117 protein-coding genes, 1 tRNA gene and 1 pseudogene (2 of these 119 cut by a window edge) are annotated in these 107,203 nt (G+C 66.3%); 64 read left to right on the forward strand and 55 right to left on the reverse strand.

All coding sequences use genetic code 11. The features are described from left to right. Positions 1 to 528, forward strand: partial view of a gamma-glutamylcyclotransferase gene (locus VGN82_RS08615; protein ID WP_327526599.1) — the 3' portion only. Its footprint begins 33 nt before the window's first position; only the last 528 of its 561 coding nucleotides appear in the window; its start codon lies off the left edge, out of view; the stop codon is at positions 526 to 528. 101 nt (positions 529 to 629) lie between these two features. Here VGN82_RS08615 and VGN82_RS08620 read toward each other — a convergent pair whose 3' ends face one another. The 5 genes from VGN82_RS08620 to VGN82_RS08640 form a co-directional block, all read right to left on the reverse strand. Continuing rightward, the gene (locus VGN82_RS08620) at positions 630 to 1,049 is read right to left on the reverse strand and encodes a hypothetical protein (protein WP_327526600.1); all 420 of its coding nucleotides are present in this window, start codon (positions 1,047 to 1,049) and stop codon (positions 630 to 632) included. A 127-nt stretch (positions 1,050 to 1,176) separates the two neighbouring features. After that, a complete protein-coding gene (locus VGN82_RS08625) occupies positions 1,177 to 1,938 on the reverse strand; it encodes a lysophospholipid acyltransferase family protein (RefSeq protein ID WP_327526601.1) in 762 nt (253 codons plus the stop codon). Positions 1,939 to 1,988: 50 nt separating this feature from the next. After that, complete coding sequence (locus VGN82_RS08630) at positions 1,989 to 2,891, reverse strand: YdcF family protein (protein ID WP_327526602.1); 903 nt, start codon at positions 2,889 to 2,891, stop codon at positions 1,989 to 1,991. A 142-nt stretch (positions 2,892 to 3,033) separates the two neighbouring features. Continuing rightward, positions 3,034 to 4,008 carry a cell division protein FtsX gene (locus tag VGN82_RS08635; RefSeq protein ID WP_327526603.1) on the reverse strand — a complete coding sequence of 325 codons (975 nt, stop codon included), beginning with the start codon at positions 4,006 to 4,008 and terminating at the stop codon, positions 3,034 to 3,036. Further along, positions 3,995 to 4,618 carry a cell division ATP-binding protein FtsE gene (locus VGN82_RS08640; RefSeq protein WP_414644257.1) on the reverse strand — a complete coding sequence of 208 codons (624 nt, stop codon included), beginning with the start codon at positions 4,616 to 4,618 and terminating at the stop codon, positions 3,995 to 3,997. The genes VGN82_RS08635 and VGN82_RS08640 overlap by 14 nt, the downstream gene beginning before the upstream one ends. A gap of 355 nt (positions 4,619 to 4,973) precedes the next feature. On the opposite strand from VGN82_RS08640, the gene VGN82_RS08645 reads away from it, so the two are divergent. From VGN82_RS08645 to VGN82_RS08655, 3 genes are all read left to right on the forward strand, one after another. After that, positions 4,974 to 5,762, forward strand: coding sequence for a zinc-ribbon domain-containing protein (locus VGN82_RS08645; RefSeq protein ID WP_327526605.1), 789 nt, complete (start codon positions 4,974 to 4,976; stop codon positions 5,760 to 5,762). 142 nt (positions 5,763 to 5,904) lie between these two features. Continuing rightward, the gene (hpt, locus tag VGN82_RS08650) at positions 5,905 to 6,465 is read left to right on the forward strand and encodes a hypoxanthine phosphoribosyltransferase (RefSeq protein ID WP_327526606.1); all 561 of its coding nucleotides are present in this window, start codon (positions 5,905 to 5,907) and stop codon (positions 6,463 to 6,465) included. 4 nt (positions 6,466 to 6,469) lie between these two features. Further along, positions 6,470 to 6,844 carry a response regulator gene (locus VGN82_RS08655; protein ID WP_327526607.1) on the forward strand — a complete coding sequence of 125 codons (375 nt, stop codon included), beginning with the start codon at positions 6,470 to 6,472 and terminating at the stop codon, positions 6,842 to 6,844. Between the two features lie 13 nt (positions 6,845 to 6,857). Here VGN82_RS08655 and VGN82_RS08660 read toward each other — a convergent pair whose 3' ends face one another. Continuing rightward, positions 6,858 to 7,370, reverse strand: a complete 513-nt coding sequence (locus VGN82_RS08660) for a TspO/MBR family protein (RefSeq protein WP_327526608.1) — start codon at positions 7,368 to 7,370, stop codon at positions 6,858 to 6,860. Positions 7,371 to 7,482: 112 nt separating this feature from the next. On the opposite strand from VGN82_RS08660, the gene VGN82_RS08665 reads away from it, so the two are divergent. Continuing rightward, on the forward strand, positions 7,483 to 8,637 hold the full coding sequence (locus tag VGN82_RS08665; RefSeq protein WP_327526609.1) for a trans-sulfuration enzyme family protein: 1,155 nt from the start codon (positions 7,483 to 7,485) through the stop codon (positions 8,635 to 8,637). 10 nt (positions 8,638 to 8,647) lie between these two features. Here VGN82_RS08665 and VGN82_RS08670 read toward each other — a convergent pair whose 3' ends face one another. Together VGN82_RS08670 and VGN82_RS08675 are read right to left on the reverse strand one after the other, a co-directional pair. Further along, entirely contained in the window at positions 8,648 to 9,238 is a 591-nt protein-coding gene (locus tag VGN82_RS08670) for a glycoside hydrolase family 19 protein (protein ID WP_327526610.1), read from the reverse strand. 88 nt (positions 9,239 to 9,326) lie between these two features. Continuing rightward, positions 9,327 to 9,848 carry a cysteine dioxygenase gene (locus VGN82_RS08675; protein ID WP_327526611.1) on the reverse strand — a complete coding sequence of 174 codons (522 nt, stop codon included), beginning with the start codon at positions 9,846 to 9,848 and terminating at the stop codon, positions 9,327 to 9,329. A 185-nt stretch (positions 9,849 to 10,033) separates the two neighbouring features. On the opposite strand from VGN82_RS08675, the gene VGN82_RS08680 reads away from it, so the two are divergent. After that, on the forward strand, positions 10,034 to 10,507 hold the full coding sequence (locus VGN82_RS08680) for an Lrp/AsnC family transcriptional regulator (protein WP_414644239.1): 474 nt from the start codon (positions 10,034 to 10,036) through the stop codon (positions 10,505 to 10,507). Between the two features lie 105 nt (positions 10,508 to 10,612). Here the strand turns inward: VGN82_RS08680 and VGN82_RS08685 are convergent, their stop codons facing one another. Together VGN82_RS08685 and VGN82_RS08690 are read right to left on the reverse strand one after the other, a co-directional pair. Continuing rightward, positions 10,613 to 11,311: an OmpW/AlkL family protein gene (locus tag VGN82_RS08685; protein WP_327526612.1), complete on the reverse strand. Its 699-nt coding sequence runs from the start codon at positions 11,309 to 11,311 to the stop codon at positions 10,613 to 10,615. 159 nt (positions 11,312 to 11,470) lie between these two features. Further along, entirely contained in the window at positions 11,471 to 13,093 is a 1,623-nt protein-coding gene (locus tag VGN82_RS08690; RefSeq protein ID WP_327526613.1) for a peptide chain release factor 3, read from the reverse strand. Positions 13,094 to 13,242: 149 nt separating this feature from the next. Between VGN82_RS08690 and VGN82_RS08695 the strand changes: the two genes are divergently transcribed. The 3 genes from VGN82_RS08695 (at position 13,243) to VGN82_RS08705 (ending at position 17,314) form a co-directional block, all read left to right on the forward strand. After that, complete coding sequence (locus VGN82_RS08695) at positions 13,243 to 14,925, forward strand: methyl-accepting chemotaxis protein (RefSeq protein WP_327526614.1); 1,683 nt, start codon at positions 13,243 to 13,245, stop codon at positions 14,923 to 14,925. Between the two features lie 152 nt (positions 14,926 to 15,077). Then, positions 15,078 to 16,466, forward strand: a complete 1,389-nt coding sequence (locus tag VGN82_RS08700) for an APC family permease (protein ID WP_327526615.1) — start codon at positions 15,078 to 15,080, stop codon at positions 16,464 to 16,466. Beyond that, on the forward strand, positions 16,466 to 17,314 hold the full coding sequence (locus tag VGN82_RS08705) for a class I SAM-dependent methyltransferase (RefSeq protein ID WP_327526616.1): 849 nt from the start codon (positions 16,466 to 16,468) through the stop codon (positions 17,312 to 17,314). Before VGN82_RS08700 ends, VGN82_RS08705 begins: the two co-directional genes overlap by 1 nt. A gap of 36 nt (positions 17,315 to 17,350) precedes the next feature. Here the strand turns inward: VGN82_RS08705 and VGN82_RS08710 are convergent, their stop codons facing one another. The 4 genes from VGN82_RS08710 to VGN82_RS08725 form a co-directional block, all read right to left on the reverse strand. Then, positions 17,351 to 18,127 carry an ABC transporter permease gene (locus tag VGN82_RS08710; RefSeq protein WP_414644240.1) on the reverse strand — a complete coding sequence of 259 codons (777 nt, stop codon included), beginning with the start codon at positions 18,125 to 18,127 and terminating at the stop codon, positions 17,351 to 17,353. Continuing rightward, positions 18,124 to 19,050 (reverse strand): ABC transporter ATP-binding protein, encoded by a 927-nt coding sequence (locus VGN82_RS08715; protein ID WP_327526954.1) that lies wholly within the window; start codon positions 19,048 to 19,050, stop codon positions 18,124 to 18,126. The genes VGN82_RS08710 and VGN82_RS08715 overlap by 4 nt, the downstream gene beginning before the upstream one ends. 340 nt (positions 19,051 to 19,390) lie before the next feature. Next, positions 19,391 to 19,897 (reverse strand): hypothetical protein, encoded by a 507-nt coding sequence (locus tag VGN82_RS08720; protein WP_327526617.1) that lies wholly within the window; start codon positions 19,895 to 19,897, stop codon positions 19,391 to 19,393. Between the two features lie 104 nt (positions 19,898 to 20,001). Then, on the reverse strand, positions 20,002 to 20,628 hold the full coding sequence (locus VGN82_RS08725; protein WP_327526618.1) for a hypothetical protein: 627 nt from the start codon (positions 20,626 to 20,628) through the stop codon (positions 20,002 to 20,004). A 116-nt stretch (positions 20,629 to 20,744) separates the two neighbouring features. On the opposite strand from VGN82_RS08725, the gene VGN82_RS08730 reads away from it, so the two are divergent. The 4 genes from VGN82_RS08730 to VGN82_RS08745 all read left to right on the forward strand — a co-directional run bounded on the left by VGN82_RS08730 (position 20,745) and on the right by VGN82_RS08745 (position 24,535). Beyond that, complete coding sequence (locus VGN82_RS08730; protein WP_327526619.1) at positions 20,745 to 21,353, forward strand: glutathione S-transferase family protein; 609 nt, start codon at positions 20,745 to 20,747, stop codon at positions 21,351 to 21,353. A gap of 225 nt (positions 21,354 to 21,578) precedes the next feature. After that, on the forward strand, positions 21,579 to 21,947 hold the full coding sequence (locus VGN82_RS08735; protein ID WP_327526620.1) for a DMT family transporter: 369 nt from the start codon (positions 21,579 to 21,581) through the stop codon (positions 21,945 to 21,947). Between the two features lie 138 nt (positions 21,948 to 22,085). Next, complete coding sequence (locus VGN82_RS08740; protein WP_327526621.1) at positions 22,086 to 23,087, forward strand: NAD-dependent epimerase/dehydratase family protein; 1,002 nt, start codon at positions 22,086 to 22,088, stop codon at positions 23,085 to 23,087. Then, positions 23,084 to 24,535 (forward strand): aspartate aminotransferase family protein, encoded by a 1,452-nt coding sequence (locus VGN82_RS08745; protein ID WP_327526622.1) that lies wholly within the window; start codon positions 23,084 to 23,086, stop codon positions 24,533 to 24,535. Before VGN82_RS08740 ends, VGN82_RS08745 begins: the two co-directional genes overlap by 4 nt. A 183-nt stretch (positions 24,536 to 24,718) precedes the next feature. On the opposite strand, the gene VGN82_RS08750 is transcribed toward VGN82_RS08745, so the two are convergent. From VGN82_RS08750 to VGN82_RS08765, 4 genes are all read right to left on the reverse strand, one after another. Beyond that, the gene (locus VGN82_RS08750; RefSeq protein ID WP_327526623.1) at positions 24,719 to 25,015 is read right to left on the reverse strand and encodes a hypothetical protein; all 297 of its coding nucleotides are present in this window, start codon (positions 25,013 to 25,015) and stop codon (positions 24,719 to 24,721) included. Positions 25,016 to 25,140: 125 nt separating this feature from the next. Then, a complete protein-coding gene (locus VGN82_RS08755; RefSeq protein WP_327526624.1) occupies positions 25,141 to 26,454 on the reverse strand; it encodes an FAD-binding oxidoreductase in 1,314 nt (437 codons plus the stop codon). Next, positions 26,451 to 27,341 carry a UbiA family prenyltransferase gene (locus tag VGN82_RS08760; RefSeq protein ID WP_327526625.1) on the reverse strand — a complete coding sequence of 297 codons (891 nt, stop codon included), beginning with the start codon at positions 27,339 to 27,341 and terminating at the stop codon, positions 26,451 to 26,453. The genes VGN82_RS08755 and VGN82_RS08760 overlap by 4 nt, the downstream gene beginning before the upstream one ends. Before the next feature lie 294 nt (positions 27,342 to 27,635). Further along, positions 27,636 to 28,571, reverse strand: a complete 936-nt coding sequence (locus tag VGN82_RS08765; protein ID WP_327526626.1) for a tellurite resistance TerB family protein — start codon at positions 28,569 to 28,571, stop codon at positions 27,636 to 27,638. Positions 28,572 to 28,864: 293 nt separating this feature from the next. Here VGN82_RS08765 and VGN82_RS08770 point away from each other — a divergent pair, with 293 nt between their 5' ends. Beyond that, positions 28,865 to 29,239, forward strand: coding sequence for a hypothetical protein (locus VGN82_RS08770; RefSeq protein WP_327526627.1), 375 nt, complete (start codon positions 28,865 to 28,867; stop codon positions 29,237 to 29,239). Positions 29,240 to 29,242: 3 nt separating this feature from the next. Here the strand turns inward: VGN82_RS08770 and VGN82_RS08775 are convergent, their stop codons facing one another. The 3 genes from VGN82_RS08775 to VGN82_RS08785 all read right to left on the reverse strand — a co-directional run bounded on the left by VGN82_RS08775 (position 29,243) and on the right by VGN82_RS08785 (position 31,977). Beyond that, positions 29,243 to 30,073, reverse strand: a complete 831-nt coding sequence (locus tag VGN82_RS08775; protein WP_327526628.1) for an AprI/Inh family metalloprotease inhibitor — start codon at positions 30,071 to 30,073, stop codon at positions 29,243 to 29,245. Further along, positions 30,058 to 31,032, reverse strand: coding sequence for a 2-hydroxyacid dehydrogenase (locus tag VGN82_RS08780; RefSeq protein ID WP_327526629.1), 975 nt, complete (start codon positions 31,030 to 31,032; stop codon positions 30,058 to 30,060). Before VGN82_RS08780 ends, VGN82_RS08775 begins: the two co-directional genes overlap by 16 nt. A 183-nt stretch (positions 31,033 to 31,215) precedes the next feature. Further along, complete coding sequence (locus tag VGN82_RS08785; RefSeq protein WP_327526630.1) at positions 31,216 to 31,977, reverse strand: FadR/GntR family transcriptional regulator; 762 nt, start codon at positions 31,975 to 31,977, stop codon at positions 31,216 to 31,218. A gap of 272 nt (positions 31,978 to 32,249) precedes the next feature. On the opposite strand from VGN82_RS08785, the gene VGN82_RS08790 reads away from it, so the two are divergent. From VGN82_RS08790 to VGN82_RS08810, 5 genes are all read left to right on the forward strand, one after another. After that, complete coding sequence (locus VGN82_RS08790; RefSeq protein WP_327526631.1) at positions 32,250 to 33,320, forward strand: ABC transporter ATP-binding protein; 1,071 nt, start codon at positions 32,250 to 32,252, stop codon at positions 33,318 to 33,320. A 70-nt stretch (positions 33,321 to 33,390) separates the two neighbouring features. Continuing rightward, positions 33,391 to 34,692, forward strand: a complete 1,302-nt coding sequence (locus VGN82_RS08795) for an ABC transporter substrate-binding protein (RefSeq protein ID WP_327526632.1) — start codon at positions 33,391 to 33,393, stop codon at positions 34,690 to 34,692. A 141-nt stretch (positions 34,693 to 34,833) separates the two neighbouring features. After that, on the forward strand, positions 34,834 to 35,775 hold the full coding sequence (locus tag VGN82_RS08800) for a carbohydrate ABC transporter permease (protein ID WP_414644258.1): 942 nt from the start codon (positions 34,834 to 34,836) through the stop codon (positions 35,773 to 35,775). Then, positions 35,768 to 36,679 carry a carbohydrate ABC transporter permease gene (locus VGN82_RS08805; protein WP_327526634.1) on the forward strand — a complete coding sequence of 304 codons (912 nt, stop codon included), beginning with the start codon at positions 35,768 to 35,770 and terminating at the stop codon, positions 36,677 to 36,679. Before VGN82_RS08800 ends, VGN82_RS08805 begins: the two co-directional genes overlap by 8 nt. A 177-nt stretch (positions 36,680 to 36,856) precedes the next feature. After that, complete coding sequence (locus VGN82_RS08810; protein WP_327526635.1) at positions 36,857 to 37,759, forward strand: NAD(P)-dependent oxidoreductase; 903 nt, start codon at positions 36,857 to 36,859, stop codon at positions 37,757 to 37,759. Between the two features lie 16 nt (positions 37,760 to 37,775). Here the strand turns inward: VGN82_RS08810 and VGN82_RS08815 are convergent, their stop codons facing one another. Continuing rightward, positions 37,776 to 38,852, reverse strand: a complete 1,077-nt coding sequence (locus VGN82_RS08815) for a LacI family DNA-binding transcriptional regulator (RefSeq protein WP_327526636.1) — start codon at positions 38,850 to 38,852, stop codon at positions 37,776 to 37,778. Between the two features lie 103 nt (positions 38,853 to 38,955). Here VGN82_RS08815 and VGN82_RS08820 point away from each other — a divergent pair, with 103 nt between their 5' ends. Next, complete coding sequence (locus VGN82_RS08820; protein WP_327526637.1) at positions 38,956 to 39,867, forward strand: NAD(P)-dependent oxidoreductase; 912 nt, start codon at positions 38,956 to 38,958, stop codon at positions 39,865 to 39,867. Positions 39,868 to 39,883: 16 nt separating this feature from the next. Here VGN82_RS08820 and VGN82_RS08825 read toward each other — a convergent pair whose 3' ends face one another. The 3 genes from VGN82_RS08825 to VGN82_RS08835 all read right to left on the reverse strand — a co-directional run bounded on the left by VGN82_RS08825 (position 39,884) and on the right by VGN82_RS08835 (position 41,193). Further along, entirely contained in the window at positions 39,884 to 40,627 is a 744-nt protein-coding gene (locus VGN82_RS08825; RefSeq protein ID WP_327526955.1) for an aspartate/glutamate racemase family protein, read from the reverse strand. 108 nt (positions 40,628 to 40,735) lie between these two features. Continuing rightward, complete coding sequence (locus tag VGN82_RS08830) at positions 40,736 to 40,954, reverse strand: hypothetical protein (protein WP_327526638.1); 219 nt, start codon at positions 40,952 to 40,954, stop codon at positions 40,736 to 40,738. Between the two features lie 11 nt (positions 40,955 to 40,965). Then, the gene (locus VGN82_RS08835; RefSeq protein WP_414644241.1) at positions 40,966 to 41,193 is read right to left on the reverse strand and encodes a helix-turn-helix domain-containing protein; all 228 of its coding nucleotides are present in this window, start codon (positions 41,191 to 41,193) and stop codon (positions 40,966 to 40,968) included. Between the two features lie 375 nt (positions 41,194 to 41,568). Between VGN82_RS08835 and VGN82_RS08840 the strand changes: the two genes are divergently transcribed. After that, entirely contained in the window at positions 41,569 to 41,829 is a 261-nt protein-coding gene (locus VGN82_RS08840; protein ID WP_327526639.1) for a hypothetical protein, read from the forward strand. Positions 41,830 to 41,897: 68 nt separating this feature from the next. Here VGN82_RS08840 and VGN82_RS08845 read toward each other — a convergent pair whose 3' ends face one another. Further along, on the reverse strand, positions 41,898 to 42,488 hold the full coding sequence (locus VGN82_RS08845) for a chloramphenicol phosphotransferase CPT family protein (protein ID WP_327526640.1): 591 nt from the start codon (positions 42,486 to 42,488) through the stop codon (positions 41,898 to 41,900). 81 nt (positions 42,489 to 42,569) lie between these two features. On the opposite strand from VGN82_RS08845, the gene VGN82_RS08850 reads away from it, so the two are divergent. The 9 genes from VGN82_RS08850 to VGN82_RS08890 all read left to right on the forward strand — a co-directional run bounded on the left by VGN82_RS08850 (position 42,570) and on the right by VGN82_RS08890 (position 49,435). Then, on the forward strand, positions 42,570 to 42,752 hold the full coding sequence (locus VGN82_RS08850; protein WP_327526956.1) for a twin transmembrane helix small protein: 183 nt from the start codon (positions 42,570 to 42,572) through the stop codon (positions 42,750 to 42,752). A 195-nt stretch (positions 42,753 to 42,947) separates the two neighbouring features. After that, the gene (locus tag VGN82_RS08855; RefSeq protein WP_327526641.1) at positions 42,948 to 43,541 is read left to right on the forward strand and encodes an acyloxyacyl hydrolase; all 594 of its coding nucleotides are present in this window, start codon (positions 42,948 to 42,950) and stop codon (positions 43,539 to 43,541) included. Positions 43,542 to 43,617: 76 nt separating this feature from the next. Then, positions 43,618 to 44,199 (forward strand): cob(I)yrinic acid a,c-diamide adenosyltransferase, encoded by a 582-nt coding sequence (locus VGN82_RS08860; protein WP_327526642.1) that lies wholly within the window; start codon positions 43,618 to 43,620, stop codon positions 44,197 to 44,199. 8 nt (positions 44,200 to 44,207) lie between these two features. Further along, positions 44,208 to 44,903, forward strand: a complete 696-nt coding sequence (locus VGN82_RS08865) for a rhomboid family intramembrane serine protease (RefSeq protein WP_327526643.1) — start codon at positions 44,208 to 44,210, stop codon at positions 44,901 to 44,903. Positions 44,904 to 45,080: 177 nt separating this feature from the next. Then, a complete protein-coding gene (locus tag VGN82_RS08870) occupies positions 45,081 to 45,830 on the forward strand; it encodes an electron transfer flavoprotein subunit beta/FixA family protein (protein WP_327526644.1) in 750 nt (249 codons plus the stop codon). Positions 45,831 to 45,832: 2 nt separating this feature from the next. After that, positions 45,833 to 46,780: an electron transfer flavoprotein subunit alpha/FixB family protein gene (locus VGN82_RS08875; protein ID WP_327526645.1), complete on the forward strand. Its 948-nt coding sequence runs from the start codon at positions 45,833 to 45,835 to the stop codon at positions 46,778 to 46,780. Positions 46,781 to 46,892: 112 nt separating this feature from the next. After that, entirely contained in the window at positions 46,893 to 47,789 is an 897-nt protein-coding gene (locus VGN82_RS08880) for a 3-hydroxybutyryl-CoA dehydrogenase (RefSeq protein WP_327526646.1), read from the forward strand. 215 nt (positions 47,790 to 48,004) lie between these two features. After that, positions 48,005 to 48,562 carry an HNH endonuclease gene (locus VGN82_RS08885; RefSeq protein ID WP_327526957.1) on the forward strand — a complete coding sequence of 186 codons (558 nt, stop codon included), beginning with the start codon at positions 48,005 to 48,007 and terminating at the stop codon, positions 48,560 to 48,562. Between the two features lie 291 nt (positions 48,563 to 48,853). Next, on the forward strand, positions 48,854 to 49,435 hold the full coding sequence (locus VGN82_RS08890; protein ID WP_414644242.1) for a Rossmann-fold NAD(P)-binding domain-containing protein: 582 nt from the start codon (positions 48,854 to 48,856) through the stop codon (positions 49,433 to 49,435). Positions 49,436 to 49,478: 43 nt separating this feature from the next. On the opposite strand, the gene VGN82_RS08895 is transcribed toward VGN82_RS08890, so the two are convergent. The 6 genes from VGN82_RS08895 to VGN82_RS08920 all read right to left on the reverse strand — a co-directional run bounded on the left by VGN82_RS08895 (position 49,479) and on the right by VGN82_RS08920 (position 55,935). Next, the gene (locus VGN82_RS08895; protein WP_327526647.1) at positions 49,479 to 50,354 is read right to left on the reverse strand and encodes an alpha/beta hydrolase; all 876 of its coding nucleotides are present in this window, start codon (positions 50,352 to 50,354) and stop codon (positions 49,479 to 49,481) included. Beyond that, positions 50,351 to 51,370 carry an ABC transporter ATP-binding protein gene (locus tag VGN82_RS08900; protein ID WP_327526648.1) on the reverse strand — a complete coding sequence of 340 codons (1,020 nt, stop codon included), beginning with the start codon at positions 51,368 to 51,370 and terminating at the stop codon, positions 50,351 to 50,353. The genes VGN82_RS08895 and VGN82_RS08900 overlap by 4 nt, the downstream gene beginning before the upstream one ends. Then, complete coding sequence (locus VGN82_RS08905; RefSeq protein WP_327526649.1) at positions 51,367 to 52,359, reverse strand: ABC transporter ATP-binding protein; 993 nt, start codon at positions 52,357 to 52,359, stop codon at positions 51,367 to 51,369. The genes VGN82_RS08900 and VGN82_RS08905 overlap by 4 nt, the downstream gene beginning before the upstream one ends. After that, the gene (locus VGN82_RS08910; protein ID WP_327526650.1) at positions 52,356 to 53,264 is read right to left on the reverse strand and encodes an ABC transporter permease; all 909 of its coding nucleotides are present in this window, start codon (positions 53,262 to 53,264) and stop codon (positions 52,356 to 52,358) included. The genes VGN82_RS08905 and VGN82_RS08910 overlap by 4 nt, the downstream gene beginning before the upstream one ends. Further along, positions 53,261 to 54,238 (reverse strand): ABC transporter permease, encoded by a 978-nt coding sequence (locus VGN82_RS08915; RefSeq protein ID WP_327526651.1) that lies wholly within the window; start codon positions 54,236 to 54,238, stop codon positions 53,261 to 53,263. Before VGN82_RS08915 ends, VGN82_RS08910 begins: the two co-directional genes overlap by 4 nt. An 83-nt stretch (positions 54,239 to 54,321) precedes the next feature. Further along, positions 54,322 to 55,935 (reverse strand): ABC transporter substrate-binding protein, encoded by a 1,614-nt coding sequence (locus tag VGN82_RS08920; protein ID WP_327526652.1) that lies wholly within the window; start codon positions 55,933 to 55,935, stop codon positions 54,322 to 54,324. 96 nt (positions 55,936 to 56,031) lie between these two features. On the opposite strand from VGN82_RS08920, the gene VGN82_RS08925 reads away from it, so the two are divergent. Then, positions 56,032 to 56,904: a MurR/RpiR family transcriptional regulator gene (locus VGN82_RS08925; RefSeq protein ID WP_327526653.1), complete on the forward strand. Its 873-nt coding sequence runs from the start codon at positions 56,032 to 56,034 to the stop codon at positions 56,902 to 56,904. A gap of 28 nt (positions 56,905 to 56,932) precedes the next feature. On the opposite strand, the gene VGN82_RS08930 is transcribed toward VGN82_RS08925, so the two are convergent. The 4 genes from VGN82_RS08930 to VGN82_RS08945 form a co-directional block, all read right to left on the reverse strand. After that, entirely contained in the window at positions 56,933 to 57,490 is a 558-nt protein-coding gene (locus tag VGN82_RS08930) for a hypothetical protein (protein WP_327526654.1), read from the reverse strand. A 254-nt stretch (positions 57,491 to 57,744) separates the two neighbouring features. After that, entirely contained in the window at positions 57,745 to 58,365 is a 621-nt protein-coding gene (locus VGN82_RS08935; RefSeq protein ID WP_327526655.1) for a response regulator transcription factor, read from the reverse strand. A 13-nt stretch (positions 58,366 to 58,378) separates the two neighbouring features. After that, positions 58,379 to 58,765: a response regulator transcription factor gene (locus tag VGN82_RS08940; RefSeq protein WP_327526656.1), complete on the reverse strand. Its 387-nt coding sequence runs from the start codon at positions 58,763 to 58,765 to the stop codon at positions 58,379 to 58,381. Beyond that, the gene (locus VGN82_RS08945; protein WP_327526657.1) at positions 58,758 to 60,233 is read right to left on the reverse strand and encodes a sensor histidine kinase; all 1,476 of its coding nucleotides are present in this window, start codon (positions 60,231 to 60,233) and stop codon (positions 58,758 to 58,760) included. The genes VGN82_RS08940 and VGN82_RS08945 overlap by 8 nt, the downstream gene beginning before the upstream one ends. Positions 60,234 to 60,332: 99 nt before the next feature. Between VGN82_RS08945 and VGN82_RS08950 the strand changes: the two genes are divergently transcribed. From VGN82_RS08950 to VGN82_RS08985, 8 genes are all read left to right on the forward strand, one after another. After that, positions 60,333 to 61,226, forward strand: coding sequence for an AraC family transcriptional regulator (locus tag VGN82_RS08950; RefSeq protein ID WP_327526658.1), 894 nt, complete (start codon positions 60,333 to 60,335; stop codon positions 61,224 to 61,226). Between the two features lie 173 nt (positions 61,227 to 61,399). Further along, a complete protein-coding gene (locus tag VGN82_RS08955; RefSeq protein ID WP_327526659.1) occupies positions 61,400 to 62,230 on the forward strand; it encodes an alpha/beta fold hydrolase in 831 nt (276 codons plus the stop codon). A 7-nt stretch (positions 62,231 to 62,237) separates the two neighbouring features. Continuing rightward, positions 62,238 to 63,041, forward strand: a complete 804-nt coding sequence (locus VGN82_RS08960; protein WP_327526660.1) for an alpha/beta hydrolase — start codon at positions 62,238 to 62,240, stop codon at positions 63,039 to 63,041. After that, positions 63,038 to 64,198: a hypothetical protein gene (locus VGN82_RS08965; protein ID WP_327526661.1), complete on the forward strand. Its 1,161-nt coding sequence runs from the start codon at positions 63,038 to 63,040 to the stop codon at positions 64,196 to 64,198. The genes VGN82_RS08960 and VGN82_RS08965 overlap by 4 nt, the downstream gene beginning before the upstream one ends. 142 nt (positions 64,199 to 64,340) lie before the next feature. Beyond that, complete coding sequence (locus VGN82_RS08970) at positions 64,341 to 64,913, forward strand: MarR family winged helix-turn-helix transcriptional regulator (RefSeq protein ID WP_327526662.1); 573 nt, start codon at positions 64,341 to 64,343, stop codon at positions 64,911 to 64,913. A gap of 34 nt (positions 64,914 to 64,947) precedes the next feature. Further along, positions 64,948 to 65,664, forward strand: coding sequence for a hypothetical protein (locus tag VGN82_RS08975; protein ID WP_327526663.1), 717 nt, complete (start codon positions 64,948 to 64,950; stop codon positions 65,662 to 65,664). Positions 65,665 to 65,755: 91 nt separating this feature from the next. After that, on the forward strand, positions 65,756 to 66,349 hold the full coding sequence (locus VGN82_RS08980) for a redoxin family protein (protein WP_327526664.1): 594 nt from the start codon (positions 65,756 to 65,758) through the stop codon (positions 66,347 to 66,349). A gap of 5 nt (positions 66,350 to 66,354) precedes the next feature. Next, on the forward strand, positions 66,355 to 67,056 hold the full coding sequence (locus VGN82_RS08985) for a glutamine amidotransferase (protein WP_327526665.1): 702 nt from the start codon (positions 66,355 to 66,357) through the stop codon (positions 67,054 to 67,056). Positions 67,057 to 67,163: 107 nt separating this feature from the next. Here the strand turns inward: VGN82_RS08985 and VGN82_RS08990 are convergent, their stop codons facing one another. Continuing rightward, a complete protein-coding gene (locus VGN82_RS08990) occupies positions 67,164 to 67,469 on the reverse strand; it encodes a hypothetical protein (RefSeq protein ID WP_327526666.1) in 306 nt (101 codons plus the stop codon). Positions 67,470 to 68,122: 653 nt separating this feature from the next. Here VGN82_RS08990 and VGN82_RS08995 point away from each other — a divergent pair. The 5 genes from VGN82_RS08995 to VGN82_RS09015 all read left to right on the forward strand — a co-directional run bounded on the left by VGN82_RS08995 (position 68,123) and on the right by VGN82_RS09015 (position 72,589). After that, entirely contained in the window at positions 68,123 to 68,590 is a 468-nt protein-coding gene (locus VGN82_RS08995) for a hypothetical protein (protein ID WP_327526667.1), read from the forward strand. A gap of 128 nt (positions 68,591 to 68,718) precedes the next feature. After that, positions 68,719 to 69,162, forward strand: coding sequence for a nickel-responsive transcriptional regulator NikR (gene nikR / locus VGN82_RS09000; protein ID WP_327526668.1), 444 nt, complete (start codon positions 68,719 to 68,721; stop codon positions 69,160 to 69,162). A 107-nt stretch (positions 69,163 to 69,269) separates the two neighbouring features. After that, on the forward strand, positions 69,270 to 70,808 hold the full coding sequence (locus VGN82_RS09005) for an ABC transporter substrate-binding protein (RefSeq protein WP_327526669.1): 1,539 nt from the start codon (positions 69,270 to 69,272) through the stop codon (positions 70,806 to 70,808). A gap of 12 nt (positions 70,809 to 70,820) precedes the next feature. Beyond that, positions 70,821 to 71,777, forward strand: coding sequence for an ABC transporter permease (locus VGN82_RS09010; RefSeq protein ID WP_327526670.1), 957 nt, complete (start codon positions 70,821 to 70,823; stop codon positions 71,775 to 71,777). Then, positions 71,774 to 72,589: an ABC transporter permease gene (locus VGN82_RS09015; RefSeq protein ID WP_327526671.1), complete on the forward strand. Its 816-nt coding sequence runs from the start codon at positions 71,774 to 71,776 to the stop codon at positions 72,587 to 72,589. Before VGN82_RS09010 ends, VGN82_RS09015 begins: the two co-directional genes overlap by 4 nt. Before the next feature lie 48 nt (positions 72,590 to 72,637). Here the strand turns inward: VGN82_RS09015 and VGN82_RS09020 are convergent, their stop codons facing one another. Then, positions 72,638 to 73,519, reverse strand: a complete 882-nt coding sequence (locus VGN82_RS09020) for a dihydrodipicolinate synthase family protein (RefSeq protein ID WP_327526672.1) — start codon at positions 73,517 to 73,519, stop codon at positions 72,638 to 72,640. Next, positions 73,516 to 74,436 carry an IclR family transcriptional regulator gene (locus tag VGN82_RS09025; RefSeq protein WP_327526673.1) on the reverse strand — a complete coding sequence of 307 codons (921 nt, stop codon included), beginning with the start codon at positions 74,434 to 74,436 and terminating at the stop codon, positions 73,516 to 73,518. Before VGN82_RS09025 ends, VGN82_RS09020 begins: the two co-directional genes overlap by 4 nt. A 209-nt stretch (positions 74,437 to 74,645) precedes the next feature. Between VGN82_RS09025 and VGN82_RS09030 the strand changes: the two genes are divergently transcribed. From VGN82_RS09030 to VGN82_RS09060, 7 genes are all read left to right on the forward strand, one after another. Next, positions 74,646 to 75,587 carry a PfkB family carbohydrate kinase gene (locus VGN82_RS09030; RefSeq protein ID WP_327526674.1) on the forward strand — a complete coding sequence of 314 codons (942 nt, stop codon included), beginning with the start codon at positions 74,646 to 74,648 and terminating at the stop codon, positions 75,585 to 75,587. Beyond that, the gene (locus tag VGN82_RS09035) at positions 75,584 to 76,639 is read left to right on the forward strand and encodes a tagatose 1,6-diphosphate aldolase (protein WP_327526675.1); all 1,056 of its coding nucleotides are present in this window, start codon (positions 75,584 to 75,586) and stop codon (positions 76,637 to 76,639) included. Before VGN82_RS09030 ends, VGN82_RS09035 begins: the two co-directional genes overlap by 4 nt. Positions 76,640 to 76,661: 22 nt before the next feature. Further along, positions 76,662 to 77,426 (forward strand): SDR family NAD(P)-dependent oxidoreductase, encoded by a 765-nt coding sequence (locus VGN82_RS09040; protein ID WP_327526676.1) that lies wholly within the window; start codon positions 76,662 to 76,664, stop codon positions 77,424 to 77,426. 48 nt (positions 77,427 to 77,474) lie between these two features. Continuing rightward, positions 77,475 to 78,158: an amino acid ABC transporter permease gene (locus VGN82_RS09045; RefSeq protein ID WP_327526677.1), complete on the forward strand. Its 684-nt coding sequence runs from the start codon at positions 77,475 to 77,477 to the stop codon at positions 78,156 to 78,158. Next, positions 78,155 to 78,817: an amino acid ABC transporter permease gene (locus VGN82_RS09050; protein WP_414644244.1), complete on the forward strand. Its 663-nt coding sequence runs from the start codon at positions 78,155 to 78,157 to the stop codon at positions 78,815 to 78,817. Before VGN82_RS09045 ends, VGN82_RS09050 begins: the two co-directional genes overlap by 4 nt. Further along, positions 78,801 to 79,529 (forward strand): amino acid ABC transporter ATP-binding protein, encoded by a 729-nt coding sequence (locus tag VGN82_RS09055; RefSeq protein WP_327526678.1) that lies wholly within the window; start codon positions 78,801 to 78,803, stop codon positions 79,527 to 79,529. Before VGN82_RS09050 ends, VGN82_RS09055 begins: the two co-directional genes overlap by 17 nt. A 68-nt stretch (positions 79,530 to 79,597) precedes the next feature. Next, positions 79,598 to 80,416: a transporter substrate-binding domain-containing protein gene (locus VGN82_RS09060; protein WP_327526679.1), complete on the forward strand. Its 819-nt coding sequence runs from the start codon at positions 79,598 to 79,600 to the stop codon at positions 80,414 to 80,416. Positions 80,417 to 80,582: 166 nt separating this feature from the next. Here VGN82_RS09060 and VGN82_RS09065 read toward each other — a convergent pair whose 3' ends face one another. Further along, positions 80,583 to 82,163 carry an ABC-F family ATP-binding cassette domain-containing protein gene (locus VGN82_RS09065; protein ID WP_327526680.1) on the reverse strand — a complete coding sequence of 527 codons (1,581 nt, stop codon included), beginning with the start codon at positions 82,161 to 82,163 and terminating at the stop codon, positions 80,583 to 80,585. 120 nt (positions 82,164 to 82,283) lie between these two features. Here VGN82_RS09065 and VGN82_RS09070 point away from each other — a divergent pair. Together VGN82_RS09070 and VGN82_RS09075 are read left to right on the forward strand one after the other, a co-directional pair. Next, a pseudogene (locus tag VGN82_RS09070) lies at positions 82,284 to 82,421 on the forward strand (TetR/AcrR family transcriptional regulator); the annotation flags it as partial. A gap of 39 nt (positions 82,422 to 82,460) precedes the next feature. Then, a complete protein-coding gene (locus VGN82_RS09075; RefSeq protein WP_327526976.1) occupies positions 82,461 to 82,919 on the forward strand; it encodes a hypothetical protein in 459 nt (152 codons plus the stop codon). A 44-nt stretch (positions 82,920 to 82,963) separates the two neighbouring features. Here VGN82_RS09075 and VGN82_RS09080 read toward each other — a convergent pair whose 3' ends face one another. Together VGN82_RS09080 and VGN82_RS09085 are read right to left on the reverse strand one after the other, a co-directional pair. After that, positions 82,964 to 84,274, reverse strand: coding sequence for a sensor histidine kinase (locus tag VGN82_RS09080; protein ID WP_327526681.1), 1,311 nt, complete (start codon positions 84,272 to 84,274; stop codon positions 82,964 to 82,966). 5 nt (positions 84,275 to 84,279) lie between these two features. Then, complete coding sequence (locus tag VGN82_RS09085; RefSeq protein WP_327526682.1) at positions 84,280 to 85,020, reverse strand: response regulator; 741 nt, start codon at positions 85,018 to 85,020, stop codon at positions 84,280 to 84,282. A gap of 278 nt (positions 85,021 to 85,298) precedes the next feature. Between VGN82_RS09085 and VGN82_RS09090 the strand changes: the two genes are divergently transcribed. Further along, a complete protein-coding gene (locus tag VGN82_RS09090) occupies positions 85,299 to 86,030 on the forward strand; it encodes an alpha/beta fold hydrolase (protein WP_327526960.1) in 732 nt (243 codons plus the stop codon). Positions 86,031 to 86,193: 163 nt separating this feature from the next. After that, a complete protein-coding gene (locus tag VGN82_RS09095; RefSeq protein ID WP_327526683.1) occupies positions 86,194 to 87,969 on the forward strand; it encodes a cytochrome c biogenesis protein DipZ in 1,776 nt (591 codons plus the stop codon). A gap of 55 nt (positions 87,970 to 88,024) precedes the next feature. On the opposite strand, the gene VGN82_RS09100 is transcribed toward VGN82_RS09095, so the two are convergent. The 4 genes from VGN82_RS09100 to VGN82_RS09115 all read right to left on the reverse strand — a co-directional run bounded on the left by VGN82_RS09100 (position 88,025) and on the right by VGN82_RS09115 (position 91,602). After that, a complete protein-coding gene (locus VGN82_RS09100) occupies positions 88,025 to 89,452 on the reverse strand; it encodes an aldehyde dehydrogenase family protein (protein WP_327526684.1) in 1,428 nt (475 codons plus the stop codon). A gap of 65 nt (positions 89,453 to 89,517) precedes the next feature. Continuing rightward, positions 89,518 to 89,970 (reverse strand): nuclear transport factor 2 family protein, encoded by a 453-nt coding sequence (locus tag VGN82_RS09105; protein ID WP_327526685.1) that lies wholly within the window; start codon positions 89,968 to 89,970, stop codon positions 89,518 to 89,520. Positions 89,971 to 90,017: 47 nt separating this feature from the next. Then, the gene (locus VGN82_RS09110) at positions 90,018 to 90,530 is read right to left on the reverse strand and encodes a cytochrome P460 family protein (protein ID WP_327526686.1); all 513 of its coding nucleotides are present in this window, start codon (positions 90,528 to 90,530) and stop codon (positions 90,018 to 90,020) included. 22 nt (positions 90,531 to 90,552) lie between these two features. Then, a complete protein-coding gene (locus VGN82_RS09115) occupies positions 90,553 to 91,602 on the reverse strand; it encodes an alpha/beta fold hydrolase (RefSeq protein ID WP_327526687.1) in 1,050 nt (349 codons plus the stop codon). Between the two features lie 326 nt (positions 91,603 to 91,928). Here VGN82_RS09115 and VGN82_RS09120 point away from each other — a divergent pair, with 326 nt between their 5' ends. Next, positions 91,929 to 92,345, forward strand: coding sequence for an organic hydroperoxide resistance protein (locus VGN82_RS09120; RefSeq protein ID WP_327526961.1), 417 nt, complete (start codon positions 91,929 to 91,931; stop codon positions 92,343 to 92,345). Positions 92,346 to 92,478: 133 nt separating this feature from the next. On the opposite strand, the gene VGN82_RS09125 is transcribed toward VGN82_RS09120, so the two are convergent. Genes VGN82_RS09125 through VGN82_RS09140 form a run of 4 tightly spaced genes read right to left on the reverse strand, consistent with a single transcriptional unit; the run spans position 92,479 to position 95,173 of the window. Further along, a complete protein-coding gene (locus VGN82_RS09125) occupies positions 92,479 to 93,516 on the reverse strand; it encodes a cupin domain-containing protein (RefSeq protein ID WP_327526688.1) in 1,038 nt (345 codons plus the stop codon). A gap of 26 nt (positions 93,517 to 93,542) precedes the next feature. Then, positions 93,543 to 94,103 (reverse strand): DsbA family protein, encoded by a 561-nt coding sequence (locus VGN82_RS09130; RefSeq protein ID WP_327526689.1) that lies wholly within the window; start codon positions 94,101 to 94,103, stop codon positions 93,543 to 93,545. Beyond that, the gene (locus tag VGN82_RS09135) at positions 94,100 to 94,624 is read right to left on the reverse strand and encodes a redoxin domain-containing protein (protein ID WP_327526690.1); all 525 of its coding nucleotides are present in this window, start codon (positions 94,622 to 94,624) and stop codon (positions 94,100 to 94,102) included. The genes VGN82_RS09130 and VGN82_RS09135 overlap by 4 nt, the downstream gene beginning before the upstream one ends. Before the next feature lie 30 nt (positions 94,625 to 94,654). Then, on the reverse strand, positions 94,655 to 95,173 hold the full coding sequence (locus VGN82_RS09140; RefSeq protein ID WP_327526691.1) for a Dps family protein: 519 nt from the start codon (positions 95,171 to 95,173) through the stop codon (positions 94,655 to 94,657). Positions 95,174 to 95,511: 338 nt separating this feature from the next. On the opposite strand from VGN82_RS09140, the gene VGN82_RS09145 reads away from it, so the two are divergent. From VGN82_RS09145 to VGN82_RS09165, 5 genes are all read left to right on the forward strand, one after another. Then, complete coding sequence (locus tag VGN82_RS09145) at positions 95,512 to 96,285, forward strand: sensor histidine kinase (RefSeq protein WP_327526692.1); 774 nt, start codon at positions 95,512 to 95,514, stop codon at positions 96,283 to 96,285. Positions 96,286 to 96,391: 106 nt separating this feature from the next. Then, complete coding sequence (locus VGN82_RS09150; protein ID WP_327526693.1) at positions 96,392 to 98,290, forward strand: PAS domain-containing sensor histidine kinase; 1,899 nt, start codon at positions 96,392 to 96,394, stop codon at positions 98,288 to 98,290. Then, complete coding sequence (locus VGN82_RS09155) at positions 98,268 to 98,924, forward strand: response regulator transcription factor (protein ID WP_327526694.1); 657 nt, start codon at positions 98,268 to 98,270, stop codon at positions 98,922 to 98,924. Before VGN82_RS09150 ends, VGN82_RS09155 begins: the two co-directional genes overlap by 23 nt. Before the next feature lie 117 nt (positions 98,925 to 99,041). Continuing rightward, on the forward strand, positions 99,042 to 99,416 hold the full coding sequence (locus VGN82_RS09160; RefSeq protein ID WP_327526695.1) for a response regulator transcription factor: 375 nt from the start codon (positions 99,042 to 99,044) through the stop codon (positions 99,414 to 99,416). Positions 99,417 to 99,583: 167 nt separating this feature from the next. Next, on the forward strand, positions 99,584 to 100,426 hold the full coding sequence (locus tag VGN82_RS09165; RefSeq protein ID WP_327526696.1) for an alpha/beta fold hydrolase: 843 nt from the start codon (positions 99,584 to 99,586) through the stop codon (positions 100,424 to 100,426). Between the two features lie 199 nt (positions 100,427 to 100,625). Here VGN82_RS09165 and VGN82_RS09170 read toward each other — a convergent pair whose 3' ends face one another. Together VGN82_RS09170 and VGN82_RS09175 are read right to left on the reverse strand one after the other, a co-directional pair. After that, a complete protein-coding gene (locus VGN82_RS09170; RefSeq protein WP_327526697.1) occupies positions 100,626 to 101,153 on the reverse strand; it encodes a disulfide bond formation protein B in 528 nt (175 codons plus the stop codon). Between the two features lie 11 nt (positions 101,154 to 101,164). Next, positions 101,165 to 101,776 (reverse strand): YqaA family protein, encoded by a 612-nt coding sequence (locus VGN82_RS09175; protein WP_327526698.1) that lies wholly within the window; start codon positions 101,774 to 101,776, stop codon positions 101,165 to 101,167. A 115-nt stretch (positions 101,777 to 101,891) separates the two neighbouring features. Between VGN82_RS09175 and VGN82_RS09180 the strand changes: the two genes are divergently transcribed. Beyond that, a tRNA-Leu gene (locus VGN82_RS09180) sits at positions 101,892 to 101,976 on the forward strand. A 95-nt stretch (positions 101,977 to 102,071) separates the two neighbouring features. Here VGN82_RS09180 and VGN82_RS09185 read toward each other — a convergent pair. From VGN82_RS09185 to rfaE1, 3 genes are read right to left on the reverse strand one after another with little or no spacing between them, the layout of a single operon-like run. After that, entirely contained in the window at positions 102,072 to 103,217 is a 1,146-nt protein-coding gene (locus tag VGN82_RS09185) for an AGE family epimerase/isomerase (protein WP_327526699.1), read from the reverse strand. After that, positions 103,214 to 103,744 carry a D-glycero-alpha-D-manno-heptose-1,7-bisphosphate 7-phosphatase gene (locus VGN82_RS09190; RefSeq protein WP_414644246.1) on the reverse strand — a complete coding sequence of 177 codons (531 nt, stop codon included), beginning with the start codon at positions 103,742 to 103,744 and terminating at the stop codon, positions 103,214 to 103,216. The genes VGN82_RS09185 and VGN82_RS09190 overlap by 4 nt, the downstream gene beginning before the upstream one ends. A 27-nt stretch (positions 103,745 to 103,771) precedes the next feature. After that, the gene (rfaE1, locus tag VGN82_RS09195) at positions 103,772 to 105,238 is read right to left on the reverse strand and encodes a D-glycero-beta-D-manno-heptose-7-phosphate kinase (RefSeq protein WP_327526701.1); all 1,467 of its coding nucleotides are present in this window, start codon (positions 105,236 to 105,238) and stop codon (positions 103,772 to 103,774) included. A 117-nt stretch (positions 105,239 to 105,355) separates the two neighbouring features. On the opposite strand from rfaE1, the gene VGN82_RS09200 reads away from it, so the two are divergent. Continuing rightward, on the forward strand, positions 105,356 to 106,387 hold the full coding sequence (locus VGN82_RS09200; protein WP_327526702.1) for a DUF2793 domain-containing protein: 1,032 nt from the start codon (positions 105,356 to 105,358) through the stop codon (positions 106,385 to 106,387). A 140-nt stretch (positions 106,388 to 106,527) separates the two neighbouring features. After that, positions 106,528 to 107,203, forward strand: the 5' portion of a protein-coding gene (locus tag VGN82_RS09205; protein ID WP_327526703.1) for a methyltransferase domain-containing protein. The gene runs 356 nt beyond the window's last position; only the first 676 of its 1,032 coding nucleotides appear in the window; the start codon lies at positions 106,528 to 106,530; the stop codon falls past the right edge of the window.

Raw genomic sequence — 107,203 nt, forward strand, 5'->3', positions numbered from 1 at the left:
GTCTTCGGTTACGGCTCGCTGATCTGGCGGCCCGGTTTTGATTTCGAGGAGAGCGTCCCGGCGCGGCTGCATGGCTATCACCGCTCGCTGTGCATCTTCTCGCATGTCCATCGCGGCACGCCGGAGCGGCCGGGCCTCGTACTCGGCCTCGATCGCGGCGGGGTCTGCCGGGGGCTCGCCTTCCGGGTCGCCCCGAGAAAGGCGCAGGAGACGGTCGATTATCTGCGCGCCCGCGAGCAGGCGACGGCGGTCTATCTCGAGCGCCAGATGCCGGTGAGGCTGGAGGATGGCCGAAACGTCACGGCGCTGGTCTATGTCGCCGACCGCAAGCATCTGCAGTATGCCGGCCGCCTGCCGCGCGAGCAGCAGCTCGAGCTGGTCCGCCATGGCCGCGGCAGCTCGGGCGAGAATCCCGACTATGTCCTGCTGACCGACGAGCATCTGCGCAAGATGGGTATCTTCGACCCGGTGCTGGCCGGGCTGGCGCAGGCGCTGGCGCCGGGGGCGGCGCCGCGCCCGAAGCACTAGATCGTCGAACCGAACATCAACTCGGTCCGACAATCTAGGGTTTTATCTTAGCATCGGCTTCTCCGAAAACCGCGCTCCATTTCTCGGGCCGATGCTTAGCCTCACACCTCGGGCATCAGGTCGAGCAATGCGGCACGGCGGCTGATGCCGTCTTCGGCCAGGAGATGCACGTGGATCTCGCTGGCGCCGGCCTGGGCGACGGCCTGCTGCCAGCGCGTCAGCGCGGCTTCGATGCCGAAGGGGCCGCTGTCGCGAGCCGCGAGGATGCGGCGGTCGGCGGAGACTGCCAGCAGCACCGCATCGGTGAAGCCGAGCGCATGCTCGTCGCCGAGAGCGAAGACCGAGGCGACGTAGCGCCGGCCGGACCGACCGCGCCAGGCGGTGAAGCGACGCTCGCCCAGGCCCGCTGCGCTGCGCATCGGGAGTTCGCGCGCCACCGACACCGGCTGATCCTCGGCAAAGAGGTCGCTCTGGCGCGCTGCGTTCCGGCGATCATCGTGTCGATAGGCGAGGGCAGCCATATCGTTCCTCCTTTGTTCTGAAAACAAAATGAGAACGAACAAGCCGTGAGTCAAGGGCGCGTCGACGGGCGTGCGGTCGCGGGGACTCGCGCTGCTGCCGCGACCTGTCAGCAGTCGATCGAGTGGATCAAGGGTTGGCGAGCGGATCCAAGCCGAGCGTCGCCAGCTCGGCGCGACCTTGCGCAAGCAGCCGGTCGCTCGCGGTCTCGATCGTGTCCTGAAGCAGGGCCTGGAAAGCGGTCTTGTCCATCCCGGGCGCGATCGGCGGCAGGATTTCGAGGCGGATCGTCCCTGGCAGGCGCAGGAACTTGCGGCGGGGCCAATAGAGGCCGGAGTTCAGTGCGACCGGCAGGCAGGGCAGCTTCAGCTCGGCATAGAGATGGGCGATGCCGAATTTGTAGGCCGGAGGCGCGCCGGCGGGGCGGCGCGTGCCTTCGGGGAAGATCAGGAGCTGGCGGCCATTGTCGCGGAGTTCGATCTTGGCGCGGCGCGTGACCTGGGCCAGCGCGCGCGCCCGGCCACCGCGATCGACCGGGATCATCCTGAACTTGTGCAGGCACCAGCCAAAGAACGGGATCCAGGTCAGTTCGCGCTTGAGGATGAAGATCGGGTCCTCGAAGAGCGTCATCATCACGAAGGTTTCCCAGAATGACTGGTGCTTCGCGGCGACGATCATCCCGCCAGGCGGGATGTTCTCGCGCCCGATGATCTCGTAACGCGTCCCGGCGACGACTCGCAGCAGCCAGAGCGCGGTGCGCGCCCAGGCGACCGTGATGGCGAGCATCACGCGTCGCGGCAGCAGTAGCGCCGGAAAGGCCGCGAAGAGCAGCCAGAGGGCGAGGTTCACGTAGAACAGGACGTTGAAGACGAGGGAGCGCAGGATGAGCATGGCGCGCAAAGAACTTGCGGCCCCGCCGCCGTCAAGCACGGAGGCGGGATTCAACCGTCATGGCGGCTGTTTTTCACCTGGCTGCGTCTTTCCTGCTCGGGCGCCGGTGGCTCCGCGGGCTTGGCCGAGACGGGCTTGCGGCCTCCGACGATGACGGAGAGCCGCGAGGTCTCGGGGTCGCTCTCGACCGTGCTGCGCAGGCGGGCCGCGAGATATTTGACATATTCCGGGGCGAGCACCTTGAGCGTGCTCCAGCGGTTCCACCAGCCGCTCGTGTCGATCTGGTCGGGCACAACCGGATGTGGGACGAGGCGGACGCCGGGCATCGCATGCGCGAACTCCGCCAGGGTGCGCGGCATATGATAGTTCGAGGTCACGACCAGCAGCGAGCCGAAGCCATGCTTGCGCAGCCAGCGCCGCGTCTCGATGGCGTTGCCGATCGTGTTGCGGGCGCGATAGTCGAGATCGACGCAGCAGGCCAGGAGTTCGCGGGCCGACGGATTGAGCTTGGCCAGTTCCTCGCGGCCGGTCTTCTCGTTGACGCCGCTGATCAGCAGTCGCGAGCCTCTCTCGGCTCCGAGCAGGCCGATGGCATCGCCGATGCGCTGCGAGCCGCCGGTGACCACGACGATGGCGTCGGTGCGAGGCACCGCGACCGGCTCGCGGCTGGCGATGCCTGAGGCGAATCGGACATAGCCGAAGGCCAGCGCCGCGCCTGTGACGACGAGCAGTGCGAGCGCGCTCCGGAGCGCGACGCGCCGCAGGCTCACCCGTCGCGTGCCGGCTGCGGCTGCCGGGTCCGGGCTAGGCGCGAGGAAGGTCGGCCGTTCGCGGGCGAACTGCTCACGGCCCAGCCGCTCTAGGTCCGGTCGCACTTGCGCCAGTCGCTCCTGGGCCAGCCGATCGTGGGCCGGTGCCTTTTGGGCCAGTTGCTCGCGCCTGGTGCCGATCATCGTCATGACTCCCGCTGGTTACAGCGGCAATCGGGCGTAAGCACGGCAATGCCTGCGCCAGCGCTGCGGTCCCGCAGGCCGGTCGGATCGGCTTCGGTCAGGAGCGCCGGCTGGGCGGCGTTTCCCCGCGCATGGATCGACATCAGGCTGCCCCCCCGGCCAGCACGCGCAGATAATGCCTGACGGTGAAGCGCGAGACGAGTCCCGCGATGGCGGCCACGACCACCGCCACGAGAAGCACCGCGACATAGCCCGACCAGCCGATCTCGAAGGCGCCGAACATCGCCTGGAGCTGCTCGGCCTCCGGGGCCGCACTCCAGCGCGAGGACAGCCAGCCCAGCAGGGCGATGACGAGGATCGCGGCGAACCCGCCGGCCGCCCCGCCCCTGAGACCGAGTCTGACGAAGCGGCTCTGGAACTCGCGTGCGATGAAGTCGTCGTCCGCGCCGACGAGGTGCAGCACCTCGACGCTGTCGCGGCTGCCGGCCATTGCGCCGCGCGTGGCGAAGGCAACCGCGAGAGCCGCGGCGGTCAGGACGAGCAGCACGACCGTCGCGCCGGACATGATGATCGTGCTCGCCATGGTCGAAAGCCTGCGGACCCAGAGGCGATGATCGTCGAGGATCGCGGTTGGAACCTCGCGCCGCAACGCCGCCCCGAAGGCGGCAAGATCCGGGCCGTTGCCCGGCCTGAGCTTGAGCACGATGAGCCGCGGCACGGGCAGCTCGACGAGGTCCAGCCCCGCACCGAGCCAGGGTTCGAGCAGCTTGTCGGATTCGGCCCTCGGTACGGCGCGCACGGATTCGATGCCGTCGACGGCCTGGGCCATCGCCGCGGCGCGCGCGATGTCGGCCTCGATGTCGCGGCGCGTGTCCGGCCGGATCTGGATCGTCATCTCGTTGGCGACGGCACTGCGCCATTGTTCGGAGGCTCGCGCGGCGAGCACCGCTGCACCGGCACTGAGCGCCGCCAGGAACGTCAGGATCGCGATCACTGCCATCAGCGCGCGGCCGGCGATCGAATCGACCGGGACGAGCGGCTGGTCGCGCTTGAGATTGCTCGGCAGCGCCCGCTCCTCATGTTCGGACGTGTGGCTGCGGGGGTCAGGCATCGACATGGAGATGGCCATCGGCGAGGACGAGGCGCGGCGCGTCGTAGAGTTCCATCAGGGCGAGGTCATGCGTCGCGATCACCACGGCGGTGCCGAGCGACTGCAGTTCCATGAACAGGCGCAGCAGGCGGCGGCCGAGGGCGGGATCGACATTGCCGGTCGGCTCGTCGGCGAGCAGCAGCTCGGGCCGGCCGATCAGCGCCCTGGCAATGGCCGCGCGCTGCTTCTCGCCGCCCGACAGCACCGGTGGCACGGCGTGCATGCGCTCGCCCAGGCCGACCCAGCGCAGCAGTTCGACGACCTCGGCGCGGTAGCTGGCTTCTTCCTTGCCGAGCACGCGCAGCGGCAGCGATACGTTCTCGTAGACGGTCAGGTGGTCGAGCAGGCGGAAGTCCTGGAAGACCACGCCCATGCGGCGGCGGAAAGCCGTCAGTGTCGCCGCATCGAGGCGCGAGACATCCTGACCGAACAGGTGGACCAGCCCGCGAGTCGGCTGCAGCGCCATCAGGACGAGGCGCATCAGGGTCGTCTTGCCGGCACCCGACGGCCCGGTGAGATACTGGAAGGAGCGCGGCGCGATGCTGAAGTTGATGTCCTTCAGCACCTCCGGGCCCATTCCATATCGCAGGCCGACATTCTCGAACCGAACCAATTCGTGCTTCCTCGCCAGCTTCGCCGTTCGGCTCCTCGGATCGAACGCCGCGTTCGCCCTGATGAGCCGCCATTCAGTTTCGCATCGGCTTGTCCGAAAACCGGATTTCACTCCCCGGGCCGATGCTACGCCGCGAATCTCTGCGGCCGATCCTACACCGCTTGCGTCGCCTCCCGGAACGCGCGCGTGAATCCGGAGCATGGGCCAGAGTTCTTCACGCGGCGTTAACCATGATCGCGGCCAATAGGGCTGCATCCGCGGAAGCGGGCGCAGAACACACGCAAAGCCAGGGCACGCCAAGGAGCCGCCGACCCACGCCATGCTGATCGTCTGCCCATCCTGCGCCAGTCGCTACGAACTCGACGCCGCCAAGCTCGGTCCCGATGGCCGCAAGGTGCGTTGCGCCAGTTGCCAGGCCTTGTGGCACGTCGCGCCGGAGCCCGAGCTGCCGGAGGTGCCGACCGCCGAGGAGACGCAGGCGCTGCTCAACGCCGAGCTGGAACAGGCAGCGGCGATCGAGGCGCAGGTTTCGGCGCTGGCGGCCGAGCAGACGGTCGAGCCTGTGGTCGAGCCGCCGGGCGAGCCGCCCGGTCGCGCCAGGCGCGGCGCGGGCCGGACAGCCCGCAAGGTAATCGCCAAGGCCAGGAAGCCGCGCATGCAGGCGGCCACCGTTCCGGTCGCACTCTCCCTGGCAGGGCTCGCCCTGTTCGGTGTCCTGCTCTGGCAGCGCGATCGAGCGGCGCGCGTGGCGCCGCAGCTCGCTTCGGTCTTCGAAACGCTGGGCTTCCCGGTCAATATCCGCGGCCTGAAGCTGAGTGCGGTCGAAAGTGGGCTGGTCGACGACATGGCGGGGCGCTTTCTCGTCGTCGAGGGCGACGTGACCAACATCACCAAGGGCAATGCCAAGGTCCCGTCGATCGAGGTCGCGGTGAAGGATGCAAGCGGGCAGACGCTCTACAGCTGGAAGACCGACCCGCCGCGCAGCGAGCTCGAGCCGTCGGAGCTGATGCGCTTCCGGGCCCGGCTGGCCGCTCCGCCGGCAGGAGGGCAGTCGGTCCTGGTGCGTTTCGCGAGCGCCGCGCCGACGGCGGCGTCAAGCGGCCATTAGCCATCGGGCTGCGGCATTCGGCGCATGGCCCTATCCACGCCGGCTCCAGCGCTCTAACCTGACACGATCATTGCATGAACCGCATTCGCGCCCGGCCCCGTCGAGGCCAGCCGGCGGCGCAGTGCGAAAGGATGACGAGACCATGTCCGAGCCACGGCGCATCAGGGTGCTTTACGACGAGGCCGCGATCGCGCGCCGCAACGAGGAGATGGCGGAGGCGATCGCGGCGACCGCGCCGCCGGACCTGCTCGTCGTGGCCGTGCTCAAGGGCAGCTTCATGTTCGTCGCCGACCTGATCCGCGCCATGCACCGCGCCGGCATGTCGCCGCAGGTGGAGTTCGTGCATCTGTCGAGCTACCGCGCGGCCACCATCTCCTCCGGCCAGGTCGAGATCCTGCGCGACGTGCAGAGCGATGTCCGCGGTCGCGAAGTCCTGCTCGTCGACGATATCCTCGAATCGGGCCGTACGCTCACCTTCGCCAAGGACCTGCTGGCAGCGCGTGGCGCCTCCAAGGTTTCCACGGTGGTGCTGCTGGAGAAGCCGGGCAAGCGGGCGGTCAACCTCACGCCGGATTATGTCGGCTTCGAATGCCCTGACTATTTCGTCGTCGGCTACGGCATGGACGTGGCCCATTCCTACCGGCAACTGCCCTATGTCGGCGTCATCGAGACAGCCGATCAGGCCGGCTTTCCCGGGATCTGAAGCCATGTCGCGCATTCTGGTCGTCGATGACGAGGAGCCCTTGCGGACGCTGGTGGCACGCGGCCTGACCCTGGACGGGCACACCTGCCTGACGGCGTCCGACGGGGCCGAGGCTCTGGATGTGCTGATGGCGGAGAACGGGCATTTCGACCTGCTGCTCACGGATATCCGCATGCCTCTGATGGACGGGATCGCGCTGGCGCTTGCTGCCAAGCAGGCCTTTCCCGACCTCACGATCATGCTGATGACGGGCTATGCCGAGCAGCGCGAACGCGCCCGAAGCCTCGATGCGATCGTCGCCGAGGTGATGACCAAGCCCTTCACCATCGCCGAGCTGCGGACGACGGTGATGAACGTGATCGAGCGCTCGATCGGCTGAGATCGCGCGAGCGTCAGCGGTTGAGCCACCAGATCGAGGCGTTCAGCAGGGTCGCGAACGAGACCCAGGCGAGATAAGGCCAGAGCAGGTTCGCGGCCAAGCGGTCCAAGGGTCGAAAGGCCGCGATCGTGGCCGCGATCGCCGCCAGTAGCGGGATGATGACGACGAGGCCGGCGAGCGGGCTGTTGGCGCCAAAGAAGGCGAACGACCAGCTGATATTGAGCAAGAGCTGCAGGTGATAAACCAGCAGCGCGCGGCGTCGGCCGGCCGCGCCCACCGGCACGCGCAGGATGCGGAAGACGGAGAAGGCCATCAGCGCATAGAGCGCGGTCCAGACAGGCCCGAAAATCCAGTTCGGCGGATTGAAGGAAGGTTTGGCGAGGCCGGCATACCAGCCTGGAATCTGCGGCAAAGTCGCCGCGCTGCCCGCGAGCGAGGCAGCAACCACGGGCAGGATCGCGATCGCGAGCGCGGCCCAGATCGGAGGGAGGCCGGCGGAGCTGGAGTTGGGGGTGACGCTGTCCATGAGCGGATGATGGGGGCCGCCTGCAGGCAGGACAAGGGCGCGGCCTTGCGTCCGACCTGCAGCATGCGCCAGATGGTATTCCGGTCCCTCATGGAACTTTTGTGGATTTCCCATGTCCAAGCGCCAGCTTCACCCCCGCTCTCTCGCCGCGCAGGCCATGGGCAAGATCGATCCGACGACGAAGGGTGTCGTGCCGCCGATCCATGTCTCGACGACCTATATCCGCGACGAGGACAACGGCTATTCCACCGGCTTCATCTATGGCCGGCCCGACAATGAAACGACGCGCGAGGCCGAGAGCGTGCTCGCCATGCTGGAGCAGGCCAAGGCCGGGGCGCTGCTGTTCGGCTCGGGGATGGCCGCAGCGACCGCTGTCTTCCAGGCGCTCTCGCCGGGCGATCATGTCGTGGCATCGAAGGTGATGTACTGGGCGCTGCGTGCCTGGCTACTGACCGAGGCAACGCGCTGGGGCCTCGTCATCGAGTTCGTCGAGACCGACGACCTTGCGGCGCTCGCCGCCGCCGTGAAGCCGGGCAAGACCAAGCTGGTCTGGGCCGAGACGCCGTCGAACCCGCTCTGGACGATCACCGACATCGCGGCCGCCGCCGAAATCTCCCACAAGGCCGGCGCCAAGCTCGCGGTCGATTCCACCTGCGCCTCGCCGGTTCACACGCGCCCGCTGGCGCTCGGTGCCGACATCGTCATGCATGCGGCGACCAAGGTTCTGAACGGCCACTCCGATGTGGTCGCCGGTGCGCTCTGCGCCCGCGAGGACGACGAGTTCTGGAACCGTATCAAGACGGTGCGCAAGGGGCAGGGCGGGATCCTCGGCCCGTTCGAGGCCTATCTGCTGATGCGCGGCATGCGCACGCTCCATGTGCGGCAGGAGCGCCAGAGCGCCTCGGCCATGGCATTGGCGCAGCGGCTGTCAGCCCATCCGCTGGTGGCGCGCGTGCTCTATCCCGGCCTGCCGCAGCATCCCGGCCACGACATCGCGGCGCGGCAGATGGAAGGCGGCTTCGGCTACATGCTCTCCGTCCAGGTCGTCGGCGGCGAGGCCGCTGCGGTCAAGGCGGCCGCCCATGTCGAACTCTACAAGCGTGCGACCTCGCTCGGCGGCGTCGAGAGCCTGATCGAACATCGGGCCTCGATCGAGGGCGCCGGCTCGCCTTGCCCGCCGGATCTGCTGCGGCTGTCGACCGGCATCGAGGATCTTGAGGATCTCTATGGGGATCTCGACCAGGCGTTGAAGGCCGGGCACGGCTGACGCGCGGAGCTCAGGGCCAGATCGCCTTCGCCGCCGCGAGCAGCCGCGCGCGTTCCGCCAGCCCGTTGCGCCCGCCATTGATCCGCTTCGTCACGGCGGCGATGTCGTCGGCATCGGCGGCTTCGTTGCAGGCACGATCGCGCCAATAGGCGAAGGCGACGGCGAGCGAGACGGCCGGTTCCTTTGCACGTTCCGGCTCGGCCTCGAGGTCGATGCCGATCAGTCCGCCGTAGCGGCGATAGTTGAAGCGGCCGGTGAGCTGGAACATGCCGCGACCATGGTAGCGCGCGCCGTCGCCGGCCTGCGTGTTGCCGAGATCGCGTCGGCCCTCGTAGCGGACGAAGTAGGCGACGCCGCCATATTCTTCGAGCGTGCGGAAGCGATCGGTCTCATGGGCGGCCTGCGCCAGGAAATGGCACAGGCGCAGGCGGGTCGTGATGCCCGAAGCTGCTGCGAGGCCGTCGAAATGGGTCGCGATGCCGGCGATGATCGCGGGCTTTCCCGCCGGGGCCAGGCGTAGCAAGCGCTGGGCGGTGACGGCCAGGACCGGCGGAGTGCCGGGCGCGGCAGGCGCGTCTGCGCCCGATGCTCGCATGGACATGGATGGCTCCTCCTTCACGGGGAGCCATCATCGCGGCGCGCGCTGGCGCGGGGATAAGTGGACGGGGATGTCCCCGTGCTGGGAGAGGTCAGCCCTCGACGGCGGTGTATTCCGTCTCGATCGAGGAAGCGTGGGCCTCATGGTCGAAGCCGTAGATGTGGATCGAGATCGCGTCCTGGCTGCCGAAATTGCACATGCGATGGATGTTGGGGCCGCTTGGCAGCATGCAGGCGACATAGCCGGGGACGCGGTCGTGCTGCGCGTTCGCAACTGCGCGCTTCTCGTCGATGGCACGATACCAGGTCTCGGTGACTGTGCCGGAGACGACGCCGAAGCAGCACGAGCAATGGTGATCGTGAATCGAGGTGGCGGCTCCTGGGCTCCAGACCATGGCCCAGACACTGACGGCATCGTTGCCAGCGAGCAGGTTGCGGGCATAGCCGCCGGGCTTGCGCTCGAGCGGCAGGCGCTGGACGAGATCGGGTATCGCGACGAGCTCGTGAAGGACGCTGCGCGCGGCCGCGAGATAGTCGCGCGAGAGCGTGCCTTCATCCGTCCGCAGGCTGCGCAGGACGGCCCCGCGCCTCTCCTCGTTCAGAAAACCCTGCATGCCGTCGTCCCCCCGGATTCGATGATGGCATCAGGATATCTCCGCACGGCGAAACGAGTTTGCGATCTTGCTGCTATCTGCTGCCAATTCGAAATTCATTGCCAATTTTGACGCATGATGTAGAAAATTTTTGCGATGTCTGGATTTCAGGCGCGTCGTGCATTCCAAATTCCGCCGGAGAGGCCATGGCCAAGCTGGACGCCTTCGATCTTCGCATCCTGGCGCGGCTGCAGGAGGATGCGAGCCTGCCGCTGGCCGAACTCGCGGATGCCGTCGGGCTATCGTCGACGCCGTGCTGGCGGCGGGTGCAGAAGCTGGAGGCGGCGGGCTATATCCGCAAGCGCGTCGCCCTGCTCGACCGGGCCAAGCTGCAGGCCGGCGTCACCGTCTTCATCGCGGTCAAGACGGCGCGGCATTCGATGGAATGGCTCGAGCGCTTCCACGCGGCCGTGCACGACCTGCCCGAGATCGTGGACTTCTACCGGATGAGCGGCGAGATCGACTATCTGCTCAAGGCCTGCGTCAGCGACATCGCGGCCTATGATGCGCTCTACAAGAAGCTGATCTCTCGGATCGATCTCAACGATGTGACCTCGATGTTCGCGATGGAGGAACTGAAGTCGACCACCGCGATCCCGCTCGGCTTCGCCGAGACATAAGGGCGGAATCGGTCTCGGTTGGGGAACGAGGGCTCGGGAGGAAGAATAGCGGCATTGCCGCTACTCTTCCTCCCGAGCCGAACCTTGCTAGGATGGGTTGGTTATTCAGAAGCGGTAGGTGATGCCGGTGCCGATCAGCCAGGGATCGATCTTGACCTTGCCGGAGACGAGGCCGTTGTTGACCTTCACCTTGGGTTCGAGGAAAATCTTCTTAACGTCGAAGTTGATGCCCCAGTTCTTGTCGATCATGTAGTCGAAGCCGGCCTGCAGTGCGACACCGAAGCTGTCCTTGAGGTCGAAGCTGGTGAAGCCGCCCTTCGCCTTCTCGTTGAAGAAGACGGTGTAGTTCACGCCGACGCCGACATAGGGCTTGAAGGCGCCGAGATCGGTGAAGTGGTACTGCAGCATCAGGGTCGGCGGCAGTAGCCAGGCGGAGCCGATGCGCGCACCCGCGAGGGCGCCGGCACCCTTCACGTTGTGCGGGGTGACGCCAAGAATGAGCTCGACGGCGATGTTCTTGGTGAAGAAGTAGCTGATGTCGAGTTCGGGGACGACCGAGTTCGAGATGTTGACGTCGCCGCCGACGATCGGCGCGCCGCCGAGCTTGAGCCTGGCTTCCTCCTGAGGGACGACGACGAGGGCGCGGCCGCGGATCATCCACGGGCTCCACTGGGTCATGATCGGGGCGATCGGCGCCGCCTTGGCCGACGGCAGGTCGGCGGCATGCACTGAAGCGAACGGGGCGGTCAGCGCGGTCGCAGCGAGCAGCGTGGCGCAGGCGGAAAGATGGATCGTGCGTGACATGGCGGTGGCCCCCAGGGATCGAGAGCGCGAGGCGCGACGGCGCGCCCGCAGCTCGTTTCCCCAACAGCGCCGATTCCGCTCGATTTGATTTGACCGGGATCAAATCTGGACATGGGCCTGGAAGCCTGTGACATCGGGGTCACAGAGCGGGTGGCCAGATCAGGCCTTGGCGACCTTCTGGTAGTCCTTCACATCGGAGAAGGTCACGTCCGGCGCGCGCTCGGCGTCGTATTTCAGCGTGAACTGGCTGGAGGCCATGAAGACCGGGTCGCCGTCGAGATCGTCGGCCATCGAGGACGGCTTCAGCCCGACGAATTTCTGCAGCGCGGCCTTGTCCTCCGAGGAGACCCAGCGCGCGATCGAGAACTGGCAAGGCTCGAAATCGACGGGCAGCGAGTACTCGACGTCCATGCGTTCCTTGAGCACGTCGAGCTGCAGCGCGCCGACGACGCCGACGATGGCGGGGGCGCCGTCATGCGGCAGGAAGATCTGGACAACGCCTTCCTCGGCCATCTGCTGCAGCGCCTCGCGCAGCTTCTTGGCCTTCATCGCGTCCTTCAGCTTGACGCGACGCAGGATTTCCGGCGCGAAGGACGGCACGCCCTTGAAGATCACATCCTCGCCCTCGGTGAGGGTGTCGCCGATGCGCAGCGTGCCGTGGTTGGGCAGGCCGACGATGTCACCGGCATAGGCTTCCTCCGCGATCGAGCGGTCGCGGGCGAAGAAGAACTGCGGCGCGTTGAGCGGCATCGGCTTGCCGGTGCGGACGAGCTTGGCCTTCATGCCGCGCGAGAGCTTACCCGAGCAGACACGCATGAAGGCGATGCGGTCGCGGTGGTTCGGATCCATGTTCGCCTGGATCTTGAAGACGAAGCCGGTCATCTTCGGCTCGTCGGCCTCGATCGCGCGCTTGTCGGCGATCTGGGCACGCGGGCTCGGCGCATAGGCTCCCAGCGCATCGATCAGGTCGCGCACGCCGTAATCGCGCAGTGCCGCGCCGAAATAGAGCGGCGTCAGGTGGCCCTCGCGGAAGGCCTCGAGATCGAAGGGCTTCAGGCCCTCGCTGGCGAGGAAGACCTCCTCGCGCCAATGTTCGGCTGCGCCATGCGGCAGGAGCTCGTCGAACAGCTTGTCGTCCCAGCCCGAGACCTTCTGGTCCTCGGCGGTCTCGTCGCCCTTCTGGTTGCGGCGGAAGCTGTTGGCCTTGAGGTCATAGGTACCGACGAATTCGCGGCCACGCCCGACCGGCCAGGTCATCGGCGCGACGTCGAGGGCCAGCGTGTTCTCGATCTCGTTGATGAGGTCGAAGGGGTCGCGCGTCTCGCGGTCGACCTTGTTGATGAAGGTGACGATCGGGATGTCGCGCAGGCGGCAGACCTCGAACAGCTTCTTGGTGCGGTCCTCGATGCCCTTGGCGGCGTCGATGACCATGATGGCGCTGTCGACCGCGGTCAGCGTGCGATAGGTGTCCTCGGAGAAGTCCTCGTGGCCCGGCGTGTCCAGCAGGTTGAAGACGTGGCCGCCATATTCGAAGGTCATCACCGAGGTGACGACCGAGATGCCGCGCTGGCGCTCGATCTTCATCCAGTCCGAGGAGGTCTGGCGGCGGCCCTGCTTGGCGCGCACCTCGCCCGCGAGCTGAATCGCGCCGCCGAAATAGAGCAGCTTCTCGGTCAGCGTGGTCTTGCCGGCGTCGGGGTGCGAGATGATCGCGAAGGTGCGCCGGCGCGCATGCGGGGCGGCGCTCGCCGCGGACGCCTCGAAGGTCTGGATGTCGGTCATGGCGGTGTGAGAACAGGATGAGGCCGCCGAAGTCAATCGCGGCCGTCCCGCGCTCGCCAATTACGCCGGATTAATCATTGTATCCGATGCTGGCGTCTCCGGGATCGCGAGCGGGCGCCCGGGCCGCAAAACGAGAGACCTCATTAGCGATGGGCGCCCTGCGCAGGATCTCGGGCCAGATATTCGCGAGCGTCGCACTGCTCGGGGTTGCCGCGTTCATCACCATCCTCATGGGCATCCAGACGCTCAGCCGCTACGCCGAGATGACCGACGAGATGCAATCGGCGTCGGCGCGGGTGCTGATGGCAGAACGCATGAACGGCCTCGTCAACGCGGTGGTGATGGATACCCGCGGCATCATCATGAGCAGCGATGCGCAGGAGGTTGAACGCTTCGCCCAGCCCCTGCTGGCCAGCCTCGCCGAGATCCGGGCCGTCGTAGATCAGTGGCAGCTTCTGGTCAGCGCCAAGGACTTGGCGCGGTTCGAAGAGGTAGCCGCCCAGATCTCCGCCTTCGTGGCATTCCGCGAGGAGGCGGTCCGCCGCGGGCGCACGGAGGGCCCGGCGGCGGTGAATGCATTCAGCAACAACGAGGCCAATCGCAGCAACCGCCAGGCGCTCAATGCGTCGTTGAAGCAGCTCGCGGCCGCCAATGGTTCCGTGAGCAGTGTGATAGATCATGAACTCAATCTGCTGCAGGAGAACGGCGTCCGCAGCCAGCTCGCGACAGCGCTGGCAGTCTTGCTGCTGGGGCTGACGCTCACCGTGGTCGTCGTCGCGCGCAGCGTGGTCCGGCCCCTGCGGGTGCTCGCCACGACGATGCGCCGGATGGCCGATTCAGAGGCTGTCGAGACGGTTCCCCTGACCGGCCGGCGAGACGAGATCGGCGACATGGCACGATCGGTCGCCGTGTTCCGCGATCATGCCAGGGCTCGTGAGGCCCTCGAAGCCGAAGCGCGCGGCGCCGAAGGGGCGCGGGCGAAGCGCATGGCCAGGCGCGAGCAGCTCATCGCCGATTTCAACGTGCGGATCGATTCCGTGCTGAACACGGTCCGGATCAGCGTCGACGAGATGGAAGGGACGGCGCGCAGCCTGAATGCGGTCGCGTCCAGCGCGACCTCGCAGGCGAACGAGACGCGCGGGGCGGCGCTCGACGCTTCCGACAATGTCCGCTCGATCGCCGCCGCTTCCGAGGAGCTCTCGGAGTCGATCTCGGACATCGCCGACCGGATCGGCCAGACCGACAGCGTGGTCAAGAGCGCCGCGCGCGATGCCGCCAAGGCGCGCACCAGTGTCGCCAACCTGCTCGACGCGGCCGAGAGCATCGCGAAGGTCGTCGGATTGATCCGCGAGATCGCGGCCCAGACCAACCTGCTCGCGCTCAATGCCACGATCGAGGCGGCACGCGCCGGAGAAACCGGGCGCGGCTTTGCCGTCGTCGCTGGCGAGGTCAAGCTGCTCGCGAGCCGCACGGCGCTCGCCACCGACGAGATCGCCGAGCGGATCGCGGCCTTCGAGAGCGAGACGCAGGGCGCTGTCGCGGCGATCGAGACCATCGCAAGGGTCATGGGCGAGGTGGCCCAGCACACGGTCGCCATCGCCGGAGCAACGAGCCAGCAGATGATCGCCACCTCCGAAATCGCCAGCAGCGCGCAAGCAACCGCGAGCGGCACCGCCGGCGTCGCCAGCCAGATGGAGGGCGTGACCTCGACCTCCCAGGCCGCGATGCTGTCGGCGAGCCAGGCACTGTCCACTGCCGAGAACCTCGCGCGCGAGGCGCAGGTCCTGCGTGCGGCCGTTGGGACCTTCTTCGCGGATATGAAGGCGGCCTGATCGATTTGCAGTCGCGGCCGCTGCATGGCCTGCCGAAAATGGCCATCCTGACGCATCCGTGACCGTTTCGGACGGATTCGTGACCGGTCCGGGCCAGCCAAACGCCGCATTCCCACGTTCCTCTGTTCGCAAAGACGAACAGGGGACACGGCATGCAGCAATCCAACCAGGCGGATCCGCAACCGACGCTGTCGATTTTCGATGCCGTGACCATCATGGTCGGTATCGTCGTCGGTATCGGCATCTTCAAGACGCCCTCCCTCGTCGCCGGCAGCGTCGACAGCGAGGCGGCCTTTCTGGGCGTGTGGATCGCCGGCGGCCTGGTCACGCTGATCGGGGCGCTCTGCTATGCGGAACTCGCTGCCGCGCATCCCCATGCCGGCGGCGAGTATCATTTTCTCGGACGGGCCTATGGCCGGTCCATGGCCGTGCTGTTCGGCTGGGCGCGCGGCTCGGTCATCCAGACCGGGGCGATCGCGGCCGTCGCCTTCGTGCTCGGCGACTACGCCGCGCAGATCGTGCCGATCGGCCCCCATGGCCCGGCGATCTATGCTGCCTTGTCGATCGTCGCTCTGACCGCACTCAACGTCGCCGGCACGGTGCAGAGCAAGACGCTCCAGATCGGCGTGACCTTCGTCGAGGTCGGGCTGATAGCGGCGATCATCGCCTTCGGCTTCCTGGGCAGCGCGGACGATGCCGTGCCGGCCGTCTCTACCACGCCCGAATCCGCCGCGCTCGGCATGGCGATGATCTTCGTGCTGCTGACCTATGGCGGCTGGAACGAGGCGGCGTATCTGTCCGGCGAACTCAAGAATCCCGGGCGCAACATGGTGCGCGTGCTGGTGATCGGCACCGCAATCCTGGTCGCGCTCTATCTTCTGGCCAATGCCGCACTGCTCGCCATTCTCGGGCTCGACGGCTTGCGCGATTCGCAGGCGGTGGCGACGGACATGATGCGGCTCGTCGCCGGCGACACCGGGGCCCTCATCGTCAGCCTTGCGATCGTCGTCGCTGCGTTGTCGACGCTGAACGCCACGATCTTCACCGGCGCACGCGTCTATTTCGCCATGGCACGCGACATCACGCTGCTGCCCAGCGTCGGCGAGTGGGATCAGCGGGGCCGGGCTCCGGCCAACGGGCTGCTCGCCCAGGGCGCCGTCGCGTTGCTGCTGGTCGCGCTCGGTGCCGCCACCAGAGACGGTTTTCAGGCGATGGTCGACTACAGCGCCCCCGTATTCTGGGCCTTCCTCTTCCTGGTCGGGCTGGCGCTCCCGATCCTGCGCTGGCGCGAGCCGTCGCGCGCGCTGCCCTTTCGCGTCCCGCTCTATCCGCTGACGCCGGCGCTGTTCTGCCTCAGCTGCCTCTACATGCTGCATGCGAGCCTCGCCTATACCGGCAACGGCGCCTTCATCGGGCTCGGGGTCGTTCTGGCTGGGCTGCCTTTGCTGCTGTTCCAGCGCCGGGTGCGCCCCTCGGGGCCGGAACCTGCGCTGCTCCCATCACCTCCCCGCCCGTTACTCGTTCAGCAAGGAGACAGATGATGAAGACGTTTCGAGCCCTCGCGACCGCCTGCGCAATCTCCGTGCTCGCCCTCGGGGCAGCCCAGGCGCAGCCCGCCCAGGCCGGCAAGACGACCCCGACCGTGCCGGCCTACGTGCCGCAGTCCGGTCAGGCGGGGAAGGACGTCGTCTGGGTGCCGACGCAGGACGCGCTGGTGGCGCGGATGCTGGACATGGCCAAGGTGACGAAGGACGACAGGCTGGTCGATCTCGGCTCCGGCGACGGCCGCACGGTCATCGCGGCCGCCAAGCGCGGACTGAATGCGCGCGGCATCGAGTACAACGCCGATCTCGTGACGTTGTCGCAACGCAATGCCGAAGCCGAAGGCGTCTCCGACAAGGCGCGGTTCGAGCGTGGTGACATCTTCGAGACCGACTTCTCCGATGCGACGGTGGTGACGCTGTTCCTGCTGCCGGAGCTCAATCTGCGTCTGCGGCCCACCTTGCTGAACATGAAGCCGGGCACGCGCATCGTCTCGAACAGCTTCACAATGGATGACTGGACGCCCGACGAGACGGCGGTGCTGGCCGAGAATTGCTCGACCTTCTGCCGCGCCCATCACTGGGTCGTGCCGGCGAAGGTCGCCGGGACCTGGCGGCTGGGCGACGGCGAGTTGCGGCTGACCCAGACCTTCCAGATGCTGGAAGGCTACCTCGCGCAAGGCGGCAGGAAGGCGCCGATCTCCCAGGCCAGGATGAAGGGCAGCGAGATCAGCTTCATGATCGATGGCCGCCGCTACACCGGCACGGTCGATGGCGCTCGCATCACCGGCCGCAGCGAGGGGGAGGGCGCGGCTCGGGACTGGCAGGCGATGCGCAGCAGCACCTGACGCCGACGACTAGCAGCGACCGCACCGGCGGCCGCCTCAGTTCTTGAGGCGATAGCCGGTGCGGAAGATCCAGCCGACCGCGGCGATGCAGATGGCGAGGAAGACGAGCGTCATGCCCAGGCTGACGCCGACGCCGACATCGGCGATGCCGAAGAAGCTCCAGCGGAAGCCGCTGATCAGATAGACGACCGGGTTGAACAGCGCGATCGTCCGCCAGATCCCCGGCAGCATGTCGATCGAATAGAAGGAGCCGCCGAGGAAGGCGAGCGGAGTCACGACCAGCAGCGGGATGACCTGCAGCTTCTCGAAGCCGTCGGCCCAGATGCCGATGATGAAGCCGAACAGGCTGAAGGTTGCCGCCGTCAGCACCAGGAACAGCAGCATCCAGACGGGATGCTCGATCCTGAGCGGCACGAAGAAGGTTGCCGTCACCAGGATGATCAGGCCGAGCACGATTGATTTCGTCGCGGCCGCGCCGACATAGCCGAGCACCGCCTCCCACCAGGCGACCGGCGCGGAGAGCAGCTCGTACATCGTGCCGGTGAACTTCGGGAAATAGATCGCGAAGGAGGCGTTGGCGATGCTCTGCGTCAGCAGCGTCAGCATGATCAGGCCCGGCACGATGAAGGCGCCGTAGGTGATGCCGTCGATGGCCTGCATGCGCGAGCCGATGGCCGCGCCGAAGACCACGAAATAGAGCGAGGTCGAGAGCACCGGCGAGACGACGCTCTGCAGGGGCGTGCGCAGCGTGCGCGCCATCTCGAAGCGGTAGATCGCTCCGATGGCGTGCCAGTTGATGCTGGTCATGCTCATCGGCGGTCCTTCACGAGGCTGACGAAGATGTCCTCCAGCGAGCTCTGGCTCGTCTGCAGGTCGTTGAAGCGGATGCCGGCCTCGCCGAGGGCGTGGAGCAGGGCGGTGATGCCGGTGCGTTCCGCTTTGGTGTCGTAGGTGTAGACCAGCTCCTCGCCGCCCGCGGCCAGTTCGAGGCCATACCCGGAGAGCGCGGCGGGCAGTGCGCTCAGCGGCTGTTGCAGGCTCAAGGTGAGCTGCTTGCGGCCGAGCTTGCGCATCAGCTCGACCTTGTCCTCGACCAGGATGATCTCGCCCTTGCTGATGACGCCGACGCGGTCGGCCATCTCCTCGGCCTCCTCGATATAATGCGTGGTCAGGATGATGGTGACGCCGCTGTCGCGCAGCCGTCGCACGAGCTGCCACATGTCCTGCCTGAGCTCGACATCGACGCCGGCGGTGGGCTCGTCGAGGAAGAGGATGCGCGGCTCATGGGCGAGCGCCTTGGCGATCATGACGCGCCGCTTCATTCCGCCCGAGAGCCTGCGGATCTGCGTGTCGCGCTTGTCCCAGAGCGAGAGATCCTTGAGCACCTGTTCGATCAGGGCAGGATCCTTGCCCTTCCCGAAGAGGCCGCGGCTGAAGGCGACGGTGGCGCGCACGGTCTCGAAGGCGTCCGTGGTCAATTCCTGCGGCACCAGCCCAATCTTGGCGCGGGCGGCGCGGTAGTCGGCGACGATGTCGTGGCCATCGGCCCGCACCGTCCCCGTGCTCGGATTGACCAGTCCGCAGATGATGCTGATCAGCGTCGTCTTCCCCGCGCCGTTGGGGCCGAGCAGGGCAAAGATTTCGCCCCGGCGGATGTCGAGATCGAGGGACTTCAGGGCCTGGAAGCCGGAAGCATAGGTCTTAGAAAGGCCGGAAACGGAAATGATCGCTGGCATGGGCGGCATATAGGGCAGTTCCGGTGACGATGCGATGGCGGGTGGGCGCAACGCTGCGATGCGTTGCCTGGCAAGGAATGGGCTATCGCCTCGCATTGCCAGCCCATGTCGGCAGTGTCGTTGCGCAAACGAGAATGGCCGGGACGAGCCCGGCCATGTCGATCATGTCGATGAGCGATGGTTCAGCGCATGAAGAACCAAAGCAGGATGATGATCGGAATCGGAACTCCGAGCAGCCAAAGAGCTATCGAACGCATTTGCTGCACCCCCAAGGTGGATGTGACGACCTATGCGGGGGCAACGCTGCTCCGGCGCCAAATGTTCCGTGCCGCCGGAGGACTTACTTGAACGCGATGCTGTTGAGCATCGTCTTGATTGCGCCGTCGTGTTTCTTATGGCCTTCATGCGAGGCCCAATAGGTCATCATGATGATCTTGCCGCTCGCAACCTTCGGGTTGATGCCGAGATAGCGCACGATCGAAGGGCCATCCGGGCTTGTCGCCAGCATCTCGGTGAACGACCAGGGCCGGCCGTTCACCTCTTGCGCGACGGTTTCGGTGGCGCTGGTGAATTTCACGCCTTCCTTGGCGAAGTAGGCGTCGTGCTCCTTCTGCAGCGCTGCGATCTGGTCGGGTGGCACGAGTTCGAACCAGATATAGATCTCCTCATCCGGCGTCTTGATCTCCAGACCGCGCTCGACTTTGCCATGCTTCCAGTCGTCGGGGGTCGTGATCACGGCGACCGGATCGGCTCCGGTGATCGGAAGCGCGGCGGCCCAAGCTCGTGCCGCCATCGTCGGCCCAACCAGCATCGCTGCCAACACGAACGCGCACAGAACCTTCCTCATCGTCGCCAACCTCCCGCTCCACGACGCGAACCGCTTCCGCGTCGGCGGCAAGGTGGCCGCCGGCAAATGGAAAGCAAGCTTCGGAGCCGGCCATTGCAAAATGGTCAGTCGCCTTCGCCCTGCGCGCTCGGATGCCAGAGCGGCCGGAAGCCATGGGCCAACGCTGCCAGGGATGCGGGCGGCGTCAGCACGGCCGCGGTCCCTGTCGGGCGGGGCTCGCGTGTGCCATAGCCGGCGGGCGTCCAGACCAGTGCGTCGCCGCCGCGGATCGCAAGCCAGTGCGGACCGTCGGCGATCATCGCGCCGTCTGGCAGATCTGCGGCGGGCAGGTGATGGACGCGTTTGCGCCGGCCGGTGCGTCGCTCCGCGTCCAGCAGCCGGTCGATCTCGGGGAAGGATGGCGGGACGAGCAGTCCCGTCCCGCGCATCAGCGCGGCGCGATAGGCGAGCGCATCGGCGCGGCGACATTCCATGCAGGGGCGGTGGCCCGCGGCGAGCGCGGTCACCTCGTCGCAGAAGAACAGCTCGGTATAGCCGCGCCCCCAGACCTGCCGCTGCCGCTGCTTGAAAGAGAGCACGCAGCAGATCCATTGCCGGCTTGCATAGCTGCGCTGAGGCAGGGCGAGCGTCTGCGGGTCATGGAAGCGTCCGCCGCGATTGCCGAACAGCAGGCCGCGCGCCGGATCGGCAAAGAGACCGCCATCGGGCGCGATGCGGTTAGGCAGCGGCATGGCACAAACCGCGGGCATCTCCGAAACCCCGCGGGCCCCTGACGCGTTCCGACAGGCGACGCGTTCCAGAATCGTGCCTGAGCGCTGCTGATTCCGGCGCCGTGATGGAGATGATCATGCTGACCTTCTACCATGCCCCGCAGTCACGATCCTTCAGCATCCTGTGGCTGCTGGAGGAGCTCGGCGAGCCCTACTCCATGGAGCTGATCGATATTCGCGGCGAGGACGGTGCGCCCGAATCCTATCGCGCGATCCAGGCGCACAAGAAGGTGCCGGCTCTCGCGCATGACGGCGTCATCGTCACGGAACGCGCCGCGATCTCGCTTTATCTCGCAGACGCCTTTCCACGGGCCGGTCTCGCGCCGGCCATCGGCGACCCGTCGCGCGCCGCCTATCTGACGGCGCTGGTCTATGCCGATGCCGTGCTCGACCCAGTCATCGCGGCAAAGGCCCTCGGCGTCGACTACCCGCCGCGAAATGTCTCGTTCGGGTCGCTCGACGACGCCGTCGCCCATCTCGAAAGCCGGCTGGCGCAAGGCCATGCCGCGGGCGGGCGCTTCACCGCCGCCGACACCCAGCTCGGGACCGCGGTCCATTACGGCATGAACATCGTCGGCGTGCTGCCGAGGCGGCCGGTCTTCGAGGCCTACATGACGCGCATGCTCGCGCGCCCGGCCTTGCAGCGGACGCTGGCGAAAGAGGAGGCGCTGGCGAAGGGCGCCTGAGGTTAGGCCCCACGGCGTGGACCAAGTCGCCGGGTCGCAAGCCGGCGCAGGCAGGCGATCGCCCCGCATGACCGATTGGCGTGCTGTTTCTACGATCCCGTCAGGATCATCTTAACGTTACGCCGAGGTAAGCCCCGCGGCGTAAGGCATTTGAAGTATTTTCCGCGTCATCCAGAGGCAAGGCAAAAGCCGAAACCCGAAGATTTGCGGAAAATTCAAGCGCCGATGAACGCCTATATTCCCTTGATCTTGTTCACGGTGCTGACCAACGCCGCGGCGCAGCTGATGTTGAAGCGCGGCATGACCGGCGTGGGCACGCTCGACATCGCCGGCGACGGCCTGATCTGGACGGTCTTCCGGGTGGTCTTCAACCCGTTCGTCTTCGCGGGGCTGTGCACCTTCGTGATCAGCATGGCCTCGCATCTGGTCGTGCTCTCGAAGGTGCAGATCTCCTACGCCTATCCCTTCCTGAGCCTCGCCTATGTCGTGGTCGCGGCCTACGCCTACTTCGTCTTCAACGAGGACCTCGGCGCAGCGCGGATCGCGGGCATCGGCTTCATCGTGCTCGGCACCATCTTCATCGCTCAAAGCTGAGGGACATCATGGATCTGATCGTTCGCCTGTTCCTGCGCCTCGGCGCCCTGCTGGAACCCCGGCCCATGCCGGCCCTCCTTCCCGTACCGGTGCGCAACCAGCGCCCGCGCCTGCCGCATTGAGCCGGAGAGACCGAACGTGAAACACATCATCATCGGTGGCGACGGCTTCGTCGGCTCTCATCTGGCGGCGAACCTCTCGACCATGGGCGAGGAGGTACTGGTCGCCGATATCGTCAAGAGCAACCATGCCCACTATGCCAGGGTCCCGTTCCTCAAGATCGATGTGACGGATGCCGAAAGCGTCGCCTCGATCCCGCTCGACAAGGACGACCTCGTCTACAACCTCTCGGCCAAGATGCTGTCGCCGATCGTGACGCGGGCCGAGCGCTACGACTTCTTCTGGCCGGTGAACTATCACGGCACGCAGAACATCCTGAGCTGGATGGAGAAGCACGGAGCCAACAAGCTCGTGCACTTCACTACCGACATGATCTACGGCCATTCGGTGACGGTTCCGCAGGACGAGGACCATCCCGCCCGGCCGCTCGGCGAATATGGCGAGAGCAAGCTCGCAACCGAGACGCTGGCGCAGAGCTATCGCGACAAGGGCTTCCAGATTCCGATCTTCCGGCCGCGCCTGATCATCGGTCCCGGCCGCCTCGGCATCCTCGTCAAGCTGTTCAAGCTGATCGACCTGAACCTGCCGGTGCCGATGATCGGTTCGGGCAAGAACCCCTACCAGTTCATCTCGGTGTTCGACTGCGCCAGTGCCTGCATCGCCGCCTGGAAGGCCGGCTTCCCGAACTCGGCCTATAATCTCGGTTCGGACGATCCGCCGCCGGTCCGCAAGCTGCTGGGCGACCTGATCAAGCATGCCGGGTCGAAGTCGATGCTGTTGCCGACGCCGGCGCCGCTGGTGAAGCTCACGCTCGATGCGCTCGATGCGGTGAATCTGCCGATCATGGATCCCGAGCAGTATCGGATTGCCGACGAGATCTGTATTCTCGATACTTCCAAGGCCAAGCGCGAACTCGGCTGGACGCCGAAGCATCGCGACGAGGACATGCTGCTCGCTGCCTATACGGAGTATCGCAAAGCCAAGGACGCTGCCGCCCAGCAGAAGGACCTCGCCGCATGAGCACCGCTTTCGATTACAAGGACATGGCCGCAGGCGGGACGGGCGCCCGGCCGAAGCTCTACAGCGTCGAGGATGCCAAGCAGCTCGACGTGCAGACGGTGAAGGAGCTCTTTGCCAGTCACATCAATCCCGGCCAGCTGCACTTCCTCAAGCTGCTCGGCTTCGACAAGATCCTCGTCGATCGCGCCGAGGGCATGCACTACATCACCAGGGACGGCCGCAAGATCCTGGATTTCTTTGGCGGCTTCTGCTCGGTCGCCTTCGGCCACAACCATCCCCGCATCGTCGCGGCCCGGAAGAAGTTCCAGGACGAGAACCGCCATGAGATCTGCATGGCGTTCATGTCGCAATACGCCTCGGCGCTGGCGGCCAATCTGGCTGCGATCGCGCCCGGCGATCTCGACATGGTTTTCCTCGGCTCGACCGGCTCGGAGGCGATGGAGGCGGCACTGAAGGTTGCCGAGCAGGCGCAGGGGCCGGAGAGATCCAAGATCCTGCACGCGGCGAATTCGTTCCACGGCAAGACCAAGGGCGTGCTCTCGGTCACGGATTCGACGCTCTACCAGTCGCAGTTCAAGCTGGTCGACAACCGGGTCAAGGTGCCCTTCGGCGACATCAATGCGGTCCGGCTGGCGCTGGAGAGCGACCCCGCGATCGGCATCGTGGTGATGGAGACGATCCAGGGCGGCGGCGGCATCGTCGAGGCGCCCGTCGGCTTCTGGCGGGAACTCCGCGCGCTCTGCGACAAGCACGGCGTGCTTTGGGTCGCCGACGAGGTGCAGTGCGGCCTCGGGCGCACCGGCCAGTTCTTCGCCTTCGAACGTGACGGGGTGGTGCCGGATGTGACCGCGCTCGCCAAGGCGCTCGGTGGCTCGAAGGCGGCGGTCGGCGCGATGATCGCGCGGCGCGAGCTCTACATGAAGGCCTATGGCAAGCCGAAGGCCGCGCTGATCCATGCGCAGGCGACCTTCGGTGGCATGGGCGAAGCCTGCATTTCTGCGATCGAGGGGCTGAACGTGCTCTATGAGGAAGACCTCATGGGCAATGCGCAGCGTCAGGGCGATTACCTGATCGCAAGGCTGAACGAGCTGCGCCTCAAGCATCCGAGCCTGCTCAAGGAGATCCGCGGGCGCGGCCTAATGATCGGCGTCGAGTTCCAGGACATCAGCGAGACCATGCCTTTCGGGCTCAAGCACATGGTCGCGCTGCTTGACGACAAGCTCAAGGGTTCGCTCTGCGGCTTCGTCGGCGCGCTGCTGCTGAAGGATTACGACGTGCTCGTCGCCTTCACCGAGTACAACCGCAACGTCATTCGCCTCGAGCCGCCGCTGATCGCGACGCGCGAGGATTGCGACACCTTCATCAATGCTTTGGACGACCTGCTGTCGCGCGGCATCACGCGCATCGTGACCGATTATCTGCGCAAGGTCGCGGTTTCGAAGGGCTGAGCCGGCAGCTTCGTGACGTTCTGGAAAGGGCCGGCTCGCCGGCCCTTTTTGCGTTGGCTAAGCAGCAAAAACGGCTCCCCGGGAGGATCGGGAAGCCGTTTGTGAACTGGGTCTGCGAAAATCCGGTTCTGCGTGGCGGCGGCCCTGCGGGTTCCTGGCCCCGGGCCGCCAGCAGCTCGAACCTCAGTAGTAGCCGCAGACGCGGCGGTAGCCGACGATCTCGCCGTAGCGGTTGATGCGCTCGACCATGTCGCAGCGGCGGACGGGGCCGTAGGCATAGTAGCCACCATAGGCCGGGCGGGTGGCCGCGGCGACCAGGGCACCCGCGGCGAGCGCGCCGACGACACCGGCTCCGACGCCCCAGCCGTAACCGCGGTAGCCCCGGTAGTACGGGCCGGCCTCGGCGGAAGTCGCGGCCAGGGTGGAGGCCAGCGCGAGGGCGGCAAGGGTGGCGGTCGCGATCTTCTTGAAGCGGGTCATCGTCTCGGTCTCCCTGAATTCGTTCGGGGCGAACCATTCGCCCTCCATGACCGTTGGTCGCGGCGGGCGGCGAGGAGGTTCAAGGCGATGCGAGATTTTTTTGTGAGGACTCGGACAGGGTCGATTCAGCCGGCCGTGACCCGCCGCCAGAAGCTGGATGAGAACCCCGGGTCGACATGGGCCGCAAAGGCGCGCCACTGCGGGAAGGAGGCCTCGAAGGTCGCCGGCGACATGCGGGCGTCCTTGTAGGGATTGACGCGGCCGCCGCTCGCAAGGGCAATGCGGTCGAGCTCGTCGAGCAGCTTCGCGGTGCGCTCGCCGCGATTGGGAAAGTCGAGCGTCAATGTCGCGCCCGCGATGGGGAAGGACATCATCCCGGGCGAGGGCACGTCGCCGAAAAGCTTGAGCACGGTGAGGAAGGAGGCTTCGCCGGCGGCCAGTGTCCGCCGCAGCATCTCCTCGACGGCATCGCGGGCGTGAGCCATCGGGATCGCGCATTGAAACTGGCGCAGGCCGCCGGGCCCATAGGCGCGGTTCCAGTTCCTGACCCGGTCGAGCGGATAGAAGAACGGCTGGTAGGCAATGCGCCTGGGCTCCGGTGAGCGTGGCTGCGCCGCGCGATAGAGCATGTTGAAGGCGCGCAGTGTCAGGCCGTTGATCAGCGGAACCGGCGGCCTGATCGGAAAGGGCAGGCTGCGCCGAGGGCGGCCCGACGGCTCGTGCGAGGCCGGCGCATGGTTGGCGCGGAAGAACACGCCGCGGCCGAATCCGGAGCCGCTGGCCAGGGCATCGATCCAGGCGACGGTATAGTCATGCGTCGCATCGGATTCGGCGGCGATGGCAAAGAAGTGGTCTAGCCCGTCGAAATGGTTGGTCTCCTGCTGCATCTCGGCGGAAGCGACTGGCATGAGCTGGAGCGTGACCTGCGTGATCAGGCCAGTGAGTCCCATGCCGCCGATGGTTGCGGCGAAGAGCGCGCCATTGATGTCGGGTGCGCAGGTCAGCCGCTGCCCGTCCGAGCGGACGAGCTCGAAGGCGCGGACGTGGCGACCAAAGGTGCCGGCACGGTGATGGTTCTTGCCGTGCACATCGTTGGCCAGCGCGCCGCCGATGGTGACGAAGCAGGTTCCGGGCGTCACCGGGGGGAACCAGCCAGCCGGCACGACGACCTTCAGCAGATCGGCGAGCAGGACACCGGCCTCGCAGGTGACGAGCCCGCTGATGCGATCGAAGGCCAGAATGCGGTCGAGGCCACGCGCCATGATCAGCCGCCCGCCATCGTTCAGGCAGGAATCGCCATAGGAGCGGCCATTGCCATGGGCCAGGACGGGGCCCCGCTGCGGCGAGGGATCGGTCAGCCAGTCCTCCGGGCTGAGCAGCACGCTGTCCTGCGCCCTCAATCCGCCCCAGGAGCGTATCTCCGAAGGAGTGCTGTTCACGGCAGCAGCGTCGCCGCGACCATGATGATGACCACTGTCGCGCCGGTGACCTGGCTGCGCCAGTCGCGGATCATGAAGACGAGCGGATCGTCCGGCATGGCGCCGCGCCGCGCCAGGAACCAGATCCGCGCCATCTGATAGAGGATGATCGGGCAGACCAGCCAGATCAGCTCCGGGTGGCGATAGAGTTCCTTGACGGCGGCGCTGTCGACATAGAGCGCCATGATCAGGGCGCAGGTGCAACCCGACGCCATGCCGAGCTGCGAAAGCGCCTCGATATCCTCGGCGTGGTAGCCGCGCCCCGCCTTTTTCAGCCCGGACTGGTCCTGGGTGATGCGCAGCTCGGCGTAGCGCTTCACCAGCGCCAGACTCAGGAACAGGAACATCGAAAACGCGAGCAGCCAGGACGACATCTGGATCGCCGCGGCGGCATTGCCGGCGAGAATGCGCAGCGTATGCAGCGCGGCCAGCCCGAGTACGTCGACCAGCAGCTTGCGCTTGAGCACGAAGAGATAGGCCAGGGCGAGCACGAAATAGGCGCCGAGCACCAGTAGGAAGAGCTTCGGCTTGGGCAGCAGCCAGGACAGCCCAAAGGACGTGGCGAGCAGCAGGGGGATCGTCGCATAGGCCTGGCGCGCGGTGATTTCGCCCGCAGCCAGAGGGCGTTTGCACTTGGTCGGATGGCGCCTGTCGGCTTCGACGTCGACGATGTCGTTGAGGAGATAGATAGCGGAAGCCATCAGGCTGAAGGCGAGGAAGGCGACGACGCCATGGCCGATCGCCGCAATGTCGAAGACGTCGTGATTGAGCAGGATCGGAACGAACACGAGCCCGTTCTTGAGCCAATGATGCGGACGCATCGCCCTGATCATCGCAGTCAAAGACATGTCGTTGTCTCTTCTTCCCTTGCGCCGCTAATGCGTCCAGGAGCGATGATACGGTCCGGGCGAACGTCCTGTCACATTGAGCCGTTCTGGCTCCCGTCTTGCTGCCTGATAATTCCTAAGCTTGGGTGGATGACGGTGGGGCATGCCGGTCATTCGGCTGCCATGCTTAACAGTCGGCTGCAGGGGCACACCGATTGCCGTCGAACGAGGCAATCAGCCGGGGCGGACCATATGCCGGCAGGCCTCGCCGCGACGGCGAAGCCTTCAAGAGAGCAGACGTGCGCTGGCGCCGTGTCAGACCTTGGCCGCGCTGGCGGCTGCGTCGATATTGGCCACGAGTTCGGCGTCGAGACCGAGCGAGGCTGCAAGGCCGGCGAGGAAGTCCTTTTCCTTCGCCGTGTCCGGATTGATGGCGATGCGCGCAGCCGTGTAGATCTGCGCCGCGATCTCGGGGCTTTCGGCGCCCTCGACCAGGGTTTCGACCGAAGCCGGGTTGGCCATTTCCTTAGCCAGCCATTCATTCGCCTCCTGATCGAAGCCAGCCACGCGCAGGCTGCCGAGGATGGCGGCGCGCTCATCGGCATCGATCGCGCCATCGGCCGCCGCTGCGGCGATCATGGCGCGGATGAAGACGAGCGCGGTGGCCTCGCTCGCGGCCTCCGGCTCGAAGCCGGTCCCGGAAGGAGCGGGGAGAAGCTCTGGGCTCCCGATGTCCAGCATGGGCTTGCCGGACTGGTAGTTCTGATAGGCCTTGTAGGCGAGCCCGCCGATCAGGGCCATCCCGCCGAGACGCGCGGCGGAGCCGACGACGGCGCGACCGGTCGAGGAGCCGAAGACCAGCGCGCCGAGGCCGCCCAGCACGGCGGTCGCCATGGCCGGGTTCTTGTCGAACATCGCCTTGGCCTGGGCCAGCACGTCCTGGGCCGAGCGTCCACCGGTGGCCTGGCCGAGAGCCTCGCCGGCCTTCTGCTGCACGCCGGTCTGGCGCGCGGCGTCGCCGAGCCCCTGCGTTGCCTGGGCGAGGATCTGGCTCGCCATGTTGGCGAGCCCGCCTATCCCGCCGCTCTGCTGCACCTTGCTGGAGAGGTCCCCCAGAACGGAGCCGAGCGCACCCGTCTGGCCCTGGCCGCCGGGCTTGCCGGCCTGGGTGCCGGCGCTGACGAGAGCATCGAGCAGGGATTTGGCATTGAACATCGGGTCGTCCTCCTTCGGCGCGGGGGCCTCGGCCATCGACCGCATCTAGGGACGGTCGCACAGAAACGCCAGTGAGGGGGCCTGCGATGCAGGTTCAAGGCGCGGCGCCGGAGCTCGATCGGCTAGGATCACGGCGGGCCGACCTGGGGTCGGTCGTGGGGCGCGGGCAGGATTTCGCCAAATGCAGGTCACTGGTAGGATTGCGGCAGAGCTCGGGGACAACAGCCATGCCGCGCCTCAAGATCGTCACGCGAGAGACCAGCACGATCCCGATCATCTATCTCATCGATCAGGCTGTCGGTCGGGCATGTGCCAACAAGCGGGCAGACGTGCTGCTCGTCCAGTTCTTCATCCGCCTGCTGCAGGACCAGCCGCAGAAGCTCGGCGGAGAGCAGTACAACTTCATTCCGGCGGGCCGGCAGCAGATCGCCATCGATGGCTTCTGCGGCGAAGAGACGATCCGGAGCATTGCCCACTTCAAGACCGAGCATGACGCCGGTGCGACCGGTCCGTCCGCGATGTTCAAGGATATGCGCGTCGATCCAATGACGACTTCGAGCCCGTTCGGCGCACGCACGGGGCATGTGCTGTCGATCTTGAGATTGAATCAGGACGTGGCTGAATCGATTGGTCCGGAGCGCTTCCGAAGGCTCCATGCCGAGAGGCTGTTCCCGGCGGAGCTGGCGAACGAGTTCTTCGTCTGAGACTCAGGGCAGCTTGCGCAGCAGCAGCGGTGCGCCCACTGCCGGGTCCTTGCGCCATTGGCCGCCCTCGAAGATCAATTCCACGCTATGGCCTTTGCGGGCAACAAGCGCGAGCCGGCCTGCGGCATAGCGCCAGCCGACGGGGTCGAAGATCGTCAACCCCGTATCCGGGCAGTTGCCCTCGAACGCCGCCGTGGCGCGGGTCTGCGCCCCCGCGGGAGCCGGGCCGAGGACGATGCGGCAGGCCTCGCGATTGGCCTGGCGCATCATCGCGTAGCGGCCGGGCAGGCTATCGGCTGCCGGCGCGCTGGCCGGGTCGACCACGGTCGGGCGCTGGGCTGCGGTGGCTGCGGCCTCCGCCGGCCTCAGCGCGGGGCGCGACACGGCGCGCGGATGGTTCTTCGGATCGAGCCGATAGTCCTTGCCGTCAGGCCCCTTGCCCTGAAAACCGGCATTGCCGCTCTGGCGGAAGAGGATCAGGGTCTTGCCGAGGGCGTCGTCGAGGCGCGGCGATCCGTCCGGCGCCGTGTTCCAGGACGCGACATCGTCGAGGATCGGCAGGGCGCGGCGGCAGGTTGCAGGAAAGCGCAACTGGCGGCCATTGGCCGCGTTCTCGACACCCAGCGTGACCGTGCATTGGCGCGAGGCGCCGATCTGCTCAAGATCCCAGGCACCGAGCAGCGGAGCGATGGCCGGCGGCGCCTTGTCGGCGCCGCGCGGGAGTGGCGCGGTCTGCGCCGACGCCGAAGCATGGCAGGCGAGCAGGATGCCCGCCGCCAGCAGCAGGGATCGGTGCGTCGCCGCGCCGGGCAAGACGCTCAGGCCTTCTTCCATGGCGTCTCGACGACGGGCGTCAGCGGTCCCTTGCCTTCGAACCAGGAGGCGAGGTTGTCGACGAGAAGCTGGCCCATCGCCTCGCGGGTATGAACCGAGGCCGAGCCGACATGCGGCAGCAGCACGGCATGCTCGATCGCGATCAGCTCGGCCGGCACGCGCGGCTCGTCCTCGAAGACGTCGAGGCCTGCCGACAGGATGATCTTGTCCTGCAGGGCCTTGATCAGCGCCTGCTCGTCGATGACGGTGCCGCGGCCGACATTGATGACGATGCCGTTGGGGCCGAGCGCCTTCAGCACCTCGGCATTGATGATGTGGTGGGTCGAGGCGCCGCCGGGCGCGACCGAGATCAGCGTATCGACGTCCTGGGCCATCTCGACCAGCGAGGGATAGTAGCGATAGGCGACGTCCGCCTGGCGCGAGCGGCCGTGATAGACGACCGGCAGACCGAAGGCTTCGACGCGGCTCGCGACCGCCTTGCCGATGCGGCCGAGGCCGACGATGCCGACCGTGCGGCCGCGCAGAGACGTCGTCAGCGGATAGGCGCCCTTGAGCCACTTGCCCTCGCGCAGATAGCGATCGACCTGCGGCAGCTGCCGGACGGTCGAGATCAGCAGGCCGAGCGCGAGGTCGGCGACCTCGTCGGTCAGGACGTCGGGCGTGTTCGTGACCACGAGGCCGCGCTTTCCGGCCTCGGCCGCATCGACATGGTCGTAGCCGACGCCGAAGCTCGAGACGACCTCGAGCTTCGGAAGCGCGTCGAACAGCGCACCGTCGACCCGGTTGTGGCCGCCGCCGGCGGCGACGCCGCGGACGCGCCCGGCGATGTCGCGCAGGAACGCCGCCTTGTCCTCCGCTTTCCACAGCTCGTGGACGGTGTACCGGGCCTTCAGCTGGTCGGCGGCATAGGCCATCAGCGGGCCGGTCATCAGGATTTCGGTGGCGTCGGACCGTGTCATGGGAGTGCTTCCGTAGGCTCAGAGTGATGGTCGGGCGGCTTGATCAGGCGAATATGAATCGATTAAATGGCCGATATGGCGGCTGCATGGAAGCCGTTGCCTTGCTGCGATCGATCGTTGGGCATCCCACCACGCCTCGCGTCGCGCGGAAAGCGCCGATGGCGCATATATAATATGACTTAATCACGCCGTTTTCTGGATCGGCGCCGCTGCGCCCGGGGTCAGGAAGGCAAGCGTCGTGTTCAGGCTGTCGATGACCAGCGTCGTCATCCGTGCCGCTGCGAGATCGCCGTCGCGCTGGATGATAGCGTCCAGAACGCGCTCATGGTCGACCAGGGAGGCGACGAAGAAGTCGCGGTCGTCGACCGATTTGAGCAGCAGGGACCATTGCACGGTGGCGGCGACGGCGCTCGCCAGGCACATCAGCGTGGCGTTGTGCGAGGCGGCGAAGACGGCCTCATGGAAGGCAAGGTCGGCGCGGATCGTCGCGTCGGCATAGGGGTGGTTATCGGACATGCCGCGATAGGCGGCCTCGATTCTCGCGATGTCGGCTGGCGTACGGCGCTGCGCCGCCAGGCCGGCCGCGGCCGGCTCGGCAAAGCGGCGCAACTCGAAGAGATCGCGGATGAATTTCTCGTTCGGATCGGCCTCGAAATGCCAGGAGAGGACGTCGGGATCGAGCAGATTCCAGCTGTCGCGGGGCGCGGCGCGCGTGCCGCTCTTCGGCCTGGCCTCGACCAGCCCCTTGGCGGTGAGCACCTTCACCGCCTCGCGATAGGCGGTGCGCGAGACCGAGATGTCGGAGCGCAGATCGTCCTCGTTCGGCAGCAACTCGCCGGCCTTGACGGAGCCTGTTATGATGGCGACGGCGAGCTTCTGGGCGACCTGGCCGAAAAGGCGGTCGGGATTGAGCGTCGTTGGTCGCGAATAGTCGCGCACCCGCATCGTCTGGCGCCTCCTCCGTCGCGGGCGGCATGGGGATGAGACCCGCTCCCCGGCTTGCGTCCGGCGCTTGACACGCCTGTCTGTATCGTATGACTTTATCGCAGATGAACTCCGGCGCAAGGGACCGCCCCTCCTGAACGAGGCGCGGTGCTTAGCCGACGGCAACATTCATCGATCGGTCGCAACAGGCCGATATGCGATGCGACTCGGACTCTGCCGGAGGCGGCGGACCACCGTGTCCACGGGGAAACGAATTTTAGGAGAGGGCCCAGATGGCCTCAGTCCAGATTGCCGACGTGCGCAAGGCTTATGGCGCGACCCAGGTCATCCATGGTGTCGACATCGACATCGATGACGGCGAGTTCGTGATCCTGGTCGGGCCGTCGGGCTGCGGAAAATCGACCCTGCTGCGCATGATCGCCGGGCTGGAGAACATCTCCGGCGGCGAGATCCGCATCGGACCGCGCGTCGTCAACGATGTGCCGCCGAAGGAACGCGACATCGCGATGGTGTTCCAGAACTATGCGCTCTATCCGCATATGACGGTCGCCGACAACATGGCCTTCTCGATGAAGCTGCGGAAGGCGCCGAAGGCCGAGATCGACGAGCGCGTCGGCAAGGCGGCCGGAATCCTCGGCCTCGACAAGCTGCTCGACCGCTATCCACGCCAGCTCTCGGGCGGCCAGCGCCAGCGCGTCGCCATGGGCCGCGCCATCGTGCGCGACCCGCAGGTCTTCCTGTTCGACGAGCCGCTTTCCAATCTCGACGCCAAGCTGCGTGTGCAGATGCGCACCGAGATCAAGGAGCTGCATCAGCGGCTGAAGACCACGACCGTCTATGTCACGCACGACCAGATCGAGGCCATGACGATGGCCGACAAGATCGTCGTGATGCATGACGGCATCGTCGAGCAGATGGGCGCGCCGCTCGAGCTCTACGACCGTCCCGCCAATCTGTTCGTGGCGGCCTTCATCGGCTCGCCCTCGATGAACCTGCTCAAGGGCACGATCACGGCTGCCGGCTTCGAGACCGATGACGGCAAGGGCGGCAAGATGCTCTGGCCGATCGGCAGCCATCCGGCGGATTCGAACGGCAAGGCGGCCGTGCTGGGCATCCGCCCCGAGCATATCAAGCTCGATCCGAACGGTCTCCAGGCTGAGGTGGTGGTCGTCGAGCCGATGGGCTCGGAGACGCAGGTCGTGGTCCGCTGCGGCGGCCAGAGCCTGACCTGCGTGTTCCGCGAGCGCATCACCGCGGGCCCCGGCGAGAACCTCGGGATCACGCCCGACACCAATGTGACACATCTCTTCGACGCCGGCACGGGGAAGAGAATCGTGACCTGAAAACGGCCGGACAATCCGGTTCAGAACGGCCGCTCAAAGAGCCGTCGAACCATATCCAGGGAGGATAAAGATGCATTTCGATCGCAGATCACTGCTCAAAGGCGGTGCCGCCCTCAGCGTGGGCGGCACCGCCAACCTGTTCGCCTGGGCCAAGGCCTGGGCGCAGGCCTCGCCCTTCAAGGTCGAGCCCAACGCCAAGATCAACCTGATGCGCTGGAAGCGCTTCGTCGAAGCCGAAGACGTCGCCTTCATGAATCTCGTCGCCGCCTTCGAGCAGGCCACGGGCGCCAAGATCAACGTCACCAACGAGTCCTATGACGACCTGCAGCCGAAGGCTTCGGTGGTCGCCAATACCGGGCAGGGCCTCGACCTCGTCTGGGGGCTCTACTCGCTGCCGCATCTGTTCCCGCAGAAGTGCCTCGACCTCACCGACGTCTCGAAATATCTCGGCGAGAAGCATGGTGGCTGGTTCCCGTCGGCGGAGGCCTACGGCAAGCTCGGCAACAAGTGGATAGGCATTCCGATCGCGGCCAGCGGCGGCCTGGTGAACTACCGCATCTCCTCGATGAACAAGGCCGGCTTCAAGGAGTTCCCGAAGGACACGGCCGGCTTCCTCGAGCTCTGCAAGGCGCTGAAGGCTAACAACACCCCCGCCGGCATGGCTTTCGGCCACGCCTCGGGCGACGCCAACACCTGGATGCACTGGCTGCTCTGGACCCATGGCGGCAACCTCGTCGACAAGAACGACAAGGTCATCATCAACACGCCCGAGACCGCCAAGGCGCTGGAATACGCCAAGGCGCTCTACGAGACCTTCATCCCCGGCACGGCCTCGTGGAACGATTCCTCGAACAACAAGGCCTTCCTCGCCGGCGAACTGCACACCACCGTCAACGGCATCTCGGTCTACGTCGCGGCCAAGAAGGAAAAGCCGGAGATGGCGGCCGACATGGACCACGCCTACATGCCGATCGGCCCGATCGGCAAGCCGACCGAACTCCACCTGCCCTTCACGATGCTGGCCTTCCAGTTCACGAAGGTTCCCAACGCCTCCAAGGCGTTCATCGCCTTCATGATGGATGCGCCGCAGTTCAACCCGTGGATCACCGCGGCCGGCGGCTACCTCTCGCACTTCCTCGGCGAGTACGACAAGAATCCGGTCTGGACCGCCGACCCGAAGACGACGCCGTTCCGCGACGTCGCCAAGCGCACGCTGACGCCGGCCGGACAGGGCACGCTGGGCGAGAAGGCGGCGGCGGCAATCGCCGACTTCATCGTGGTCGACATGTTCGCGAACTACGTCACGGGTCGCGAGGACATCAAGGGCGCCATGGCCGGCGCCGAGCGGCAGGCGAAGCGCATCTATCGCTGAGCCGCGTGAGCTGACGGGGCGGCCCGTTCCGGCGGGCCGCCCCGCCTACATCCAACGCTGCACGACATCACAGTCCGGCCCCGCGGCCGGACCGATTTCACGCATCACATCGGAAGCGCGATGGCCAATTCCGCAGTCGAGATGCCGGTCCGCCTGACGCCCGCCAAAAGCGAGCGCACGGCCTGGCAGAAGCTCCAGGCCAGCCGCAACTGGCTCGGCTTCTGGTACATGTTGCCGGCCGCCGGCATCCTGATCCTGTTCCTGGCCTATCCGCTGGGGCTCGGCGTCTGGCTGTCCTTCACCGATACCAAGATTGGGCGTGCCGGCGAGTTCGTCGGGCTGGAGAACTATGAATGGCTCTGGGATGACGGGGTGTTCTGGACCTCGGTCTTCAACACGCTGCTCTATACGACGGTCGCCAGCGCCGCGAAGTTCGTGATCGGGCTCTATCTCGCCCTGCTGCTGAACAAGCATCTGCCGTTCAAGGCGCTGATCCGCGCCGCCGTGCTGATCCCCTTCATCGTGCCGACGGTGCTGTCGGCAATCGCCTTCTGGTGGATCTACGACTCGCAGTTCTCGATCATTTCCTGGTCGCTGCGGCAGCTCGGCTGGATCGACCACAACATCAACTTCCTCGGCGACCCCTGGAATGCGCGCTGGTCGACGATCTTCGCCAATGTCTGGCGCGGCGTGCCGTTCATCGCGATCACGCTTCTGGCTGGGTTGCAGACGGTCTCGCCCTCGCTCTACGAGGCCGCGACGCTGGATGGCGCCACCAACTGGCAACGCTTCCGGCACATCACCTATCCGCTGCTGACGCCGATCATCGCGGTGGTGATGACCTTCTCGGTGCTGTTCACCTTCACCGATTTCCAGCTCATCTGGGCGCTCACCCGCGGCGGGCCGGTCAACGCCACGCATCTGATGGCCACGCTCTCGTATCAGCGCGCCATCATCGCCGGGCAGCTCGGCGAGGGCGCGGCAATCTCGACGGCGATGATCCCCTTCCTGCTCGCGGCGATCGGCATCGCCTGGTACGGGCTCCAGACGCGCAAATGGCAGCAAGGTGGCAGCAATGACTAGCATCGATGCGGGCCAGGGCAGCCCCAGCCGCGCTGCCACCCAAGACCATAGCGAGGGCATGGCCTATCTGGAGACGCTGCCGCGGCGCGTCGTCACGACCTATATCCCGCTGGTCCTGATCCTGATCGTCCTGCTCTTCCCGTTCTACTGGATGGCGCTGACGGCGGTGAAACCCGACCATCAGCTCATCGAGATGGACAAGGTCAGCCCGTTCTGGACCTGGGAGCCGACCTTCAAGCACATCTACAAGCTGCTGTTCGAGAGCGCCTATCCGCGCTGGCTCTGGAACACGATGCTGATCGCGACCTGTGCGACCTTCATCTCGCTGATCGCCAGCGTGCTCGCCGCCTATGCGATCGTGCGCCTGCGCTTCAAGGGTGCGGTCACGGTCGGCGCGCTGATCTTCCTCGCCTATCTCGTGCCGCCCTCGATCCTGTTCATCCCGCTCGCCACGGTGATCTACAAGGTCGGCCTGTTCGACACGCCGTTGGCCCTGATCCTGGTCTATCCGACGATCCTGATCCCGTTCTCGACCTGGCTCCTGATGGGCTATTTCAAGACCATCCCCTACGAGCTCGAGGAATGCGCCTTGATCGACGGTGCGAGCCGGGCGCAGATCCTGATCAAGATCGTCCTGCCCCTGGCGGTGCCGGGGCTGATCTCGGCGTTCATCTTCTCCTTCACCCTGTGCTGGAACGAGTTCATCTATGCGCTGACCTTCCTGTCCTCGACGCAGAACAAGACCGTGCCGGTGGCCATCGTGAACGAGTTCGTCGATGGCGACATCTATCGCTGGGGCTCGCTGATGGCGGGCGCGCTGGCGGGGTCGCTGCCGCTGGTCATCCTCTATGCCTTCTTCGTCGAGCATTACGTGTCGGCGATGACCGGGGCGGTGAAGGAATAACGGGCGAACGGCGCGGCTTGCCCCTGCGGGCCGCCGCGCGACCATCCCAGCCGAAGCAGGGGTGCCACGCAGTGCCGGGGGGCCATTCCGGAATGCCGCTCGGATAGGCTCAGGCATGGATCACGGGGCTGCGCCTTGCTTCGCCCGGGATGACTGAGCAGAGGATAGAGCGCGCAGATGCCGACCACCCCGAAATCCATCGCCTTCATTGGGCTCGGCGCCATGGGCGCGCCGATGGCCGAGAACCTTGTCAAGCGGCAGTTCCGGGTCACCGGCTTCGACATGCGGGCGAGCGCGCGCGAGGCGCTGGTCACGGCCGGCGGGCATGATGCCGGCAGTGCGATGGACGCTGCGGCCGGGGCCGAGGCGCTGGTGCTGATGGTGGTCAATGCCGCGCAGGCACGCTCCGTGCTGTTCGAGGCCGGAGCGCTCGCGGCGCTGGCACCAGGCGCGGTCGTCATGCTGATGGCGACGTGCCCGCCGGGCGAGGTCGAGGCGATCGCGGCGGAGGTCGAAAGGAGCGGCCGGCGCTTCGTCGATTCACCCGTATCGGGCGGTGTCGTCGGCGCAAGGGCAGCGACCTTGACGATCATGGTCGGCGCGCCGGACGAGACCTTTGCATTGGCCCGGCCCGTGCTCGAGGCGATGGGCGACAAGGTCTTCCATGTCGGGCAGAAGGCCGGGCAGGGCGCCGTGGTGAAGACGGTCAACCAGCTCCTCTGCGGCGTCCATATCGCGGCGGCGGCCGAGGCCCTGTCGCTGGCCGAGAAGGCCGGCGTCGACGGCAGGTTGCTGTTCGAGATCATGGGTGGCTCGGCCGCCTCGTCCTGGATGCTCAAGGACCGCGGGCCGCGCATGCACGAGCCGGATCCGGCGGTGACGAGCGCGGTTGACATCTTCGTCAAGGATCTCGGCATCGTGCTCGATGCGGGGCGTGCCGCCCGGACCGCTCTGCCCCTTGCCGCTGCGGCGCACCAGATGTTCCTGGCCACATCCGGGCTCGGCCATGGCGGGCGCGACGATTCGCAGGTGGTACGCGCCTATCGCGCCCTCAACGCCAAGCCTGCCAACGATGCCTGAGCGGCCGGCCGGCGGCTCAGCTGCGTGGCGGCGTCGTCGTGCCGCGGATGACCAGCGCAGGCGTCAGCAACAGGCGGCGCGGCGGGGCGCCGGGCTCGGTAATGCGGCTGATCAGGAACTCGGCCGATTTGCGCCCCATTTCGTCCTGGAAATTCCGGATCGTCGTCAGGGCCGGATACCATTGCGCCGCTTCCTGGACGTCGTCGCAGCCGACGATCGAGAAATCGATGCCGGCTTCGCGGCTGCGATGGCGCAGCCCGAGCATAGCACCGAAGGCGGCGAGGTCGTTCATGCAGACGGCTGCCGTGGGCGGATCGGGCGCATCGAGCACGGTCTGGATGCCTTTGGAGCCGTTCTCGCGCGTGCCATAGCCGGTATAGACCAGGCTCGGATCGACGGCGATGCCGTACCGCCCCAGCACCTCGCAGTAGCCGAGATAGCGGTTGCGGCCGGTGGAGATGCCCTGGTTGGCACAGATGAAGGCGATGCGGCGATGGCCGAGGCCGATCAGGTGCTCCATCGCCAGGATCGTGCCGTGGCGGTCGTCGGAGCCGACGAAGTCGAGATCTGTGCTGATCTCGCGGGAGAGCTGGACGATCGGGACGCCGGCCGCGATCAGATGCGCGAAGGTCTCAGGCGTGCTGCCGCCGGCCGCGCAGAGGATCATGCCGTCGGGACGGTACTCCTTGAGCGTGTTGAGCACGCGGTCCTGCCGTTCGAGGTCCTCGCCATAGGTGCCGAGCAGGATCGAGCGGCCATTGGCCGTGGTGGTCTCCTCGATCGCGGCGAGGAGCTCGGCGAAATAGGGGTTGGTGATGTCGTGGAAGCCGACGCCGAGGATGTTGGTCCGGTCGGTGCGCAGCGAAGCGGCACTGCGATTGTAGCTGTAGCCCATCTCCCGGGCCATCTGCTGGACGCGGCTGCGGGTCGCCTCCGCCACGAGCGGCGAGCCGCGCAGGGCCAGCGAAACCGTGGCCGTCGAAACCGTCAGGCGATCGGCGATGATCTGCAGCGTGACCCGGCCGCGGCTGCCTGGAGCGGCTGTCGGCAGTTTCACGGGAGACCCGGCGCCGATAGGGCCGCTGCTGGTCATGAGGCGCTTCTCCGATGCCGGAAACGCGACCAGGGGACCGGCTCCTGTTCAGGCGTTCCGCCACATCGACACGTCATTCTCACATAAACCGGAGAAATTGAAGATGAATGCAACCAAAGAATCGGTCGGCTTCATCGGCGTTGGGCTGATGGGGCAAGGGATGGCGCGAAATCTCGTCGACAAGGGCTTTCCGCTGACGGTGATGGCGCATCGCAACCGCAAGCCGGTCGAGGAGCTCGTCGCGGCCGGCGCGAAGGAGGCGAAGACGCCGAAGGAACTGGCGCAGGGCGCGACGATCATCTTCCTGTGCGTGACGGGCTCGGCCCAGGTCGAGGCGGTGGTGAACGGTCCGGACGGCATCGCGGCGGGTGCGAAGCCGGGGACAGTGATCGTCGATTGCTCGACGTCCGACCCGACGGTGACGTTGCGGATCGCCGCCGAGCTGGAGGCGAAGGGGCTGCATCTGGTCGATGCGCCGCTCGGCGGAACGCCGGCTCAGGCGGCTCTCGGCCTGCTCTCGGCCATGGTCGGCACGACGCCGGAGATCTTCGCCCGAATCAGGCCGGCGATCGAGGCCTGGGCGCAGAAGGTCGTGCATCTCGGCCCGGTCGGCGACGGCCACAAGATGAAGCTCCTGAACAACTTCCTCTCGATGGGCTATGCCGCGATCTATGCGGAGGCGCTGACGCTGGCACAGAAGATCGGCATCACGCCGCAGACCTTCGACAGCGTGCTGCGCGGCAGCCGCATGGATTGCGGCTTCTACCAGACCTTCATGCAGTATGTGCTGGAGCGCGACCGCGACGCGCATAAGTTCACGCTGGTCAACGCGCTCAAGGACGTTCGCTATCTCGAGAGCGTCGCCAATGTGGCCGGCGTGCCCAATCCGATCGGCAATGCCGTTAAGAACAGCTTCGCGACCGCCGTCGCCGCCGGCAGGGGCGACGACTACGTGCCGATGCTGTCCGACTGGGTTGCGTCGCAGAACGGCATGTCGCTGGCCAAGAAGGGCTGAGCTCAGGCTCGCGCGCTCAAGGGCGGGCGAGGATAGCGGCGAGACTCTCTGCGAGGCCGGTGCTGCCGATCGGCGCGGGCAGGGCGAAATCGCCCGCCGTGGGCTTGGCCGGCGGATCGCGCAGCGCCGCCAGCACGGCCCTCATGCCGGCCTCGACAGAGCAGATCACCGGCACCTCGACATGAGGCTGGACACGGGCGGCGAGGCCGGCGAGCCCGGCTCCGCCGAGAATGACGGCGCCGGCGCCGTCGCGCACTGCCGTGAGCCGGCAGGCCTGCGCCAGCAGTGCGATGGCGCTGTCTGGATCGCGCGCGATCTCTGCCCCGGTCGGGGCCACGGTTTCGACCGCAGCCAGGCGGCCGCCCAGCCCGAGTGACGCGACGAACTCGTGCAGCATCGGTCCCCAGCGCTCGCCGCCGGTGACGATCGAGAAGCGTTCGGCCCGCGTGGCGGCGGCAAGGCAACTGGCCTCGGCCATGCCGATGACCGGGATGCGGGCCAGCTCCTTCAGCGCTAGCAGGCCCGGATCGCCGAAGCAGGCGAGATAGACCGCGTCGCAGCCACGGCCGTGCTCGGCATAGGCCTCGATCGCGGCATGGCCGGCAATGGCGGCCGCGGCACGGCTGGCGATGTAGCGCGCTCCGAAGCGCCCTGTGACAGGTAGGAGCGCGACGCCGGCCGGAAGCTGCGGCGCGAGCACGCGCTCCATCAGGGCGGTCACCTCCGCCGTTGTGTTGGGATTGATCAGCAGGATGCGCAAGGCGGTCTCGGGGCTGGGCGGCAAGGGCTCGCCCGCAGGCGGCGTCCCAGTCTTCGTCCAGCGGGCGCGGCAAGGCAATGTCCAGACGAACGAAGGCCGTCAGCCCGGTTAAAGCTGGCGTTCGATGACGGCTCGCGCAGCGCAGAAGCTGGCCTCTGCATGCGGAACGGCCGCCTGCTGCTGCTCGAGCAGCAGCAGGGCCGTCTCATAGATCTCACGGATGTCGGCGGGCTGCAGAAGGCGATTCTGAACGAGGCAGCGCAGCAACCCCGCCATCGTCGCCGAGGAAGCCAGATTGCTGGCCGCCATCGCTTCGGATGGAGTCATGGACGTGGTCCTTACTGGGCCGTTGGATGCGTCGGCTCGGGCACGTCGTGGCCATCGGCGGCGTAGGAGCCGATCTTGTTGCGCAAGGTGCGGATGGCGATGCCGAGGAGGTTGGCGGCGTGGGTGCGGTTGCCGCCCGTTTCCCGCAGCGTCGCCAGAATCAGCTCTCGTTCGACATCGGCGACCGGCTGGCCGACGAGCTGCTCCACGACGGCCTGGTCTGGGGTGGGTTCGTGCATGGTCACGGTCCTTTGCAAGCCCCCCGAGCCCCATTGGACCCATCAAGGGGACGCCTCGACGGTTAAGAAATGGTAAATCCGTGGAGGTGGGGGACCAGATTGCCGCGCCTGCAGGAATGCTGGCCGCAAGGCAACTGGCACGAATCATCCTGTTACGCCCTGCCACAACGCCGCGGCGAGCCGTGGCTTAAGACGGAGCCCGATCGGCAAGTAGTTGAGGCCGGGCCTCGCGCATGATCTGATCAGAGTGGCGCGCTGCTCACGCTGCAGCGCGGTCGTCCACAGGCACATCGGTTGACCGGCGGAGCCGGGTACGAGAAATGAGCTATGAGGATGAGCGATTGCCAAGACTCGTCTCGAACGATTGAGGACAGGATGAAGACCGTCATGAAGTTCTGCCGGCTTCCGGCTGCCATCCTGTGCTGCTGGCCCCTGATCGCCTGCACCAGTTCGAGCGAGCCGCCGGTCGCCACGTCGGCGCCGATTTCGATGCCCCTGCCGGCGCAGCGCAGCTATCTTGATCCCGGCCCGGTCGCGCCGAGCACGGGCGGGCCGAATTATGTCCGGGCCAATCAGAGCAGCGGGCCGCGGCAGACGGACTTTTTCGGCAACGACGTCCTGCCGCAGACGCCCTGACGGCGGTGCGGCAAACGATTGAGCCAGTAGCTGGCGGATGAGTTCTGGCCGGCCGAAGGCCGGGGCGATCAGCTCGGGCCTGGATCCGGCTGGCGCGCCGCGAGGCTCGAGAAGATCGAGGCCGACGACCTCGCGCGCCAGGCTGTGATCAGGCGGGCGACGTTCTCGGCCACATCCTGGTCCGATTGCAGCTCGAGATCGTAGCGCTGGCCGCGATGGATCGTCTTGTGATCCTGTTCGGCGCTTCCGATCCGGCGGTCTCCCCGCGCCTGCTCCCGGCGGACGAGCTCGGGCAGTGGACAATGCAGGCCGACGAAGAACACTTCGAACGGCGCAAGCAGCGTAACGAGGTCATCCAGCCATCCCGCCGTGTCGAGGATGTGCTCGACGATCAGGTTGTTGCCCGCCGAGGCGTAGGCCGCGAGCGAGCGATGGAAGCCGTCGAAGAAGCTCGCCCGCATTTCGCTCCAGCGGAAATCGCCCTGCGCGATGCGGGCGGAAGGCAGCACGCCGGAATCGCGGAGATGGTCGATCGAGATATGCCAGAAGGGCTCGTCCAGGGTACTCTGCAGGACCCGCGCGAGCGTCGACTTGCCGCTGCTCGACGCGCCGTGAAGCAAGATGATGCGGCCAGGGCGAGGCTTCGGCCGGTGCGACATTTGCTGAGTCCCTTTTCGTATCGCGCCTGCGGCACGCGGCTGGTCAAAGCCGCGCGAGCGCACTAAGTCACCGTCATGAGCATGTCAGCCGCCATCGTTCCCGTCGCAGTCGGCGCCGTCGCCATCGTCCTTCTGCTTGGACTGGTCAACATGCTGCGGGGGGGCAGCGCCAACACCTCGCAGAGGCTGATGCGCCTGCGGGTGATCCTCCAGTTCATCGCGATCCTGGTGATCCTGGGCGTGGTCTGGTGGCGCTCCGGTTGAGCGACCGCACTCGTTTCCCGCGCCTGGGGCCTGCGGCCAAGCCTCCACAGAAATCTTTTAAGTCTTTGATTTAAATCAGCTAAATTTTGCTTGCGGCGACAACAATTAGGCATTTGCCACAATCTTGCCTTATTTCAGCCACGAGTCTCTGTGCTTTCTTAAGCTCCACTTGTCCGACAATAAGAACAATTCGCCATGGTTCGCGTCGCGTTGCTGCTCCTTGCCGGCTCTCTGACAGCCTCGCCGCTGGCGGCGCAGGCGCAGAGTCTCCCGGCCGGAGTCTCAAGCTACGCTCCCGCGACCGAGCCGTCCCCGACCCTGTCCTGGGAGGCGCGCGTTGGTGCTGCCGTCGCCAATCCCGGCGGGCGCGAGGGCGGGCTGCTCAATTTCGGCGGCGAGATCGCTACGCCGCGCCCGTTCACCCTGGCCGACCGCTTCGCCAATGCCTTTGTCCCGCGCTTCCATCTTGGCGCGAGCGCGAATTTCAACGGCACGCGCTATGCCTATGCCGGTGCGACCTGGACCGTCGACCTGAGCAAGGCGGTCTTCGTCGAGGCCAGCCTCGGCGCCGCGCTGAATGACGGCAAGACGGGCGCGATCATCCCCGAGAACCGGCTGAATGTCGGCTGCAACGCCGGCACCCGCGAGGCCGCGGCGCTCGGCGTGCGCCTCAATGACCGCTGGAGCTTGGTCGCGACGCTGGAGCACTTCAGCACTGCCGGCTGCTCGGATCGCGGCAACCCGCGCGGCCCGGCCAATGTTGGGGCAAGGCTCGGCTACAGCTTCTGAGGCCGTGCCTTTCGGCCCAGCCTGACCCTGCGCGAAGACGCCTTCCGTCCGACGCGCGCCGCGCTATAACGCGGGGATGGTCAAGCTCAACCGAATCTACACGCGCACGGGCGACGACGGCACGACCGGGCTCGCGGCCGGCCCGCGCCGGCCGAAATTCGACCTGCGCGTCGCGGCCTATGGCACGGTCGACGAGACCAATGCCTGCATTGGGATTGCGCGGCTTCATGCCACCGCCGAGGATGCGGCGGTCGATCACATGCTTGCCCGCATCAGCAATGATCTCTTCGACCTCGGCGCCGATCTGTCGACGCCGGAAACCGGCAAGCCGCTCGGCTACGAGCCGCTGCGCATCGTCCAGGCTCAGGTCGACCGCCTCGAGAGCGAGATCGACCAACTCAACGCCGACCTCGCACCGCTGCGCTCCTTCGTGCTGCCGGGCGGAACGCCGGCGGCCACGCATCTGCATCTGGCCCGCACGGTCAGCCGGCGCGCAGAGCGGCTGATGGCCGAGCTGGCAGAAGCGCCAGGCGAGGTCGTCTCGAAGGCGGCGCTGAAATACATCAACCGGCTTTCGGACTTCCTCTTCGTCGCCTCACGCTTCCTCAATGCCAAGGCCAGGGGCGACGTGCTCTGGGTGCCGGGCCAGAACCGCTAGGGCCGAACGTGTTCATCCCCTTGCATGACGGCGTCCCGCTTCGCTTCATGCGCGCGCCCTATGTCACTTACGCCCTGATCGGGCTGTGCGTCGGGCTCTACCTGCTGATGACGCTGCGCCAGGACTCTGACGGCCAGATCGCGATCGCTGCCGGCTTCGGCTTCATCCCCTCGGTGTTCTTCGGCGCGGCCCAGCTCCCGCCCGAAATCCTGCAGGCCCCCTCCTGGGCGACGTTGTTCAGCAACATCCTGCTGCATGCGAGCCTCGCCCACCTCGCCGGCAACATGCTGTTCCTCTGGGTGTTTGGCGACAATGTCGAGGACGCCATGGGACATGGGCGCTTCCTGGTGTTCTTCTTCCTCTGCGGTCTCGGCGGCTCGCTCGCGCATGCGCTGATGAACCCGGCCTCGGACCAGCCGCTGATCGGGGCCTCGGGCGCGATCTCGGGCGTCATCGCCGCCTATCTGATGCTCTATCCGCGCGTCCGGATCTGGGGGCTGGCCTTCAACTGGATCCCGCTGCATATCACCGCCCTCTATGCGATCGCGGCCTGGATCCTGTTCCAGCTCGTGCAGGGCTTGATCGACCCACAGGGGCATGTCGGCTGGTGGGCGCATCTTGGCGGGCTCGGAACCGGCGCTGCGCTGACGCCACTCTTCATCCATCGCGGCGTCGCGCTGTTTGGCCGCACGGTGCGGAGGTGAGCGCTGCGGTTTGGGCATCGTCAATGGGCGAGGGGCGGCGTTGACAAGCGCAAACGGGCGTCGTTACGGTCCCCCCGCATTCCAGCGAGAGCCGCGATGCCGCCATCCTGCCCGCCGATAGCGGTGCGGTCACGAGCGCGGCAATGATAGCTTCTTTTCTGAACGGTGATGAAGACGATGAAGATTCTCGTGCCCGTCAAGCGGGTTGTCGATTTCAACGTGAAGATCCGCGTCAAGGGTGACGGCTCCGGAGTCGAGCTGGCCAACGTCAAGATGTCGATGAACCCCTTCGACGAGATCGCCGTCGAGGAGGCGCTGCGCCTCAAGGAAGCGGGCAAGGCCACCGAGGTCGTCGTGGTCTCGATCGGTCCGGCCCAGGCCGCCGAGACGATCCGCACGGGTCTGGCCATGGGCGCCGACCGTGGCATCCTGGTCAAGGTCGACGGGACGGTCGAGCCGCTCGCCGTTGCCAAGCTCCTGAAGAAGGTCGTCGAGCAGGAGAGCCCGCAGCTCGTCATCCTCGGCAAGCAGGCGATCGACGACGACTGCAACCAGACCGGCCAGATGCTGGCCGCCCTGCTCGGCTGGCCGCAGGGGACGTTCGCGTCGAAGGTCGTGGCCGGCGACGGCGCGATCGACGTCACCCGCGAGGTCGATGGCGGCCTGCAGACCGTCGGCCTCAAGCTCCCGGCGATCGTCACCACCGACCTGCGCCTGAACGAGCCGCGCTACGCCTCGCTGCCGAATATCATGAAGGCCAAGAAGAAGCCGCTCGACGAGACGAGCGCCGAGGCGCTCGGCGTCGATGTCGCCCCCCGTCTCAAGGTTCTGAAGACCGTCGAGCCTGCTGGCCGCTCCGCCGGCGTCAAGGTCGGCTCGGTCGCCGAGCTGGTCTCGAAGCTGAAGAACGAAGCAGGAGTTCTCTGATCATGACGACGCTGCTTCTCGCCAAGCACGACAACAAGAGCCTCAACGAGGCCACCCGCAAGGCCCTGACCGCTGCCAAGGCGCTGGGCGCCCCGGTCCATGTCCTGGTCGCCGGCCACAACGCCAAGGCCGTGGCCGAGGCCGCTGCCAAGCTCGATGGCGTCGAGAAGGTTCTGCTGGCCGACGACGCGGCCTACGAGCATCGCCTGGCCGAGCCGCTCTCCGCGCTGATCGTTTCGCTGGCCGGCGCCTATGACGCGCTGGTCGCGCCCGGCACGACCACGGGCAAGAACGTGATGCCGCGCGTTGCAGCCCTGCTCGACGTGATGCAGGTCTCGGAAGTGACCAAGGTGGTCTCGCCCGACACCTTCGAGCGCCCGATCTATGCCGGCAACGCCATCCAGACCGTGCAGGCGGGCGACGCCAAGAAGGTCATCACCGTGCGCGGCGCTTCCTTCCAGGCAACCGGCGACGGCGCGGCCAGCGCCCCGATCGAGAGTATCGTGAGCGCCGGCAATGAAGGGCTGTCGAGCTTCAAGGGCGAGGAAGTCGCCAAGTCCGACCGCCCGGAGCTGGCCTCGGCCAAGATCATCATCTCGGGCGGCCGCGCTTTGGCCTCGGCCGAGAACTTCGGCAAGGTGATCGAGCCCGTCGCCGACAAGCTCGGTGCCGCGATGGGCGCCTCGCGCGCCGCGGTCGATGCCGGCTACGCCCCGAACGACTGGCAGGTCGGCCAGACCGGCAAGGTCGTGGCGCCGGACCTCTACATCGCCGTCGGCATCTCCGGCGCGATCCAGCACCTCGCCGGCATGAAGGACTCGAAGGTCATCGTCGCGATCAACAAGGACGAGGAGGCGCCGATCTTCCAGGTCGCCGATTACGGCCTCGTCGGCGATCTCTTCACTATCCTGCCCGAGCTCGACGCCGAACTCGCCAAGATCGGCAAGTAGGCTGCGATCGGCACCTAGCCCGCATCCTGCCGGAGACGGCTACGCAACAAGAACCGGGCTGCCGCCAAAGGCGGCCCGCACCGCTTCCGAAGGCGGAACGGTGACACCGGAGATGGAAAAGACCATGGCGGCTCAGGCGATCAAGACGATCGGCATCATCGGCGCAGGCCAGATGGGCAACGGCATTGCCCATGTGGCGGCGGTGGCCGGTTTCGACGTCAAGCTCCACGATCTCGCCGAGGAGCGCATCAAGGCGGCGCTGGCGACGATCGACGGCAACATGGCCCGCCAGGTCGCCAAGGGTGCGATCGACGACGCGGTCCGCCGCGACGCCATGGCAAAGATCGCGCCGGCTCCCGGGCTGGAAGGCCTCGCTGATTGCGACCTCGTCATCGAGGCCGCGACCGAGAGCGAAGAGACCAAGCGGAAGATCTTCGTCGCCGCCTGCCAGCACATCAAGCCCGACGCGATCCTGGCCTCCAACACCTCGTCGATCTCGATCACCCGCCTCGCCGCCGCGACCGACCGGCCGGAGCGCTTCATCGGCATCCACTTCATGAACCCGGTGCCGCTCATGCAGCTCGTCGAGCTGATCCGCGGCATCGCCACCGATGACGAGACCTTCGAGCTCGCCAAGGACTTCGTCGGCAAGCTCCACAAGACCGTCTCGGTCTCCGAGGATTTTCCGGCCTTCATCGTCAACCGCATCCTGCTGCCGATGATCAACGAGGCGGTCTACACGCTCTATGAGGGCGTCGGCTCGGTCGAGGCGATCGACACCGCGATGAAGCTCGGTGCCAACCATCCGATGGGGCCGCTCCAGCTGGCCGACTTCATCGGACTCGACACCTGCCTGTCGGTGATGCAGGTGCTCCATGACGGGCTGGCGGATTCGAAATATCGGCCCTGCCCGCTGCTGGTGAAGTATGTCGAGGCCGGCTGGCTCGGCCGCAAGACCAAGCGCGGCTTCTACGATTATCGCGGCGAGAAGCCGGTTCCGACGCGCTGAGGTGCGTCATTCTCGGGATTGACCCGAGAATCTCAGGACAGGAGCACGACTTTCCGGGATGCTCGGGGCAAGCCCGGGCATGAGGCTGTCGTGCGGCCTCATGCCCTGATGCCGGTTCCCCTTCACATTCCTGTCGTCTCGCGCTTACACTGATGGTGTAGCGGGATTCGTCCCGCTCGGATCAGCGGAGGTGCGATGGCGTGACGGCGCATGTGATGCATCCCATGGCCTCACCGGACGGTTGTCCGGCGCTGGTTCTCAATGCCGATTTTCGGCCCTTGAGCTACTATCCTCTCTCCCTCTGGAGTTGGCAGGACGCGATAAAGGCGGTCTTCATGGACCGCGTGAACATCGTCTCCGAATACGACACGGTGGTGCGCAGCCCGAGCTTCGACATGAAGCTGCCCTCCGTCGTTTCGCTCAAGACCTATATCAAGCCTTCGCGCACGCCGGCCTTCACGCGCTTCAACGTCTTCCTGCGCGACCGCTTCGCCTGCCAGTATTGCGGTACGCGCGACGAACTGACCTTCGATCACGTGATCCCGCGCTCCAAGGGCGGCATGACGACCTGGGAGAACGTCGTTGCGGCCTGCTCGCCCTGCAACCTGCGCAAGGGCGACAAGATGCCGGCGGCCGTCGACATGTTCCCGATGCAGAAGGCCTACGCCCCGACGGTCAACGACCTGCACCGCAACGGCAAGCTCTTCCCGCCGAACTACCTGCACGACAGCTGGCTCGACTATCTCTACTGGGATTCCGAACTGGAGCCGTGAGACGCGGTATTGTCCGTGTCCTGCGCCCGACGGCGGCGCAGATCGTGCCGGTCGGCAGGATTGTGCTCCCCCGGCGTGGCCGGGCGAAGCCCGCATGCGACCGCCTGAGAATGGCTGGGTGGGCGGAAGCGGCGAAGACCTTCCGGCTCGTACTCCCTCGACGATCTCGCGAGCATCAAAGATGATCGTTCGGCCAGCGAGGCTTCTCGGCGAAGTCGTTCCCGGCTGCGAGATGGATCCGCCATGAAACTGATGCTCTTGGGCGCGACGGGGCTGGTTGGGCAGCATGCCTTGCGGCTGGCGCTGGCCGATACTCGCATCGACCAGGTGATCGCTCCGGTGCGTCGTTCACTGCCGCAGCACTCCAAACTGCTCGCTCCAATCTTCGATTTCGAGGCGCTGGACGAAGATGCGAGCTGGTGGTCGGTCGACGCCGTGATCTGTGCGCTCGGCACGACGATCGCCGCAGCCGGTTCGCAGGCGGAATTCTACCGGGTCGATCATTACTACCCGATCGCCTGCGCCCGAGCCGCGCGCCGGCATGGAGCCACGGTTTTTGTTCTGAATTCCGCCAAGGGTGCGGATGTGACGTCGCGGTTTTTCTATAGCCGCGTGAAGGGAGAGGTGGAGCGTGACCTTGCCGGGCTCGATTTTGTCTCGCTGACGATCGTCCAGCCGGGGCTGATCGGCGGGGAGCGCAAGGAGTTCCGGACGGGCGAGCGTCTGGCGACGATCGCCCTGAAGCTACTCACCCCGATCCTGCCGCGCGCCTGGCACATCAATCCGGCCGACAAGATTGCGGCGGCCATGATCGAGGCCGCCGCGGCAGCAGAACCCGGGCGCCACGTCGTGGCGTCGAGCGAGCTGCTCTAGCGCGAGTTCGAGGCGGAACGCGCTCCCGCCATGTCTCCACCCGTCAGAGCACGGGCTCGACCTGCTTGCCGAGCTCCTCTGCGGAAGGAATGCGGCCGCCTTCGAACCAGTAGGCCGCTGCTGCGCGCGACATCGCGGCGCCATCGTGACCGATGCCATCGACGGTGATGAGCTGCCAGTTGCAGGGCACGCCGAGCCGGCTGGCCTCGGCGCGGGCGAAGTCCAGCATGAAATGAGCGCGGCCAAAGCGATGCGGCCCTTGCGCCAGTGCCTCGGGCTGTGCCGGGAGATTGGGATCGCTGGTGACGATGTCGCGATTGCCGGCGAAGATGATCATCGGATAGGCGAACCAGCGCGTCAGAGCGTCCGGATCAAGTCCGAGCCCGCCGAGGCCCTCCGGGAAGCGGCGCTCGAGCGTCGGCAAGGTGTACCAGCCTGGATTGGAGGCCATCGCCGCCTCGAACAATGCGCCGCCTTCCGTAGCAAGCATGCGATGCACGAACTGTCCGCCGGCCGAATGGCCGAAGATCCTGATGACCGGCTTGTCGATCACGCCTGCCGCACGCAGCGCATCGAGCACGCGGCCCGGCACGGCGTAGAGCCAGTCGGCGCGGGGCGCGATGGCTCCGTCGCCCGAGATCACCAGGCCGTTGTTGTAGCCCTCGGCCTTTGGAAAGGGCTCGTCCGGAAAGGTCGGCGCTACGATCAGCAGGTTGTGCTTCTCGGCGGCATCGATCCAGAAATCGCGATAGTCATCGCCGTTTCGCAGCATGCCGTGCTGCACGACGATGACCGGATCGTTCGGCGCATGCCGGGCCGGACGATAGCAGTTGACGGCGAGCGGCCGGTCCGGATGGCTCGCGTCGATGAAGGGCAGGGTGCTGCGCCCGACCGGCGGGTTCAGGGTCTTCGTGATCATGCGGCCTCCGGAGCCTTGTGCAAATGGCAGGCGGCGCTGCGACCGGGAGCGATCTCGGCCAGCGGAGGCCGGACCTCGCGGCAGACCGGCATCGCCTGCTCGCAGCGCGGGTGGAAAGGACAGCCCGGCGGCGGCGCCAGCGGCGAGGGCAGTTCGCCTTTCAGCGGCTGGAAGGCGCGCTTGCGCCGCGCCGCCGACGGGATCGCGGCGATCAGCGCCGCGCTATAGGGATGCGCCGGCTCGGCGAAGATGTCCGCCGCCGTGCCGACCTCGACGATACGGCCGAGATACATGATCGCGACCCGATCGCTGATATGGCGGACAAGGCCGAGATCATGGCTGACGAAGAGATAGGTCAGGCCGTGGCGCTCGCGCACATCCATGAACAGGTTGATCACCTGCGCCTGGATCGAGACGTCGAGCGCTGAGACCGGCTCGTCGCAGACCAGGAAATCTGGCTTCACGGCGAGCGCTCGCGCGATGCCGATGCGCTGGCGCTGGCCGCCCGAGAACTGGTGCGGGTAGCGCTCGCGATAGGCGAGATCGAGCCCGACCTCGCTCAGCGCCTGATCGACGGCCCCATCGATCTCGGCCTTGGGCAGCAGCTTGTGAACGCTCAGTGCCTCGCCGACGATACGGCTGATTTTCATGCGCGGGTCGAGCGAGGCGTAAGGATCCTGGAAGATCATCTGGACCTTGAGCAGGAAATCGAGCCGCTCCTTGCCCTTGAGACCCGCCACCGGTCGCTGCTCATAGACCACTTCGCCGGTCGTCGGCTTCAGGATGCCGGTGACGACGCGCGCCAGCGTGGACTTGCCGCAGCCGGATTCGCCGACGAGGCCCAGCACCTCGCCGCGTCTCACGCTGAGATCGATGCCGTCGACGGCGCGCAGCACGGGCGGCGCCGCGCCGCGCCCCGTCGCCATGAGAATGCGCTCGGCAATCGTCGGCTTGCGCCGGAAATGCTTGGTGATGCCCTTCAGTTCGACGATCGGGGCGCTGGTCGAAGCATTCATGCCGCTTCTCCCACCGGCACCGGATTATGGCAGCGGAAGCTGCGGGCGCCCTCGTCCACCGTCTCGGGGTCTCGCTCTGCGCAGATCGGCTGGACACGCGGGCAGCGCGGGCGGAACGGGCAGCCGCTCGGCCGGGCGTCGATACGCGGTGCGACGCCGTCGATCTGGTTGAGGCGCTCGCCCGGCGCGACATTGGCGGCGGAGGAGTTGAGCAGGCCGAGGGTATAGGGATGGCGCGGCGCGTCGAGCACCTCGTCCACCGGCCCGATCTCGACGACGCGGCCGGCATACATCACCGCCACCCGGTCGGCGAGCTCGGCCACCACGGCGAGATCATGCGTGATCCAGAGCACGGCCGTGCCGGTCTCGCGGGCGAGCTTCTGCACCTCGAACAGGATCTGGCTCTGGATGGTGACGTCGAGCGCCGTTGTCGGCTCGTCCGCGATGATCAGGTCGGGCGCATTGAGCAGCGCGGTCGCAATCGCGACGCGCTGGCGCATGCCGCCGGAAAACTCGTGCGGAAACTGCTTCAGTCGCGCTTCCGGCGAGGAGATGCCGACGCGAGCCAGAGCCTTCGCGGCCTCGGCGAGCGCCTCCTGCCGGCTGCAGTCGCGGTGCTCGAGAATTGCCTCGCTCATCTGCTCGCCGATGCTGAGCACCGGGTTCAGCGTCATCAGCGGGTCCTGGAAGATCATGGCGATGCGATCACCGCGCAGGTCGCGCAGGCGTTCCTCGGTCGCGGCGCGCAAATCCTCGCCGCCGAAGCTCACCGTGCCCGCGACGATCTCGCCGGGCGGATCGATCAGGCGCACCAGCGAGAAGCCGGTCACCGACTTGCCCGAGCCGGATTCGCCGACGAGCCCCAGCACCTCGCCCCGCGAGACGCTGAGATCGACGCCGTCGACGGCGGGCCAAGCGCCGTCGAGTGCATGGAAGACGGTCCTGAGACCACGGACCTCGAGCAAGGGGGCAGTTGCGATTTCACTCATGAGCGTACGTTGAAGCTGCGGCGCAGCCGGTCGCCGACGAGGTTGAGCGAGCCGATCAGCAGGACCAGCGCGATGCCGGGGAAGACCGCGATCCAGTATTCGCCGGAGAGCAGGAACTCGAAGCCGTTGGCGATCAGCAGGCCGAGCGAGGGCTGCGTCACCGGCACGCCGACGCCGAGGAAGGACAGTGTCGCCTCCAGCGTGATCGCACCGGCGATGCTGATCGAGGCCACGACCAGGACCGAGCCGACCGAGTTCGGCAGGAGATGCGCGATCATGATGTGCCGGGTCGGCAGGCCGAAATTGAGTGCCGCCTCGATGTACTCCTTGCGCCGCTCGACCAGCGCGGAAGCCCGCATCAGCCGGGCATATTGCGCCCATTGCACCAACACGATGGCGAGGATGACCTTGTCGACCCCGCGACCGATCGAGGCAAGCAGCACGAGCGCGATCAGGATCGAGGGGAAGCCGAGCATGAAATCGACAACGCGCATGATCACTGCATCGACGACCCCGCCGAATTGCGCGGCGATGAGTCCAGCCGAGATGCCGATGAACAGCGCGCCGAGCGTCGCGGTCAGCCCGACCATTAGGCTGGTGCGCAGGCCGTAGAGGATCGCGCTCAGCATGTCGCGCCCCTGCGAATCCGTGCCGAGCCAGTAGGTCATGCCGTTCATGCCGGCCTCGCCCGGTGGCAGCCGGTTATCCATCACGCTGAGCGAGGCAAGGTCATGCGGGTTCTGCGGCGCGATGACCGGCGCGAGCAAGGCGAGCGCGACCATGATGCCGAGCAGGATCGCGGCGCCGCGCGTCGTCGGCCGGTTGCGAATGCGGTGCAGGACCTTCTCACGCAGGGGCGTGTCGGCATGGGCCGGGACGGCGGAGGCTTTCGCCTTGGCGCTCATGCCATCTCTCCCGTCAGCTTCACGCGCGGGTCGAGCGCGGCATAGAGGATGTCGACGAGGAAGTTCACGGTGACGAAGAGCAGCGTCGCCAGCAGCACATAGGCGACCACCACGGGCCGATCGAGCTGGTAGACCGAGTCGATCAGGAGCTTGCCCATGCCTGGCCAGGCGAAGACTGTCTCGGTGATGGTCGAGAAGGCGACGAGGCTGCCGAACTCGATGCCGACGACGGTGACGACCGGGATCAGGATGTTGCGCAGCACATGCCGCCCGACGACGCGGCGCGGCCTGACACCCTTTGCCCGGGCGTATTTGACGTAGTCCTGGGTCATCGCCTCGGTCGTGCCGGCGGCGACGAGGCGGATCATCAGCGCCATCTGGGGGATCGCGAGGTTGATCGCCGGTAGGGCGAGATGACTAAGCCCGTCCCGGGTCAGCAGGCTGGTCTGGATGCCGAGGACAGAGACCGTCTCGCCACGCCCGGCCGTCGGCAGCCAGCCGAGCACGACCGCGAAGAGCAGGATCAGCATCATGCCCTTCCAGAAGCTCGGCAGCGAGAAGCCGAGGATTGTGCTGCCCATGATGATGCGCGAGGGGCGGCTGTCAGGATCGAGCCCGGCATAGAGGCCGAGCGGCACGCCGGTGACGATGGCGAGGGTCATCGAGAGCAGGACAAGCTCGAAGGTCGCCGGCAGGCGGCCGAGGATGAGCTCGATCGCCGGCACGCCATGCACGAAGGAGCGCCCGAGATCGCCCTTGAGCGCATTGCCCATGAAGACGAAATACTGCTGCCAGATTGGCAGGTCGAGGCCGAGGCGCCGGACCAGCGCCTCTCGCTCGGCCGCGCTGGCCGAAGGCGAGACGAGCAGCTCGATCGGATCGCCGATGCCGTAGACGGCGAAGAATACCACGACCGAGACCGCGAGCAGCACGAGCACGCTCTGGATCAGCCGTTGCAGGACATAGGCGGCCATGACGTGCGACCGGCTCCGCTGAATGGGTCACGGGCCGCCCTCGGCGGGCGGCCCGGCTTGTCGATGGCCTGTCGGCCGGCGGCTTACTTGGCTTTCGGCTTGACCGACATCGCCAGCATGAACTGGTCGGCGCGGCCCTTGACGTCGAGTTCGGACTTGAAGGCCCAGATGCCGCTCTCGAAGTGCAGCGGGATGAAGGCGTAGTCGTCGACGACGATCTTGCCGGCTTCCTGCAGCAGCTCAGAACGCTTGTTGTCGTCGAGCGTCGAGATCGCCTGGCGGATCACCTTGTCGAACTGGTCGTTCTTGTAGCCGCCATAGTTCGAACCGCCGATCGTCTTGGCCTCGTTCGGGGTCGGCGGCCACTGCCGCAGGAAGGAAGCGGCTTCGCCGGTGCCGGAACCCCAGCCGCCGATCGCGACAGAGAATTCCTTCTTGGCGCGGCGCGGGAAATAGATCGCCCGCGTCATGGCGTCGACCTCGGCCTTGATGCCGACCTGGGTCAGATACTGCGCGACCGCCTGGGTGATCTGGCTGTCGTTGATGTAGCGATCATTCGTGGTCGACAACGTGACCTGGAAGCCCTTGGGATAGCCGGCTTCGGCCAGCAACTTCTTCGCCTGCGCCGGGTCATAGGCCAGCTTGGGCGGGTTCGGCCGCGTGCCGAACATGCCGGTCGGCAGGTACTGGTAGGCGGGTTCCGCCGCGCCGTCCATGATGCGCTTGACGATGGCGTCACGGTCGATCGCCAGCGACATCGCCTGGCGGACGCGCAGGTCCTTCAGCGGATTCTTGCCGTCCTCGGCCTTGACGAAGGGGCTCTGGTCGCGGGCGACGTCGAGCTGGAAATAGACGACGCGGGTCGAGGGGGTGATGACATGGCCGAAACGCTTGTCGTCCTTGATCCGGCCGAGATCGCGCGCCGCCGGGTTTTCGATCACGTCGTAGTCGCCGGCGAGCAAGCCGGCGAGGCGCGGGCCAGCATTGGTCACCGGCAGGAGGCGGACCGTGGCCCACGGTTCGGCCTTGCCCCAATAGCTCGGGCTGCGCTCAAGCTCGATTGCCGAACCGCGCACATACGACTTGAGCTTGTACGGGCCGGTGCCGACAGCGAGCGTGCCGTCGTTGAAGCCGGTCACCGTCGGCCAGGGGCCGGTGACGCCGCAGTTCTTGGCGACGTCGTAGCTGATCGGGCCGTGCTCGACGATCGAAGCCGAGAGAATGCTCAGGCCCGAGAGCAGGTTCGGCAGCAGCGGCTCGGGTTCGATCGTGTTGATCACCAGCGTCTGCGGATCGGGCATCTCGACCGAGGCGAAATTGCCGGTGATGTCGGCGAAGGAATCCGAGACCTTGGTTTCGTTCTTCAGCGTGCGGCAGAAGGTGAAGACCACGTCCTCGGCCGTGAAGGGCTTGCCATTGGTGAACTTCACGCCGTCGCGCAGCTTGAAGGTCCAGCGGTTCTTGCCGTCGTTTTCCCAGGAGGTCGCGAGATTGGGATGCAGCTTCTGCTGCTCGTCCTGGCGCACCAGCGAGTCGAAGATGTGCTGGGCCAGCGCGTTGTTGGGGGTGAGATCGTGGTAATGCGGATCGACGGCCGTCGGCTCCGAAGCCAGCGCGATGCGCAGCGTCTGAGCCGAAACCGCCGTACCGGCGAGGCACGCGGCCGCGAAGGCCGCGAGGAAGAGAGGTTTGCGCATGATCAGGTCCGCTCCCGGTTGAAACCGCTTTTGACAGTTTTATTTTCGTCTAGTAGCAAACATGAAAATTTTCGAACGTCAATCGGGTAGCCGCGCATGTCACAGGGCCTGAAGCCGACGACGGATCTCTCCAACCGCATCGCGCAGATCTATCCCTCATTGAGCAACGGCCATCGCCGCGCCGCCGATTTCGTGCTGCAGCATCCGCTCGACGTCGCGACCATGACGATCGAGGGGCTGGCCGAGGGCAGCGGCACCTCAAACGCGACGGTAACGCGCTTCGTCCGGGCGCTCGGCTATGGCAGCTATGGCGAGTTCCGCGGCGCGCTCTCTGCCGCGCTGAAGTTCGCCCACGATCCGGTCGACAGCTTTGCCGGCGCGCGCTCGGCCGCCGGCTCGACCTTCGCGACCTTTGCGGCTGCCCTTGCCGATCAGGCCGCCAATCTCCAGGCGGCGCGCGACGGGCTCACGGAAGCTGCCGTGGCGCGGGCCGTCGAGCTTCTGCTCAAGGCTCCGCGCGTCTTCATCGCTGCCTCCGGCGCGAGCCATCATGTCGCATCCTTCCTCGAAGATGGGCTCGCACTCTATCTCGATGCCGACGTGATCTTCGCGTCATCTCGCACAGGGCCCGAGCGCGCCATCCGCCACATGATGTCGGCGAGGCCGGACGATCTCGTGGTAGCGATCTCGGTGCCGCGCTACTCCCGCGCGACGCTCGACCTCGCGAGCTTCGCCAAGAAGCGCGGCGCGGCGCTGCTGGTACTGACGGACAGCCCGACCTCTCCGCTGGCACCGATCGCCGACGTCACCCTGTTCGCGCCCGCCCGCAGCCGGCTGTTGCCGAACTCGCCCACGGCGGTCTTCGCCTTGGCCGATGCCCTGATCGCAGCCATCGCGCGCGAACGGCCTGACGCCGTCGAGGCGCTGAAGGAACTCAGCGAAAGCCTGCTCTGGACGTTCCACCAGTAGGTCGATACGGCCCGAGCGCCAGGGGCCCTCATGCGGCGGCCGCTGCGCGCTTCGCCGTCAGCTTCGCATGCCGCGCGATGCTGGCGGCAAAGAGCGGGGTCTCGCGATGATTGTGGTCCCCTCCGGCAGCCTGCCGCGCAGCCGCAGCCTCGTCGAAGGAGACATTGTGCTCCCGCAGGAATGCCATGAAGGCGTCGGTGGGGTGTGCGGTGACACGGTTGGTGTAGCGGCATGTCTTTTCGTCGATCGCTTCCGCAATCAACTCCCACACGACGTTGACCTGCGAGCGGCCATTGGGGGCGAAGACGTCCGAGATCGAGTTCATGCGGCAGTAGGTCTTTCCGGCCTCTTCCGCGACGTAGTGCTGAACGACGAGAGCGCTGCCGATCATTTCGACATTGATCGACATGCGGCGGCCATCATCGGTGACGGTCGTCCCGGCAGCGATATGGTCCGGCGGGCAGCAGCGCTGGTACTCGGCCTCGGGCAGATTGAAGAGCCAATCCGCGATGTCGACCTGCTCCAGCGGGACGTCCATATCAGCCGTGTAAGCTGACTGTGACAGGATGGCATCGATGATCTTCATGCTGGCTCTCCTCGTTTCGCCTGCGCCCGCCCGGCCAATCCGGAGCAGCGAAAGGAGGCTAGGAGGAGCATGCCGACGCGGGAATCCTACCTGCGTTTGGCCACCTCATACCGAGGTTTGCTGAGCCGAGGTCCGCCAGCGTGCTCGACAGCTCAACCTCAGGCGGCATCGCGGCCATTGCGCTGGCGCTGCACGGTCCTTCGGAAGGGTGTCGGCAGCCGACATCTGATCGATCGCCTGACCGCGGCGCTCCATTAGCGATGGCGTCTCGCTGCCAGCCCAAGAAGCTCAGCCGTCCTGACGAGATCCGGCAATGACCTGGCCGCCATCTTCTCCATGACGCGGCGCTTGTGAACTTTCGCCGTGATTTCCGACAGCCCCAGTTCGCCGGCGATCTGCTTGTTCATCAATCCGCCGATCGCGCAGGCCATCACCTCGCGCTCGCGCCCGGTGAGCGTGGCGTAACGTTCCGCCAGCTCGGTGCGATCACGGCTCGCATTGAGCTGGGCCTTGTCGGCGGCCAAGGCGCGTTCGATCGCGGCCAGCAGGATCTCGTCGTCGGCGGGCTTGGTGAGGAACTCGATTGCTCCTCCCCGCATCGCGCGGACAGTCATCGGGATCGTACCGTAGCCGGTCAGGAAGATGATCGGCAGCGCGAAGCCTGAACTGCGCAGCGTCTCCTGCACTGCGATGCCATTCTGTTCGGCCAGTCGCACGTCGAGCACCACGCAGGCCGGGCGGTGGAGTCGCTCGGCCTCGATCAATCCGTGGGCGTCGGCGTGCTCGACGGCGCCGAGACCCATCGATTGACACAGGCGCGACAAGGCCCGGCGCAGGGCCGGGTCGTCGTCGACGATGTGGACGGTCGCTTCCATGAGCCCGAGCAAATCACAACCTGCAGCCAATGCCCAAGGCCTTCAGGCAGCTCTCCAACTGTTCGGCCTCAAAGGGCTTGGTCAGATAGGAGGCTGCTCCGGCGTCCAGCGCTCGCTGCCTGATGATCTGGTTCGGATAAGCCGTCATCGCAATGACCGGCAGACGCGGCACCCGCTCTGCCAGGATCTGGATCAGCTCGATGCCGCCGATGCCGGGCATCTGCAGATCGGCCAGCACGCAGGACAGCGCCCGCAATCCGGCATAGGACAGGAGGGCCTGCGCACCCTCGAAGATCGCGGCATCGTATCCGATCGAACGGACGAGCCGGCCCAACGCGGTGCGGATGAACGCATCGTCGTCGACGATCCCGACCGTGAGAAGGGCTCTGGGCTCAGCCACGGGCGATCGGCACCGTGAAATGAAAGGCAGCACCGCCGCCCGGGGCGGGATCCACCCAGATGTCTCCGCCGTGGGCATCGATGCAGTTCCGGCAGATGGCGAGACCCATGCCGAGGCCGCCGGGCCTGCTCGAGCGGAATGGCTCGAAGATCGTCGCGCGACGTTCCGGCGCCACGCCTGGGCCGGTATCGGCCACGTCGACGACAAGCTGGGCGCCCTCGCTCCGGATGGCCAGGGTGATGTCGCGCTTGCCGGCCCGGCCCGCCATGGCCTGGGCCGCGTTGACGAGCAGGTTCACGAACACCTGCTGGATCTGGATGGCGTCTACGAGCGCGAGAGGCAAGTCATCCTCGGCTGCTAGATGGACAACGGCCCCATGGCTGCGCAGTTCGTTCTCGACAAGCAGGTTGGCGTTGCGTGCGACGTCGATGAGGTTGACGGGCGCGAAGTCGCCTGTGGCCTTGCTGAAGTAGGACGTCGTCCTGGCAACCACCTCCTTCGCCCGCGAGGCTTGCGAGACGACATCGCCCAGGGCGGCGCCGGCTTCCGCCATGTCGGGCTGCGGCAGCCGAAGGAGGCGTTGCGCAGCCTGCGCATTGGCGAGGATGGCTGCCAGCGGCGAGTTGACCTCATGGGCGATGGCGGCGCTCAGGGCATTGGCGGTCGCCATGCGCGAGGTCTTTGCTGCGTCCGTCTCCGCGGCCGAGAGGCGGGCCTGCGCCTGCTTGTATGCGGTCACATCGACCGAGGTCACGACGATGTTCGCAAAGCCGGCAAGGTCGCGCGGCAGCATGGCGGTGAAGAGCGTGTCGATCTCGCGGCCGGTCGCTGTCGTGATATGGGCCTCCGAACGAAAGAAGCGGTCGCCGCGGCCGAATGCCACCAGCCATTGCACGAAGGTCTGGTCGGTCTCGGGGAGAAGCCGGTCGAGCGGGCCGAGATAGTCCTCCTTTCCCGCTGCTCCGGTTTCCTCGAGCGTAAAGCTGTTGACGTCACGGATGAGCACCTGCGCCTTGAGCGCCCTCAACTCGTCCGGCCTGCTCGCGAAATAGCTTTCGAGATCGGTGACACCTGCGGTTCGCAAGGCCTTGACCGCCTCGCCGGCAGCCGTCCAATCCTCGCGCCACATCGAGATGCCGGCCCGTTCGAAAATCGCGGCGACGTGCTCGGCGCTCCGGCGCAGGCTGCGCATCAGGCGCGCTGCAAAGACCAAGGCGAGACCGGTCGCGACGAGCGCGATAGCCCCCAGCCATGGTGCCAAAGCATCCCCCTGTGCGATCTGCCAGGCCGCAAGGGCGGCGATCGCTGCAGGGCCCAGGATCAGCAGAGTCGCGCAGGCGACGTCCTTGGTCGCCGCCAGCCGATGGCGCGGGGCCGATGCGGACATCCAGGCGGGCAGGCTGCTTTCCTGGCCCGAGATGGCCGAGGATTCCGCCAGGCTCGGCCATCGTGAAAAAACTTGCCGCATCTGAACCGCTCCGAGCCGGTGTTAGCAAGCGCGCGCCCGGGGGTCTGCGATACACCTGTATAATAGCGCGCGACGTAACGTCACCGGAGAGTGCGGCCCATGGATATGCATGGGCACGGAGCGCAGAAATTCCCGCGGGCGGGTGTGCTGGCCACCTCGGCCGGACGCGGCTGGAACGGCATTGCCGCCGAGCTGCGATCGCACCCCGCCGGAGACCTCCCCTCGATCGTTCCGACGCAGATGGAGATCACGCTTGCGCTGCGCGGTGGCGACGGCGCGGTCGTCAGCCGAAAGGGAGCGGGCCAGCGGCAGTGTTCACCGGTGGAGCGGGACGCGATCTGGCTGTGTCCTGTCGGTGTTGGCGAAGACGAGATCCACATCTCAGCCCCGCTCGACGAGATCCTGCACATCTACCTGCCATCGGATCGCTTCGTGGCGCTGTCCGAGCTCTATGGCGACGGCGGCATCCGCGCCGACGCGATCCGCTATCTCGCCGGTCTGCGCGACCCTCTCATTCGACAGCTCGGATATGCGATCCATGAAGAACTCGAACGCGAGACATCCGCTGGACGGATGCTGGTCGAGGCTGCGGCCCTGGCGCTGACCGCGCGGGTTGTCCAAGCCTATTCGCATGATCGGACCGAGAAGCCGTTGCCGCAAGCCGGGAACGGCTGCTCCCCCCGGATCAGGCGCGTGATCGGGTTCATTCGCGACAATATCGAACGCGATCTGTCGCTCCGCGAGCTGGCCGACGTCGCCTGCCTCAGCCCGTTTCATTTCGCGCGCGTCTTCAAGCGGGTCACGGGCAAGACGCCGCACGGCTTCGTCGGCGCAGAGAGGTTGGCCGTTGCGAGGAGGCTCCTGGCCGACCAAGGCCTGCCGCTCGTGACGATTGCGCATCGCTCGGGCTTTTCGAGCCAGGCTGCCTTCAGCGCATCGTTCAAGAGAACGACCGGCTTCTCGCCCGGTGCGTATCGCCGCCGGCTCGCATAGGCGCAACAGCGCCTGCTCGCGAAAGAACAGAGCAAGCCGGCGAAAGACACAGCGGCAACGACCGCGTCGTCTAGGGCCCAATACAAATCGGGCCACAGGACGCGCGCTCACACTCGGTTCGCCGGCGCTGCTGCCTCGATCCCCCACGACACAACCAGGTGAGGACTTGAAACATGCCCTTCGTCAAAACCAGCGACGGCACGGAAATCTTCTACAAGGACTGGGGCCCGAAGGACGCGACGCCGATCATGTTCCATCACGGCTGGCCCTTGTCCGCCGATGACTGGGACAACCAGATGATGTTCTTCCTGCTCCACGGCTATCGGGTCATCGCCCATGATCGGCGAGGGCATGGGCGCTCGACGCAGACCTTCTCCGGCAACGAGATGGACACCTACGCCGCGGATGTCGCGGCTTTGACGGACGCGCTGGATCTCAAGGGCGCGATCCATATCGGCCATTCCACCGGTGGCGGCGAAGTCGCGCACTACGTCGCCAGGGCAAAGCCCGGACGTGTCGCCAAGGCCGTGCTGATCGGCGCCGTGCCACCGATCATGGTCAAGACGGCGGCCAATCCCGGCGGGTTGCCGATCGAGGTCTTCGACGGATTTCGCAAGGCGCTCGTCGATAATCGCGCCCAGTTCTTTCTGGATGTGCCTGCCGGCCCGTTCTACGGCTACAATCGGCCGGGCGCGAAGGTCGATCAGGGCGTGATCTACAACTGGTGGCGCCAGGGCATGATGGGCGGTGCCAAGGCCCATTACGATTGCATCAAAGCCTTCAGCGAGACCGACTTCACGGAAGACCTCAAGGCCATCGACCTGCCGACACTGGTGATGCACGGCGACGACGATCAGATCGTGCCTTATGCGGACTCGGCGCCCTTGTCCGTGAAGCTGCTCAGCAAGGGCACGCTGAAGACCTATCAGGGGCTGCCACATGGGCTCTGCACGACCCACCCCGAGGTCGTGAACCCGGACCTGCTCGCGTTCATCAAGGGCTGACGAGACCATGAGCGAAGCGGCAGTGCCCCGGACGATCGTCCTCATCCACGGCGCCTGGCTCAACAGCCTCAGCTGGGAGAAGTGGAAAGCCCATTACGAGGCCCACGGCCATTCGGTGCTCGCACCCGACTGGCCGGGCGCTGCGGGCGCCCCGGCGCAGCTGCGCGCGAACCCTCCTGCCGAACTGACCAAGCATGGTCCCCGCGAGATCGTCGAACATCTTGCGGGGATCGTCTCTGCGCTGCCCACGCAACCGATCCTCATCGGTCATTCCGCCGGTGCGGTGTTCGTGCAGCACCTGCTCGATCGCGGTCTCGGCTCTTCCGGCATCGCGATCAACCCCGCTCCGACGCCCGGCGTGATCCCCGGGCTCGACTCGCTTGTGTCGGCCTGGCCGGTTCTGGGCGATCCGTTCAGCGGCAAGAAGGTCATGCAGATGACCCCGCGCTTCTTCGCACGGCGTTTTGCAAACACGCTGTCAGCCGAAGAGGCGCCTCGGCAGTATGACCGCTACATCGTGCCAACCGCCGGCAAGGTTTACTGGGATGGCGTCCTGGCCGGTGGAGCAGGCCCGATCAACTGGGCCAGCACGATCAGACCGCCGCTCCTGCTGATCGGCGGCGGCCAGGACAAGATCGCCGATCCCGGCACGACGCAGCGCATCTTCGAGAAGCAGAAGCGTGCCGCGAGCCCGACCGCGTTCCGGCTGTTCGCTCAGCGCTCGCATTGGACCTGCATGGATCCCGGCTGGGTCGAGCTGGCCGATCTTGCCCTCGACTGGGCCCGTACCGCATCGGTGCGGGCATCATGAGATGTCCCATCATCGTCGGTGACGGGCGTGGCGCGGCTCTTGCGGCGGCCTGCGCCGGAATTCTGCTGGCGCTCGCTGAGCCCGCCTTCGCGCATGTGAAGTGGTTCGCTCCCTACATCGTCAATGCGCCGCCGCAGACGCTCTGGCAGGTGCTTGCCGACCGCTGGTTCTGGACCGGTACCGTGCTCGTCACGGTTTTCTTCCTGCTGACACGGGCGATCGAAGGGAGCCGCTACGGCGAAGTCCTTCATCGCGGGCTCGATGGGTTGACGGCGCCGCTCTGGCATCGGCTGGACGACTATGTGCGCGTCACGGTCGGCGCCTTCTTCGTGGCCATCTTCTCCGTCGGCGGAGTCTACCTGACCCCCGACCTGAAGACCCCGGCGGAATGGGTGTCCTGGCTCCAGCTCGCCATTGCCGCCTGCATCTTCTTTCGCGCGACCATGCCGCTCGCGGGCGCCGGCATCGTGTTGCTGTGGCTCCTGGCGCTGCGGGACTACGATCTGTTCCATCTCTTCGACTATCTGGCGCTGGGGCTGGGTGTTGCCGGCTATCTCATCCTCGAACCTTCGCGGAACGAGGAGTGGCGATCGCATCGCTTCGAGGTGCTGCGCTGGGGCCTCGCGATTGCGCTGATGTGGTCGAGCCTCGAGAAGTTCGCCTTTCCGTCCTGGTTCGATCCGATCGTCGACGAGAAGCCTTTTCTCACCTTCGGCATGCCGCGCGATGCCTTCATACCGATGGCTGGCGTCGCCGAGTTCACGATGGGCTTCGGGCTGATCTGGACGCCCCTGATCCGCCGGCTGTCGGCCGTCGCACTGCTCGTCATCTTCACCGCGGCCGTCTGGCCCTTCGGCCGGATCGACCTCATCGGACATGGGCTGATCATGGCGATCCTCGTCGCAGTCGCCTGCGATCGCTGTCGCAAGACGCGCTTCCTGCCGGATCTGAAAGCGCATCTGCCGGCGATCCCGCTTGGGATCGCCTGCGCCCTGGTGCTGTTCGCGGGAGCCTATTGGGGGCTACACACAACGATCTATGGCCAGGATGGTGCCGCCGAGGCTCGGGCGGGCGATCGTTCGACGCATTCCTACAGCCAGGAGCACCCGCACGGCCCCGGCGCGCCAGCCAGCAGTGGCGCTGCGCAACGGCGGTAATCAGCTCTCGCACAGCGCCAGGCGCGGTCACGGTCTTGCATAATGATAGGACTCCTATACATTATGCGTCATGGAAACGCCGGCGAACCCGACAAGCATTGTCCAGCGGCTGCGCGAGGCCTTGGCCCGCGTGGCGACGGCGATGCGTGTCGACGACTGGGAGCGGGCGAAGCAGGCCGGCATCAATCCGACGCAGCTGGCGATCCTGGATCTGCTGGAAGGGCGCGCGAAGGGGTTGGGGGTCAAGGATATCGCTGCCCATCTCGGCGTATCCCAACCGACGGCGACGGATTCGATCAACGCACTCGACCGCAAGGGGCTGGTCGAGAAGCTTCCCTCGCCCGCCGACCGGCGGGCGGTGGCGGTCAGGCTCACGGCCGATGGCGCGGCGCTGTCGCGCAAGGACGACGCAATGGATGGTGCCGCCAACCAGGCGATGGGCGCGCTTCCAGTGGAGGAGCAGGAGAGGCTGCTCCTGACCATGGTGAAACTGATCCGCGAGCTGCAGGAGGCCGACGCGATCCCGATCCAGCGCATGTGCGCAAGCTGCAAGTACTTCGCGCCCTTCGCCCATCCGGGCGCAGCGCAACCGCATCATTGTCGTTTCGTGGACGCCGCGTTCGGCCAGCGGGAGCTCCGCATCGACTGCCGCGACCACGAAATCGCCGACCCCGCCGCCCGGGCTGCCACCTGGGACGCATTCCAGGCGGGATAACCACCCCTCCAGGCAACACAGAGAGGAAGACAAGATGTTCAGGACATTGATAGCCGGCGGGCTCGTTGCCGGAGCGGCGGCACTTTGCCCGCTTCCGGCCGCTGCGCACTCGATCAAGGCGGAGCCGAAGCAGGCGGTGCAGGCCTCCTTCGACATCATCGAGACCACGATCGTGACGCGCGGCGACAAGGCCGTCTTCACCACCCGCGTGCGCGGCGAGGCCGGCAAGGACAAGCCCGATGCGACAGGCAAGTTCGAGGGCTCCAGCGTCTACGCCTATGTCTGGCCGACGACGCTGAACAGCGCCGAGATCGGCTTCGAGAAGGACCAGGGCATCGTCGCGCTCGCCGTGACCTTTCACCCAGACTTCGACGACGCCGCCTATGGCGGCAAGAACCGCCATATCTGGCATCCGCACTGGGTCGTGCTGGCGCAGGACAAGGCCTGCGGCGCTGGCCTCAAGGTCATCGACATTCCCAATGGCGCGAAGCCGAAGGTCCCGCCGACCTGGCCGAATGTCCCGCTGCTGATCGACAGCCCCGAATATCCGACGACCTTCAAGGGCGACAGCGTCGATGTCGAGATTCCGGTCGCGCTGATCAGCGGCATCAAGGGCGCGTCCTTCGACGGCGTCACGGCCGGCCTTAGGGTCAACGGCAACCTGCACGCGCCGCTGCTCTGCGTCAGCGACGTCTTCAAGGTCGCATCGGGCGATCTGCGCCTGCCCGGCAAGGTCGCGCCCGCCAGGTGACGCGGATCGGTTAAGGGCATCGCGCCGGTTCGCCGACTGCCATCGACGAACCGGCATATCCTCCCCCTCCAGGCAATCGAAGAGAAAGAACATGGACAGACCTAGCTTGAGTGTTCCGGCAGTGGCAAGCCTCGCACCGCTCGCGCCCGAACTCGCCGTCAGCGAATGGTTCAACACCTCGACCCCGCTGACCCTGGCCGCGCTGCGCGGGCGACCGGTCTTCCTGCATGCCTTCCAGCTGCTCTGCCCGGGCTGCGTCTCGCAGGCGATCCCGCAGGTGCAGCGCATCGAGCGAGTCTTTGCCGGCAGTGACCTGCAGATCATCGGCCTTCACACCGTCTTCGAGCACCACGCCGCGATGTCGCCGGTGACTCTTCGCGCCTTCCTGCACGAGTACCGGCTGAAGTCGCCGGTCGCGGTCGATCTCGCCGAGGAGGGGAGTGACATCCCGGCGACGATGCGGCGCTATCGCTTCCTGGGCACGCCATCCTCGGTTCTCATCGGCCGCGACGGACGCATCGTCCATCATGCGTTCGGCGTCGAGGACGACATCGCCGTCGGCGCGCGGATCGCCTCGGCCTTGTCCGCCCCTCGACCCTTGCAGGAGACCAAGGGAAGCGACGACGCTGGGGCTTGCACTGAGGGCCGTTGTGCCTTGCCGGGCGCCGGGCTTGCAGCGGAGTGAGCGCGATGACCAGGAGCTGTCTTGCCCTGCGCCACGTCCATTTCGAGGATCTGGGCTCCTTCGCCGCGCCGCTGGCGGAGGCGGGCCTCGCGATCGCCTATGACGATGTCGGGGCGCCAGGCTTCTGCAGCGGAGATCCCTTGGCGCCGGATCTGCTCGTCGTGCTCGGCGGCCCGGTCGGGGTCTATGAGGATGAGGGCTATCCGTTCCTCGCCCGCGAGCGCGCCTTCATCGCGGCGCGGCTTGCGGCGGGGCGCCCCACCCTCGGGATCTGCCTGGGCGCCCAGCTCATCGCCTCGGCACTCGGAGCGCGCGTGTTTCCGACCGGTCTCAAGGAGATCGGCTTTTCGAAGCTGACGCTGACGGCTGCCGGGCAAGCCAGCCCGTTGAAGCATCTTGCCGATATCCCGGTGCTTCACTGGCATGGCGATACCTATGCGCTGCCGCCGGGGGGCGGGAACCTCGCCTCGTCATCCCTCGTGGAACAGCAGGCCTTCGCAATCGGGCGCAACGTCCTTGCCTTGCAGTTCCACGCCGAGGCGGGAAGCGGCAGCATCGAGCCCTGGCTCGTCGGCCATGCTGCCGAACTGGCTGCAGCGCGGATCGATCTCGCAGCGCTTCGCCAGGATTGGGCGGAGCACGGCCGACGGCTCGGTGCTGCTGCGGCGCTGATGCTCGAGGAGTGGTTGCAGCAGATCCGGTCGTGACAGGGTCCCACATGCGCCCTGCACCGCACCGGTGTGGCGGTGGCAATTCGCCCGGAAGTGGATCTTCCCGGTGTCCTCTAAGGGTCGGAAGCAGAAGCGTTCGGCAGTTAGTCAGAGGTTGCGTTGGCACGGGTCGCACCGACCTTGAACACATCGGAAACCGGGAGATCGGCATACAGCTTCGCAGCGGCCGCGATATGGTTCGGAACATGGCCCAAGAAGGCCAACAGCAGCTTATCGACCTGTTCGGGCGCGAAGCTGTCCGGTTTCTCGCAGAACGCCGCATAGCGTTCCAAATCGTCGAGCCAGTCGGTCATGTGAAATGCGACATCACGGGCGGCCTCCGGAGGCAACGCCATCTCTGTCCGCGCCGCATGTTCAATTCTTGCTCGAATGCGCTCAGCGTCAAACATCACCGCCCCTCATTGGCTGCGAGCGATTATGTGGACGGTGACGCGTCCTGACAACTTCCGCAACGGGTCGAACTATGACATTGCCTGCCACTGCATGATGAGCGAACCTATCGGCCATGTTACTGCGGTTGCTCTTTGGTGGCGCGACGGACAAGTAAGAATGCTCGGAAGGTCCCTTGCTGCCACAGCTGTGGTCGTTGCTCTAGTTGTCGCTGGGGCGCGGCAATCTGCGGAGCTTAGATGTGAAGCGTCCTCCCCCAAGACCCTTGATGACGTTGTCGATATCGCTCGCAAGAGCGTTTTGGCAAAGGGGCCATATACCGACCCTGCCTCAGAGCGGCTTTTGAATTCTGACGAATTTAAACGCGTTTACACGGACGATTACCCTCTTGGTTGGAAAATAACTCCCTACAATTCTAGTGATTTCGTTGGGCATATTGCTAGACTTAGATTTGATGATGGAGAATTCGATGGCAACGTCTACGTAAATGTGAATTCCTGCGGAAGTGTAACGCTATCGGAATTTGGTTCATGGCCTCGGAGCGGCAGCGTTCGATAGCGTCCGCGACGGGTCGGAAGCGGTCAATGAAGCTGCTAATTGATCAGTCATGAAAGCGCCTCGACCCATAGCAGCAGCCGTTGGCGCCGTAGCCATGATTGCGGCAGCTTATCGCGTGGAGGCGTGCGTCGCGACCACTGGCAACGGGTGGTTGCTGTTTAATAACAGAGAGGCGGCTCTCTCTGCTGCTGATAAGAATATCACAGGCATTGAAAGTCTTGATAAGATCGTGTTGCGTGTCTCTGTCGTTTCTGTTCAGAAGGAGCGGAGAAATCGCCTAGAATACTACCGAGTAACATTCCTTCCCAAAGAATACCTTGTCGGCATCTTATCGGATGGCGTTACTTCGGTTCACGCCATCGTTGACGAAAATAACAAGGTCTTGGCCTCTATTCGTGAGATTGAGCTGTTGTTGTCGCAGCCTACCTTTTGCGGGTCGCCCAGCACGCTTGAAGGCGAGAGCGGGTATGTTGTCGGCCGCATCTTATATAACCGAGATGGCCCTCCGGTACTGTCGGTAACAGATTGGCCCTCTAGAGATCCGCTCCGGACATTGCGGTAGCTTTTTGCTGCGAGCACACGTCCGCAAGGGGTCGCAATCCGACTTCGCGAGCGGCCCCATAAGCGGACCTTCAACCCGATGATAGGGATCGCAATTGACCCGCCTTCCATGATGGCCGAGGAAGGATCATGGAACGCATCACGATCACGATCGACGCCGATCTCCTCGCCTTCGTCGACCGGCTGAGCGCCCAGAAGGGTTACGGCAGCCGCTCCGAGGCGATCCGCGACATGCTGCGCGAGGCAGCCCAGGCCGAAATGGAGGCCTCGGCCGATGCGCCATGCGTCGCGACGCTCTCCTATGTCTATGACCATGAGACGCGCGACCTGGCACGGCGGCTGACCAACCAGCAGCATGACCACCACGATCTTTCGGTCGCGACGCTGCACGTCCATCTCGACCGGCACGAATGCCTGGAGGTGTCGGTGCTGCGTGGGCCGAGCGGCCATGTCCGCGCCTTCGCCGACGGCGTCATCAGCCAGCGCGGCGTCCGGCATGGTCAACTGCATCTCCTGCCCGAGCCGGATGCGCCGGAGGCTTCTCATCAACATCCGCATGACCATGACCATTGAGGCCTGGCCGGGGGACTGAGCGCGCCGCTGCTCAATATTTGAGCGATACAGCCCGGGAGAGCTATCGTATGAGTTTTACATAGAAACATCATACCGAGGCTTCGGCGATGCCGCGCTCGTCCTCCCGCCCGTTCGGGCTCGTTCTGACCGCCGCTCTCCTCGCCGCCTCTGCCTGCGGCGCCTTCGCCCAGGAAAGGCCGCTGCGTGTCGCCGAGATCTGGGAGATCGCGACGCTTGATCCGACGCAGGACGGCACCCTGATGAAGGAGAAGGCGATGGTCACCGAGACACTGGTGGCCGGCAATCCCGACTTCACGCTGGCTCCGGGCCTCGCGACCTCCTGGACCCGCGAGAGCGATACGGTCTGGGTCTTCAGGCTGCGGCCGGGCGTGACCTTCCATGACGGCTCGCCGTTGACCGCGGAAGCCGTCGTCGCCAGCCTCAGGGCTGCGCTCGAACGCAGCGGCACGGTCAGGAGCTATACCAAGATCGCCGAGCTTGCCGTGCGCGACCCCGGCCTCGTCGAGATCACGACGTCCGAACCGTTCCCGGCGCTGCCGGCGGCACTGGTCTATGCGAGCGCAGCGATCGTCTCGCCGGCCTCGCCCAAGATGCCGGACGGCACGATCGAGCGGCCGATCGGCACCGGCCCCTTCAAGGTCAGCAACTGGCAGCCGGCAGCCCAGAGCTTCACCGTCGAGCGCTTCGGCGGCTATTGGGGCGAGAAGCCGTCGATCCCGGCGGTCTCGTTCCGCGGCATTCCCGACCCGACGACGCGGGCGCTGGAGATGCAGAAGGGCAGCGTCGATTTCACCTCGGAGGTGCCCTATGGCGACCTCGATTCGCTCGCTGCCAAGGGCTTCACCGTCTCGCGCAATGTCACGGCGCGCAACTACGTCCTCAGTTTCGGAAGCCTGAAGGATACGCCCTTCGCCGACAGCCGCGTGCGCAAGGCGCTCTCGCTCGCGATCGATCGCGAGGAGATCGCGCAATATGTGCTGTTCGGCATGGGCCGCGCGGGCATCTCGGCCTTTCCGGACACGATGGCCTTCGCGGACAAGTCGATCACGGTGCCGACGTCCGACCTTGCCGCCGCGAAGAAGCTGCTCGCCGAGGCCGGCTACGCGCCGGGCGCCGGCGGCATCATGACGAAGGACGGCAAGCCGCTCGCCTTCACGCTCTACACTTACCCGCAGCGTCCCGGCCTGGTGCCGATCGCCGGAGCGATCCAGAGCCAGCTGCGCAAGCTCGGCGTGGCGGTCGAGATCAAGGTCACCACGTTCTCGGCCATCGGCAAGGAGATGAAGCCGGGTGATGCGCGCCTCGCCGCCATGGCCTCGGCGATGTATCCGCATCCGGATTTCTACCTGCGCCAGACCTATCATTCGAAGGGCGCGACCAACACCTGGGGCTACGCCAACCCGAAGGTCGACGAGGCGCTGGCGACCGCGATCACCACCCGGGACGAGGCCGAGCGTAGCGCCGCCTACAACCTGGTGCAGCGCATCGCGGCCGAGGACGAGCCCTGCCTGACCATCGCTCACTATGGCGTCAATGTCGTGATGAAGCCGGGCGTGACCAACTATGCGTTCAACCCGATCGCGCATGACTACATGCTCGATCCGAAAATGAAGTTGGCGCCCTGAAGGGCGAGGCCGGTGGCTGCCTATCTGCTGCGAAGGTTCGGGCTTGCCGGCGCGACGGTGCTGGCGGCGACCTTCCTGACCTATGTCCTGCTGCGGCTCGTCCCCGGCGAGCCGGCGCAGGTCATCCTGACGCGGATCTTCATCCAGGATCAGGCGGCGGCGGTCTCCGGCGCCGATGTCGCGCGCATCGCCGCCCGCTTCGGGCTCGATGCGCCGATCCTCGTGCAGTATGGGCGCTGGCTGCTTGCGGCGCTGACCGGCGATCTCGGTACCTCGATCCGCACCGGGCGGCCCGTGATGACCGAGCTCGGCTGGCGGCTCTCGGCGACGGCGTTGCTGGCGGCGCTCGCCACGCTCGCGAGCATCGCACTGACGCTGGTCGTGGTCGCAGTAAAGCGCCGCATCCAGGCTCGCAAGGTCGCCGCGGCGGTCGAGGCCTTCGCCATCGGTGCCATCGCGCTGCCCTCCTTCTATCTCGGCGTGCTGCTCATCATGCTCTTCGCGGTGCGGCTCGACTGGCTGCCCGTCTCCGGCTTCGAGAGCTGGGCGCATGTCGTGCTGCCGGTCGCCGTGCTGGCGCTCGGCCAGGTCGGCTTCAACGTCATCCTGCTCGACGGCGCGCTCGACGACGCCTATGCCGCGCCGCATATCGACACCGCTCGCGCCAAGGGCCTGCGTGAAAGCGCGATCTTCGCGACCCACGCACTGCCGAACGCGCTGGTGCCGCTCGTGCCCTATCTCGCGCTGCAGTTCTCCTTCCTGATCGGGGGCGTCGTCGTGGTCGAGCGGTTATTCGCGATCCCGGGCCTGGGCGCCTATCTCACCGATGCGCTCGACAGTCATGACGGCCCAGCCTTCCTCGGTGCGATCGCGGTGATCGCGCTTGCCGTTGCGCTGGCGAACCTGGTCGCCGACCTCGTCGTCGCGCGGCTCGACCCGCGCATCCGCCTGGCGAGGGCGGGTTCGTGAACCTGTTGCGCCGACTGCCCTGGCCGATCGTCGTGATCGCCCTGATCCTGGCCCTGCCGATTGCCTACGGGCTGACGCTCGACCCGATCGAGGCCTCGTTGCGCAACAGCCTGAAAGCTCCGAGCCTTGCGTTCCCGTTCGGCACCGATCAGCTCGGCCGCGATGTGCTGGCGCGCATCGCCCATGGCTTCCTGATCGATATCGGCCTGACTTCGGCGATCGTCACGATTTCCTTCTCGATCGGGCTCTGCGTCGGTGTGGTCACGGCGGAGTTCGCCGGCCGCATCGATCGTTCGCTGACCTTCGCGATGGATGTGCTGACGGCGCTCCCGCAGATCGTCATTGCGCTGATCCTGTCCGTGCATCTCGGCGGCGGGGCGCTGCCGCTCGTCCTGGCGCTCGGCCTGACCGGCTGGGTCAAATATGCGCGCATCGCCCGCGCCGCGGCGTTTTCCCTGCGCGAGCGCGAGTTCGTCAGCGCGGCGCGTATTGCCGGCGGTTCTTCGGCCTATGTGCTGATCCGCCACGTCGTGCCGCAGATCGTGCCGATGCTCGCGGGGCTCGTCGCGCTGCAGTTCGGGCACACCATCCTCAACATTGCCGCGCTTGGCTTCCTCGGGGTCGGCATCCAGCCACCGACCCCGGAATGGGGCGCGATGATCGCGGAGGCGCGGCCCTATTTTTCCCGCGCGCCCTGGCTCGCGATCGTGCCGGGCCTCTTCCTGTTCGCGCTGACGGCTCTCGCGCTCGCGATCGCCCGGTCGCTGACGCGTCGAGGCCAAGGCGCCTTCGCCAAGCTGCTGACGGCCTGACGACCGGCGGAGTGGGGCCGCGGGAGAGGTTGGCGTGCCAGGCTGCGGCTAGAGCAGCTCTGCCAAGGCCGCTCCGATGGCGTCGCGAACCTCGCGGCGGGGCTGTGCCATCGGCGACCTGGCCAGGCCGGACGATAGGCCTTGGGACGCCTGAGCCGCCTTCACGCGGGCCGGCAGATTGGACGAGGCGAGCTGCTGCCAGAGTAGTCCAAGCTTGCGGTTGAGTGCCAGCGCGTCCTCGCGGCGGCCGCTGCTGACGGCCTCCCAGAGCTTGACGCTGGCACCCGGCGCGGCGCTTGCGATCGCCGCGATCGAGCCGGCGACACCGAGGTCGTAGCAGCTCATCAGCGAGCCATCGATAGCGCCGAAGACACGCTCCGGACCGACCGCCAGAACAAGGTCCGCGAAGGTGCCGAGATCCTTGTCGCTCTGTTTGACCGCCTGGACGCTGGGTACCTCGGCCATGATCCGCGCGGCCGTCGCTGGACTGACATTCGCCCAGGAAATGACGTTGTAGATGACGATCGGCAGAGGCGTCGCCGCGCCGATCTGGCGATAGAAGTCGAGCAGTCCGTCGTCGTCCGGAGAGAAGATGTAGTGGGGCGGGGCGACCTGCAGGCCTGAGATCGGCAACTCCGCCAACCTTCGGGCGCGCCTGACCGCCGCCCGCGTACTGTCCGCCATGATGCTGGTCATCACGGGCACCCGCCCGCGGACCACCTCGAGCGCTCGCCGCGTCAGGGCCAGCACCTCGTCCTCGTCGAGTGCAAACCCCTCGCCGGTGCTGCCGCCGACGACGACGCCGTGGACGCCCTCGGCCAGCATCCATTCGATCTGCCGCGAGAAGGCTTCGAGATCAACCGACTCGTCTTCGGCGAAGGGCGTGGTCAGCGGAACGATCACGCCTCGCCAGTCCAAGGAGGGGCTCACGTCTTCGGCCTCGCTTCCATGGTATCCCTAGCTGGCTCGAAGCCGAGTTGTCGCGAGAGCTGATTGGCGGTGGCGATCACGAGTTCCGCGAGAACCGGGACGCGCTCGCGTGTCACGCGGTCCATCGGCCCGGTCACGCTGATCGCTGCAAAGACGCGGCCCGAGGCGTTGCGAATGGGCGCCGCGACGCAACGCACGTTCGGCTGGTGCTCGCCCTCGTCGATCGAATAGCCGCGCCGGCGCGTCTCGGCGAGATCGGCGCGCAGCGCATCCGGGTCGGTCAGCGTATTGGGGGTGTAGGGCAGCAGGCCCTGCCGGATCACCTTCTCGATGGTGGCCGGCTCCTGGAAGGCCAGCGCCGCCTTGCCGACCCCCGTGCAGTAGGAGGGCGAGATCGACAGCGTCGTCGTCCAGTTGACGCTGCTGCCGCCGGGCTCGCGATGTTCGATGATCACCATGTTCGTGCCGTCGAACACGCAGAGATGGGCCGACTCGCCGCTGATCTCGCCGAGACGCTCGACGAAGTCCCGCGCCTCGCGGTGAACATCGAGATTGGCGAGAACGATGCTGCCCAACTCGAACAGGCGGATGCCCATGCGATAGCGGTCGCGCCCCTTGTCCTGTTCGAGCAGCTTCGCCTCTCGCAGACTGGTTACCAGACGATGCACGGTCGTCTTCGGCATGCGGCAGCGCTCGGAGAGCTCGGCGAGACTCAGCGAGCGGTCATAGCGCGAGAAGCAGTCGAGCACTGCCATCAGCTTCTGCATCGACTTGAGCGAGCCACGCTGGCCCAGGCTGTCGCCTGAGGCTCCGTCGTCGTCGACAGTGTTGCGGGCAGGGCTCGCCATCGCCGCCTTCGTCTCCAGTTCGATCTTGCCGCTGCGAGAGCAGCCCGGCTGTGCCGGCAACATAGCCATTCACCTAGCGCATGAAAATCGGAATTGACATCCGAAATCCGGAACAGCTAAGTCTCGATCAAATTCCGGAATACGGAATATCAATCCGGAAATAGCAATCCGGACACGGAAACGTTCAAGGTAGCCGCGATGACGCGCCGATCCATACCCTTGGCATCGAACGATGCCGCAGGCCGAGCCAAGACGCGCGCAGCCGGAGCATACCGGCGATGACGGCGGTGCTTTGCGTCGGCATTGCCGTCTATGACGAGATCTTCGCGCTGCCGGCCTTCCCGACGAAGCCGACGAAGATCTTCGCCTCGAACTTCGCGTCTGCCGCTGGTGGGCCTGCCGCGAACGCCGCGATCACGATCGCCCGGCAGGGTGGCGAGGCCACTCTGTGGGCCCGCATCGGCAACGACATGCAGGGCGACCGGATCGTCGCCGATCTCGAGCGCAGCCATGTGAACGTGTCCTGCGTTCGTCGCGTCGACGAGGCGCGCTCGGGCATCTCCGCCGTCGGGGTCACGGACGACGGCGAGCGGATGCTGCTCGTGTTCGCCGACCCCAATCTCGACACTGACGCCTCATGGCTGCCGCTGGACGAGGTCGCCGGCTATGACGCCGTGCTCGCCGACGTCCGCTGGCCGGTCGCATCCAGGGCCGTGATCGCCCGTGCAAGGGCGCTGGGCAAGCCGACCGTGCTCGATGCCGACCTGACATCGGACTTCGCGGCGCTGGCCGGGCTCGTGCCGCTCGCCTCTCATGTGGTTTTCTCTGAGCCAGCCCTCATTCAGGTTGCTGGCGAAGCCGGCGACGTTGAAGCCCGGCTGCGGCGCATCTTCGATGCCGGGGACCACGCGCTCGTCGGCGTGACCATGGGCGAGCGCGGTGCGTCCTGGATCGATGCCCACGGCTTCCAGCACGAGCCTGCGGTCTCGATCCGCGCGGTCGACACGCTCGCCGCCGGAGACGTGTTCCACGGCGCCTTCGCGCTCGCCGTCGCCCGCGGCCTCGCGCCGCGTGCTGCCATGCGCTTCGCCAATCTCGTCGCCGCCGTGAAATGCACGCGCTGGGGCGGCGGCGCCACGATCCCCACGGCGGCCGAGGTCGAGGCCTTCACGGCCCAGGCCGGCTCCGCTTCCACGACCCACACCAAGGATTTCGCATGACCAGCTCCCTCTCGGCCGGCAAGTATCGCGCGCTCCGCCGCCTCTCCGACGCACAGGGCCGCTTCAAGATGATGGCGGCGGATCAGCGTCCGCCGATCATCAAGGCCATCGACCAGAAGCTCGGCGCGGGTTCGGCCAGCTATGAGCGCGTCGGCGGCGTGAAGCGGGCTCTCGTCAAGGCGCTCGCCCCGCAGAGCTCGGCGGTGCTGATCGACCCGGACTACGGCTACAGCCTCGCCTTCGACGCGCTGCCTGCGGCGCCTGGATTGCTGCTGACCCTGGAGAACTTCGCCTTCGAGGAGAGCGCTGGCGGCCGCAAGACCTTCGTGATGAAGGATTGGGGTGTCGACAAGATCAAGCGTGCCGGCGCCGAAGGCGTGAAGCTCCTGCTCTGGTACCGGCCGGATTGCTCCGCCGAGGTGCGCGAGCATCAGCACCGGCTGGTGCGCGAGGTCGGCGCGGCCTGCAAGGCCTATGACCTCGCCTTCCTGCTCGAGCTCCTGGTGTTTCCCTTCGCCGGGGCGAGCGACCACACCACCGACTATATCGAGCACAAGGACAAGCGGCCGGAGCTCGTACTGCAGAGCCTGCGCGACTTCGCCTCGCCGGAATACGGTGTCGACATCTACAAGCTCGAGAGCCCGCTGGCGGCGAACCACCTGCCGGATCCGGCGGGCGGCGGCGCCGATGTGGCCGAGGCGCAGCGCTGGTTCGACGAGCTGGGGAAGCTCACCGACAAGCCCTGGGTCATGCTCTCGGCCGGCGCCGGCATGGAAGAGTTCCGCCGCGTCCTGCACTACGCCTTCAAGGCAGGAGCGAGCGGTTTCCTCGCCGGGCGCGCGATCTGGTGGAAGGCCTTCCAGGAGCACTATCCCGATCTCGCGGCCATGGAAGCCGCGCTGGCTTCCGAAGGCGCAGGCTATCTCGCGGAGATCAATCGCATGACCGACACGATGGCGCGGCCGTGGACGCAAAGCCCGGTCTTTGCCGCCGGCCCTGCGCTCGATGAAGCCGGCCAGACCTTCCCCAGCCGCTACCCCGCCTTCGCCTGACGGGCGGGACAAGGAGAATCCGATGATCGAAGACCTCAAGGGCAAGCGCGTCCTGGTGACCGGTTCCAGCACCGGCATCGGTGCGGCCGTCGCCAAGGCCTATGCCGCCAACGGCGCGGCGGTCGCCGTGCACTACAATGCGAGCAAGGAGTGGGCCGAGGCGCTCGTCGCCGAGATCGCCAAGGCAGGCGGCAAGGCCGTCCTGGTCGGCGGCGACGTCTCGAAATCGAAGGAGGCGATCCGGATCGTCGACGAGGCAGCTGCCGCGCTTGGCGGGCTCGACGTGCTCGTGAACAACGCCGGCGCCTTGCTGAAGCGCGCGCCGCTGGATGAAATCGACGACGAAACCTATGACCGCGTGCTGGATCTCAACATGCGCTCGGTCGTCTTCGCCTCGCAGGCCGCCGCACGCCATATGCGCAAGGCGGGCCGGGGCAGCATCATCAACACCAGCTCGGTCGCGGCTCGCAATGGTGGTGGCCCCGGCGCGCTGCTCTACGCAAGCGCCAAGGCCTTCGTTCTGAACGCGACGCGCAACCTCGCCAAGGAACTGGCCGGCGCGCATATCCGCGTCAACGGCGTCTCGCCGGGTGTGATCGCGACGCCCTTCCATGAACGCTACTCCACGCCGGAGATCGTCGAGGGCATGCGCAAGACGATCCCGATGGCTGTGGTCGGGACGCCGGAGGACTGTGTCGGGGCCTACCTCTTCTTCGCCTCGGACACGCTCAGCGGCTATGTCACCGGTCAGGTGCTCGAAGTGAACGGTGGGCAGTTCATGGCCTGACGATAGCTGCGACGGAGGAAACACCAAGGATAGAGGGCAAAGCCCCGGATGGACTACAGCTTCGATTTCTCCTTTTTGCGGGACTATTGGCCGATGCTGGCGGAGGGGCTGTGGCTCACCGTCCAGCTCGCGCTGATGGCGACGGTGGCGGGCTTCCTGCTCGGGACGCTCTGCGCGGTCGCGAGCACCAGCGGCTCGCGCATCCTGCGTGCCATCGTCGGTCTCTATGTGGAGATCATCCGCAACACGCCGCTCCTGGTGCAGCTCTTCGTCGTCTATTTCGGCCTGGCTTCGCTCGGGTTGAAATTCTCGGCGACGACCTCGGCCGTGATCGGGCTTACGATCAATATCGGCGCCTATTCGAGCGAGATCATCCGCGCCGGCATCGAGTCGATCCACAAGGGACAGATCGAAGCCGGCGATTGCCTCGCCCTGTCGCGGTGGCAGGTGCTGGCCACGATCGTGCTGCCGACGGCCGTCGAGAAGGTCTATCCAGCGCTCGCCAGCCAGTACGTGCTGCTGATGCTCGGCACCAGCATCGCCTCGCAGATCTCGGCCGAGGAGATGACGGCTGCGGCGAGCCGGATCCAGTCGGACACCTTCCGCCCGTTCGAGGTTTTCCTCGTCATCGCGGCGCTCTATCTGCTGCTGTCCTTCGCCATGCGCGGCCTGTTCTGGGCGCTGGGTCAGTTCGCCTTCGCGCGACGCCGCAAGCTGGGGACGACGCTGTGATCGCCTCTCTCCTCGGCATTTCTCCGGCCCATTGGGCCGCCCTTCTTGCCGGCCTGAAATGGACGATCTTCCTGTCGGTCGTCGGGTTCCTGGCGGGCGGGCTCGTCGGCTTCATCGTGGCGCTCTCACGCATTTCCGACAGCGTTGTGGTGCGCGCCGTCGCGGTGACCTATGTCAATCTGATCCAGGGCACGCCGCTGCTGGTGCTGATGTTCGTGCTCTATTTCGGCCTGCCGGTCTTCGGCTTGGAGATGCCTCCGCTCGCTGCCGCCTGCATCGCGATGACGATGTTCTCGGCCGCCTATCTCGGCGAGATCTGGCGCGGCTGCCTGCAATCCGTTCCGCGCACGCAATGGGAGGCGGCCGACTGCCTGGCGCTCGCGCGCTGGGAGCGCATGCTGTTGGTCATCCTGCCGCAGGCCTTGCGCATTGCCGTGCCGCCCACCGTCGGCTTCATGGTGCAGATCGTGAAGAACACCTCGGTCGCATCGGTCATCGGCATGGCCGAGATGACCTATATCGGCAAGCTCATCAACAACGCGACGTTCCAGCCCTTCAGAACTTATCTGATCATCGCGGGGCTCTACTTCCTGCTTTGCTACCCGCTGTCGTGGCTCAGCCGCCGTCTTGAGAGAAAACTCAATGTCGCCCATCGTTAGCTTTCGCGACGTCCACAAGAGCTTCGGTGCCGTGCCGGTGCTCAAGGGACTGAGCTTCGAGATCGAGAAGGGGCAGGTGGTCGCCCTGATCGGCCGCTCGGGCTCCGGCAAGAGCACGGCCCTGCGCTGCGTCGACCGGCTCGAGAAGGTCGACAGCGGCGAGATCATCGTCTGCGGCCATCGTGTCAGCGATCCGAAGATCGAGCTGCGCAAGCTGCGCCAGGATGTCGGCATCGTCTTCCAGAGCTACAATCTCTTTCCGCATCTCACCGTCGAGCAGAACATCACGCTGGCGCCCCGCTGGGTGAAGAAGGCGAACCGCACGAGCGCCCGCGAGCTGGCTAAGGAGGTGCTGGCGCAGGTCGGCCTTTCCGAGAAGATCGACGCCTACCCCGAGCAGCTCTCCGGCGGCCAGCAGCAGCGCGTCGCCATCGCGCGCTCGCTGGCGATGCGCCCGCAGGTGATGCTGTTCGACGAGGTCACCTCCGCGCTCGATCCGCAGCTGACGGAAGAGGTGCTTCGCGTCATCGAGCAACTGGCGAAGCAGGGCATGACGATGCTTCTCGTCACCCACGAGATGGCCTTTGCGGCGCGCGTCGCCGACCGCGTCATCTTCATGCATGAAGGCCTGATCCACGAGACTGGATCACGCGACATCCTGCGCAACCCCGCCACCGCTGAACTGAAGAGCTTCGTCGGCGTCGGTCTTTGACCGTCGCCGTCCAAGGTCGCGCCACGACGACCGTCACAATCAACCCAACCCAAGCGAGGAAACGACAGATGAACCGCCGCTCCGCCTCCCTCCTCCTGACAGGCCTCTTCGGGCTCGGCTTCGCAACGCTCTCGAGCATGCCGGCATCGGCCGATACGCTCGACGACATCATCGCGCGCAAGAAGCTCCTGGTCGCGATCGATCTCGGCAACCCGCCGCATGGCATGATGGATTCCGCGTTCAAGCCGACCGGCTCCGACGTCGAGACCGCCCATCTGCTAGCCAAGGATCTCGGCGTCGAGCTCGAGATCGTGCAGGTCTCGACGCCGAACCGGGTGCAGTACCTCATGGCCAAGAAGGCCGACGTCGTGATTTCGGCGCTCTCGATCACCGACGAGCGCAAGAAGGTCATCGACTTCTCGACGGCCTATGCCGAGCTGCAATGCGTCGTTGCCGCGCCCAAGGCCATGCAGGTCGCATCCTATGCCGATCTCGGCGGCAAGGGTGGCATCGCGGTGACCCGCGGCACGGTCAACGATCAGGAGCTGACGCGCGGCACCGCGAATGTGAAGGACACCACGATCACGCGCTTCGAGGATGATCCGACCTCGACAACGGCCATCACCTCAGGGCAGCTCAAGATCTACGCGACCTCGCTGCCGCTGCTGAACCAGCTGCGCAAGGACAATCCTCAGCTCGATCTCGACACCAAGTTCGTCATGAAGGGCTTCCCGCTCGGCATCGCGCTGCGCAAGAACGAGCCGAAGCTGAAGGCCAAGCTCGACGAGTGGGTCGCGGCCAATCTCAGGAACGGCAAGCTCGTCGAGATCTACCATCGCTATCACGGCGTGAAGCTGGTGCCGGAAGATCTCGCAGCCAAGTCCTGACGCGCTTTCCTGAGGCCCACTGCCGGAGGAACCACTTCCTTCCGGCGAAGATCTCCGAGGGCAGCGAAAGGCTGCCCTCGTTTCGGTACCTCGGGCACGGTGGATTCTGCGAGCGCCCTCGGTTCCGCGATGCTTCTCTCCTGCCGCAAGCGATCCGGTCCTGAACTCAGCCGACCGGTGAAAGATATCGGTCGATGCCCAGGCTGGTGAGGAAGCGCTCGTCATGGCTGACGACGAGCAGGGCGCCGTCATAGGCGGCAAGCGCGGCCTCGATGGCTTCGACCGAGGCGATGTCGAGGTGATTTGTCGGCTCGTCCAGCAGCAGCAGTGGTCGCGGGGTCTGGCCGCCCAGTACGCAGGCCAGTCCCGCCCGAAACATCTGCCCCCCACTGAGGGAGCAGACCGTCTGGAGCGCTGCATCCGCGCGGAACAGGAAGCTGGCGAGTGCGGCACGGCACGCATTCTCGTCCGAGCCGGGGTTCAGCCGCTTGAAATTGTCGAGGATCGAGCTGCGAGGATTGAGGAGGCCCATGTGCTGGTCGAGCATTGCGAACTCGACGGAGACGGCGACTCTGCCGGAGAGCGGCTGGACCTCACCGGCGATCAGCTTCAGCAGGGTCGTCTTGCCGGCACCGTTCGGGCCGACGATCGCAACGCGCTCCGGCCCCGAGAGCGAAAACGAGAGATCGCGGATCAGCGGCGCCCCTCCACCATAGCCCGCTGTGACGGCATCGCATGACAGGACCTGGCGGTGCGGCGCGAGCCCGGTCGGGGGCAGCGTGATCGACAATGGCTGGAGGATCTCGACCTTCGTCCGGGCTTCCGCTGCCAGTCGCTGCGCTTCCGTACTCTGGCGATCCGTTCGTCGAATGCTCCTGCCCCGGCTCGCCTGGGCGTTGCCCTTCCGGGCGCCGAGCAGGATCTTTGGAAGCCCGCCCTGCGCGCCCTTGCGCGCGCCCGCGGCGTTGCGCCGGTCCTGCCGCTCGGATGCCCGCTGCGCATTGCGCTCGATCTCGTCGGTGCGCGCCTCTGCGAAAGCCAGATCGCGTTCCGCTGCTTCCAGCTCCACAGCCTTGAGCGCACGATAGGCGTCCCAGTTGCCGCCATAGCGCGTGGCGCCGAGTGAGGTCAGCTCCACGATCGCGTCCATCTGCCCGAGCAGTTCGCGATCATGGCTGACGACGATGGCGCCGCCACGCCAGTCGGCGAGCAGCGCGTGCACCGCCCTGCGGCCGTCGCGGTCGAGATCGTTCGTCGGCTCGTCGAGCAAGAGGAAGTCGGGCTTCCGGAACATCGCGGCTGCGAGGCTGGCTCGCGTCCGCTGGCCGCCGGACAGGTCGGCTAACCTTGCATGAGTGTCGGGATCGAGGCCGACGCGCGCAAGGGCTGCGTTCACCCGCTCCTCGAGTTGCCAGTCCGCTGCGGCCAGATCGTCGAGGGAGGCCTGCCCCGCCTCCGCGCGGCAAAGGATGGACAGGGCCGGCCCTACGCCGAAGATGTCAGCGACCGTGTCGCACGGGTCGACCCGAACGCTTTGCTTAACCTCTGCAACGGTGCCGTCGATTGCGATGGACCCAGCCGTGGGCTGCAGCTCGCCTGAGATGATTTGCAGCAGGGTCGTCTTGCCGATGCCGTTGCGCCCCACCAGTCCGACACGCTCCCGGCCGAAGGTGAGATCGAGATCCGAGAATACGGCCCGTCCTTCGGGCGTCGTCCAGGCGAGAGCGGAAATGACAATCGATGACACGGGGCGAAGATTGCTCCAATAAAACGGCACGGTATCGTGCAGATAAGAGGTGGCAGATTGAAATGCAACGGTATCGTGCTGTTTATGGCGAGCGAGCGGAGCGACGGCATGAAGACGGGGATGCGGAAGACGGGGGGGCGGCCGACGCGTCAGCAGGCGGCGGAGCTCGACGCGCTTATTCTCGACGGCGCGCGCTCTGCCTTCTGTCGAAGCGGCGTCGCCAAGGCTTCGCTGGACGAGATTGCGCTCAGGCTCGGCGTCTCCAAGCACACGATCTACCGCCGCTACCCCAACAAGGTGGCGCTGCTGGAGGCGGTGGTGGAACGGGACCTTCGCCACTTCCGCGAGGCGCTGCTGGCCAGCATGCATGGGACGAGCGAGCCTCTCGAGGCCCTGCGGCGCATCGCGCTGCGCTATGTCGAGATCGGAGCATCTGCCGACTATGCAGCATTCTACCTGTCCGTCAGCGCCGAGGCCGCCCTGTCCGCTCCGCTTGGCGAGCGCTTGCAGGCGTGGTCTCAGACCGCGTTGGAGCCGTTCGCCATCGCCGTGACGAAGGCGCAGGAGGTCGGCCAGATTCGCCCGCAGAGCAAGGAGCTGATCGTCGCCATCCTCGTCGATCTCCTGGAGGGGGCCAACAACCGGTTGCGGCTGAACGGTGATGCCACTGTCGACCGCGAGCGGCTATTGCAGCTGTTCGATGAGCGTTGGTCGGTCTTCATCGCCGCGTTTGGCGCGGAGCCCGGATTTGCCTAGGCCGCCGCGTCTGACGCGCTCACTCCCGGCGAGATTGCCGGGCTTCAATCCAGCGTCACTTCGGCGGACAGTCCGCCGCCCGGCCGGTTCACCAGGCGAAGCGAGCCGCCTATCGCCACCGAGAGCTGCTGGGCGATGGCCAGGCCAAGGCCTGTCCCGCCGGTGTCACGGTTGCGGGACTGCTCCACGCGATAGAACGGCTGCAGCACGGCAACGAGCTGATCCTCGGGGATGCCCGGACCGCGATCCAGAACTGAGATGCGGAGCTTGCCGTCGGCCGCCCTGCCCACCTCGATTTCGACATCGCCGGCGAATTTCAGCGCGTTGTCGATCAGGTTCGTCAGGATGCGCCGCAAGGCATGCGGCCGCGTCACCGCGGTGGCGTCGAGCGAACGAGGGACCGTCACGGCCTTGCCGGTGTCCTGATAGTCGAAGGCGATGCTCTCCACGAAGGATGCGATATCGATGCGCGTCGGCTTCTCGATGTCGCCATGGGCGCTTTTCGCATAGGCGACGCCTTCGCGGACCAGCCGCTCTATCTCGGAGAGGTCGCTGATCAGCCGCTCCTTCTCCGGGCTTTCGTCCGCCATCTCGGCGCGCAGCTTCATGCGGGTGATTGGCGTCTGCAGGTCGTGCGAGATTGCGGCGAGGATCTGGACGCGTTCCTGGAGATAGTGCGCGATCCGGTCCCGCATCGCGTTGAAGGCGGTCGCCGCATAGGCGACCTCGGCCGGGCCGGTCTCCTCGAGCCGCACCGCCTTGCGGCCGGGATCGAGCGTCTCGGCGGCATTGGCGAAGCGCAGAAGTGGCCGGATCGCCAGCCGCACGGCCAGCCAGGTGCAGGCGACCAGCAGCGCGAGTTGGGCCGCGAGCATATAGGGCAGCCAGCTTGCGAGCGGCATCAGGGCAGGGTGGATGTCGATGGTGACGGGCGTGCCGTCGCTCAGCGTGACATGCGCCTGCAGGTGCTCGCGCTCGCCGGGAATGCTCTCGACCTTGACCGGGAAGCGCCGCCCGGCCGCGACACTGATCGTATGCGCGATCTCCGCCGCCCGCGGGCTGAGCTCCGGCACGCCGGGCAAGCCTGCACCCAACTCGTAGCGATAGGTCCGCCGGTCGAGCATGGGCAGCCATTGCGGGCGCTCCTGCGGCGGCAGGCGGTCGAGCAGCGCGATCGAGGTGGCGACGTCGTTTTCCAGCGTCGTGTACATCGTCGCCTTGGCGCTGATGGTTCGTTCATAGAACAGCAGCCCGAAGGACAGGATATGCGCTGCCGCCAGCCCGGCGAACAGGATCAGGAAGAGCCGGGAGCGCAAGGTGCGCGGCAGATGCAGGAACCGGCGCATCCGGGTCATGCTCTTCACTCCCGGGCCGTGACGATCTCGACCGGCATGGCGAGCACGTAGCCTTCGCTGCGGACGGTCTTGATATAAGCAGGCTCGCGCGCGTCGTCGCGCAGGCGTTGCCGCAACCGGCTGACGAGCAGGTCGATCGAGCGGTCGAAAAGTTCGGCCTCGCGGCCCTGGGTCAGGTTCAGGAGCTGGTCGCGGTTGAGCACGCGCTGCGGATGGTCGAGGAAAACCCGCAGCAGGCGGTACTCGGCGCCGCTCAGCGCCACAGCCGTGCCGTCCCTGTCGAGCAGGTGGCGCGCCACGGTGTCGAGCTGCCAATCTCCGAAGGCGAGCAGCTGGCCGGCCTCGGTTACCTGGAGGTTCGGCGGCATCATCCGCGTGCGGCGAAGGACGGCCTTGATGCGCGCCAGCAATTCGCGGGCGACGAAAGGCTTCGCCAGATAGTCGTCGGCGCCCATCTCCAGCCCGACGATCCGGTCGGTGTCGTCATTGCGCGCGGTCAGCATCAGGACCGGGGTCGCCTTGTGCTTGCCGGCGCGGAGCTCGCGGCAGAGCACCAGCCCGTCATCGCCGGGCATCATGACGTCGAGGACGATGAGGTCGACCCGATCGGTCTCCAGGAAGGACCGCATCTGCCGTCCATCGGCGGCCGTCGTCACCCGCAGGCCATTCTTCTTCAGATAGCTCGATACGAGATCCCGGATCTCGCGATCGTCGTCGACGACGAGGACATGGTCGATGTGATCCATCGGCAAGGGCTTTCCGCTTTCCTTTTCCAAGCCATAGCAGAGCCCGGCCGGTCTGCGGTCGATAAGGCGCGCGAGATTTGTAAGCTCATGTATCGCGCACCCGGCTCGACATCGACGCGGACAATCTTCCCGTCGAATGCGGCGTTGTCTTCCTGCACGGTGGGCACCGGCAAGCGGGCCGAGACGGTTCGGCCTGCCGCCGACATCCTCATCATGAAACGAGCAGGAAGGACGCGCCCATGCGCAAGGGTTTCATCTCAGCTGTCATCGGCGGGCTGATGCTGCCGATCGCCGCCACTTGTTCCGCTGTCGAAGCGGCAGAGATCCGCAACATCGTCATCGTCCACGGCGCCTTCGCCGACGGCTCCGGCTGGCGCAAGGTCTCCGACCGGCTGACCGCAAAGGGCTATAAGGTCACGATCGTTCAGGAGCCGCTGACCTCGCTGCAGGACGACGTAGCCGCGACCCGGCGCATCCTGGCTCTGCAGGATGGTCCGGCCATCCTCGTCGGGCACAGCTATGGCGGCATGGTGATCAGCGAGGCCGGCCATGACGGCAAGGTCGCGGGGCTCGTCTATGTCGCGGCCTTCCAGCCCGACAAGGGCGAGAGCCTCGGTAAGCTGGCCGGCAGCAAGCCGGTTCCGAACGCCCAGCCGGATGCGATCAAGGCGACCGCGGACGGCTATCTCTATCTCGACCCACAGGCATTCCCCGTCGCCTTCGCGGCCGATCTGCCCAAGGCCGAAGCTGCATTCCTCGCGCGTTCCCAGGTCTTTGCGGCGAAGACCGCCTTCTCGACGGAAGCAGGCGATCCGGCCTGGAAGAGCAAGCCGAGCTGGGCGCTGGTGGCAAGCAAGGACCGTTCGATCAATCCGGAGCTCGAACGCGAGATGGCCCGTCGGGCGGGCAGCAAGGTCCGCGAGATCGCGGCCAGCCACGCCGTCTACGTCTCGAAGCCGGCGGAGGTGGCCGAGCTGATCGTCGAGGCCGCGCGCTCGGTGTCCAAGTAAGGCGTGGCGGCGGCTGTAGAGCAGAGCAGCCAGCGCATCGTACACGGCGATACAGATCAGCCCGTCGGCGAAAACACCGGAGATACGTCGGACAGGTCAGGTGCGGGCATTCGGAGGAGGCCATTCTGTCGGGTGGCTGCCTCCGCCGCCCAGAGGACCCGCCATGACCTTGTTCGTGATCTCCTATCTCGCCGGCGTGCTGACCATCCTCAGCCCCTGCATCCTGCCGATCCTGCCTTTCGTCTTCGCACGAGCCGACCAGCCGTTTGCACGCGGCGTGCTGCCGATGCTGATCGGCATGGCGCTGACATTCTCCGCCGTGGCGAGCCTCGCCGCCATCGGCGGCGGCTGGGCCGTGCAGGCGAACGAGATCGGGCGCTGGGCGGCCCTGGTGCTGGTCGCGGTCTTCGCCGTGACCCTGATCTCGCCGCGCGCGGCGGCCTTCTTCTCTCGCCCGATCGTCGCGCTCGGCGACCGGCTTGCCGGCGGCAGCGAAGCCGGGAAGCCCTCGATTGGCGGTTCGCTGCTGCTTGGCGTCGCCACCGGCCTGCTCTGGGCGCCCTGTGCCGGCCCGATCCTGGGGCTCGTCCTGACGGGCGCGGCGCTCCACGGGGCCGATGCCGGGACGGCGCTCCTCCTTGCCGCCTATGCCGCGGGCGCTGCGACCTCCATCGCGCTGGCCGTCCTCGCCGGCGGCAGGGCGCTTGCGGCGATGAAGCGTTCTCTGGGGATCGGAGAGCGCATCCGGCAAGGCGTCGGCATCGCGGTTCTTGCGAGCGTCCTGGCGATCGGCCTCGGGCTGGACACCGGCCTTCTGACCCAGCTCTCCTATGCCGGCACCACCGGTATCGAGCAGAAGCTGCTGGCGCGAATTGGCGGCGACGTTTCACCGACGGGCAGCTCACGCCTGGCCGAGAATGGCGACACCCGCCCGGCCACTGCGTCGAGCCAGACCTATCGCAGCCCGCTGCCGGACCGTGGCGCAGCCCCGGGCTTCGATGGCGCCGTGGCCTGGCTCAACTCCGCGCCGCTGAAGGCGGACGAGCTTCGCGGCAAGGTCGTCCTGGTCAACTTCTGGACCTATTCCTGCATCAACTGCATCCGCACCCTGCCTAATGTCCGCGCCTGGGCGGAGAAGTACAAGGATCAGGGACTGGTCGTGGTCGGAGTCCACACCCCGGAATTCGCCTTCGAGAAGAAGATCGACAACATCCGGCAGGCGATCGCGCGCTTCGGCATCACCTATCCCGTCGCGGTCGATAATGACTTCCGCATCTGGCGCGCCTATCGCAACAGCTACTGGCCGGCGCTCTACTTCGTCGATGCCGCGGGCCGGATCCGGCACGCCCATTTCGGCGAGGGCGACGAGAAGCAGTCTGAGCGGGTGATCCAGGATCTGCTGGCGGAGGCGGCCGGCAATCGTGCCGCGGGTGCCGCCATCGTGGCTCCGAATGCGCAGGGCGCTCAGGCAGCGGTCGATCCGGCGCGGCCGGCGCGTTCGGGCGAAACCTATCTCGGCTATGAGAAGGCCTCGGGCTTCGTCTCGCCAGAGGGCGTCGCGGGCGACCAGCCGCGCGACTACAGCGTCCGGGCGCTGCGGCTGAATCAATGGGGTCTCTCTGGTCGCTGGACGATCGGTGCCGAGAGCGCGGTGCTCGACCGCGCCGGCGGCGGGATCGCCTTCCGCTTCAGCGCGAGGGACCTGCATCTGGTTCTCGGTCCCGGGGCGGCCGGCAAGCCGGTCCGCTTCCGCGTGACGATCGATGGCAAGGTGCCCGGCGCCGATCACGGCGCCGATATCGACGCCGAGGGCAATGGCACGATCGGCGAAACCAGGCTCTATCAGCTCGTCCGCCAACCCGGCGAAGTCAGGGAACAGCTCTTCGAGATCCGCTTTCTGGACGCCGGGGCGGAGGCCTTCGCGTTTACCTTCGGGTGAGCTGAGGGACGATCAGCCGGGACCTCGGCTCACTGGTCCCGGCAACTCAAGGCAATCAAGGGTCGCTGCGCCCCATGATTGCCTTGAGTTCGAGATGATCCTCGATGCCGTAGAGCCCGTATTCGCGTCCGATACCCGACTCCTTGAAGCCGCCGAACGGCGCCAGCGGTTCATGCAGGACGGCGTTGATCGCGACCCGCCCCGCATCGATCCGGCCTGCCAGAGCCCGTGCCCGTCCGACATCCTCGCCGACGACATAGGCATGGAGCCCGAACTCGGTGTCGTTGGCGATCTCGATCGCATGGTCCTCGTCGTCATAGGCGATCACGCAGAGCACCGGCCCGAAGATCTCCTCGCGCGCGATGGTCATGTCGTTGCTGACGTCGGCGAACACGGTCGGCCTGGCGAAGAAGCCGCGGGCGCGCCCTTCCGGCCGTCCTTCGCCACCGGTGACGAGCCTCGCCCCTTCCTCGATCCCCTTGCGGATATAGCCCTGCACCCGCTCGAATTGCCGGCGATTGACCAGAGGCCCGAGCGTCGTTCGAGGATCGCGCGGATCACCCAGCACGATCGTCGCGACGGCACGTTCGACCGCCTCGCTAAAGGCCTTGAGCCGGGCGCGCGGCACCAGGATGCGCGTGCCGGCGATGCAGGCCTGGCCGTTATTGGCGAAGCCGGCTGCCATCGCCGTCGCAGCGGCCTTTTCGAGATCTGCGTCTTCCATCACGACGGTCGGCGCCTTGCCGCCGAGCTCTAGCGTCACCCGCGTCATTCGCGCAGCGGCCTTGGCCATGATCGTCTTGCCGACGCGCGTCGAGCCAGTGAAGGAGATCTTGCGGACAGCGGGATGCCCGGTCAGGGCCTCGCCGACGACATCGCCGCGCCCGGCCACGACATTGATCAGGCCGGCCGGCGCCCCGGCCGCATGCAGGCACTCCGTGAACAGCCGGGTCTGCCAGGCGCTGAATTCGCTGGGCTTGACCACGACGGGGCAGCCGGCCGCAAGCGCACCCGCCATCTTGACGCTGATGGCGTTGTAGACGCTGTTCCAGGGAACGATATGGACGGCGACGCCGGCGGCCTGCGCGACCACCTCCGTATCGTTGATCCAGCGCGAAAACGCGAAATCCTCGAGCAGCTTGGCGGCTGCCAGGAAGTTGTTCGCGGCGAGACCGGCGCGCCATTTCGCCTGCTCGATCGGGCCGCCATATTCGAGGATCGTCGCTTCGGTCAGCCCGTCGGCGCGGGCGCGCACGGCCTCGCTGAGATTGTAGAGGAGGTCGATCCGCTCCTTCTTCGAGCTTCGCGACCAGCCGGCGAAGGCGCTCTGCGCACTATCGACCGCCCGTCTCGCATCCTCCGCGTCGGCCATGACGAGAATGCCGCTCGGCTCCTCGGTCGTTGGATTGACGAGCTCGAGTTCCTCGCGGCCATGCGCCATGCGGAACTGGCCGCCGATATAGACCTGATCGAAGCGCTGCATGCTGGGTTCCTTTCGATGAGGCCGCTCGCAGTCTGGAGTTCGGCCGGGCGTTTTCGACGACGGGCTCAGAGCGCGAGCGCCTTCGCGTCGCCGTCGGCATAGAGCTGGCGAAGCCAGCGGCGATCGATCAGCCATGTCCCGCTGCGACGGGTGAGGCCGATGTCGTAGCGGCCGCCGAGCGTGAGCCGGTGCTGCTCGCCTTCGGTGTCGGTGACGGCGAGATCCACGACCAGGTCGACGCGGGCGCGCGCCCGCTGCCTGTCGGGCTGGATGTCGATGACGGGATTGGCGAGCCTGTGCTGGGTCCAGTGCGCACGCGACAGCCGCGCCATCGAGGCACGCACATAGTCGTCGGCCGGAATGGGAGCCGCCTCTTCCGACGGCTCGGCGCGCACGGTTTCGGCGAGACATGCACGATAACCGGCCGCATCGCGGTCGTCCGCCGCCTGGGCCAGACGGGCGAGGAGCTTGCGGATCGCCAGCTCGTCGACGACCAGTTCAAGCGCTGTGGCTGCCATCGGCCCGGTCCTTCGGGATGGGGCCAAGGCGCTCTCGCGCCCCGGCTCTAGGGCGCGAATTTGGTGAAGACGTAGTCTCGCGCCTTCACCCGCGACTCATGGCAGGCGAAGCAGGTCTTGTGCTGCGCCGCGTCCACGGGCTTGCCGTCGATGAAGCGGCCGAAGCCCCAGCCGCCGCTGTCGGGATACTTCTTCGAATCCTTGACCATCACCTGCACGGTCGTGGCCGCACCGGGGACGAGGGCGGATTCAAACTCGGGCGACTGGATGTGCTTCCAGGCCAGTTTCACGAGCACGGTGCCGTCCGGAAACGGCAGCGTTCCGGCTTGGTAGGCGTCGATCGCCTTCTGGTTGCCGACGACGGCACGCAGCTCGTTGAGCGGCTCGTGCTCCAGCGCCGGCGCGACCAGCTCCCATTGGCGATATCCGTCGGGGATCGTGACCCCGTAGATCGGCGAGGCGGGCTTCCTGTCTCCATCGCCTCTGGCGATGGAGACAGCGCCGACGAGGGCGATGGCGGTAACGGCACCCGCATAGGGCAGGGCGGCAAGGGCTTTCATGGGCGTGTTCCCTCAGCCGCAGTCAGAGCCGATCAGCGTCGATGACCGCCTGCGCGAAGGCCCGCGGATCTTCCTGGGGTGGGTTGTGGCCGATGCCACCCTTGAAGAGCCGATGCTCGTATTTGCCGGTGAAGCGCTTGCGATAGGCGGCGGGCTCAGGGTGCGGCGCGCCATTGGCGTCGCCCTCGATGGTGATGGTCGGAATCCCGATGCTCGGGAAGGCCGCGAGCTTGCGCTCGATCTCGTCATACTTCGCCTCGCCCTGTGCGAGGCCGAGCCGCCAGCGGTAATTGTGGATCGAGATGGCGACGTGATCGGGATTGTCGAGCGAGGCCGCGGAGCGCGCGAAGGTCGCGGCGTCGAAGTCCCATTTCGGCGAGGCCAGCTCCCAGATCAGGCGGGCGAAGTCGTGGGTGTACTTGGCATAGCCGGCCTCGCCCCGCGCGGTGGCGAAGTAGAACTGGTACCACCACTGCAGTTCGGCCTTCGGCGGCAGGGGCGCCTTGTTCGCCTCCTGGCTGCCGATCAGATAGCCGCTGACCGAGACCAGCGCCTTGCAGCGCTCGGGCCAGAGGGCGGCGAGGATGTCGGCGGTGCGCGCGCCCCAGTCATAGCCGGCCACGAGCGCCTTTTCGATCTTCAGCGCGTCCAGCAGGGCGAGGGCGTCGACGGCGAGCGCCGCCTGCTGGCCGTTGCGCGGCGCCTCGGGCGAACGGAAGCGGGTGCTGCCATAGCCGCGTAGATGCGGCACGATCACCCGGTAGCCGGCCTTCGCCAGAATCGGCGCGACCTCGACATAGCTGTGAATGTCGTAGGGCCAGCCGTGCAGCAGCAGCACCGGCGGGCCGTCCGCCGGCCCGGCCTCGACATAACCGACATCGAGATCGCCCGCCTCGATCCGCTTCTCGGCGGCGAAGGAGGCCTGCGCGCCCTGGCCCGAACCGGCATGCGTTGAGGCCGAGCCGTGGGTCTGAGCGCTGGCGGTGCCGATCGCGCCGATCTGCGCGAGGACGGTGCCGAGCGCCATGGTGCCGAGGAAGGTCCGCCGCGGGTGATCGATCTGGTCTGTCATGGCTCTGTTCCCGTTTTGCTGTCTGCTCAGGGAAGGAAGCCTGGCGGCTGTATCTGCGCTGTGTCGCGTCGCGCCGGATTTGAAAGCCCCCGTAGGATCCGGGCCGTCGGATACGAAGGGATACAATCGGCGGACAGCTCGTTGCGGCGGGGGCGCGGCTGCCGGTTTCGCGGCGGACGGGCGCGATCGTATGAGACTGTATACGGCCCGGGAAAACGGACGCTTCGTTGCGTATCGCCGCGATCCGCAAACATGCCGGACATGTCGACCTGGGAAACGACCGTCGCAAGCCGCCACCTGTGGAGCGGCGAAGGATGGAGCGTTCCATGACCAGAATCGAGAAAGTCCTGTATACCGCCAAGACCCACACGGTGGGCGGGCGCGATGGCGCCTCCCGCAGCTCGGACGGCCGGCTCGACGTGAAGCTGTCGCCTCCCGGCAGCGCCGCCGCCGGCACCAACCCCGAGCAGCTTTTCGCGGCCGGCTGGTCGGCCTGCTTCATCGGGGCGATCGGGATTGCCGCCAAAAAGCGCCAGATGGCCTTGCCCGCCGGCCTCGCTGTCGATGCCGAAGTCGATCTCGGCTCGACTGATGGCGCCTATTTTCTGCAGGTCCGCCTCAATGTCAGCCTTCCCGGCATCGACAGGGAGCTGGCGCGCGAACTCGTCAACGAGGCACACCAGACCTGCCCCTATTCGAAGGCAACCAGGGGCAACATCAATGTGGAACTGAACGTCGCCTAGGGCAGGCCGCGACCTCGAACGGCCCCGACGAGCCCCGGCGAGGAGCACAAACACTTGCGGCCGCCGCATTCGGATGCGGCGGCCGCTTCGCTTTTAACATCAACCCGTTGCGCGCTGTGGCGCTCGCTCTCGATCAGGGACCCGGGATCATGAAGCTGGTGCGGTGCGGCAGCCGCGCTGCCACCTCCTGCGGCAGGCCGAGATTCGTGGCGATCACATCGACGGGGTTCGATGCCAGCCAGGCAGAGAGGTCGTTCGCCTGGTAGCGTCCGCTGTTGAAACCGATCAGCAACCGCAGGACCGATGAGCCGGTGTTGCGGATATAGTGCCCGGCGCCCATCGGAGCGTAACCGATATCGCCAGCCTCGAAGCGTTCGATCACGACCTGGCCTTCGGCGAGGAAGACCGCCATTTCGGCTTCGCCGTGGAGATAGTACTGCCACTCATCCGCATTCGGATGCCAGTGCAGCTCCCGCATCGCGCCGGGCTGAATCTCGAGGATCGAGCCCGCCATCGTCGTGGAGATGGGAAATTCGTCGACCGTGACGACGCGCTGGGTGCCACCGCCAGCTACGCGCCGGGGCTGCTGGGCCATCAGCGGGTAGCGATGCCTGGTCGTCAATTCGGCGGCTGGTCGTTGCGCTGCAAGCCCAGACTGGTCGTCGGGAACCGGGCCTTGCGCGAAATAGGCTTCGCCCGAGGGCAGGCGCGCCAGTTCCGAGGCTGGCAGGCCGAGATTCTGGGCGACGACCTGCGGTGGCGTGTGCGCCAGCCAGTCGGTGATGCTGAAGGTGTGATCCTCGGAGAAATCGCCATTGTCGAAGATCAGGATGAAATGGCATTCGCCGGGGCCCAGTCCCTGAATGGAATGGCCCCAGCCGCGCGGGAAATACCAGACATCGCCAGGTCCGAAGCTGTCGGTCGCCGAGTCACCGTCAGGATGGAGCACCGTGGTGCGACAGTTCCCGGAGACGACATAGGCCCATTCGGCGGCGTTCGCATGCCAGTGCAGCTCACGCATCGAGCCGGGCGCGAGGCGCATCGAGACGCCTGCGATGCCGATGCTGGCCGGAAACTCGCGGATGGAGGCACCGCGTGTGATGCCGCCTGCTCCCGTGCGCGGCTCGGCTTTCTCAAGCTGGTAGCGGAAGGATCTCGTGCCCTCGCTCATCGTCGCATTCCTTTCGTCGCAGGAAGTCAGAAGCGGTCGTGGTTGGTAGCGGGCACAAAGGAAACGTCTCGTGTCGCCAGGCTCAGGGCATCGACGAGATCTCGGACATCGCGCCTGCCGTCGTAGCGCAGCCCGTTGATGAACAGGCTCGGCGTGCCGTTGACGCCGCTCCGGACGCCGCCGATGAAATCCGCCCGCAAGGCGTCGTCGAAGCGGCCATTGAAGGCTTCCGCCAGTGCCGAGGACGCGAGGCCCAGTTTCGCACCGTAGGCCATCAGATCGGCATCGCCCAGCGCTGTCTGGTTCTCGTACAGCAGGTCATGGGCCTGCCAGAACTTGCCAGACCCGGCCGCCGCCTCGGCGAATTCCGCAGCGCGCACGGCGTGAGGATGCAGCTCGGCGATCGGGAAATTACGGAAGACGAAGCGCAGCTGGTCGCCCATCAGCCGCTGCACCTGTTTGATGATCGGATAGGCCTCGCCGCAATAGGGGCACTCGTAGTCGCCATACTCGACCAAGGTGATGGGGGCGTCGGACGGCCCGATTGCATGATCTCTCTGATCAACGGGGATAATAAGCCGGCTCATTGACCAACAGCCTCCGAAGTTTGCTGCGCTTCAAGTCCATCAAGTGCCTCGATAATGCCGTCGGCGCCGGGATTGATGCCGAGCGGCGACAGGTAGCTCCAGCGGATGATGCCGGCGCGATCGATGACGAAGAGAGCGCGCTCGCACAGGCCGTCTTCCTCGCGATAGGCGCCGTAGCTGCGCGCGACGGCACCCTTCGGCTCGAAATCCGCGAGCAGGGGGAAGTGCAGGTTGCGGGCGGCGGCAAAGGCGGCATGGCACCAGACGCCGTCGACGGAAATGCCGATGAGCTGGGCATTTGCCGAACGATGGAATTCAGGCAGGATCTGGTTGTAGAGCGCCATCTGGTCACCGCAGACGGGGCTCCAATCCGCGGGGTAGAAGGCCAGGATCACCGGCCGACCGCGCAGGCTTTCCAGAGAGACGCGCTGGTCCGGTGTCGCGGACAGGCTGAAGGCAGGGGCCGGCGTGCCGGCCGGCAATGGCGTACAGAGACGGGCATTCGGCATGGTTCGCTCCATGGATCTTGCGGGGCGCGATGATTGCGAGCGTCAGCGCGATGCGCGCGTGGTCTCGTAGAGGAACCAGCTGCGCCGCTCGGCCTCGTCGATCCAGACCTCGATCAGGCTGGCGGAGGCGACGTCGTTATGATCCTCGCAGGCGACGTGGGTGGCGCGCAGGAAGCCGGTCAGGCGTCGGTTGTCGTCGGCGAGCTCCGAGAGCATGTCCGACGGCGTGACGAAGTCGGCATCATTGTCGAGAATGCGCTGGATACGCCCGATGTGGCCGATCGAACGCAGCGTCGTGCCGCCGAGCTTGCGCGCCCTTTCGGCGATGACGTCGGTGGTGGCGAGAATCTGGTCGCCCTGTTCGTCGAGCATCAGGTGGTAATCGCGGAAATGCGGTCCCGACATGTGCCAGTGGAAATTCTTGGTCTTGATGTAGAGCGCGAACATGTCCGCCAGCAGGGCCGTCAGCGCCCCGGCGATGTCTGCGGTCGCCTGCATGCCGAGATCGGTCGGTGTCCGCAGGGCAGCGGCGCGGCGTGCGCTCAGTGAAAGGTCGTTCATGGCCATCCCTCGCGTTGCGACGAGCCATCTGTCCGGGCCGGGCGCGAGCCCGCGGAAATCAGATGAAGCACGTCAGGTCACGGGGCTCGCGACCCCGACACCCCCAACGTTAGAAATGCCGCCGCCGGCGCGATATCGACCGCTGGTTTCGTTAGGTCATACTTGGGTTTATGGCGCCGGAGCCGGCGCCGGAATCGTCCGATGGCAACGGTGTGCGAGCTACGCCGTCACGGCGGCGGGAGACGGGACGCGTGGAGGGGAGGAACTAAACCCCTGTATGATTTCCCTTCGCCCGATTTCCGTCAGAGTGACGGGACAAGCCATCGGGGTGCGGCGACATGAAGATCGAGATTTCTTCCGGGGTGATCGAGGACCAGGCTGTCGAGCGGGCCGAGGCGTCGCGCCGCTCGATGGCCCTGCTGATGGCCGTTGCCGGGCACGATCTCAAGCAGCCGCTCCAGGTTGCCCTGCTGGCCATCGCGCGAGCCGTCGATGAAGGCAAAGCCCGGTGCGCGACCGGCCGCCTCGCCGTGGCGACTGACGCGCTGCGTCGCCTGAACAACGAGCTGGACGACATGGCGCGGCTTTCTCAGCGCGGCATCGCCTTGACACCGGAGCCGCAAGTCGTCCTGCTGCAGGACATCACCGGGCGTGTCGAGCGCGACTGGCGCCATTATGCCGAGATCTGCGGCACGGAGCTGGCGTTCGATCTGCCGCAGGTCTTCGTGGAAACCGATCCGCGGATGCTCGCGACGATCCTGCGCAATCTCGTCGGCAACGCGATCAAGTTCAGCGGTCGCGGCGGTCGGGTTCGCGTCGCGGCCCGGCTGCAGGGCGACCGGATCGGTATCGAGGTCAACGACACCGGCTGCGGCATTCCACCGACCCATCTGTCGCGCATCTTCGACGCCTTCGAGCGGGGAAGCCAGGCACGCGGTCTCGAGGGGCTCGGCCTCGGTCTCCTCATCGTCCGCGAGACGGCGGATATGCTCGGCCATCCCATTTCGGTTCGCTCGGTCGAGAACGAGGGATCGACCTTCTCGGTCGAGCTGCCGCTGTTGAGCCGGCCGCGCTTGCATGCGATCGACCTGGACGCGAGCATGCGACACTAGCGAGCCGGTGAGGCCGACGCATGCACCGCGACGAACCCATGCAAATCGGCGAAGATGCCGCATTCAGGACTGCTGCCATGAACGCGTGCCCGGGTAACGAAGCCCCATGAGCCTGATCGCCTTCCGGGCTGCGGCGATCCTGCTGGCGCTGGGCATCTTCCTGATCGACACGCTGACTCCGCTCGAAGGAGCGGTGGCCGTGCTCTACGTCGTCGTCGTTCTTCTGGCGGCGCGGACGGCGCGGCGCACCGATATCATCGTCGCCGCTGCCGCCAGCATCGCCCTGACCGTGATCGCCTATGTCGACTCGCATGGGCTGCGTCATGTCGGCTCGCCGACATTGCGGGCGCTCGTCAGCCTGGCCGCCATCGGCATCGTGGCGTTGCTGGCGCTCCATGGCCAGAAGGCGACGGAGACCCTCTCCTCCCAGGCAAGGCTGCTGAACCTGTCGCACGACATGATCTTCGTCAGGGACCGAATTGGCGTGATCAGCTTCTGGAACAATGCGGCAGAAGAGGTCTACGGGTTCACAGCGCGCGAAGCGGTCGGCCGCATGGCCGATGACCTGCTCAGGACCCGCTATTCGGAGCCGCGCGAAGCAGTCGAGGCGACCCTTCTCGAAACCGGGCGCTGGGACGGCAGGCTGGAGCAGCGCACCAAGGGCGGCAAGGCTTTGATCGTCGAGAGCCGCTGGGCCATGCAGCGCGACCGTTCGGGAAAGCCGACCGATGTTCTCGAGACGCATACCGACGTCACCGAACGGCAGGCCGCCCATGCTGCGCTCATCCAGAGCGAGCGGCGCTATCGCCGAATGTTCGACGCCACCCGGATCGGCGTCATCGAGGAGGACTGGACGGCTATTCGCGCGGAACTCGCGCGCCTCGATGCGCCGGACGAGGCGGCCTTGAGCGTTCATCTCGCCAGGCATCCGGATTTCATCGATCGGGCCCGCAAGCTGACGAAGATCGTCGACGTGAATCCGGCGTTTCTGGCGATGGCCGCAGCCGGCAGCGCGTCGCATCTGCTGTCGTCGGTCGATGACATCCTGAGCGAAAGCGACCGGACATTCCCGTCCGCACTGATGGCCTTTGCCCGTGGCGAGACGTTCTACGAGGGCGAAACGGAGATCACGGCCGTTGACGGGCGTCGTATCCCCGTCCTCTTCGCGATCACCTTTCCCCGGCGGCATGAGGACGCCGACAACGTGCTGGTGTTCGTCATCGACAACAGCGAGCGCAAGCAGGCGCAGGATGCGCTCCTTGCCGCGCAGGCGGAGCTGGCCCATGCGGCGCGGGTGGCGACGCTCGGAGAACTGACCGCCTCGATCGCGCATGAGGTCAACCAGCCGCTGATGGCGGTCGTGACCAGCGGCGAGGCGGGCATGCGCTGGCTGCGGCGGGAAACGCCGGACCTCAAGGAGGTCGAAGCCGCAATCGGGCGCGTGATCGCGGAAGGGCGGCGCGCCAGCGAGATCGTCAAGCGGATCCGGGCCTTCCTCAAGAAGGCCCCGGCGCAGAAGGCGGAAGTCGACATCGCCGCTATCGCCGAGGAGGCGACCCAACTGGTGGAGCGGGAGCTGGCGCGGGGACGCATCGAGCTGCGCACCGACATCGATCCGAACCTGCCGCCTGTCAGCGGGGATCGGGTCCAGCTGCAACAGGTGCTCGTCAATCTCATGGTCAATGCGAGCCAGGCCATGGCGGGTAAGGCTGGAGCACGGCTCCTTTGCGTCCGCGCGTCGCTTGTGGGCGCTGGCATGGTCGAGGTCACCGTGGCCGATACCGGCCCCGGTATCGGGCCCGACGAGATCGGCCGGCTGTTCGATCCCTTCTTCACCACCAAACCGGACGGGATGGGCATGGGTCTTGCGATCTGCCGGACCACCGCCGAAGCTCATGACGGAACGCTATCCGTCGAAAGCGCGGTGGGCACAGGGGCGACGTTTCGGCTGAGCCTGCCAGTCCGGGAAGGCGATGCATCTCATGATCCGACACACCGCATCTAATCCGCAGCCCGCGGGCGCCCCGAGCGAACCGATCGTCATCGTCGTCGATGACGACAGCGCCGTACGTGCATCGCTCGACAGCCTGCTCCGCTCTGTCGGGATGCAGACCAGGCTCTGTGCGTCACCCGCCGAGTTGCTCCAGGCGGCGCTGCCGGATGTGCCGGGCTGCATCATCCTCGACGTCCGCCTGCCGGGCATCAGCGGCCTGGAGTTCCAGACACAGCTTTCGCAGCACGGGATCGAATTGCCGATCGTCTTCATGACCGGCTTCGGGGACATTCCGATGACGGTCCAGGCCATGAAGGCCGGAGCGATCGACTTCCTCGCCAAGCCGTTTCGCGATCAGGACATGCTCGACGCGGTGACGACTGCGGTGGAGCGCGACCGCGTACGGCGCAGCGCCGCGGCCTCCATGGGCAATCTCCGCACCGAATATGAGACGCTCACGCCGCGCGAGCGCGAGGTGATGGCTCATGTCGTCTCCGGGCTGATGAACAAGCAGGTCGCCGGCATCATCGGGCTGAGCGAGATCACGGTGAAGATCCACCGCGGCAATGTCATGCGCAAGATGGGCGTGCGCACGCTGGCGGACCTTGTGCGCAAGGCTCAGGCCCTCGGCGTTTCCGGCGGCTGACGTAGCGTCCTGCAAACCAGTGTATGATTCCAACCGCGGCCTTGATCGACAATATCAGGATATGGACGCGCATCGGACGCTCTTTCGTGCGCCAGCTCGCACGAAGGACAGACACGGATGAAACGGACGCCGATCATTGCCGTCGTGGATGACGACGAGGGGGTTCGAAGTTCGCTGACGAGCTTGCTTCGCTCGTTCGGCTATGAGGTCCGCAGCTATGGCACGGCGGCGGATTTTCTCGCCGCCTGCGAGATCGAGCCGCCGGATTGCCTGATCAGCGACATCCAGATGCCGCTCGTGACGGGCGACCAGCTTCAGGCCGAGCTGATCCGGGTCGGGCATGGGTTTCCGATCATCTTCATGACCGCCTTCCCGACGGAAGCGACGCGACAGAAGGTGATGGCGGCCGGCGCCTGCGCGTTCCTCGAAAAGCCGGTCGATGTCGATGCGATGGCGCGCCACCTGTCGACCGCGCTCGGGCCTGCATCCTGATCCGCCCGCGAGGCACACCTTCGTATAGTCGCTCCAACCGAGCGTAGAATTCAGCAGGCGCCATCCGTCGCCTAGCGTTCCTGGGCCAGCGCAGCCCGGTGATCTCGGCTTCCGGCCGGCGAACCGCGCTGCATCACATCATCTCATCGCCCGAAGGGACAAGGACCATGACCAGCGCATTCGTCACGACAAGGGACGGCGTCGAGATCTTCTACAAGGACTGGGGCCCGAAGAGCGCGCAGCCGATCGTGTTCCACCATGGCTGGCCCCTGTCCTCGGACGACTGGGACGCGCAGATGCTCTTCTTCCTCGCGAATGGCTACCGCGTCGTGGCGCATGATCGTCGCGGTCACGGCCGCTCGTCGCAGGTCGATGTCGGCAACGATATGGACCACTATGCCGCCGACGCTTCGGTGGTCGCCGAGCATCTCGATCTGAGGAACGCCGTCCATATCGGCCATTCCACCGGCGGCGGCGAGGTTGCGCGCTATGTCGCGAAGTTCGGCCAGCCGCAGGGGCGCGTCGCCAAGGCGGTGCTCGTGAGCGCGGTTCCGCCGCTCATGCTGAAGACCGCAGGCAATCCCGGCGGCCTGCCGATCGACGTCTTCGACGGCCTGCGCAAGGCGCTTGCGGACAATCGTGCGCAGTTCTTTCTCGACCTGCCGACGGGCCCCTTCTACGGCTTCAACCGCGCCGGCGCGAAGGTCGATCAGGGCGTGATCTGGAACTGGTGGCGCCAGGGCATGATGGGCGGCGCCAAGGCGCATTACGACGGTATCAAGGCGTTCTCGGAGACCGACCAGACGGAGGATCTCAAGGCGATCACCGTTCCCACCCTCGTGCTTCATGGCGAGGACGACCAGATTGTCCCGATCGACGACAGCGCGAGGATTTCCGTGAAGCTGCTGAAGAACGGCACGTTGAAGACCTATGCCGGTTATCCTCACGGCATGCTGACGACCCATGCGGACGTCATCAATCCGGACCTGCTCGCCTTCGTGAAGGATTGAGGCCCGGCGTGCCGATCGACCCGACCGAGGATCGGAGACAGAAGGGGCGCGGCAGCGCCCCTTCTTCGATTGCAGCGGCAAAGGCGCGCCACCATGGAGGCACCCGCTGACGGCTTCCGACCTATGGAGTTGCGCTGGGCTGGAGACCGACGATCAGCTGCCGAGTTGACCCCCGCGATTCCCGTCGCGAGGCGCGCGATCATCCGCGCGGCCGCCTGACCAGCCCGCTCAGCGCAAGTCCCAGCAGTCCGAGCGATGCCAGCGCGTTCCAGCCCGCCAGCGACAGGCCCAGAAAGCGCCAGGCAGCCTCCGAGCAGGCCACGACGCGCGTCGTCTGGAGCTGCTTCATGAAGTCCTGCATGCCTGCCGCCGCAGGCGCCGCCGCACCGCCGCAATCGTTCGGGCCCGCGAACCAGCCCCATTCGACGCCGGAATGATAGACGCCGAGCCAGGTGCTCCAGGCCATCAGCCCGGCGAGCCCGAACAGGGCGAGCCATCGCAGCCTGGCCGACCTCGCCAGGACGAGCGCCGCAGCGGCAAGCCCGATCGCGGCATAGTGCGGCACGCGCTGCTCCAGGCAGAGCTTGCAGGGGCGCAGGCCCCAGACGAGCTCGAAGAACCAGGCTCCTGCGATCAGAGCGAGGCAAGCGAGTCCGATCAGAAGGATGAGGCGTGAGGGGGTGATCAGGGCTCGCGCCGCGGTGGCGGGAGCGGGAACGGATGTCATGGGCCAGGGCCTCAGCAGGACAGGAACTGGCCTGAGCCTGCGACCAGCTTGAGGCCGAAATACAGCAGGATCAGCACGGCCGCAGCCACCACCGCGATCACTTTCAGGCGACGTTCGACGAAGTGCCGGATCGTCGCGCCATAGCGCCGCAGCAGGAAGGCGAGCGCGAAAAAGCGGAAGCCGCGGGCCAGCACGCAGGACAGCACGAAGAAGCCGAGTCCGATATGGACGGCGCCGGCCAGGATGGTCACCACCTTGATCGGGGGCAGATGCGCCAGCCCCGACGTCGTCAGCAGGAGCAGCGTGGTGTCTGGTCCGGCGCAGGCGCGCAGCGCCTCGAAGGCGCCGAGCTTGCCGTAGAAGGCGAGCACCGGCCGCGCCAATGCTTCGAAGGCGTAGTAGCCGATCGCATAGCCGAGGATGCCGCCCAGCGTCGAGAACAGCGTTGCGACCAGCGCGAAACGATAGGCCCGCGACGGCCGCGTCAGCGCCATCGGCACATAGAGCACATCGGCGGGGATCAGAAAGAACGAGCTTTCGACGAAGGCGACGATGGCGAGCCAGAGCTCTGCTCTGGGCCGCGCGGCCAGCGACATCGTCCACTCATAGAGGCGCTTGATCATGGCGCTGCTCTAGCGACAGGGGCAGGCTACGTCCATCCGCCGCCGCCGCATTCCGATGCACCGCAACAGATTGACCGGGCAACGCCGATCGCTATAGTCCGGCCGCCCGCAAGGGGCCCCTGTGGCGGAATTGGTAGACGCGCTCGACTCAAAATCGAGTTCCGCAAGGAGTGCTGGTTCGATCCCGGCCAGGGGCACCAAGGCTTTCCGTTTTTCTGCTCATGAATGCAGCCGCTCAGAGTGAGAGTGGCGGCTTTGGCGCGGGCGAGATCTAACCAGCGCGCCCACGAACCCATCATCCGGCCGATGCGTTCGACGGGCAATCCGGATACTGCGCCAGCGCGCAGCAGAGATGATAGAGCGAACTCGCCGGAGCGTTGTTCCTCTTGAGCCGCCCATCGCGATCGAAGTGATCGAACCACAATCCCGCGGGAGCCGGTTCGATGAACTGCTTCAGCAGCGATTGCGCGAGCGTGTCTGCATCGCGTTTCTGACCGCCTTCCGGAGAAACGTAGCCGAGGCGCTCGGCCTTGATCGCCTCGGTCAGCGGCCAGAGCCTGACGCCGCCCTGAATCAACCTGCCGGTCAGCGAGACCTCGTCGAAGATGGCGCCGTCGTCGCGAAAGCCGGATCGCGTCGCGCTGCTCCATAGTGATTCGGCCTCGTGCGAGAAGTCCTCGCCGGTAAGCCTCTTGCATTCGCCGAGCAGCCAGGCCCACTCGAAGTGATGTCCGGGCTCGAAGCCAAAATCCGGCCCGCCGAGAGGTGCCAGCGTCGCGTCGAAATGTTCGACAAGGGCTGTCTTGTCGCCGAGCCGAACGAGGAAGCGCGCCTTCAGCAGCCGGGCGATCTGCAAGGCCCTGGCGTCGAAGCCGGCCTCGGGAGCCACCTCATGCCAGGCCAGCAGCGCCTCGAGCAGATGCATGTGCGGATTTTGCCGGCGCGACACCGATGTCGCCGGCAGCGCCTCCAGATAGCCGCCGGAAGGCGAGGCCATCCGGGCATCCAGGAATGCGAGAGTCTCGCGCGCCAGCTTGAGTGGCCCTGTGCCTCCGTCCAGACGCGCGATGGTCGCAAGCGCCAGCAGCACGAAGGCCTGGGCGTAGAGATCCCGGGTCGAGTCGGCGACGCGCCCCTGCCGATCGGTGGCAAACGCCCATCCCGCGGTTCCGGCACCGTCGGTGCCATAGCGCTTGATCAATTGCCGATAGGCCGAAAGCGCGAGCCGATCACCATCGGCGAACCAGCCCCGTTCATGGGCCAGTCCAAAGACATAGATTTGCCGCGCCTGCACCATCACGCGTCGCGAGGCCTCGAGCATCGGCTGCCTGTCGAAGCCGATCTGCTCGACGAACTGGCCGTGCTCGGCATCGAAGCCAATGCTGCCCCAGACCGGCAGGGCCTGCTCGACTGCCCAGTTCCGCAGCGCCGAAAGGCTCACGCGATGATCTTCCTGGCGGTGAGGTAGTCGGTGACGAAGGCGTCGAGATCGCCACCGTCGAACAGGAGCCCCTCGATACCGGCGCCGCTTGCCGCCTCCATGTCGCTCTGCCTGTCGCCGATCATGAAGCTGGTCTCGCGGCATATGCCGAAGCGCGCGATCAATTCGAGCAGCATGCCGGGCGCGGGCTTGCGCAGCGGCGAGTCACGATCATAGCGCGCGACCGTCGCTCCCGGCAGGAATGGGCAATAGTGGAAGGCGTCGATGCGCCCACCGATCGCAGCGAGCTCCGCCGCCATGTGCCCGTGCAGCGTCGCGACGTCGTCCTCGGAGTAGTAGCCCCGCGCCACACCGGACTGGTTGGTGACCACGAAGACCAGGTAGCCCAGCTTGTTCAACCGGGCGATCGCCGCCTTCGCTCCGGGCATCCATTCGAACTGCTCGATCCGGCCGACATAGCCGTGATCGATGTTGAGGACTCCGTCGCGATCGAAGAAAACGGCGCGTCTCTCGCCGGTTTGGTCCACTTTCGCCTCCATGACGCGGCCGCTGTCCTATTGCGGCGCCGCGCCGTTCATGGCCCGCTTGACCAGCGCTGTCGTCGAGTTGTCGGGGACGAGGTCGATCAGCACGACGCGGCCGCCATGAGCGATCACCGTGTCGGCGCCGACGACGGTCTCGACCGTATAGTCCGCGCCCTTCATCAGCGCTTGCGGCAGCAGCTCTGCCACGATCTCTGCCGGTGTGTCCTCCTCGAACAGCACCACGAGATCCACCATGCCCAGTGCGGCCATGACCTGCGCCCGCGCCGTTTCGTTCTGGACGGGGCGCGTCGGCCCCTTCAGGCGGCTCACGGAGGCGTCGGTGTTCAGGCCGACGATCAGCCGGTCGCAAGCCTCGGCGCTGCGCTCGAGCAGCTGGATATGGCCCGGATGCAGCAGGTCGAAGCAGCCATTGGTGAAGCCGACGACGAGCCCTTGCGCGCGCCAGCCGGCGGCGATCGCGCGGGCCTGCGCCCGCGTCGCGATCTTGGCCGACGAGCGGCCCGCCAGCTGCGAGGGACGCGCCATTTCCGCTGCGATCTCGGCCGTGCTGACGGTCGCCGTGCCGGCTTTGGCGACGACGATGCCGGCGGCGGCGTTGGCGATGGCGAGGGCATGGGCGGCGCCCTCGGCCGGGGCGTCGGGGTTGAGCGCCACGGCGAGGGCCGCCATCACGGTGTCGCCGGCGCCCGAGACGTCGAAGACGGTACGGGCCGCGGTCGGGATATGGATCGCCGGGCCTTCTGCCTCGATGAAGGACATGCCGCGCTCGGAGCGGGTGACGATGATGCTGGCTCCGGTGAGAATCGCCGCCGAGCGGGCCGCCCGCTCGACCGCCTCGTCATCGGCCTCGATCGGGTGTGTCGCCGCCTCGAGCTCCTTGAGATTGGGCTTGATGATCGTCGCGCCGGCATAGACCGAGAAATCCCGCCGCTTCGGATCGACCAGAAGCGGCTTCCTGGCCTTCGTGGCGCGGGCGATGACGCCGCGAATCACGGCATCCGTGCAGACGCCCTTGGCGTAGTCCGACAGCACCACCACGTCGCAATGCGGCAAGGCCGCCTCGACGCGGTCGAGCAGCTGACGCTCTGTCTCGGCGTCGAGCGGGGCCGCATGCTCGTGGTCGAGCCGCACGACCTGTGCATTGTTGCCGATGATCCGCGTCTTGGTCGTGGTGGGGCGCTGCGGTGCCACCACGATGTCGCCGAGGGCGACAGCGGGGAACCGGCCGCCCATGATCCGGTGCAGCAGCCGTGCATTGTCGTCCTCGCCGACGACGCCGACCAGATGTGCATCCGCGCCTAGGCTCGCGACATTCGCCGCGACGTTCGCGGCGCCGCCGGGAACATGGCGCTGGGCCGACATCAGCACGACGGGGACGGGGGCCTCGGGCGAGACCCGGGCAACCGAGCCCTCGCAATAGACATCGAGCATGACGTCGCCGACGATCAACACGCGCCGGCCAGTAAAATCGAGCATCGCCCCCCCAAGGGTATCGAGGCCATTTAGTCAGCCTCCCTGACCCAAGGCAAGGGGATTGTCGTCTTGACAATAGGAATAAAATCTCTTAACGTCCATCCGGAACAGGAGGTTTCCATGTCCGCCACCACCCGTCTCGCCATGCCCCGTATCGCCGCTGCGCAGGCCCAGAAGCATGTCACCCACAACGATGCTCTGGAGATCATCGATGCGCTGCTGCATCTCGCAGTCGAAAGCCGCACCACGACGGCGCCGCCGGCGCCGCCGGTGACCGGAGCCCGCTACCTCGTTCCCGTCGGCGCGACCGGCGCCTGGGCCGGCCATGCGGGCACCATCGCAGCGGCGGAGGGCTCCGCCTGGCTGTTCCACACGCCGCAGCCCGGCTGGCTCGCTTTCCTGCGCGACGAGGCCGCGTTCGTGGTCTTCGACGGCGGCGACTGGCTCCCGCTGCTTCGCGGCGCATCGCGCTTCGGCGTCAATGCCGAGCCGGACGCGACGAACCGGCTCGCGGTCTCGTCGCCCGCCGTGCTGTTGAACCACGATGGCGACGATATGCGGCTCGTGCTCAACAAGGCTGCGGTCGGCAATGTCGGGACGCTGCAGTTTCAGACCGGCTTCGTGACTGCGGCCGAGATCGGGCTGGCGGGCGACAACGACCTGCGCGTCAAGGTCCGGGACGGTGCGGGGCTGCGGCAGGCGCTGGTGGTGAAGTCGGGCAACGGGCGGGTCGGCGTCGGCGTGGCGGAGCCCGCCGCCGAGTTCGAGGTGGCCGACAGCAGCGGCGACGGCGATTGCCGCATCCAGCTCAGAGCCAGCCCGACGGAAGTCGCGCAGCTCGGCGTCTCGGCGACGCAGGTGTTTCTGGATACGGCAAGCGAGAAGCCATTCATCGTCTACGTCAATGGCGCAGCGCGCGCGCAGTTCGACGGCCAGGGAAACCTCGGCATCGGGGTGTTCTCGCCAACGGCCCGTCTCGACGTGGCAGGGCCGATTAAGGTCAAGTCGTATACCGTAGCGACCCTGCCCAGCCCTTCAAGCGTCGGCGCCGGTGCGATGGCTTACGCCTCGAATGAGAGCGCCGGGCCCGTGATGGTTTTTTCCGACGGTGCATCGTGGCGTCGTGTCACGGACAGGGCGGTCGCGAGCTAGGGGGGGCATTGCGATTGGGTTTGTGACCCGTCCGCTCATGCGTCCATGTGAGCCAGAGCTAGCCGATGCAAGCGGTGGCAGCTTGACGGTCGCGGACCTATCGCCTTCAACATGGGTTTTCGGATACGAGACTTCCCACGATGAATGATAACTTGGACGATCTTCGAGCGAAATTGGAGATCCTTTCCGGCATAACCGACGAGCATGCCCGACCATCGGCCGGTATACTTGCAAGCATCGTGAGAGATATCGATCTCGCACGGCTCAATACGAAGTTTTTCGGATATGAATTGGCGCATCGAATCGCCAGGGAACTTCCTGAGCCGACCGGGACGAGCGCGAGAGTTGTCGGGCTCACCTCCAAAGCTTCGACTCAGGCGGACCTCGAAAGCGAATGGGCCGCTCATTGGATGAGGGAGCTTCGGATTGCGAGGGTCATGCATCGCAAGATCTGGGAGGTTTGCTTTCTCCTGCAGGCGCTCCACGAATTCGACCTCCTGCGGCCCGGTGCTCGCGGGCTGGGATTCGGCGTTGGATCGGAGGCCATTCCCTCCTATCTCGCGAGTTGCGGCGTCGAAGTTACCGTGACGGACCTGCCGCCGACCAGCCATGCCGCTCAGGGGTGGCTCAGCACCAATCAGTGGGCTGAGGGGGCAGCCAGATTATTCTACCCGGATCTGGTGTCTCGGGAAGCATTCGATCAGAATATCTTATTCCGCTTCGAAGATATGAACGAAATATCGTCGGATCTCGTTTCGTATGATTTTTGCTGGTCTCTGTGCGCGCTAGAACATCTTGGAACAATTGCGAAAGGAC

Origin of the sequence: Allobosea sp. (assembly GCF_035999205.1) — a bacterium.
In the GTDB taxonomy this organism is placed as follows: domain Bacteria; phylum Pseudomonadota; class Alphaproteobacteria; order Rhizobiales; family Beijerinckiaceae; genus Allobosea.

Excerpts from the sequence above, each read along its gene's own strand:
- VGN82_RS08620 (WP_327526600.1), bottom strand. The coding sequence starts at position 1,049 with ATGGCTGCCCTCGCCTATCGACACGATGATCGCCGGAACGCAGCGCGC.
- VGN82_RS08625 (WP_327526601.1), bottom strand. The coding sequence starts at position 1,938 with ATGCTCATCCTGCGCTCCCTCGTCTTCAACGTCCTGTTCTACGTGAAC.
- VGN82_RS08630 (WP_327526602.1), bottom strand. The coding sequence starts at position 2,891 with ATGATCGGCACCAGGCGCGAGCAACTGGCCCAAAAGGCACCGGCCCAC.
- VGN82_RS08635 (WP_327526603.1), bottom strand. The coding sequence starts at position 4,008 with ATGTCGATGCCTGACCCCCGCAGCCACACGTCCGAACATGAGGAGCGG.
- VGN82_RS08640 (WP_414644257.1), bottom strand. The coding sequence starts at position 4,618 with ATGGGCCCGGAGGTGCTGAAGGACATCAACTTCAGCATCGCGCCGCGC.
- VGN82_RS08645 (WP_327526605.1), top strand. The coding sequence starts at position 4,974 with ATGCTGATCGTCTGCCCATCCTGCGCCAGTCGCTACGAACTCGACGCC.
- hpt (WP_327526606.1), top strand. The coding sequence starts at position 5,905 with ATGTCCGAGCCACGGCGCATCAGGGTGCTTTACGACGAGGCCGCGATC.
- VGN82_RS08655 (WP_327526607.1), top strand. The coding sequence starts at position 6,470 with ATGTCGCGCATTCTGGTCGTCGATGACGAGGAGCCCTTGCGGACGCTG.
- VGN82_RS08660 (WP_327526608.1), bottom strand. The coding sequence starts at position 7,370 with ATGGACAGCGTCACCCCCAACTCCAGCTCCGCCGGCCTCCCTCCGATC.
- VGN82_RS08665 (WP_327526609.1), top strand. The coding sequence starts at position 7,483 with ATGTCCAAGCGCCAGCTTCACCCCCGCTCTCTCGCCGCGCAGGCCATG.
- VGN82_RS08670 (WP_327526610.1), bottom strand. The coding sequence starts at position 9,238 with ATGTCCATGCGAGCATCGGGCGCAGACGCGCCTGCCGCGCCCGGCACT.
- VGN82_RS08675 (WP_327526611.1), bottom strand. The coding sequence starts at position 9,848 with ATGCAGGGTTTTCTGAACGAGGAGAGGCGCGGGGCCGTCCTGCGCAGC.
- VGN82_RS08680 (WP_414644239.1), top strand. The coding sequence starts at position 10,034 with ATGGCCAAGCTGGACGCCTTCGATCTTCGCATCCTGGCGCGGCTGCAG.
- VGN82_RS08685 (WP_327526612.1), bottom strand. The coding sequence starts at position 11,311 with ATGTCACGCACGATCCATCTTTCCGCCTGCGCCACGCTGCTCGCTGCG.
- VGN82_RS08690 (WP_327526613.1), bottom strand. The coding sequence starts at position 13,093 with ATGACCGACATCCAGACCTTCGAGGCGTCCGCGGCGAGCGCCGCCCCG.
- VGN82_RS08695 (WP_327526614.1), top strand. The coding sequence starts at position 13,243 with ATGGGCGCCCTGCGCAGGATCTCGGGCCAGATATTCGCGAGCGTCGCA.
- VGN82_RS08700 (WP_327526615.1), top strand. The coding sequence starts at position 15,078 with ATGCAGCAATCCAACCAGGCGGATCCGCAACCGACGCTGTCGATTTTC.
- VGN82_RS08705 (WP_327526616.1), top strand. The coding sequence starts at position 16,466 with ATGAAGACGTTTCGAGCCCTCGCGACCGCCTGCGCAATCTCCGTGCTC.
- VGN82_RS08710 (WP_414644240.1), bottom strand. The coding sequence starts at position 18,127 with ATGAGCATGACCAGCATCAACTGGCACGCCATCGGAGCGATCTACCGC.
- VGN82_RS08715 (WP_327526954.1), bottom strand. The coding sequence starts at position 19,050 with ATGCCAGCGATCATTTCCGTTTCCGGCCTTTCTAAGACCTATGCTTCC.
- VGN82_RS08720 (WP_327526617.1), bottom strand. The coding sequence starts at position 19,897 with ATGAGGAAGGTTCTGTGCGCGTTCGTGTTGGCAGCGATGCTGGTTGGG.
- VGN82_RS08725 (WP_327526618.1), bottom strand. The coding sequence starts at position 20,628 with ATGCCGCTGCCTAACCGCATCGCGCCCGATGGCGGTCTCTTTGCCGAT.
- VGN82_RS08730 (WP_327526619.1), top strand. The coding sequence starts at position 20,745 with ATGCTGACCTTCTACCATGCCCCGCAGTCACGATCCTTCAGCATCCTG.
- VGN82_RS08735 (WP_327526620.1), top strand. The coding sequence starts at position 21,579 with ATGAACGCCTATATTCCCTTGATCTTGTTCACGGTGCTGACCAACGCC.
- VGN82_RS08745 (WP_327526622.1), top strand. The coding sequence starts at position 23,084 with ATGAGCACCGCTTTCGATTACAAGGACATGGCCGCAGGCGGGACGGGC.
- VGN82_RS08750 (WP_327526623.1), bottom strand. The coding sequence starts at position 25,015 with ATGACCCGCTTCAAGAAGATCGCGACCGCCACCCTTGCCGCCCTCGCG.
- VGN82_RS08760 (WP_327526625.1), bottom strand. The coding sequence starts at position 27,341 with ATGTCTTTGACTGCGATGATCAGGGCGATGCGTCCGCATCATTGGCTC.
- VGN82_RS08765 (WP_327526626.1), bottom strand. The coding sequence starts at position 28,571 with ATGGCCGAGGCCCCCGCGCCGAAGGAGGACGACCCGATGTTCAATGCC.
- VGN82_RS08775 (WP_327526628.1), bottom strand. The coding sequence starts at position 30,073 with ATGGAAGAAGGCCTGAGCGTCTTGCCCGGCGCGGCGACGCACCGATCC.
- VGN82_RS08780 (WP_327526629.1), bottom strand. The coding sequence starts at position 31,032 with ATGACACGGTCCGACGCCACCGAAATCCTGATGACCGGCCCGCTGATG.
- VGN82_RS08785 (WP_327526630.1), bottom strand. The coding sequence starts at position 31,977 with ATGCGGGTGCGCGACTATTCGCGACCAACGACGCTCAATCCCGACCGC.
- VGN82_RS08790 (WP_327526631.1), top strand. The coding sequence starts at position 32,250 with ATGGCCTCAGTCCAGATTGCCGACGTGCGCAAGGCTTATGGCGCGACC.
- VGN82_RS08795 (WP_327526632.1), top strand. The coding sequence starts at position 33,391 with ATGCATTTCGATCGCAGATCACTGCTCAAAGGCGGTGCCGCCCTCAGC.
- VGN82_RS08800 (WP_414644258.1), top strand. The coding sequence starts at position 34,834 with ATGCCGGTCCGCCTGACGCCCGCCAAAAGCGAGCGCACGGCCTGGCAG.
- VGN82_RS08805 (WP_327526634.1), top strand. The coding sequence starts at position 35,768 with ATGACTAGCATCGATGCGGGCCAGGGCAGCCCCAGCCGCGCTGCCACC.
- VGN82_RS08810 (WP_327526635.1), top strand. The coding sequence starts at position 36,857 with ATGCCGACCACCCCGAAATCCATCGCCTTCATTGGGCTCGGCGCCATG.
- VGN82_RS08815 (WP_327526636.1), bottom strand. The coding sequence starts at position 38,852 with ATGACCAGCAGCGGCCCTATCGGCGCCGGGTCTCCCGTGAAACTGCCG.
- VGN82_RS08820 (WP_327526637.1), top strand. The coding sequence starts at position 38,956 with ATGAATGCAACCAAAGAATCGGTCGGCTTCATCGGCGTTGGGCTGATG.
- VGN82_RS08830 (WP_327526638.1), bottom strand. The coding sequence starts at position 40,954 with ATGACTCCATCCGAAGCGATGGCGGCCAGCAATCTGGCTTCCTCGGCG.
- VGN82_RS08835 (WP_414644241.1), bottom strand. The coding sequence starts at position 41,193 with ATGCACGAACCCACCCCAGACCAGGCCGTCGTGGAGCAGCTCGTCGGC.
- VGN82_RS08840 (WP_327526639.1), top strand. The coding sequence starts at position 41,569 with ATGAAGACCGTCATGAAGTTCTGCCGGCTTCCGGCTGCCATCCTGTGC.
- VGN82_RS08845 (WP_327526640.1), bottom strand. The coding sequence starts at position 42,488 with ATGTCGCACCGGCCGAAGCCTCGCCCTGGCCGCATCATCTTGCTTCAC.
- VGN82_RS08850 (WP_327526956.1), top strand. The coding sequence starts at position 42,570 with ATGTCAGCCGCCATCGTTCCCGTCGCAGTCGGCGCCGTCGCCATCGTC.
- VGN82_RS08855 (WP_327526641.1), top strand. The coding sequence starts at position 42,948 with ATGGTTCGCGTCGCGTTGCTGCTCCTTGCCGGCTCTCTGACAGCCTCG.
- VGN82_RS08860 (WP_327526642.1), top strand. The coding sequence starts at position 43,618 with ATGGTCAAGCTCAACCGAATCTACACGCGCACGGGCGACGACGGCACG.
- VGN82_RS08870 (WP_327526644.1), top strand. The coding sequence starts at position 45,081 with ATGAAGATTCTCGTGCCCGTCAAGCGGGTTGTCGATTTCAACGTGAAG.
- VGN82_RS08875 (WP_327526645.1), top strand. The coding sequence starts at position 45,833 with ATGACGACGCTGCTTCTCGCCAAGCACGACAACAAGAGCCTCAACGAG.
- VGN82_RS08880 (WP_327526646.1), top strand. The coding sequence starts at position 46,893 with ATGGAAAAGACCATGGCGGCTCAGGCGATCAAGACGATCGGCATCATC.
- VGN82_RS08885 (WP_327526957.1), top strand. The coding sequence starts at position 48,005 with ATGCATCCCATGGCCTCACCGGACGGTTGTCCGGCGCTGGTTCTCAAT.
- VGN82_RS08895 (WP_327526647.1), bottom strand. The coding sequence starts at position 50,354 with ATGATCACGAAGACCCTGAACCCGCCGGTCGGGCGCAGCACCCTGCCC.
- VGN82_RS08900 (WP_327526648.1), bottom strand. The coding sequence starts at position 51,370 with ATGAATGCTTCGACCAGCGCCCCGATCGTCGAACTGAAGGGCATCACC.
- VGN82_RS08905 (WP_327526649.1), bottom strand. The coding sequence starts at position 52,359 with ATGAGTGAAATCGCAACTGCCCCCTTGCTCGAGGTCCGTGGTCTCAGG.
- VGN82_RS08910 (WP_327526650.1), bottom strand. The coding sequence starts at position 53,264 with ATGAGCGCCAAGGCGAAAGCCTCCGCCGTCCCGGCCCATGCCGACACG.
- VGN82_RS08915 (WP_327526651.1), bottom strand. The coding sequence starts at position 54,238 with ATGGCCGCCTATGTCCTGCAACGGCTGATCCAGAGCGTGCTCGTGCTG.
- VGN82_RS08920 (WP_327526652.1), bottom strand. The coding sequence starts at position 55,935 with ATGCGCAAACCTCTCTTCCTCGCGGCCTTCGCGGCCGCGTGCCTCGCC.
- VGN82_RS08925 (WP_327526653.1), top strand. The coding sequence starts at position 56,032 with ATGTCACAGGGCCTGAAGCCGACGACGGATCTCTCCAACCGCATCGCG.
- VGN82_RS08930 (WP_327526654.1), bottom strand. The coding sequence starts at position 57,490 with ATGAAGATCATCGATGCCATCCTGTCACAGTCAGCTTACACGGCTGAT.
- VGN82_RS08935 (WP_327526655.1), bottom strand. The coding sequence starts at position 58,365 with ATGGAAGCGACCGTCCACATCGTCGACGACGACCCGGCCCTGCGCCGG.
- VGN82_RS08945 (WP_327526657.1), bottom strand. The coding sequence starts at position 60,233 with ATGCGGCAAGTTTTTTCACGATGGCCGAGCCTGGCGGAATCCTCGGCC.
- VGN82_RS08950 (WP_327526658.1), top strand. The coding sequence starts at position 60,333 with ATGGATATGCATGGGCACGGAGCGCAGAAATTCCCGCGGGCGGGTGTG.
- VGN82_RS08955 (WP_327526659.1), top strand. The coding sequence starts at position 61,400 with ATGCCCTTCGTCAAAACCAGCGACGGCACGGAAATCTTCTACAAGGAC.
- VGN82_RS08960 (WP_327526660.1), top strand. The coding sequence starts at position 62,238 with ATGAGCGAAGCGGCAGTGCCCCGGACGATCGTCCTCATCCACGGCGCC.
- VGN82_RS08965 (WP_327526661.1), top strand. The coding sequence starts at position 63,038 with ATGAGATGTCCCATCATCGTCGGTGACGGGCGTGGCGCGGCTCTTGCG.
- VGN82_RS08970 (WP_327526662.1), top strand. The coding sequence starts at position 64,341 with ATGCGTGTCGACGACTGGGAGCGGGCGAAGCAGGCCGGCATCAATCCG.
- VGN82_RS08975 (WP_327526663.1), top strand. The coding sequence starts at position 64,948 with ATGTTCAGGACATTGATAGCCGGCGGGCTCGTTGCCGGAGCGGCGGCA.
- VGN82_RS08980 (WP_327526664.1), top strand. The coding sequence starts at position 65,756 with ATGGACAGACCTAGCTTGAGTGTTCCGGCAGTGGCAAGCCTCGCACCG.
- VGN82_RS08985 (WP_327526665.1), top strand. The coding sequence starts at position 66,355 with ATGACCAGGAGCTGTCTTGCCCTGCGCCACGTCCATTTCGAGGATCTG.
- VGN82_RS08990 (WP_327526666.1), bottom strand. The coding sequence starts at position 67,469 with ATGTTTGACGCTGAGCGCATTCGAGCAAGAATTGAACATGCGGCGCGG.
- VGN82_RS08995 (WP_327526667.1), top strand. The coding sequence starts at position 68,123 with ATGATTGCGGCAGCTTATCGCGTGGAGGCGTGCGTCGCGACCACTGGC.
- nikR (WP_327526668.1), top strand. The coding sequence starts at position 68,719 with ATGGAACGCATCACGATCACGATCGACGCCGATCTCCTCGCCTTCGTC.
- VGN82_RS09005 (WP_327526669.1), top strand. The coding sequence starts at position 69,270 with ATGCCGCGCTCGTCCTCCCGCCCGTTCGGGCTCGTTCTGACCGCCGCT.
- VGN82_RS09025 (WP_327526673.1), bottom strand. The coding sequence starts at position 74,436 with ATGGCTATGTTGCCGGCACAGCCGGGCTGCTCTCGCAGCGGCAAGATC.
- VGN82_RS09030 (WP_327526674.1), top strand. The coding sequence starts at position 74,646 with ATGACGGCGGTGCTTTGCGTCGGCATTGCCGTCTATGACGAGATCTTC.
- VGN82_RS09035 (WP_327526675.1), top strand. The coding sequence starts at position 75,584 with ATGACCAGCTCCCTCTCGGCCGGCAAGTATCGCGCGCTCCGCCGCCTC.
- VGN82_RS09040 (WP_327526676.1), top strand. The coding sequence starts at position 76,662 with ATGATCGAAGACCTCAAGGGCAAGCGCGTCCTGGTGACCGGTTCCAGC.
- VGN82_RS09045 (WP_327526677.1), top strand. The coding sequence starts at position 77,475 with ATGGACTACAGCTTCGATTTCTCCTTTTTGCGGGACTATTGGCCGATG.
- VGN82_RS09055 (WP_327526678.1), top strand. The coding sequence starts at position 78,801 with ATGTCGCCCATCGTTAGCTTTCGCGACGTCCACAAGAGCTTCGGTGCC.
- VGN82_RS09060 (WP_327526679.1), top strand. The coding sequence starts at position 79,598 with ATGAACCGCCGCTCCGCCTCCCTCCTCCTGACAGGCCTCTTCGGGCTC.
- VGN82_RS09080 (WP_327526681.1), bottom strand. The coding sequence starts at position 84,274 with ATGACCCGGATGCGCCGGTTCCTGCATCTGCCGCGCACCTTGCGCTCC.
- VGN82_RS09085 (WP_327526682.1), bottom strand. The coding sequence starts at position 85,020 with ATGGATCACATCGACCATGTCCTCGTCGTCGACGACGATCGCGAGATC.
- VGN82_RS09090 (WP_327526960.1), top strand. The coding sequence starts at position 85,299 with ATGCTGCCGATCGCCGCCACTTGTTCCGCTGTCGAAGCGGCAGAGATC.
- VGN82_RS09095 (WP_327526683.1), top strand. The coding sequence starts at position 86,194 with ATGACCTTGTTCGTGATCTCCTATCTCGCCGGCGTGCTGACCATCCTC.
- VGN82_RS09100 (WP_327526684.1), bottom strand. The coding sequence starts at position 89,452 with ATGCAGCGCTTCGATCAGGTCTATATCGGCGGCCAGTTCCGCATGGCG.
- VGN82_RS09105 (WP_327526685.1), bottom strand. The coding sequence starts at position 89,970 with ATGGCAGCCACAGCGCTTGAACTGGTCGTCGACGAGCTGGCGATCCGC.
- VGN82_RS09110 (WP_327526686.1), bottom strand. The coding sequence starts at position 90,530 with ATGAAAGCCCTTGCCGCCCTGCCCTATGCGGGTGCCGTTACCGCCATC.
- VGN82_RS09115 (WP_327526687.1), bottom strand. The coding sequence starts at position 91,602 with ATGACAGACCAGATCGATCACCCGCGGCGGACCTTCCTCGGCACCATG.
- VGN82_RS09120 (WP_327526961.1), top strand. The coding sequence starts at position 91,929 with ATGACCAGAATCGAGAAAGTCCTGTATACCGCCAAGACCCACACGGTG.
- VGN82_RS09125 (WP_327526688.1), bottom strand. The coding sequence starts at position 93,516 with ATGAGCGAGGGCACGAGATCCTTCCGCTACCAGCTTGAGAAAGCCGAG.
- VGN82_RS09130 (WP_327526689.1), bottom strand. The coding sequence starts at position 94,103 with ATGAGCCGGCTTATTATCCCCGTTGATCAGAGAGATCATGCAATCGGG.
- VGN82_RS09135 (WP_327526690.1), bottom strand. The coding sequence starts at position 94,624 with ATGGAGCGAACCATGCCGAATGCCCGTCTCTGTACGCCATTGCCGGCC.
- VGN82_RS09140 (WP_327526691.1), bottom strand. The coding sequence starts at position 95,173 with ATGAACGACCTTTCACTGAGCGCACGCCGCGCCGCTGCCCTGCGGACA.
- VGN82_RS09145 (WP_327526692.1), top strand. The coding sequence starts at position 95,512 with ATGAAGATCGAGATTTCTTCCGGGGTGATCGAGGACCAGGCTGTCGAG.
- VGN82_RS09150 (WP_327526693.1), top strand. The coding sequence starts at position 96,392 with ATGAGCCTGATCGCCTTCCGGGCTGCGGCGATCCTGCTGGCGCTGGGC.
- VGN82_RS09155 (WP_327526694.1), top strand. The coding sequence starts at position 98,268 with ATGATCCGACACACCGCATCTAATCCGCAGCCCGCGGGCGCCCCGAGC.
- VGN82_RS09160 (WP_327526695.1), top strand. The coding sequence starts at position 99,042 with ATGAAACGGACGCCGATCATTGCCGTCGTGGATGACGACGAGGGGGTT.
- VGN82_RS09165 (WP_327526696.1), top strand. The coding sequence starts at position 99,584 with ATGACCAGCGCATTCGTCACGACAAGGGACGGCGTCGAGATCTTCTAC.
- VGN82_RS09170 (WP_327526697.1), bottom strand. The coding sequence starts at position 101,153 with ATGACATCCGTTCCCGCTCCCGCCACCGCGGCGCGAGCCCTGATCACC.
- VGN82_RS09175 (WP_327526698.1), bottom strand. The coding sequence starts at position 101,776 with ATGATCAAGCGCCTCTATGAGTGGACGATGTCGCTGGCCGCGCGGCCC.
- rfaE1 (WP_327526701.1), bottom strand. The coding sequence starts at position 105,238 with ATGCTCGATTTTACTGGCCGGCGCGTGTTGATCGTCGGCGACGTCATG.
- VGN82_RS09200 (WP_327526702.1), top strand. The coding sequence starts at position 105,356 with ATGTCCGCCACCACCCGTCTCGCCATGCCCCGTATCGCCGCTGCGCAG.